Genomic DNA, 115,304 nt, shown 5'->3' on the forward strand with positions numbered 1-115,304 from the left:
CCCCCTCAACCCCGAGCAGCAGGACGCCACCGCCCGCGCGCTCGCCGCCGAGGACTTCTTCCTGGTCCACGGCCCTCCGGGCACCGGCAAGTCCACCGTGCTGGCCGAGGTCGCCGCCCAAGCCGTGGCGGACGGCAAGCGGCTGTTGTGCACCGCCGCCAGCAACGCCGCCGTAGACCACCTGTTGGACCTGTGCCTGGACAAGGGCCTGCGCGCCATCCGCGTGGGCCACCCCGCCCGCGTGGCCGCCCGGCTCCAGGAGCACACCCTGGACATCGTCGTGGAGTCCCACCCGGACCGCGCCGTCTCCCGCGACCTCTTCGACGAGGCCTTCTCCCTGCTGGGCTACGCGCGCCGCCAGCGAAACCAGGGCCGCAGCCGCGAGCGCTTCGCCAACGCCCGCGCGTCCACCAGTGAGGCCAAGGGCATGCTCGACGAGGCCCGCGCCCTGGAGCGAAAGGCCGTGAAGTCCGTGCTCGCCAACGCGGATGTCATCTGCGTGACGCTCTCCAGCCTCGACTCCGGCGTGCTCTCTGGACAGCAGTTCGACCTGGCGCTGCTCGATGAAGCCACACAGGCCACCGAGCCCCTGGCGCTGCTGGGCTTCCTGCGCGCGCCCCGCGTCATCCTCGCCGGCGACCCGCAGCAGCTACCGCCCACCGTCCTCTCCCAGGAGGCCGCGAAGGCCGGCCTGGGCGTGAGCCTCTTCGAGCGATTGCTCAAGGACCACGGCGAGGGCGTCAAACGCATGCTGCGCGAGCAGTACCGGATGAACGTGCGCATCATGGACTTCCCCTCACGGGAGATGTACGGCGGCGAGCTTCGCGCCCACCCATCCATCGCGGACCGCACGCTGGACGCCGTCCTCACGCCTGGCGCGGACGTGGATGCGCCCCCCGTGCTCTACCTGGACACCGCGGGCAAGGGCTTCGACGAAGAAGTCGAGCCCACCACGCGAAGCCTCTTCAACCCCGGCGAGGCTGGTCTGGTGGAAGCCCGCGTGCGCGCCCTGCTCGCCGCCGGACTGGCGCCCCGCGAGCTGGCGGTAATTACGCCCTACAGCGCCCAGGCCCATCAGCTCCGCGAGCGCATCGAGGCGCTCAGCCCCGAGGTGGAGGTCGACACCGTCGACGCGTTCCAGGGCCGGGAGAAGGACGCCATCATCGTCTCCCTCACCCGCTCCAACAGCGAGGGGCAGCTCGGCTTCCTCACGGACCTGCGCCGCATGAACGTGGCCCTCACCCGCGCCCGCCGTCACCTCTTCGTCGTGGGCGACTCCGCCACGCTCAGCGGGCACCCCTTCTATGCCCGCTTCGTCGAGGGTACCCAGGCCAACGGCGGCTACCGCTCCGCCTGGGAATGGCCCGACGCCCAGGACACCTGACACCTCGGGTTGTAACAGGGTAAAGGCAGACCCGCCCTGGGGCACTACGCAATCTATGCGAGGCTTTCCGGCCAAAATTGTCGCAACTGTGCACAATTTTTGTCACCCCGCTCCAGAGGCGGAGCGGTGCAGTGCCGGAAATTCGGGCCTTTGAGGCCACTCTCCTGTGCGGCATGAAACATGCTCTTCCCCGCGGCGGGGAGGAACCGCCACATGTCCCAGCAGGCGAATGTTACGAAGGAAAACGATGTCTGGGTTCTCCGTATCGAGAAGGACAACGGCAAGCAGCAGGAGTACCGCTGCGCCACCGAGAATCAGGCGCGCCAGCTCGCGATGATTCTCTCCCGGCCCGACACGGGTGGGCCGCCGCGGCAACCCGCCGGGCCCCGCTGAACGCGCGCCGCGTCCAGGCTTGGATGACGGTTCTCCCGGGCGAATGAACCGGGTAAGGCACGGGGCAGGAGGCTCCCGTGTCCGACGCGCTCGAATCCCTCACTGTTGATGCCGAAGGCCTGGCGCTGCATGTCCGGCAGCGCCCCGCGCCCGACGCGCCCGCCGTGCTGTTCCTGCACGGCTGGCTGGACCATTCCCACAGCTTCGATGCCCTCATCCCGCACCTGCCCCCGACGTGGAGGCTGGTGCTGCTCGACTTTCGGGGCATGGGCCGCAGCGCCCACGTGGGTCCCGGCGCCACCTACCAGTTCAGCGACTACGCGCTCGACGTGGAGGCCACGTTGGACGGGCTGGGCCTGGACGCGGTGCACCTGGTGGGGCACTCGCTGGGCGGCATCGTCTCACAGGCCTACGCGGCCGCCCGCCCGGGCCGCGTGAAGAGCGTGACGCTCATCGAAAGCCTGGGCCCCGCTGGCGGACCCGCGGAAGGGGCCCTGGGCCGGCTGCGCAGCGCACTGGATGACGCGCGCCGCCCGCCCAACCGCAAGCGCTACCCCACCGTGGAGGCCGCCGCGGCACGGCTGCTGGAGAACAGCCCCACGCTGACGCAGGACGCGGCGCTGTACCTCGCCCAGCACGGGACGGAGCCCTACGAGGGTGGCTTCGCCTTCACCTTCGACCCGCGCCACCGCCGCCGCTTCGGCATGGGTTACGACGAGGCCCAGTGGATGGCGCTCCAGGCCGGCGTCACCTGCCCGCTGCAGCTCATCCTCGCCACCGGCGGGCTGCGCCACGATGAAGCCATCATGCGCAACCGTACGCAGGCGCTCCAAACCCTCGCCCATCCACCGCTGCACCTCCCCGGCGGGCACCACGTCCACATGGAGCAGCCCGAAATGGTCGCGGAGGCGCTCATTCGCCTCGTCCCTTGATGCTCACCTACACTTCCTCACCGACGGGAGGACGGGAAAGTCTTTCACCCTCCAGAGTATCGCCCTTCCTCTTTGCCAACCTGATGACACCCACATCACGCCAACCTCCTGAAATCAGGGAGACGCCCCCTTGCTCTCTGGGTTGGTACGCAAATTGATTGAGGAGCAAGTGGCGGATCACTCGCCGGGCTCGGGCCGGTGGGTGTGGGGAGAAGGGTGGGGAGCCAGAAATGAGGATGGGGCTGACAGGGCGTGGACTCACACTGGCGTTGCTCGTAACCGTCGGGACGGCGTGCCACGAGGGGAAGGACACCCGCGCGGTGCAGGCCACCGCGGTGGTGGACTCGGACCTCCTCGACTTTGGCGATGTGCCCGTGGGCGAGTGGCGGGAGCGGAAGGTCCGCATCCGCAACGTCGGGTACGTGCCCTTCTCCACCCTGGACGCGCTGGGTCTGGCCGACAACCCCTCCTATGAAGTGGAGCTGGGCGAAGGCGCCGAGCGGGTACTGCCGGGCGAGTCCCGTGTGGTGCACGTCCGCTTCCACCCGCTCACCGAAGGCCTGGCGACGGAGACGGTGCACGTCAAGACGGACGCCAACCAGGGCGCGGAAGCCCAGGTGCAGGTGATGGGCGTGGGCACGCCCACCCCAATCGGCGTGGAGCCGCCCTTCCTGGACTACGAGACACTCGAGGTCGACAGCGAACGCACGCTGGAAGTCACGGTGACGAATCCCGTGGACCTGCCGCTGACGCTGTCGGTGGTGGGCACGCACACGGACCCCTTCACCCCGGACACCATCACCATTCCCCCGCTGTCGTCGCGCATGGTGAGCACCAGGTACCTGCCCCGCGCGCTGGGAAACATGGGCGCGCGCCTGGAGATTCTCTCCTGTGAAGGCTGCACGCCGGCCACCGTGGAACTGAAGGGCAACTCGGTGGCCTCCGCCTTCGTGTTCGACCCGGCGCCCATCCCCTTCGATTTGATTCCGGTGCATGAGCGCACGCAGTCGTACACACGCGCGCGCAACATCACCTGGCGCCCCGTCACCATCGAGCGGCTGGTGACCAGCGACCATGCCTTCGTGCCGCTTTCCCGGCCGGAGGGCTCCTCGGTCGGCCCGGGCGAAGTCGTCGAGATGCAGATGGAGTTCGCGGCGCGCTTCTCCGGGCCCAACGTGGGCGACCTCACGGTGCACTACACGTCCGACAAGGCGCGCAATTCGCAGGTGATTCTGGACGCGCGCGGCGGCCGGCCCACGCTGGCGGTGACGCCGGTGTCGCTGGACTTCGGCGAGGTGCCGGTGGGCGGCAAGGTGGAGCGCGCCATCCGCATCTCCAACGCGGGCACCAACGGCCCCCTCCAGTTCATCGGCGTGGCGGCGGGCGGCGACAGTCCGCAGTTCAGCGTGAACGTGCCCACGCGCGGCACCGAGGCCTATCCGTGGAGCGGCGGCGTCTGGCCCGTGCTGGAGGCGACGCCCGGGCTGCCCATTGCCCCCGGCGCCGATGCGCTGGAGCTGAAGGTCTACTTCGAGCCCACCGCGGCGGGCACATGGACGGCCTCGCTGCGCGTGCGCTCGGATGACCTGTTCAACCCGGAGCGCGAAATCATCCTCACCGGCCGCTCGCGCGCCACCGCGCCGTGCGTGTACGAGTTGACGCCGCAGCCGGTGATGGACTTCGGCAACGTGACGCCGGACCGGGGCGCGGTGCAGGGCTTCCACTTCCGCAACCCGGGCAGCGCCGAGTGCGCCGTGAAGAACATCCACATCAGCAACGACGGCGGCGGCGTCTTCTTCATGCCGGGCGGCCGGCTCACGGGCGGCGTGGTGCCGTACGACTCGGGCTTCAGCGCCATGGTGGCCTTCCGGCCGCAGGCGGAGGGTGACTTCACCGGCGAGTTGCAGTTGACGGTGAGCAACCCGGCCGCGCCCATCGTGCGCCTGCCCCTCAAGGGCGTGTCCCGGCAGAGCTGCCTGGTGGCGACGCCGTCCTTCGTGGACTTCGGCCCCATCCGCTACGACTGCGCCGCGGCGCCCCGGAAGACGTACGTGGCCAACCGGTGCAGCAGCCCCGTCACCGTGACGGGCGCGGACATCGGCAACGGCACCAGCCACCAGTTCTCGCTGGTGATGCCCATGACGGCGCCCGTCACGCTGGCGCCGGGCGCGGGCTTCGAGCTGGAGGTCGGCTACGCGCGCAACGTGCACGGCCAGCACTTCAGCCCGCTGTACCTGCGCACGCCCAATGAGCCTTCACCCTTGCTCGTGCCGCTGCTGGCGGAGACGAACCACGAAGGCATCCAGGTGGACCGCTACACGCAGGGCGCCGACAGCCAACTGGACGTCCTCTTCGTGGTGTCCAACACCACCACCATGCAGCAGTACCAGGACCGGCTGAAGGAGGCGATTCCGCAGTGGCTGCAGGCGGCCCAGACGAACGGCGTGGACGTGCGCGTGGCCGTCACCAGCACGGGCCTGGTGGCCCGGGGCCCGCAGTGCAGCGGCGGCGCCAACGGCGGCGAGGCCGGGCGCCTCTTCCCGGTGGACGGCAGCCGGCCTCGCGTGGTGTCCGGCTCCAGCGCCACCGCGGCCGCGAACATACAGGCCAACCTGGGCGTGGGCATGTGCCACAACCTGGTGCAGGGCCTGGAGACGATGCGCCAGGCACTCTCCGCGCCCCTGTCCGAGCAGATGGATGACCCGCGCACCCCGCAACCCAATGACGGCAACTCCGGCTTCGTCCGCGCGGCGGCCCGCATGGCGGTGGTGGTCCTGGCCGACGAGGACGACAACTCCGGCTTCGGTCCGGAGAGCTACATCCAGTTCCTCCGGACGATGAAGGGGACGGGCATGTCCCACCGCAGCCGGCTCTATGGGCTGGTGCCCACCGACGCCGGCTGCGCGACCGCGGGCAGTGGCTCGGCCCGCTTCACCGCCGTGGCCAACGGCACGGGGGGACAGGTGGCCAACGTCTGCGGACAGAACTACGACGGGCTGCTGGAGCAGGTCATCCAGGGCGCCGGGGAGCCGCAGGCGGACTTCCCGCTCACCGCGACGCCCACGGGCCTGGGGGAGATGGCCGTGCGCGTCCAGGGCCAGCCGGTGCCCGCGACGCAGTGGGTCTACGACGCGGAGCAAAACGCCATCGTCTTCCAGCCCGGGGCCATCCCCCTGGCCGGCCAGTCGGTGGAGGTCCGTTACCGCAGCCTCTGCGCGGTCCCGTAGGCCCGGCAGGGAGGTCCGGGTCACCCCGGCCAAGACAGGGAAGTCGCGGTGTTACAGGAAATGATGCACCGTGGACTTCCGTGTTCCCACCCGGCGCGGCTATCGTGGCGGACGTCGTGGAAACATTCGGCCGCTACGAGCTGCTTCGGAAACTCGCCATCGGCGGCATGGGCGCCGTCTACCTCGCCCGGCAGAAGGGGCCGGTGGGGTTCCAGAAGCTGCTGGTGGTGAAGCGGCTCCTGCCCCACCTGTCCGAGGACGACGAGTTCATCGACATGTTCCTGGATGAGGGGCGCATCGCCGCGCACCTCAACCACCCCAACATCGCGCAGATCTACGACTTGGGAGACGTGGACGGGCAGTACTACATCGCCATGGAGTACGTGCATGGCGAGGCCGTGGGCCCCCTGGGCGCCCGGGCCCAGCAGCACGGCATCACCATCCCGCTGGGGCTCAAGTGCCGCATCATCGCGGACGCGGCCGCCGGCCTGGACGCGGCCCACAACGCGCGCAGCCCTTCGGGCCGGAAGCTGGCGTTGATCCACCGGGATGTGTCCCCGCAGAACGTGCTGGTGGGCTTCAACGGTGGCGTGAAGCTCATCGACTTCGGCGTGGCGAAGGCGTCCGGGAAGCTGTCCCAGACGATTGTCGGCACCATCAAGGGCAAGCACGCATACATGTCCCCGGAGCAGGCCCGGGGTGAGCCGCTGGACTCGCGCTCGGACGTGTTCGGCCTGGGGACGGTGTTCTACGAGCTGCTGACGCAGCAGCGCCTCTTCAAGCGCGAGACGGAGCTGGCCACGCTCAAGGCGGTGGTGGGAACGAAGATTGTCCCTCCGTCGGAGGTGGTGCCGGAGATTCCCAAGGCGCTGGACGCCATCGTCTTCAAGGCGCTGGCACGCAAGCGCGACGAACGATTCTCCACGGCCGGTGAGCTGCAGCTCGCGCTGGAGGAGTTCCTCCTCACGGAGAAGCTGCACGCGACGACGGCGCACCTGGCGGCTTTCATGCGGGACATGTACGCGGAGGAGCTGGAAGAGGACCGCTTCGCCACCGAGCCCACCGTCATCAACTTCGACCCGCGTCAGGCGGCCAGGGCCCAGGCCCCCCGACCTCCGGCTCGCGCCAGCGGTGGGTCCTCCCCCGCTACGTCGCCCGTACCCGCCGGCCAGGCGCGGCCCGCCGCCACTGCCCGTCCGCCGGCCGCCGCGCCGGGTGCGAAACCCGCCCCGGCGAAGCGGCCTCCACCGAAGGGCCCCGGCGGACAGGGCGACGGCGGCAAGTAGCCCCAGGACTAGAAGTTCTTCCCGTCCACCTTCATCACCGGCAGGCCGTCCAGTTCGATGCCGTCCAGGCAGCGGACGTTGATGGCGCGCATCTCCTTGCCGTCCGGCATCGTGCCCTTCCCGAACGAGCGGACCCCGCAGGTGTCACAGAACAGGTGGTGAATGGCCTTCTTGCCGAACTGGTAGTCGGTGATGTGCTCGGCCCCCTTCTGGAGGTTGAACTGCTCCGCGGGGGCGAAGCCCAGCAACATGCCCGTCTTGAGACAGATGGAACAGTTGCAGGACACCAGCGGCTGGCTCAGGTCCAGGCTCACGTCGTAACGGACCAGACCACAGTGGCAACCACCCTCGTAGCGCTTGGATTCGGACATGCGCGCATCCTGCCCCAACGCGCACGGGAAGAGCGGCACGAAACGATGACGCCTGGCGGTGCGGCTACAGGCTGGCCAGCGCGACGCGGTACAGCGCGCGGTAGCCCATGCGCGGCGCGGATTCGAAGCGCTCCGCGTTGAAGATGTCCTTCAGCAGCGCCTGCCCATCCGGCGACGACTGGAGGCTCAGCAGCGTGGACTCCAGCGAGCTCACCAGCTGTGGCTGCAGCCCCATGGCCACCGGGACACCGTCGTTGGGGGCCTCGTCGGTGTACGCAATCAGCTCGAAGCGCCGACCGGCGCCCGCGCCCAGCACGTCCTCCACGCCGGTGGCGAACGTCAGCCCCGTGGACGCCGGCGGGCAGAAGACGCTGGTGACGTCCGCCTTGCCGTCCAGCACCGCCTCCAGCGCGCCCTGGTACGAGCCCGCGAAGTGCTGCGCGAAGAAGGCCCGCGTCGGCTCCAGGCCCTGCGTCTTGAGGTAGGCGGTGGGCAGCAGGTAGCCCGCCACCGAATCCCGGTCCACCCATGTGGCGGTGGTGCCCTTCAGCCGCTCCACCGTCAGCCCCGCGCCCGCCCGGCACACCAGGGCGGACCGGTAGGACGACATGCCCCGGCGCACGCCCCGCACCACCACGCGCACGCCCATGGCTTCCATGCGCGCGCAGACGAAGGGCGGGGCCCAGGCCGCATCCGCGCGGCCGGAGAGCAAGTCCTTGGCGAGCGTCTCGTAGCTGGACGCGACGCTCACCTCCACCAGCTTGCCCAGCGCGCGCTGGAGGAACGAGGCAAGTCGGTCTGCGCGCTCTCGCGCCGTTTCGCTGCCCAGCGAAGGGGGCAACCCGAACCGGAAGGAATGCCGGGGCGTCGAGGGGGATTGCAGGGTCATACGCCCCCCTAACTACCCCTCCCTGCCCAGGCGCGCCACTTCATCGTCGGCCAGGCCGAACGTGGCCTGGAGCATATCCAGGATTCGCTGCTCCGGATGGCTCGGGGCGCCCCCCGCGTGGGCAATCTTGATGGCCAGCCGGAAGGCCTTCACCCGCTGGGCGTGCGTCGTCAGGCCGTGAGCCAGCACATGGAGTCGCTGGGGCAGGCCCTCGGCGGCCAGGGCCGACACGGACTCGCTGACGAAGCTCTGGGCTCGCTCGGGGCTGACGTTCTCGAAGAGGGGGTCGGCCGCGAAGCTCTCCACCAGCGCCCGGGCCTCGGCCTCCTGGAGCTTCCCGTCCGCGGCGCTCACCAGCACCATGACCTCCGCGAACAGGCGCTCCAGCGGCTCGCCCAGCGCCTCCGCCAGGCTGCCGCCGTTCTCGATGACGTCGATGATTTGCGCCACCTCGTCCTCGGAGATGCCCAGCGCGGCCTGGAACGTCTTGAGCAGGCCCAGCTCGTCCCGCGTGGCGCGCTGGTCCGCCAGGGCCACCGCCGCCGCCAGCCCGAAGGCCAGCATCCGGTTCTTGTGGTCCGGCAGCCGGCGCCGCAGCGACGCGAGCACGTCCTCCAGATTCTTCGCCTCCGACAACCGCTCGGCACTGGTCTCCACCAGGGCGTTGAGCTCGTCCGGGCGGGTGCCCTCGAACTCCGGGCGCTCCAGCACGCGGCTGAGGAGCGTCTGCATCTCCCGCTGCGAGACGCGTCCGTCGGCCATCGCGGCCAGCAGCATCGCCTCCACCAGTGCGCCGTTGCGGTCGTTCCGCGCCTTCACTGCCTGCTCTCGAGCCATGGGCTGGCGCTCCCTTGCGTGTCCTTCGGTTCGGTCGTCGTGGCCCCTTCCTCGCTGGCGTGCAGCGGGTCGGGGTTGAGCGTCTTGTCCAGCAGGTGACTCGGCCGCACGTTCGCCATGGCGTTGAGGACGCTCTGGCGGACGTTGGGAATCTCCTTGCCCAGCTCCTCCATCAGCCGCTGCATCCGCTTGCGCTGGAGGTTCTCCTGCGTGCCGCACAAGTCGCACGGGATGATGGGGAAGCCCATCAACTCCGCGAACTTCGCGATGTCCTTCTCCGGCGCGTAGCACAGCGGGCGGATGACCACGTTGCGCCCGTCATCGCTGCGCAAGAGCGGCGGCATCGCCTTGATGGAGCCGGCGAAGAAGAGGTTGAGCAGCAGCGTGTGGATGAGGTCGTCGCGGTGGTGCCCCAGGGCAATCTTGGTGCACCCCAGCTCCACGGCCGCCGTGTAGAGGATGCCGCGCCGCATGCGCGAGCACACCGAGCACTGCGTCTTTCCCGGGGGCGTCTTCTCCAGGACGATGCTGTAGGTGTCCTCCTTCAGCAGCTTGTACGGGTAGCCCTCCCGCTGGAAGTACGCCTCCAGCTTGTCCGCTGGGAAGCCGGGGTGGCCCTGGTCCAGGTTCACCGCCAGCAACTCGAACTTCACGGGTGCGCGACGCTGGAGCTCCCGCAGGAGGTGCAGCATCGTGTAGGAGTCCTTGCCTCCGGACACGCCCACCATGATGCGGTCCCCGTCCTCAATGAGGCGGTGGTCCGCGATGGCTCGGCCCACGTGGCCAAGCAGACTCTTTTCCAGGCGCTGGACGTCGTTCATCGGCGCGGCCATCCTAGCGGCGGCCCGGGAAAAAACACCTCAATCCCAAGGCCCGGTCCGCTAGCCTGCCCCCCGCAATGCCGACCTACCCGCAAGGTGCCGTTGACGTAGTAGATGCCTCTGGAGAAGAGAGCGCGACCCGCACGCTGGAAGCCGCGCGCGAAATCGCCGTGGACCTGGAGGCGGACTCGATGCACGCCTTCCGCGCCCGGCTGTGCTTCCTCCAGCTCGCCACCGACGACCAGGTCTTCCTGTTGGACACGCTCCAGCCGGGCGTGGTGCCGGGCATGCTCGCCCCGCTGATGGCCGACCCGGCGCGCACCAAGTTCTTCCACGCCGCCCAGGGCGACCTCCAGTTCCTCGCCGAGGTGGGCGTCCGGGTCCGGGGCCTCTTCGACACCCACCGGGCGGCCACCCTGCTGGGGTGGCCCAAGGTGGGCCTGGCCGACCTCGCCCGGGAACGGCTGGGCGTGGAGCTGCCGAAGGAGCACCAGCAGTCGGACTTCTCCATCCGCCCCCTGCCCCCGGGCATGAGGGAGTACATCGCCAATGACGTGCGCTACCTGTGCGAGCTGGGCCGCCAGGTGCGCGACGCCTGCCGCGAGGCCGACATCCTGGAGGAGGTTCTCCTGGACTGCGTCCGCCTGTGTGACGAGGCCGCGGCGCGCCCCGATGTGGGCGCGGACTTCAAGCCCAAGCTGCCCCGCGCCGGGCTGAATCCCACGCAGATGACGCTGGCCCACGCGATTGCCCACGCCCTGCACCGCAAGCGGCTGGAGTGGGCGGAGAAGGACAACGTCCCCATGGGGCGGATGCTCTCCAACATGGCGCTGGGTGACATCGCCGTGAAGCTGCCCACCAATCCCAAGGAGCTGGCGCGCATGGCTGGCGTGAGGGGTTCCTTCATCCGCTCACACGGGGAGGAGCTCCTGGCCGTGGTGCGCGAACTGCTGGAGAAGTCGCGCCGGGGCGAACTGGCGCCGGAGCGCGAGGCCAAGGGGCCCAAGGACGCCAACAAGCGCAAGCGCGAGGAGGCCCTCAAGGCCTTCCGCGTGGAGAAGGCCACCGAGCGCAAGGTGACGCCCAGCGTGGTGCTGACCAACCCGCTGATGGACGCGCTGGCCTCGCAGCCCCCGAAGGACGTGGAGGCGCTGGCGCAAGTGCCCTACCTCGGCGAGAAGCGGGTGCGGCTGTACGGCCCCGCGCTCGTGGAGCTGCTGGCCGCCTACCCCGTCCTCAACGCCTGAAGTGAAGGTGGGGCCGCGACCTGCTCGCGGCCCTGGCGCCAGTCATGGAGAATGTCCGCCCGCGCGCCCCTTCCCGCCGCGGATGGAGATGCTCCCGGTGCGGTGCCGACACTTCATCTATCCGCTGCTCGTCCTCTGCCTCGGCGCCTGTGCGGGCTCGCGGCCCCAGCCCGCCCCCACTCCGCCCGCTCCCGCTCGCCCTGTCACGCAGGCCGTGACACCCGAGGAGGAGGCCCCCGTCCTCACCCCGCCGGGCCTGCGGCTGTCTCCGGCCGTGCGACCCGTGCGGCAGACGGTGACGCTGGAGGTGGACCCGCGGCGGGAAATGTTCAGCGGGACGACGGACATCGAAATCGAGCTGCCTCAGGCCACGCACGAGGTGTGGCTGCACGGGAAGGAGCTCTCCGTGAAGGACGCGGCCTTCATCGTGGCGGGCGCGCGGGTCAAGACGTCCACGCTGCCCATCGGCGACATGCTCGTCTTCCTCCCGCGTGAGGCGGTGGGCCCCGGCACCGTCATCCTGCGCGTGGCGTACACGGGCCGGGCGCGTGCCCGGGAGAGCTCTGGCGTCTACCGCGAACAAGACGCGGGGCGCTGGTACACGATGACTCAGTTCCAGCCGCTGGCCGCGCGGCGCGCCTTCCCCTGCTTCGACGAGCCCGCCTTCAAGATTCCCTGGCGGCTCACCCTGCGCGTGCGCGAGGAGGACGGCGCCTTCGCCAATTCACCGGTGGAGGCCGAGACGCACGGCCCGGATGGATGGAAGACGGTGCGCTTCCAGACAACGCCCCCGCTGCCCTCGTACCTGGTCGCCTTCGCGGTGGGCCCCTTTCAAGCCGTGGACGTGGGCGTCGCGGGCCAACACCGGGTGCCGGTGCGGATGCTGGTGCCGCAGGGCCGCGCCGCGGAGACGGCCTGGGCCGCGCAGGCCACGCCCCCGCTGCTGGAGCAGTTGGAGACGTGGTTCGGCACGCCCTACCCCTACGCGAAGCTGGACGTGCTGGCCCTTCCCGGCACGCAGGGCGGCGCCATGGAGCACCCCGGCCTCATCACCTTCAGCGCCCCCCTCATGCTGGGCCCCGTGGAGGGGGACTCCCTGTGGCGCCAGCGCTACTTCGCGCTGACGCAGGCGCACGAACTGGCGCATCAGTGGTTCGGCAACCTCGTGACGCCTGCGTGGTGGGACGACCTCTGGCTCAACGAGTCCTTCGCGGACTGGCTCGCCTACAAAGTCGTGGCGCAGTGGAAGCCCGAATGGCGCGGTGACGTGCGCCGCGTGGAGGCGCGGGGTGATGCCCTGGTGGAGGACCGGCTCGTCAGCGCGCGCAGTGTCCGGCAGCCCATCGCTGCACCGGGAGACGTCCACTCCGCCTTCGACGGCATCACCTACAACAAGGGCGCCGCGGTGCTGGCCATGTTCGAGTCCTGGGTGGGCCCCGACGCCTTCCAGCAAGGCGTGCGGCACTACCTGGACACCCACGCGAGGGGCACCGCCACCACCGCGGACTTCTTCGAAGCCCTCACCCAAACCACCGGCAAGGACGTGGCGCCCGCCTTCTCCTCCTTCCTGGACCAGCCGGGCGCGCCGCGCGTCGCCATGACGCTGGAGTGCCCCAAGGAGGGGCCGCCCCGGCTGGCCCTGGAGCAGCGGCGCTATCTCCCTCTGGGCTCGCCGGGCGGACGCGGCGAGGAACAGGTGTGGCAGGTGCCGGTGTGCGTGCGCTACGCCGCCGGGGGCACGGAGGGCCGCGCCTGCACGGTGCTCTCGGAGTCCACGGGCACGCTGTCCCTGAATGGCGCGAAGGCCTGCCCGGACTGGGTCCACCCCAACGCGGAAGGCCGCGGCTACTACCACGCGCTGCTGCGCGGTGACGCGCTGGAGCGGCTGACGCGGCAGGGGGGCCGGGGGCTCAGCATCGCCGAGCGCCGCGTCCTGCTGGATGACGCCGAGGCCCTGGTGGCCAGTGGCGAGCTGGACGTGGCCCAGGCCCTGACACTGGCCACGCGCCTGCTGCGAGCGGACGACCCGGACCTCGTCATGGGCGCGGCGGCCCTGGTCGCCAGCGTGCGGGATGACTTCGTCCCGCGAGCCGCGTGGCCGAGCCGCGCGCGCTTCGTCCGTGGCCTCTTTGGCGGTCAGGCTCGCCAGTTGGGCTTCGTGCCGCGCCCGGGCGAAAGCGACGACGTGCGCATGCTGCGGCCCCGGCTGGTGTGGATGGTGGCCCAGTCCGGCGAGGACGCCCTCCTGCGAACGGAGGCCCGGAAGCTCGCGCTGCGCTGGCTGGACGACCGGAGCTCCCTGTCCATGGACGCGGCGCAAGGCGTGCTGGGCGCCGCCGCGGTGTCGGGGGATGCCGTCCTCCACCAGCGCATGCTCGAAGCCCTGAGCACCACCACGGAGAACCGCGAGCGCGACCTGCTCTTCAGCGCCCTGGGAGGCTTCCAGGATGCCGCGCTCGCCAGCGCCAGCCGGGCCCTGCTGCTGGCGCCGGACGTGGACACGCGCGAGGCCCTGCCCATCCTCTTCCGGCAGTTGGAGGAGCAGCCCACCCGCGCGGGTGCGTTCGACTTCCTGCGCGAGCACTTCGAGACGCTCCGGGAGCGGCTGCCGCGGGACATCGCGCCCTGGCTGCTGGGCACCGGCGGGTTCTTCTGCGACGCCGAACACCGCGCGCGGTTCGCGGCCTTCTTCGCGCCCTACGCGCCCACCTTCGAAGGGGGTGAGCGCGCCCTGGCGCAGGCGCTGGAGCGCGTGGACCTGTGCATCGCCCAGCGCGAAGCCCTGCGCCCCGGACTGGAACGCTTCCTGCGCCGCTACTGACGTCAGCGCTTGCGCGCGAGCATCATCCCGTCACGCACCGTGAGCAGCACGTGCTCCACGCGAGGGTCCGCCGCCACCTTCGCGTTGAAGTCGACAATCGCATGGTCACTGGGGCCCTCCGGCTGGAGCACCCGGCCCGACCACAGCACGTTGTCCGCGATGATGAGCCCGCCCGGCCGCAGCAGCGGCAACACCGCGTCCCAGTAGGCGGCGTAGCTCGGCTTGTCCGCGTCGATGAACGCCAGGTCGAATGGCCCCTGGAGCGTCTTCAGGGTGTCCAGCGCCGGCCCCATGCGCAGGTCGATTTTCCGTCCATGCGGACTGCGCAGGAAGAAGGCGCGCGCCACATCGGTGGCCTCGGGGTTGATGTCGCAGGTGATGAGCGCCCCATCATCCGGGAGCGCTTCCGCCATCATCAGCGCCGAGTACCCGGTGAAGGTGCCGATTTCCAACACGCGCCGCGCGCCGGTGAGCGCGACGAGCATGCGCAGGAAGGTGCCTTCCACGGACCCGACCTGCATGTTGGGGGAGGACATCCGCGAGTACGTGACGTCACGTAGCTCTTCGAGGAGGGGCGCGGGTGCAGTGGTGTGCGAGTCCGCGTACGCCTCGATTTCGGGAGGAACGAGGGTGAGCTTGGGCATGTCCCATCGATTAGCACGTACCGCGGGGCCCCCCACTTCAGGTTGCCGTCAGACGCCTCGTGCATAACTTTGTCGTCGCTCTGGATGGAGGAGGTCTCGATGCTGGCAGCAAGAATCGGTGGTGCGCACGCGGATGTGTCCCGGTGCATCGCCGCGAGCCTCCAGTGTCAGGTTTCCTGCGAAGAGGGCATGGCCCGCCGGGTCGCCCGAGGGGAGCCGCTGTCCGGCGAGGTGGTACGCCTGCTTCGACAGTGTGCTGAACTGTGCGAACTGAATGCACGCGCGCTCCAGAAGGAGAGCCGGCTCGCCCGGCGCACCGCGAGCCTGTGCTTCGACCTGGCCAACCTGGTAGCCCGGACCGCGTGGCTGGACGCGGAGGACCGCGATTCGTACACGCTCGCGCGGGACGCGCTGCAATTGGCCCGCGCGTGCAGGCCCCTGCTGTTCGCCTGAGTCAGAAGCGCAGGTGCGGACTGAGCACCAGCGTAGGGCCCGCGCCTGTACAGATGTTGTCCGCAGGCGCCTTGTTGATGTCGCAGCGCTGGTAATAGCCACCCAGGGTGACGCCCAGCGGACCATGGATGCGGACGTCCATCCCGGCCCCCGCGGCCAGTGCGAGATGCGAACCGGTGTACAGGCGCGGAACAAAGGCATCTGTATCGATATTGGTGGAGGTGCTTCGCCCCACGCGAAGCGCCACCCAGGGTGACACACGCCTGTCCCGCAAGAAGCGGTAGCGCGCCTCCGCGGCAATGCCCCGGAAGGCGCCCCAAGGATGCTGTCGGATTTCGGCGTTCCCAGGAGACCCGTCGTCCAGATCCGCGGCAGGGGACGTGTTGAAGGTCCGGCCCCACTGCAACGCGAGGCCGACTTCCAAATCGAGGGGAGTCACCAGGAGCAGGTGGGCGCTCAGGAGCCCACCTCGATTGGCGCTATTTCTACCTGCGAAGAGTCCTCCGCCGCCGGAGAGCAAGACGCCCCACCTCGGCGACGACGGTGCCTCTGACCTCGCGATGCCAGGCAGCAACAGGCTGAACAGCAGAACAGACATCATCAGGCGTGCAGACATCAATGCCATCCTCACGGGCGCACGCGCCGACCCGAGTGCTGTCGCGAGTATATTGGCCGACGCAGCCTATAGGCAAACATTCGTGGGGTAGACCCATGGACGTCCGCCCTCTGGCTGCTCGACTTCTGAATACCGTCGCCCACGCGCAGTCGCGGGGGCGCTCACGCCGCCTGCTGGACGGGAATCTCAGACAGCATCTCGTTGAGCGCGTCGACCTGTTCCTGCTCGTGGCCCGGCTGAGCCTGGACGATGTCGATGGCGCGCTGGAGCACGCGCCGCGCCGCTTCGGGAGCGTCATGTTGGACGTGGAGGCGGGCCAACTCCACGAGCTGCGGCACCAGGTATGGGTCCTGCGCTCCCGCTGCCTGCTCCAACCGCACCAGGGACTCCTGGAGCAGTGAATACGCATCCGTGTGGTTGCGCTCCTTCAAATCGAACGCGGAGCTCTGCAGGACGATGGCCCTCGCGAGCCGGTCCTGCTCCTCGTCCGTCGCGACCAGGGGCGCCGGCGCCTCATACCCCCGCGCTTGGAGTCTGCTGTCGAGATCGTCCAAAACCTTGCCTCCCAGTTCGGCGGCGAGCGCCGCGGGGTTCGCGAACAGGCTCAGCGCCGGCTCGCGCTCCTCGGGACGCTGCCCCGGAATGCCCGCGACCCGTGCGACGCGCTCCGTCGGAGGCGGATGCGAGTCATAGGCATCCACGGGCCGGGAAAACAGCTCCTCCCGGATGAGCGACTGGAGCACCGGGGGCGTGTTCAGCGCGACCGAGTCCACGGTGCGGAACAGGTCCCGCGTGGGCCGGCCGGCCTCGCGAAGCCGGAGCGCGACGACGATGCCCCGGTCATAGGCGTCGCTGTTCTCCACCACCTTCGACAGCGCCGCGCCGAAGGCGTCGCCGCCGTACGCGAGCGCGGAGACACGGTCCGCCAGCAACTCCCGGCGGCGCCCATGGCCGGCGGTGATGCGCAGATAGACAAAGAAGTAGGCACGCAGGAACCAGCCCACTGGATTGAGGTTGCCTCCTCCCATGGAAAAGATGCTCTGGATGACCTGGATGACCTGCGTCTGGATGCGCGAGATGACGGGCGTCAGGCGCGTCTCGCCGTGCGAGAAGTGCCCGTACTCGTGCGCGAGGATGGACTTCAGTTCCGTCACCGTGAGGCCGCGCATCGCACCAAGCCCCAGATGCAGGATGCGCTCGCCACGTCCCAGCAGCACCCGGAACCGGCCGCCCGCCTCCCGCACGCCAATCCCCGTGCCCGCGTCGACCAGGACGCGGTCCACCTTGCGGGACTTCGCGACGTCCGCCACCTCCTCCAGGGCCCTGAACAAGGCGGGAGCCTCCGAGACGGCGAGCTCCCGGCCCTCTTCGCCCTGCTCGGGGCTGGTGAACACGCCGCGAAGGATGGCGAACAAGCCGCCCAGGCCAATCACCCCGATGACGACGAGCAGCTTCACGGGGACGACGGGCATCATGAACACCAGCAGCAACACGCCGCCAGCGATGGCCACCGTCAGCACCAGCATCATCGGCACGGACACATAGAACAGGAGTGAAGCGAACCACAGGACGGCGGCATAAAGCCGGTCCACCCGGCGCTCCTGGTGCGTCTGCTCCGCGCGCAGCAAGTGGAGATTGTCCGACTGGAGCTGGCCCAATTGCAGCTTCGAGAGCGCGAGCCCCGCGCCCCACGAGAACAGCAGCGCGCCCCCCAGGAACAGCGCCATCCCCAGCGGGATCTGCCAGATGCGATGCATCCAGCGCTGCCGCGACACCTCTTCCTCGATGGCGGACATGAACGGGCTGGGCTCCGCTCCCAGCTCCTTCGCACGCTCGACCGCCTCCAGCGCCTCTTCCAGTGCTCCCGTTTCGGCCAACGCCGCACTCAGCGCCATGTGCGACATGGGCGCGTCCGGCGCGAGCTCCACCAACCGTCGCGCGTGTCTCAGCGCGACGGAAACCTGCTGGCGCTTCATGTAGAGCAGCCACAACTGGTGGTGCGCCACGACATCATCGGGCCAGATTTCGAGGGCGGCGTTCAGGAGCTCCTGCGCCTCGACAGGCCGCTCCTTCCGAAGCTTGATAGCCCCCAATGCGCTCAGGACATCTCCCCTGCGCGGTCCGTCGATTCCCTGTTCCAGGGCGAGCTTCAAGTACCTCTCGGCATCGTCGAGCTGCCCGAGGTTGAAGTAGTACTTTCCCGCGAGCCGGGAGACGCGAGGATTATCTGCGGCCTCTTTCAGGAGCCGCTCGATGGCTGGCCCTGCATCGGCGGGAGACGCGCTCTGCGCGACCTCGAACGCCGAGTCATAGACAGTCTCGAGTTCCTCGCTAAATGGGAAGAGTTCGGGCGCCTTCTGCTCCGTGCCAGGAGCCTGGAAGACGAAGAACAGGGCCAGTACGAGCGCGTGCATGCAACCCCCGATGATGTTTCGCGTTCTAGCATGACGGGCAACAGCGCCACCGATGCCCCCGGACTCGATGCGCGGCCAGCGTCATGTACATGGGGCGCGAGAGGACTGATTCTCCTCCCGCGCCCCGGAATCACGTTCCAGCGGTCAAGATGACGCCGGGACTACAGGTCCAGCAGACGCGCCTGGAAGCCGCTGCTCCCCGTGGCCGTGAGCAGCACCAGTTGATCGTTGTGGACGAAGACCCGCTGTGCCTTGCCCGGGTAGTACGCCGCCGAGAGGATGTCGAACTGGTGGTTGAGCACCCGAAGTTGCGTCCTGTCCCCCACCGTGTCGATGAGGTAGAGCCGCTCACCGTGGAAGGCGATGTCCACGAACGACAGTCCGATGCTGGTGCGATACGTCAGGTCCGTCGTGTTGAAGAGCAGTCCGCTCCCCGTCACGACGGCGGAGCCATCCGGCCACAGCCGCAGCGGCGCCTGCAGGTTATAGGCACCGTGATAGGGCGAGTCGATTTCAGCGCCCAGCGTGCCTGCCTCCATGTTCACCTGCACCCGGTTCAGGTCCTGCGGCGACACGAAACTGTTGGCGAAGTAGATGGTGTCGTTCGCCTCCGAGAACACCAGGCTCACCGCCGTATCCCGCCAGTCCACCGCTGCGACCCGCGCCCCCGTGGACCGCTGATAGAGTGCGTGCGTATCCCAGGCCCCGGAACCATCGATGGTGAACAGGAAGCGGTCAGCCACCACCATGTTCGACACCGACTCAGGCGCCGCGGCGAAGAAGCGGGCCGTGCCACCCTCCGTCGAAGTGAACGCGTCGATACGCCCTCCCGTGTAGGCCAGGTATGCGGTCTGACCGTCCGAAGCGACCGCCATCGAGGTCGCATCGCCCGTCCCGACGTAGGCGGACAGGAAGCTCCGGGTCGTCAGGTCGAGTCGACGGATGCGATCCGCGTTGCCGTCCAGGAAGTGGATGACGCCATCGCGCGTCAGCGTCGCGTCCTGGTAGGAGAAGGCGAACGCGGCCCCGCTCAGCACGACGCCCGCATCCGGGTCCACGCCGCCATCACTGCCACCATCCGGCGTGGGCTCCCCCGTCTCCAGGTGCCCCGAGATGTCGATACCACCCGTGGTGGCGCCTGGGCAGTTGACCGGGTTGCGCTGCAGCACGAGGCTCGCCGAAACCACCTCGCCGGCCACGACGTCGACAACAGCGCTGCCCGCGTACACCTCCAGCATGGACGCGTTATACGCAATCACACGCACTGCCCGACCGGCTCCCGCAGGCACCTCGGACACCTGCCCCCGGATGGCCGTGCCGTCCACTTGAAGCGGAACAGGCCCGATGACAGACATGCCCAGGCCGGAAACAACGGCATCGGCGGACACGACGCCGCAGACATCCCCCGCCAGGGAGATTTCCATGCGGACGGACTCGGTTTCACCTGCGTTCTCAGACAGCCCCTCGCTGTTGCACGCCGCCACCAGCGCGCAGGCCGCCCACATCAGCCCAACTCGACTCAGAATTCTCATGAATGTTCCCCCTCCGCGCGGGTCCAATACGACAAGTGCGATTCCCGCGCAATGCGTTGCAAACGTGGGCTCGGAACTCCCGAGCCCACGGCCACACAATGACGGCAGCCCCTGCAAAGCCTGACACACCCACTAAATTCGCAGCGACCACCGATGCTCTGGGACGCAATAAGGCGTGCCACGCATTAGCGATGGGTCACGACGACCTCATGCATTCCTTGACGCAAGGCCACTGCGGACATTGCCCATGCATGTCTATGAATGCGATTCGCGTCACGACCCCTGGCACACGCCTGTCTGCGGGAGGAGCGCCCCTGAGCCATCGCTCCTCCCGCCGCTACAGTCGATTCGAACGGCGGCGGGCACTGAAACGGCGACACCACGGCCCGCTCCGGCAAGAGCGGGCACGCCTGGTGTGCCCATGCCGGACTACTCCCACTGCTTCGCGATGTCCTTCTGAGTCGGCTGCGCAGGTGGCGGAACGTAATAGCGCGCCGGGTGGTAATCCCTGTCCGACCAGGTCACCTTCTTCCCGAACTCGCCCACCGCGCCGCGAACCTGGCCGACCGGATACTGACGCTCACTCCCGTCCGTGAAGGCCTCCGCGACGCGCCCATCCTTGAAGACGGCCCGGTAGATGAGCGTCTCATTGTGGCACCGAAGGCCCGTGTAGATGGGCTCGTAGCGGACACCGTCGACACGGAGCAGGTGATACTCCAGCTTGTTGTACTTCTGGTTGGGCTCGAAGCGCCCCTTGCTGCACCGGGCCACCACCTCGGAGACTTCCTTCAGGAACGCCCGCGAATTGGCCGCCGCTTCCGGAATCAGCCCAGGGGAATGCGTGGGATTCATCCTCGCGATGGCCGCGTCGATGCTCTCATTGAGCAGCTTCGCCAGCGTCGGACTCGAGATGTTCCCTGGCTCCGCGGGTGGCGACAGGTACGGGGTCAAGAAGAAGTAGGCGCCCACCCCGATGGCACCCGCGCCCCAGCCCAACAGCATGGTTTTTCCAGGTTTGATTTGCGTCCCCCTTTGCAGTGTTGCTCCTCAGCTATCACAGAACGGACAGACCAGGCACGAGGCGGCATCAATGCCACCTCCTGACTGACACACGCTCTCTCAACCTCTCAAAGCGAGACACCGTAGAGCGCGCCGTACTTCTCCTTCAGGTACGCCAGGAAGTCCGTATCGGTGAGCCCCTGCCCCGTCACCTGCTTCACGCGCTCCTCCGCGGAGTGGCGGAAGCCATGCTGGTGCACATGCGTGCGCAGCCAGTCACGCAGGGGCAGCAGCTCCCCCCGCCCCAGGTGCTCCTCCAACTCCGGCAGGTCGCGCTTCGCGGCGCGGTAGAGCGACGCCGCGTACAGGTTGCCCAGCGAATACGTGGGGAAGTAACCCAGCTCGCCCCAGGCCCAGTGGATGTCCTGGAGCACGCCCTGCGTGTCGTCCGGCGGCGTGACGCCCAGGTACTTCTCCATGCGTGCGTTCCACGCGGCGGGCAGGTCATCCACTGGCAGCTCGTCGCGCACCAAGAGCAGCTCCAGCTCGTAGCGCAGGGCGATGTGCAGGTTGTACGTCACCTCGTCCGACTCGATGCGGATGAACGACGGCCCCACCGCATTCACCGCGGCGTGGAAGGTCTCCACGTCGGTGCCGGACAGCGCCTCCGGGAAGGCGGCGCGCAGCACGGGGAAGTAATGCCGCCAGAACGGTAGGCCGCGGCCCACCATGTTCTCCCACAGGCGTGACTGCGACTCGTGCAGTCCCATGGAAGGCGCGGCGGCCAGTGGGGTGCGGTAGAGCTCGGGAGCGAAGCCCTGCTCATACAGCCCGTGGCCGGCTTCGTGGATGGTGCTGAAGATGGACGGGAACGGCGTGGCCGTGTCCACGTGCGTGGTGAGCCGCACGTCCAATGGGTGCGTTCCTCCGGTGAAGGGGTGGATGCTCAGGTCCTGACGGCCCGCGTCCAAGTCGAACCCGATGTCCTTCAACAGCCGCAGGGTGAAGGCCCACTGCGCGTCCTTGTCGTAATGACGGCCCATCAGGAAGGGCGCCACCGGCCGGCTCACCGCGGTGAGCTTGCCCACCATGGGGATGAGATGCTCGCGCAGCGCCGACAGCACCGGCGTCAGGCGCGCCACGCGCATGCCCGGCTCATGGCCTTCCAGCAGCGCGTCATAACGCTCCCCGTCATGGCCATACGCGTCCGCCTGCTCCCGGCGCAGCGACAGCAGGCGCTGGAGCGCGGGCTGGAAGACGGTGAAGCGCCTTGCCTGCCGGGCTTCCCGCCAGGCCTGGATGGCGTCACTGATGGCCCCCGCCAGCGCCCGCACCAGGGGCGCGGGGACGCGCACCTCCCGCTCCCGCTCGCGCGTCAGCACCGTCACCATGGCCCGGGCGTCGTCGGACAGGTCCGCCTGCGAGGCGGCCTGGGCCAGGGCCTCCCCCAGCCGGGGGTCCACCAGGCGCTCGTGGTGCAGCCCCTGCAGGGTGGAGAGCTGATGGGAGCGCGCGGGACCGGCCTTGGAGGGCAGGTACGTCTCCATGTCCCACGTGGCCAGGCCGATGAGGCCCTGAAGGTCGCGAAGCTCCTGCATCCGGGTCAGCAGCCAGGTATCCATGCCCGGATTCATAGCCCGCTTCGCGCCGCACTATCGCGAAAGACGCACTCGGGAGTATGAGGGCTGCGCGATGGCCAACGTCATTCAGTTCTTCATGTCCCCCGACGACGAACTCGCCTTCTTCCGCTTCCTCGAGCGCTTCGTCCTGGAGGTGTACCCCCGGCGCGTCCCACAGGATTGGGAGACCTTCCGCGCGAACACGGAGAACCTGGAGCGGCTGCCCCCGGAGGACCTCTACATGGTGGCCTCCGAGCTGGGCGCGGCCATCGTCGACAAGGTGAAGCGGGGCCCGGACAAGGGCTACTGGCGCATCGACGAGGTGCGCTCGCCCGTCATCTTCATGGAGCGCTGCCGCCCCAACGAAGAGGGCGAGCTGCTCAGCGGCAAGATGTGGGCGGAGCTGGACATCACCGCGCAGACGGGCCGGAAGAACGCGGCGCCCGACAAGTTCCGGAGCCTGTTCCTCGAGGTCGAGGAGTACATCAAGAAGACGTACCGCAAGGGCGATCCCAAGGGCTTCTTCGTGGGCCCCAAGACGGCGCGGCTCTGCAAGGAAGGGCTCGTGCTGCGTGACTCCGCCTTCCGCGGCGGCACGGTGTTGCCCTACAAGTAGCCGCGGCGCCTCAGGGCAGGGCCACGGGCAGGGTGAAGGAGAAGGTGCTCCCCTGCCCTTCGTGGCTCTCCACGTTGAGCGTCCCGCCGTGCGCGGCCACCAGACTCCAGGCGATGCTCAGCCCCAGCCCCGTGCCGCGTCCCGGTGAATGGCTGGCCCGCCAGAAGCGCTCGAAGAGGTGCGGTGCGTCCTCGGCGGGGATGCCCGGCCCGGAGTCCTTCACGAAGACGCACACCTTCGCCCCCTCTGCCAGGCGGGCCCGCACCTCAATGGCGCCGCCGGGGGGCGTGAACTTGATGGCGTTGCTCACCAGGTTGGCCAGCACCTGGAGGATGCGCTCGCGGTCGGCGAGCACCGGCGGCAGCTCGGGCGCCAGCGCCACCGTCAGGAGCTGCCCCTTCTCCAGCGCGAGCGGCCGGAGCACCTCCAGCGCCTGCGCCAGCAAGGCGTCCACTGGAAGGGACTGGAGCGTCAGGGGAATGGGCATGCCGCGCAGGCGCGCCCGGTCCAGCAGATTGCCGATGAGGCTGCTCATCTGCTGCTCGGCGAGGACGATGTTCTCCAGGTAGCGGCGCCGGCGGTGTTCCTTCTCCGGCGCCGTGCCCGCATTCAGAATCATCTCCGCGTTCATCCGCACCGCGAGCAGCGGCGTCTTGATGTCATGGGAGACGACGGTGAGCAGCTCGTCGCGCCAGCGCACGGCCTCCTGGGCCTGAAAGAACAGCGCCTCCGCGCGCTCACGCAGGCGAACTTCGCGGCGCAGGACATGCTCCTTCGGCAGGGCCACGGCCAGAAGGTTCGCCACCGCGTCCAGCAGCGCCAGCCCGTCCTCCCCCAGCCCCACCGCCTCCACGTGGAGCACGCCCAGGACGCCTTCCTTCGCCACCAGCGGCAGGGTGACCATCCCGGGAACCCGGGCCGGTTCCGCCTTGAACACGCCCTCGATGGCGTCACGCCCTTGCAAGGTTACGCGCTCCAGGCCCACGAGGTACGCGTACGCGGCGGCGGCATGCGCCACGGCCTGGGACGGAGGGGACTCCATGCCCCCGGACGAATGCCACGCCATCAGACAGGGCCGCTCCGGAACGGACACTCCGGACGCATCCACCCCCTCCAGCAGGAGCGCGACGCGGACCGGCAGCCAGCGGGAAAGGCGGTCCACCAGCGCGGGAAAGCTGGCCGCGACACCCTCGGAAGCGCAGAGCAGCTGGCCTACCTCATGGAGCTGCGCCAGATGGCGGCGGGCCTGCCCCCGCTTTCGCCAGGCGCGACGGGGCCGCCGGCGGGAGGCTGGGACGTCCGGGTGGGCGGAGTCATCCCCCGCTGGGCTCCGCGGCGCCTTCACCGGGGGGGCCTCGTCCCTTCCACCGCCGGGCGTTCCACGGCCAGCAGCTCCTCGCGGAGCGCGGCGGAGAGGACCTCGCCCGTCAGCGCCCCGAGGACGAGCAGCCATTCCTCGACCAGGACCACCAGCGACTCCTCCAGCCGCTCCGGGTCGAATTCAGCGACGACCGGATGCAGCCCCTCGAAGCGAAGACCCTCCGATGTGACGACGAGCGCCGACAAGTGAGGATGGGCCTGGACCACCCGCTGGAGCACCCGCTCCAGGATGACCACCAGGGTGACCTCCCCCAGGGCCGAACGGCCACGGCGCCACAGCGCCTGGAAGCCACGCTCGAACAGGTCCAACAGCGCGGGAGAGGATGGGCGCGGCGGTTGGCGTTGGCGCCAGGCACGCACGACCTCTTGAGGTGGGGGGTGCCGCTCTGACATGCAGTGGGCCGGCTGCGGTGCGACGCGGAAAGCCCCCCTTCGCTTAATGAAGCCCCTGGCGAAAGTCCACTCGCCGAGGGGCTGGTACAACCCGGCGGAGGGCCTCAGCCGCCCGAGGCCAAGGGGGTGGCCTGCCGCAACTGCGGGGCCTCCGAGACGAACTTCAGCTCCGGGTGCTTGTCCTCGGCGTGCTGGAGCGCCCAGTCATCCCGGAAGAGCACCAGGGGCAATCCGTCCCGGTCCTGCACCGTCTGACGGTTGCCTTCCCAGTCGAACGCCTTCGGGTCGAAGTTGGCGCCCACCACCCAGCGCGCATGGCTGAAGGGCAGCCGGTCGAGCGCGATCTTCGCGCCGTACTCGTGCTCCAGGCGGTACTGGAGGACCTCGAACTGGAGCGCGCCCACCACGCCGACGATGGGGTCCTTCATGCCCATCTGCAGCTGCTGGAAGATTTGGACCGTGCCCTCCTCGGAGAGCTGCTCCAGGCCCTTCTCCATCTGCTTGCGGCGGAGCGGATCCCGGCTGCGGACGACGGCGAAGAACTCCGGGCTGAAGCGCGGCACGCCCTCGAACTCCACGCCGGTGCCCTCCGCCAGCGTGTCGCCGATGCGGTACAGCCCCGGGTCGAACAGGCCGATGACGTCCCCAGGCCACGCATCCTCGATGGAGGTTCGCTCGGCGGCCATGAACTGGCTCGGCTTGGCCAGACGGACGTCCTTGCCCAGGCGCGAGTGGAAGGCGCTCATGCCCTTCACGTACCGGCCGCTCACCACGCGCATGAAGGCGATGCGGTCGCGGTGCGCGGGGTCCATGTTCGCCTGAATCTTGAAGACGAAGCCGGCGAACTTCGGGTGGGTGGGCTCGCGCGGTCCCTGCGTCGTCAGGCGCGACGTGGGCGCGGGGGCCAGGTCCAGGAAGGCATCCAGGAACGGGCGCACGCCGAAGTTGGTCATCGCGCTGCCGAAGAACATGGGCGTGAGCTGCCCCGCGTCGCTCTTCTCGCGGGTGAACTCGTCGCCGCCGATGTCCAGCAGCTCGATCTCCTCGTGCAGCTTCGCCAGCTCCGTCTCGGTGAGGACCGTCTTGATTTCGTCCGAGTCGATGGAGACCGAGCGCTCGCACACCTCGGACTCGCCGTGGGAACCTTCGGTGGAGAAGACGTGGACGACGCGGGCCTGCCGGTCATAGACGCCGCGGAAGTCCGGGCCCATGCCGATGGGCCAGTTCATCGGATAGGAGCGGATGCCGAGCACCTGCTCCAGCTCGTTCATCAACTCCAACGGCTCGCGGCCGTAGCGGTCCAGCTTGTTGACGAAGGTGAAGATGGGGATGCCCCGCAGGCGGCAGACCTTGAAGAGCTTCTTGGTCTGCGGCTCCACGCCCTTGGCGGCGTCGATGAGCATCACCGCCGCGTCCGCCGCGGCCAGGGTGCGGTAGGTGTCCTCGGAGAAGTCCTGGTGGCCCGGCGTGTCCAGCAGGTTCACCGAGTGGTCGCGGTAGCTGAACTGGAGGACGGACGAGGTGACGGAGATGCCGCGCTCCTTCTCCAGCTCCATCCAGTCGGACGTGGCATGCCGCCGCGCCCGCTTGGCCTTCACGCTTCCAGCCAGATGGATGGCGCCGCCGTAGAGCAGCAGCTTCTCGGTGAGGGTCGTCTTACCCGCGTCGGGGTGGGAGATGATCGCGAAGGTGCGCCGCCGGGCGACCTCCCTTTGGAGCTCATTCGTCATGACCCGGGGCCAACTATCACGGGCGGTGTTTCCTTGCAGCTTGCAAGCGGCGCTTGCCAACCGGCCAGGGCCCCATGCAAGGCTGCCGACCCACACCTACCCTCGGAGCCCCCATGAAGCGCACCCAGCATTCCACTGGAACCCCGTGGGAGCCCCAGGTGGGCTACTCGCGCGCCGTGCGCGTGGGCCCCTTCGTCTCCGTGTCCGGGACGACAGCCACCGATGCCCAGGGAAACATCGTGGGCGTGGGGGACGCCTACCTGCAGGCCCGGCAGACGCTCCAGAACATCCAATCCGCCCTGGAGGCCCTGGGCGCCCGGCTGGAGGACGTGGTGCGCACGCGCATGTACGTCGTGGACATCCAGCAGTGGGAAGCGGTCGGCCGGGCGCATGGAGAGTTCTTCGCCCACATCCGCCCCGCCACGTCGATGGTGGAGGTCAGCCGCCTCATCTCCCCCGAAATCCTGGTGGAGATTGAAGCGGACGCCGTCGTCGCGGACGGCGTCTGAAGGCGCGCTCCACAGTCCCTCAACACTTCTCCCGCATCGTGGGTCCCTCAACTCAGCCGGGGGTACCCACGTGTCGAGCCTCAGCAAGTCGTTCAAGAAGGCAGTGAAGAAGGTCAAGAAGACGGCAAAGAAGGCGGGCAACACGGTGGTGGACACCGCCAACAAGGCGGCCGATACCGTCACAGGGACTGCCGGCACGGTGTCCAACCAGGTGAGCCGCGAGGCCGAGCAGCTCGCCCGGGAGGTGGACACACTCACTCGCGACACCGCGAAGCTGGCGGAGCAGGCGTATGCGGAGTCCCTGGCTGCTGGGGAAGCCGCGTGGAACGAGGTGGTGGAGCTGTCCACCCGCTTCCTCACGGACGCGCTGAGCGACGTCGCCGAGGCGCTGGCCGAGGACGTCTACCGCAAGCACCTGGCCCTCCTCGAGAACATGGCCGAGACGGGCTACGCGCTGCTGACGAATCCCACCCGCCGCAAGGAGGTGGACTTCCTCGTGGGCCAGTCCTCCCAGAAGAAGAAGGACGAGGACACGAGCAAGACGGTCAGCTCGCTGTCTCAGGACGAGTCAGTCCAGCGCACCGGTAACGAGGCCCGGAGCAAGGGGCTCGGGACCCTCTCCATCGGCAGCGGCGGCAGCATGACCTTCGGCGGGGGCCTCGAGGGCAGCGTCGGCGTCGCCTTCGACCACCCGGGGCAGACGCAACTCCGGGGCTTCTTCGGCATCGGGGGCGTCGCAGGCGTCACCAAGGGTATCTCGATGAACTTCCAGTTTGGCGCGTGGGCGGACATGCCCTCCAAGCTTGCCGGCCCCGTGCTCGCGGTCAGCCTTGGGGCCGGCGCCGGCAAGTTCTGCGGTAGCACCCAGGTCATCTTCAAGATGCCCATCACCGAGAAGGAATGGACGGCCTTCGCCACGAGTGGCAGGCTCGACCTCGCGGGCCTCGTCATGTGCCTCGGCGCGGAAGTCAGCACCTTCGCAGAAGACGGCGTGAGCGCCACTGTCGGCTGCGGCTACACCTGGGTGTACTGAGCGACAGCGCTGACACGACGAGACCCATCTGGGGACCGTGTCCATGAACCCATCGGCGCGCATCCTGGTCGTTGAGGACGATGCCCCCATCGCCGCGGGCATTGTTCGTGGATTGAAGCTCGCGGGCTTCCAGGTGGTGCTCGCCACGGATGGCGTGCTCGCGCTCGAAATGGCCGAGCGCGAGCACCCCGACCTGGTGGTGCTGGACCTCAACCTGCCCGGGCAGGACGGCTTCGCGTTGCTGGAAGCCTGGCGCTTCCGGCTCCGTGTCCCCGTCATCGTCCTCACCGCGAGGCAGGAACTGGAGGCCCGGCTACGCTCCTTCGGACTGGGGGCGGTGGACTATCTCCCCAAGCCCTTCTGGATGGAGGAGCTGGTCGCCCGCATCCGCGCGCGGCTGCTTCTCCAGGAGGAGCGCCCGCGACGCGTGCTGCACTGGGACGACGTGAGCCTGGACCTCGACGCCCGCGAGGTGAGCCGCGAAGGCACCGGCGCCCTGCCCTTCACGCGCCACGAGTTCGACGTGCTCGCCTACCTCGCGGAGCGCCCGGGACGGGCCCTGACACGCGCCCAGATTGCCCAGCACGCGCTACCGCTCAGCGAGGAGCGCGACGACCGGACCGTGGACTCTCACATCGCGCGCATCCGCAAGAAGCTGGGGCCGGCGGGCGCACGCATCCAGACGTCCTGGGGGATTGGCTACCGGTTCGTCCCCGACGAGGAGCCAAGGTGAGGCTGCGCAACCGCCTGGCCCAACGCATCCTCGTCGCCTCGGCGCTCCTGGGCCTGCTGGGAACGCTGGGTGCCTCCGTCCTCGCGATTGTCCTGGGCGTGGATGCCGCGCTGACGCATGGCATACGGATGTCCGCCGCGCTCGTACTCGCGCCCCAGGCTTCGGAGTGTCGGACGACGCCGGGATGGCACTTCCGGAGCCCGGACGGTGTGGAGGTGGAGGCGTATGACCTCGCCCAGATAGGGGCGGGCTCGCCCGGCGCACGTCCGGACCCCAGGCTTCTCGCACGGCTCGCGCAAGGCGAGCGTGAGCCCTCCATCTTCTACCTCCCGCTCTTCCGCCCGGACTCCGCGTGGGCGGGGGCCTCGCTGCTGAAACTCGCGGAGTCCGGCCCCTGCAGCCTGCTGGAGTTCCGCTGGCCGCGCATGAGCGAGCGCGCCACGGTGGGCTCGTGGGTCCTCGTGTCCGCCGTCCTCTTCACGATGCTCGCGGCGACACTGTCCACCTTCGCCGTCGTCCACCCCCTCCTCCAGCGCCTCCGCCGTCTGCACCGGGCGGCGGGGATGCTCGGGGCGACACGGTATCGCTCCGCGGCGGATGGCCAGGACGATGAACTGGGCGAGCTGTCCCGGGTGCTCGACACCACCCATGCCCGTGTCCAGGAGGACGCCACCCGCATCGAGGCCCAGAAACACGCGCTGGAGCGACATCTGGCGGACGTCGCGCACGACCTGAAGACCCCCATCGCCTCGCTCCAGTTGTCGCTGGAGCTGGCCTCGACGACGCCCACCGAGCCGACCGCGGCGCTCCTCCGCCAGGGCATCGAGGACACCGTCTACCTCACCTCCCTGGTGGACAACCTCCACCTCGCCTGCCAGCTCGGAGAGGGCATCGACCCGACGGCGGGCGACCCGCGCGTGGAGCTGGGGCAGACAGTGGAGCGCGTGGTGCGCAGGCTCCAGCAGCTCGCGCGGTTGCTTGGGCTGACCGTGGAGTGCTCTCGGCCCGACGAGGCGCTCTGGGTGCGCTGCAATCCCACGATGCTGGAGCAGGCCCTGGGCAACCTGCTCCACAACGCCGTCACGCACGGCGAGGCGGGGGGGCACGTCGTGGCCGTCCTGGAGGATGTGGAACCCGGGCGCTTCCGGCTCACCGTGCTCGACGATGGTCCGGGGCTCTCGGCCGAGGAGCTCGAGCGCCTGGGCGAACGCGGGTTCCGTACGCAGGCCACGCGGCGGCGAGCAACCCGGGGCAGCGGGCTTGGCCTGTCCATCGTCCGCGAGCTGTGCCACCGCGTCGGCTTCTCACTCGCCTTCGCGCCCAACCCGCCGCGCGGCCTGAAGGTCGTCATTGAAGGACCTCGCGCCTCCACGAGCGAGCCAGGCTGAGCGCCGCTGTCGTGAGAGCGGGCTGCAAGTCGGCCGCCTTGTCGGCCGCCCGTCGAGCCCGGTGCCACGTCTCGACCTGCGCGACAGGGGTGGCCACCGTCTTCGACACGCCCCACCTTGAAGGCAGCCATGGGCGTTGCCTGGAAGGACAACATTGACGTCGCGGATGCGCTGGAGCGCGTCGCGGACCTGCTGGAGGAGCAGGACGCGATGCCCTTCCGGGTCGGCGCCTACCGGAAGGCCGCGGACACCATCGCGCAGTGGCCTCAACCCGTGGCGGAGCTGCTGGCCGAGGAAGGTGAAGCAGGGCTGCGCAAGCTCCCCGGCGTGGGGAAGAGCATCGCCGCGGCGATGGCGGAGCTGATTCGCACAGGACAGCTTTCCCTGCTCCAGCGGCTGGAGACAGAGCACTCTCCGGAGCAACTCCTGGCCAGCGTGCCGGGCATTGGCGCGGAGCTGGCCCGCCGCATCCATGACGAGCTGAGCGTGCGGACACTGGAGGAGCTGGAGCAGGCCGCACACGACGGACGGCTGGAGCGCGTGGAGGGCTTCGGCCCCCGGCGCAGCGAACAGGTGCGCGAGCTGCTGGGCGCACGGCTGGGCAGAGAGCGGCGCAGCGCTGCGCGCCGGAACGAAGGACGAGATGGAGGCCCCCGGCCGGACGTGGGCGTGCTGCTCCAGGTGGACGAGGAGTACCGGCGGCGCGCGGACGCAGGCGAGCTGCGCCGGATTGCACCGCGCCGGTTCAATCCCTCTGGCGAAGCATGGCTGCCCGTGCTCCGCAAAAAGCTGGAGGGATGGAACTTCCGCGCGCTCTACTCCAACACCGCGCTGGCCCACCAGCAGAACGCCACCCATGACTGGGTGGTGCTCTACTTCGACCAGGAAGGCGACGAGGGCCAATGCACCATCGTCACCGCGCATGGCGGTCCGCTCGACGGCCGACGCGTGGTGCGCGGACGCGAGGTGGAGTGCCTCGCGTACTACGGCGTGGAGTCCGAGGAAGTCGAAGCCCCGCAGCCCGGGGCCTGAACCGCCTGTGGTTCAATCATCCCCGCTAGCAAGAGCCGCCAACATGCCACCCCAAACCACATCAAGCTCAATAAGAGAAAACGTCACCAAATCCAAGCTGGGCAATCCGAATCTGAGCAGGCAAATAATCAAAAGCAGCCCGCGCTAAATCCAACCGACCAACCAATCGAAGCCGCTCCTCCACGACTTCCCACAGTCGACACAAAAAAACAACATCATCAACCGCATACGACACCTGCTCCCTCGTCAACTCCCGGGAAGTCCAATTCGAAACGCGAACATTCGCATCTTTCCTTAAACCAACCCCCAAGTACCTGCCCAGCAAATCCTGCAACGTATGCCCAGCCGCCGGCCCCTCAAGAATTTTTGAACCAATCTTCGTACACACAGCACCGCGAGCCACCACCCCCCACTCACTCATCATAAACGAAACATCAAACGCCGCGTGATGAAAGACCTTTCGAACCCCTCCATCACACAGCAAATTCATCAAATTCTCCGGCCGACACCCTCCCACCCTGACGACACACGCCCCTCGAGACGGTATCATTATTTGACACGTCCCAATCCTATCCACCCTCCAATTCAAACCAGAAGTCTCGATATCCCACCCAACAATCGCATCCTCGACCGAGCATCGAAAAAGCTCCAAGGGCAGATCGCCATCGAACACGGCAGGAAAAACACTCCGCTCGCCTACAAATGCCTTATTTGACATAGCCACCATCCTCAACCATGCAACGCCCGAACCGCCTGCGCTTCCTGTGCCACAAAATCATCAAACTCAGCGTCGTAAAAATTCGCAAGAGACCCGCCCGGTCTCAATTGAAATACCGGAACCTCTCCCTTCCCCACCCTGTGCCGGTAGCTAGTCACAACACAAGCACCATCAACCCTATAGTACGTATACGTAGGCACACGGACATGCAGCCAAACACCCAGCCGACTTCTCTTCTCACCGAATATCTGACGAAATCGAGAAACGGTTTCCTGAATATCCCTAGCAACATCCTCCGGCTTCATTCCAAACCGACGCGAAAGCCCCAGCAGAACATCATCATTCGAATAATCAGGAACAACAAGCCTAACATTTACCTTCCTATCAGCAAGCTGCTGCAGATGCGGCAAGTTGCCCTCTCGCCAAGTGCGACCAAAAACAACAAAAACATCAAGTCGCTTCGTTTTCCGCAACAACAGCGGCCAATCAACCCCCTTGTTAAAATCAAGAGTAACAAGCTCAACACCAGCCGCATCAACTGCCGTCAACACAGGTGCTGCCGACCCGGCCACCTCTTTCCTGCGAACAAAAACGAACAACAAGACCAGCGTCACAACAGACGCGAATCCAGCAATGGCAGCCACCCGCCCCACCCCAACCCCTTGCCCACCAGCAACTGCCTCACGAGCTGTCGCCCCTTGAGCACGAACTTTCAACTTGGGCCGCTCAGGCAAATCGGATCTCGACTTAACAAAGGTCGAAACCGATGCAGACTCATCAGGATTCAAATTAAGAATCATTGACGAGAACTCATTCCCCCCCAACGCGTCCCGATGCTCCACCCCCGGTGGGGTTGTGACACGCCCGCCTTCGATCTTCGCCCCCGCCACCGACTGCACCATGAAAACATTCTCAATCGACCTTCCACCCGTATTTCTAACGGTCGAATGATAAATGGCAATCTGCTCGCCCCCCATCTCAAAGGGGACTGCCCTCTCGGAATAATACTCCAGACTGGCCACTGGAGAGATAAATTCATTGCTCAAATAATTCACAACCAAGCCCGTAACAACTGCACCAAACAACGACAAGCCCGCCCCCCAAAGGACCTTGTAATCCACCTTCCTCCAGCCTACAGCTTCCTGCATCGTCGCTCCCGCGCATAACATCCCTGGAAGACATCCAAAAGACCGGAACCCCATCACCAAACAGCATCGTCGCCGCCCCAGACGGTCAACGACGAATCAAACAACTTACCCAGCCGACTGTCCAGCCAGCCATACCCCTACAGGGTGAATGGCAAGGTGCTCGTCGGCGCGCAGCGACAGCCCGAGCCCGACTGACCATCGACAATGGGGTAGCACTGACTCACTCCCGCGCCCCAAGTCTGCACAGCGTCCCAAATGAGCAGCGTTTAATTTACGCTACGACTTGGCACTGAAGACGCCAGCCGCCCCACTCCAGTTTGCCTCCCGGTTAGAGTCCTCCGGTTGGAGGTCGTCTGAGGGAGAGGGTGCGGCCCAGCGGTTGGGAACGTGCTGGCGTTGGCACCGTGTTCCCAAGCGCGGGCCCTGCTCGACTTAGCCTCGAAGACACCAGTCGCTGGCGCCACAGGCATCGGCGCGCGGCGAGGTTCACTTGGGTTCAGCGTGATTAAGCCAATTAATACGCACGGGTGTACATTGCACGCACAAGCAAGCTGACAAACACAGCCTCTCCTACCGCACGAAGCGGTGCGTAAGCGAAAACGAGATTAGAGTCTAAGGTTGCCCAGCGGGAGGAAAATTTTCCCGCCAGGCTAGATACGCGCCCAATCGAGCACTTTCCCCGCGTGGCCTGACGCATTGCGGCACTGCATCGCCTTCCCCGGAACCGCAGGGCGAAAAGGGAAGTCGAAGCCCCGCAGCCCGGGGCCTGACGCGCCGGCACGTCAATCATGCAGTGAGATGTAATGGATGAGGGCGGCGTAGAACTCTGGCTCATCGAAGGCGTCCGGCCCGACCCCAACCACATCCACATGGTCCTGAGGCACCACGCTGGACATGGAGGTGCTCTGCGGACGCGATGGCGCGTTCAAATCATTGAGCGCGGGAATGAACGCATCGTCCGTCACCGAGTCGAAGCCGAAGAAGGCGTCGTGGTAGCGCAGCCGACGCCCCATCTGCTGAGAGTTGATGCCCACCATGCCATCATCATCCGCTTCGTTGCGCACGCCGTCGCCGCAGCCGGCCGCGCCGTCGTTGTCCCCATCCCCCACGCAGTAGCCGTTGCCGTCGATGTCGAAGAGGAACTCCTTCAACAGGTACAGCGCCGGATTCACATTCCCCCCGAACTGCGCGGTGATGAGGGACACGTAGCGCTCCGCGTAGTTGCTGCTCACCGGGTACTTCTCGTTGAAGGCCTTCATGCCCGTGACGACACCGTCCGAGGATGAATAGTCATTGAAGACGAGCTGCTTCGCCGCCGCGTAGGCATCATTGCCCGGCGCATAGACGGAGTCGCCGTAGTAGCGCGCCAGCGCCGCGATGACGCTGGTGACGCCCGGTTTCTGGTCGAGGATGTACTTCGCCACCGGAGAGCCCCGGTGCGGCGAAGACACACTGGCCAGCACCGCCACCGACGTGGCGCCCCTTCGCTCCCGCAGCACGCGCGCCGCCTTCCGCGCGTCGATGCCCCCTTGAGAGTGGCCGATGATGCTCACCTTCGAGACACCCGTCGTCGCCATGAAGCCCTCGATGTCGTCCGCCAGGTCCAACCCGCGGACCTCCGAGGACTGAAACGCCGCCACCTGTGCAACGAAGGCGCGCTGTCCCGGGTCGAGGTCGCTGTTGCAGCTCGTGTCGAAGCGCGATTCACAGGCCTCGCCCACGAAGGTGCCGAAGTCGTTCCCCCAGTAGTCGTAGCCGAGCAGGTCATCGAACCCGCCCATGCCGTGCGCGAACACCACGGGGTATTGCGTCTTCGCCGCGCCGGCCCAGGACGCGGGAGCCCCTCCCAGCACTCCGGCGAACAACCCCGTCATGACCACCCTTTGAATCCGATTCATGCGTCCCCCTCGAATGCACCGCTGGGAGATTGGAGCAGTGGATACGCGGCTCGAGTCACCCGAAAGCGAGCCGCCATCACCCAGGCGACACCCCAGCCCTCGAGCTGTCTTGCGGGCCGCATCCGAAAGCCCGCCCCGGTGACACAAGCCCCCGGGGCGGGGCGGAATCAGGGCGCGGGCGAATACAACCCGGCGGAGGACAACGAGCCGCTGGGGCCCAGACCTCCCGACACCAGCACGCGGCCAGAGCCCACCAGCGTCACCACGCTCGCGCTGGTGAGCGCCGTGGGCAGCGTTCCGGCGCCGTGCCATTGACCGCTGGCCGGGTCATACACCTCGGCCGAGGCCAACAAGCCCACGGTGCCCCCTCCGTCACCGCCCAACACCAGCACGCGGCCGGAGGGCAGCAGCGCGGACATCGGTCCGTAGCGGGAGTGCTGCATGGACGTGAGTGAGGTCCAGATGCCCGTCGCCGGGTCGTAGAGTTCAGCCGTGGCGAGCGCCCCCCGCGAGCCCCAGCCTCCGGCCACCAGCACCTTGCCCGACGGCAGCGCCACCGCCGTGTGGCCATAACGCGTCCCGGACAGGGAGCCGGTGAGCGTCCACTGCCCCGTGGACACGTCATAGAGCTCCGCCGAGGACGTGTCTCCATCCTGCGTGTTGCCTCCCACCACCAGCACCTTGCCGGACGGCAGTGACGTCGCGGTGTGGTACTGCCGACGGCGGCTCATCACCCCGGTGGCGGTCCACGTCCCGGTCGCCGCGTCATACAGCTCCGCGGTGGCCAGCATGCCAGAGAAGCTGGAGCTCATCCGGCCTCCCGCCACCAGGACCTTGCCGTTGGGCAGCAGCGTCGCGGTGTGGCGCGCACGCGGCGAAGCCAGCGCCCCCGTGGAACTCCACGTGCCCGTGGCCGCGTCATAGAGCTCCGCCGAGGGCAGATAGCTGGACGACGCGCTCTGGCCTCCCGCTGCCAGCACCTTGCCATTGGGCAGCAGCGTCGCGCTGTGGAGATAGCGCGCGGTGAGCAGCGTGCCCGTCTGCAGCCAGTGGCCCGTGGCCTCGGAGTAGCGCTCCGCGCCCGTCAAAGCCGTGCTGCCATTCGCCGTGCCACCAGCCGCGAGGACCTCGCCCGAAGACAACACCGTCAATGAATGGTGGTACCGCGCGGACAGCATGGCATTGGCCGCGCGCCAGGGGGGCGTGGGTGGGGAGTAGCGCTCGGCGGAAGCGGTGCGCAGGACGCCGTCCGGGCTCCCGCCCGCGACCAGCACCTCCCCCGTACCCAGCAGCGCGGCGGTATGGCCCAGCCGGCTGGTGCCCATCGAAACAGTGGAGGTCCAGAGCGCGTTGACGGGGTCATACAATGCAGCGCTCTGGAGGTAGGGCTCGCTGCCGTCCGAGCCACCGGTGATGAACACCTCGCCGGAGTGCAGCACCGTCGCGGTGTGGTGCGCGCGCTCGACGGGCATCAGGCTCCCCGCGGAACCCCAGACGCCTGTCTCCACGGTGTACAGCTCCGCGCTGCGCGTCGCGGTGATGTCATCCACCAGCCCGCCGGACACCAGCACCTTGCCATTCAGCAGCGCCGTCGAAGCATGCCCCGTGCGCGGCGAGCTCATGGAGGTGGTGGAAGACCAGATTCCCGTGACGGGGTCATAGAGCTCCGCGGTCCGGAGGACGGTGCCCCACGAACTGGAGCGCCCGCCCGATACCAGCACCTTTCCATTGGGCAGCAGCGTCGCCGCATGTCCCATGCGCGGGGCGGTCATGCTGTGGGCGGAGCTCCAGGTCCCCGTGTCGGCGTCATACAGACGCGCCGTCCTCAACGCGGTTCCCGTGCCGTCCTCGCCGCCCATCACCATCACTTTGCCGTCGAGCAGCAACGTGGCGGTGTGTCCCGAGCGAAGGGAGTCCAGGCTGCCGGTGGAAGACCAGGTCCCGGTGGCCACGTCGTACAGCTCCGCGGTGCCGGTGGTCGCGGCGGCGACGTCACCGCCCACCACCAGCACCTTGCCATTGGGCAGCAGCGTCGCGGTGTGGCGCCGGCGGATGACATTCATGCTCCCCGCGCTGAGCCACCGCGCGGTCGCCACGTCGTATTGCTCGGCGCTCGTGGAGGACTGGCCACCGGCGACCAACACGCGACCATTGGGCAGCACCGTGGCCGTATGGTCCAGCCGCTGAGTGGACATGCTGGGGGTGCCTACCCAACTGACGGAAGCGAGCTCGGCGTCCTGGGTCCATGGCTCATTCAGCGCGTCTGCAAAATCCTCGTGTGAGCATCCTGCGAACACGAGCGTCATCAAGAGTGCGGCCTTACGGCCGAACCCGATAGGGTCAAACATGAGTGGGGGTCCTTTGTGTGACGGGGGGATGCGCGGCGGGACCGCGCCCGGCGCCTTTACCCCAGCCCTGCACGGGCGGACCATCGCACCACCCAAAACTGAACACATAAATACGTGGGGCCTTGGGCACCCACCCGTGCGGGGTGAAAGCCAAAGGCTGCCGCGCCAGGCCATGCAATTCGAGCAACCACAGAATTGCTCGCCACGCGAACGACGACCGCCTCCTTCGAATCCTCCCGGCCTCTTTCGCAGCGCCGGCTGTCTACGTGCTTGTCCCAGGCACGCATGAACAGAGCACCATGGCGCCGCTCTGGCGGTTCCTCGCCTTCACAGGGCAGGAACGCTCGGAGGGGCGCAGCAGCGACAAACGCGCGGCCATGTCGATAATGCAAACTAATCTCAAAATGCAAATATGAACCATCCAGCGTTCCTTGACTCGGACGCTGCCGCTGTCGAGCCGAGGAGCGACGTGGCATATCCGCCGGAACGTCCCTCGGTTTTCGCGGTCACGTTTCGGAGAACTCCCCATGCGCCGTTTCCATCGCCCGCTCGTCGCGGCACTGTTCGCCTCCGGTCTGGCTACCGCTGTTCCCGCCGCTGCTTTCGAGCTGAAGCATGAGACTGGCACGCTGAGCGTGCCAGCCACGCCGTCCCGCCTCGCCGTCTATGACCTCGGCGTGCTCGACACGCTGAACGCGCTCGGCATCCGTGCCGTGGCCGTGCCGAAGTCCACCTTCCCGGCAACGCTGTCCGCCTACAACAGCAATGGCGTGACCCAGGCCGGCAGCCTGTTCGAGCCCGACACCAAGGTCCTCGCGGAGCTGAAGCCGGACCTCATCGTGGTGGGTGGGCGCTCGCGGAAGCAGGCCGAGGCCCTGAGCGCGCTTGCGCCCACCGTGAACATGTCCGTTCGCGCCGACCACTTCGTGGAGGACGTGACGGGCCAGACGCTGGCGCTGGGCAAGGCCTTCGGCAAGCAGAAGGAAGCCGACACGCTGGTGAAGAACTTCGAGAAGGAGTGGGCGGCGCTGAAGAAGCTGACGGGCGGCAAGTCCGCCGTGATGCTCTTCACCCTGAATGGCAACGTCATGGTGCACGCGCCCGGCGACCGCTTCGGTTATCTCCACGAACTGACGGGCTTCAACGCCGTGGTCCCGAAGGCGGAGGGCAGCAACGACGGCCCGCGCCCGCAGGCCGGGTCGCCCGAAGCGAAGGCCCGTCAGGAAGCCGCGGCCGCCCTGCTGAAGAAGGCAGTGGCCGCCAACCCGGAGTGGCTGGTGGTGCTGGACCGCGGCGCCGCGACCGGCGGGGGTGAGAACAAGGCCCTGGAGACGCTGGCCAAGCACCCGGAGCTCAGCCAGACCCGCGCCTTCAAGCAGGGCCGGGTCATCGTGGTCGACGCCCCGAGCTGGTACATCGTCGGTGGCGGTATCGCGAACGTGACCAGAATCGTCCAGGACACGACCCGCGGCCTGAAGAAGTAGGCCTTGGCGGTCATCCTCTCCCCGGGGCGGCGCGAGTCACCGCGCTGGGGAGAGGCGTTTCATGCCCGCGTCAGCTGCTCGCCGACGTGTACCGGCGGATGGAGCGCAGCCACACCTGACGTGAGCCCCAGGCGAAGAGGCCCGCGCCCACCACCGCGCCCACGAGCGACTGGGGCGGCAGCCGTCCCAGCATGGCCTGCGCCGGGAAGGTCGTCATCAGCGCCAGCGGAATGACGTACGTGAACACCATCGTCAGTACGCCGCGCCCCACGCCCTGGAACACGGAGGACGGCCAGCGCGCGAAGTCGAAGATGGAGGTGAACAGGTACGTCAGGTTGTCCACCCGCACGACGAAGAACGCCGCGCTCACCGTCAGAATCCACAGCGAGTAGAGCAAGAGCGTGCTCGTCCCCAGCAGCAGCACGGAGGCCAGCAGCCCCGTCACCGACGGCCACCGTCCCAAGTGCATGAAGGCATAGACGAACAGCCCGATTCCCGTCAGCACGTTGAAGGCCCGCCACGGCTGGAAGCGCTGCGTGGACACCAGGAACTGCGCGTCCGCCGGCTTGAGCAGCACGAAGTCCAACGTGCCCTTGCGGATGTGCTCCACCACCCCCGTGAGACTGGGGTTGATGGCGCCCTCCAGGATGCCCTGCAGCAGCGTGAACCAGCCCACCACGAGCAGCGCCTCGCCGAAATTCCAGCCCTCGATGCTGGGCCGCTCACTGTAGACGACGAACAGCGGCGCCAGCGCCGTGAAGGTCCAGAAGAGGGACGTCAGCCCTTCCGTGAAGAAGTCCGCGCGGTACTGCAGGGACAGCAGCCCCGACGCCTTGAGTTGAATGCCCAGCAGCCGCAGATAGCGCTTCACCTTCACTTCAGCCCCCGAACGCCGCGAAGCGCCTCACGCCCTGCTTCCACGTCACCGCCGCCAACGCGCCCAGCACCGCCACCCAGGCCCACTGGGCCGCCAGCAGCCGCAGGGACTCCTCCCAGCCATAGGCCCCCGTCAGCATCTCCACCGGGACGCCAATCTGATAGCGGAAGGGCAACCAGTCGATGATGGTGCGCAGCGTGGGCGGCAGCAGCTCCACCGGGTACATGTAGCCGGAGCACACGAAGAAGAGCACCAGCCACACCTCCAGCACCTTCTGGCTGCTCTCCAGGAAGAAGCACAGCGCGCCAATGGCCACGTTGGCCAGGAAGGCCACGGCCCAGCCGCCAATCACCGACAGCACGACGAAGCCCCACTGCCACGCGTGCTGGGGCACCGCCTTCTGCCCCACCAGCGCCACACTCAGCAGCATCACCGGCACCGCGACCATCAATCGCATGGGGAAAGCGGCGATGCTCTCCACCGCGTAGGCCCACAGCGGGGAGATGGGACGCAGCAGGCGCATGGCCAGCGTCCCCTGCTTCACCTCCCAGTTGATGAGCCACGCCGCCCACGACGTGGCCAGCTGCCGCACCGCGAAGGTGGCCAGGAAGTAGCTGACGAAGTCCGCCTCGCCGAAGCGGCCCACGGGCGCCTCACGCGACACCGCCATCCACAACACCATGTTGACCAGCGGCATGGTGGTGGACAGCACCCAGATGAGCATCTCCGCGCGGTAGGCCACCGCCTCCGCGAACCCCACCCGCAGCAGTGTGGGAAAGGCGCGCAGTGTGGTCCGGGCGCTCATGCGGGCACCGGCTCCGACGCCGCCGTCCGGCGCGCCTTCGACTCCGCGAACAGCTCGCTCATCACCTCTTCCAGCGGCGCGTTCTCCACCGTGAGGTCCATCACCGGCAACGTGGACAGCGCGCGGGTGATGGTGGCGTTGACCGCCTCCTGCTGGACCTGGAGCACCGCGGTACCGGACTCATGCGTCACCACCCGGCCCAGCGGCGACAGGCGCCCGGCGTCCACTTCCTCCGACAGGCGCAGCACCACCCGCTTCTCCGGCCGCACCCGCTGCACCAGCGCGTCCAGGCCGCCGTCGTATGACAGGAGGCCCTTGTCGATGACGATGACGCGGGGGCACAGCGCCGCCACGTCGTCCATGTAGTGGCTGGTGAGGATGAGCGTGGCGCCGTACTTCTCGTTGTACTCCTTGATGAACGTCCGCATGGTGGCCTGCATGGCCACGTCCAGGCCGATGGTCGGCTCGTCCAGGAAGAGCACCCGCGGCTGATGGATGAGCGCCGCGGCCAGCTCGCACTTCATCCGCTCCCCCAGCGACAGCTGACGGGTGGGCTTGCCGATGAGGTCCCCGATTTCCAGGAGCTCAATCAGGTCCGACATCGTCTTCTTGTACTGGGCCTGGGGCACGTCGTAGATGGCGCGGTTGAGTTCGAACGTCTCCGCCGGAGGCAGGTCCCACAGGAGCTGCTGTTTCTGCCCCATGACGAGCATGATTTTCTTGAGGAAGGCCTCCTCCCGCTTCTGCGGGACATGGCCGTCCACCGTCACCTCGCCGTCGGAGGGATAGAGCAGGCCGGAGAGGACCTTGAGCGTCGTCGTCTTCCCGGCGCCATTGGGGCCCAGGAAGCCCACCCGCTCCCCGGGGCGGATGTCGAAGGAAATCCCATCCACGGCCTTCACCGTGGTGTAGCTACGGTGGACGAGCGAACGGAGGGCCGCCTTCAGACCCGGCGGGCGCTTATGGACTTTGTAGTGCTTGCGAAGGCCGCGAACGGAAATCATGTGCGACCAGGGTTTAACGCGGTCTCCCCCTCCATGGCGATGTCGCCGTTGACGGCTTGGCGGGACGACAATCGGTTGGCAACGGCCGCGGCGGGACGCGGCCTCACAGGTGAAGGCTGGGTTCGATGAGCAACGCATACAGCAAGGACCTGGAGCGATGGATGCCGCGGCTCATCGCCGTCTGGCGCGCGTCACGCGGCCGGGGCGGTAGCGGCGGGCCGGAGACGCGCCTGACGCCCCAGGAGGTGAAGGAGGTGGCTGCGGGTGTCCGCCAGCTCTCCCTGGGCCTCACGCGGGAGCGGCAGCTCGCCGGCGCGCGGTACATGGACGACCCGAAGCTCTTGGGCGCCTATCTCCTCTTCTACTGGCCGGTGTCCTATGCGCAGGCCCGGCAGGTGCTCGGCGAGCTGCCGAACCGCCCCCGGCAGGTGCTGGACCTGGGCAGCGGTCCGGGCCCGGTGGCCTTCGCCGCCCTGGACGCGGGCGGGGGCCAGGTCACCGCCGCCGACCGCAGCAAGGCCGCCCTCACCCTGGCGCGAAACCTGGCCGCCGAGGCCGGTGAGGCCCTGGCCACCCGCGACTGGGACCCGACGCAGAAGGGCGCCACGCTGCCCGACGGCCAGTTCGACCTGATTACGATGGGCCACGTCGTCAACGAGCTGTACGGCACGGGCGACGCGGCCACGGCCCCCCGCGCCGCGCTGCTGGAGACGATTCTGGCGAAGGTGAAGCGCGGCGGCAGCCTGCTGGTGATGGAGCCCGCGCTGCGCGAGACGAGCCGCGGCCTGCTGCACGTGCGCGACGCCATGGTGGCCAAGGGCTACGCCGTCCGCGCGCCCTGCATGTACCGCGGCCCCTGCCCCGCCCTGGTGAAGGAGACGGACTGGTGCCACGCCGAGCGCGCCTGGCCCATGCCTCGCGTGGTGGAGGAGCTGGCGCGCGCGGCGAGCCTGCACAAGGAATCGCTGAAGATGAGCTACCTGGTGCTGGCCCCCAAGGACGAGGCGTGGCCGGAGCTGACGCCCGGGCGACTGTTCCGCATCGTCTCCGAGCCCCTGGAGGGCAAGGGCCGGCACCGCTACATCGGCTGTGGACCCGAAGGCCGCGTGGGCCTGGCGATGCAGGAGCGCCACCGCAACGAGCGCAACGAGCGCTTCCTCAAGCTGAACCGGGGCGACGTCATCTCCGTGACGGAGACGGAGCCCAAGGGTGACGGGCTCGCGCTCGACGAGCGCACCGAGGTGCGGGTGGTGGCTCCCGCGGGCAAGGGCGTGCCGCCCCCGCCTCCGAAGGAGGACGCACCCTCGAGCCCGGAAACCGGCCCGCGCCCGGGCGCGCCCTCCTGAGTGAAGCACCCGGCCCCTGACTCCCCGGGGCCGGAAGACGCATGGCCTGGCTCAGTGCCGGGCCTGGGCATGGCCTCCCGTGAGGACGTCGCACATGTGGCGGAAGGCCTTCACGCCGTCCTTCATGGCGCCCACCGCACCCTGCGCGAGGACGGTGGCCTGCACGCAGACCAGCCGCAGCCGGCGCGGCGCGGGCGTGTGAGGCGAAGTCGCAGGACGGATGAGCGAAGCGATGTTCATGGCGTGCTCCGTGGGGTGTGGGAGACAACCGGCAGTCTCCACCCCGTCCGCGAAGCCCCCGTTGCGGCGCGGTGAACTCGCCGTCACATCGTCCGTGGCCTGCCTGACAGAGCGCCCTCCGGGCAGGAAGTCCGCCGCACATTCCGGCCCCCCTGCCACCGGTGGACGGAAGGCCCACGGCGGGGCCCTGTTAGGGTCAGCCGCACCCACCGCTACGGAAGGCCTGCCCCGTGTCCGTGTCCCACCGGCCGCTGCGTTCGCTGTACCCGCCCCTGGAGCCCTACCGCACCGGACGTCTGCGCGTCTCCGGTGGACATGAGGTGTACTTCGAGGAGAGCGGCAATCCGGAGGGCAAGCCGGTGCTCTTCGTTCACGGGGGGCCCGGTGGAGGAACGGACCCGCGCCAGCGCCGCTTCTTCGACCCGACCGCGTACCGCATCATCCTGTTCGACCAGCGCGGCTGCGGACGCAGCACCCCGCACGCGAGCCTGGAGGAGAACACCACCTGGGACCTGGTGGCCGACATGGAGCGGCTGCGCGAGTTCCTGGACATCTCCCGGTGGCAGCTCTTCGGCGGCTCATGGGGCAGCACCCTGTCCCTGGCATATGCCCAGACACATCCCGAGCGCGTCTCGGAGCTGGTGCTGCGCGGCATCTTCCTGCTCCGCAAGCAGGAGATTGACTGGTTCTATCAGCGAGGCGCCAGCGCCCTCTTCCCGGATGCGTGGGAGTACTACCTGGAGCCCATTCCTCTCGAGGAGCGTGGGGACCTGCTGGCGGCCTACCACCGCCGGCTGATGGGTTCCGACGTGAAGGCGCAGCAGCAGGCCGCGCGCGCGTGGAGCGTGTGGGAAGGACGCACCAGTTGCCTGTACCCCAACGCGGAGCTGGTGGCGCGCAACAGCGGGGACACCTTCGCGCTCGCCTTCGCCCGCATCGAATGCCACTACTTCGTCAACCGGGGCTTCCTGCGCAGCGACACCCAGCTGCTCGACGACGTGCACCGCATCCGCAACATCCCCGCCGTCATCGTCCAGGGGCGCTATGACGTGGTGTGCCCACCAGAGAGCGCCTGGGCCCTGCACAAGGCGTGGCCGGAGGCGGAGTTCGTCATGGTGTCCGACGCGGGGCACTCCGCGAACGAGCCGGGCAACACCTCCGCGCTGGTGGATGCCACGGACCGCTTCCGCGGGCGCTAACGCCTGCTCACTTCAGCGCCGGAACCGCCGCTGTGTCGCGCTCCGAGTCCACGCGGCGGAAATAGAGGATGACCCACAGGCCCACCAGCGCGGCCACCGTCACCATGGCTTCGCCCGCGAACGCCCCTGCCTGCTTTCCCCACGCCGCGGTGGCCTGCTTCCCCACCACCACCGTCAGCGCGTTGAAGAAGGCGTGGGCGCCCACCGCGAGCCAGTACCACTTCACCTCGCCGCGGATGAAGCGCTGGAGCACCACCACCGACAGCGCGATGTGCACCACCATGGAGCCCAGCCGCTCGTAGGCCCCCAGCAGCGGCATCCACCAGTCCAGCGCGGCGATGGTGGCCTTGGCTTCCACCACCTGCGCCACCTGTTCCGGCTTCAGCGGCAAGGTGGAGGGGTCCAACACTGACAGGGCGATGACGTTGACGAGCCCCAGCGCCGCCAGCCCGCCCACCAGCAGCGCCGACTCCAGGCCACCGTGGCCCACGCCGAAGCCCACCGCGTCGCGCCAACGGCGGAAGTCCTTCAGCGGCTTGCGGAAGGTCCACAGCCGCGCCGTCTCCTCGAAGAGGCCCGCGGTGAGGGACAGCACGGCAATCCAGACGCCCAGAAGCACCGAGGACGTCTTCAGCGCGTCGCGCATGAAGTACTGCGCCACCTGCACCATGGGCAGCCGGGTGAGCAACTGCGACAGCGCGAACGCCGCCGCGCCCCAGCCCACCACCTTCCAGGCCACGCCCAGCCGCCGGCGTGCCCACAGCACCATGCCCACCGGCATCAGCACGTCGAAGGCGATGGCCACCGCGTAGCTGGCGACCAGCCTCGTATCCACAGCGTCCACGCGGTCTCTCCCCTCCAGGAAGCACAGGTTCCTGACGCCCAGCATCGAGGACACCAGCGAAGCGCCGCCCGAATCCAGGGGAAAGCGCCGGCATCCAAGACTCAATTGACACCTCCCCCTGGAGCGTCCCGGCGCGAGGGGGGCGGTCACTGGATGACAGCGGCCGCCACCTGTTCCTGGCTCAGCGGCAGCTTTCCTACATGCAATCGATTGTCATCCGCGACAGTGCCCCAGCTCGGTCCGCGCGTCCGCCGTCTCCTGGACATAGGCCTTGCGCCACACGGACAGCTCCTCCCAGGCGCGGCGGGCCTCTCCGCAGGCCTCCTCCACCGCGCCCGTCAACCGAAGCGCCCGCGCGAGCCGGCGGCGCAGCCTGGGAACGCGGGCGGAGACCACCTGCCGGGCGGTGAGGTCCGCCAGCGCGGTCCGAAGTGGCGCCAGGGCCTCGGCGGGCTGACCTCGCGCGAGTTGGACGTCCCCCAGCAGCAGCAGCGCCTCGATGCGCTCGGACGACGACGGCCCCAGGTCCCGCTCCATGGCCACGAGCGCCTGGGCCACGTGACGGTGGGCCTCGCCCACCTGCCCTAGAAAGAGGAGGGCATCCGCCAGGTAGCGCAGTCCCGAGCCATCCATCTCTCCCTTGTCGGCCAGGGGCCGCTGGAGCGAGACGCCGCGAGCGTGAAAGCCGCGGGCCTCGTCCGGACGCCCCAGGAGACGCAACAGCCGGCCCACCTCGTGCGCATCCAGCGCCACCTCCGGGTGGGTGGCGCCATAGGCACGCTCGCGATGCGCCAGGAGTCCTCGGGCATACTCCAGCTCCGGCAAACGCTCGCCCTGCTCGCCCAGCACCCCCAGCCGATTCGACTTCACCCCTATCAACACCGGGCTGTCGGCGGCCACGCTCTTGAGCGCCACGGCCCAGCTCTCCTCCGCGGCCTCCCGCGCCTGGGCCGCATGCCCCCACTCGACGTAGACAAGGGTCAGGTTGGACAAGGTCCGGGCCACCGACAGGTTCTCCTCCCCCAGCGTCTGGCGAAGGATGCCCAGCGCCCGCTTGAGGACGGCCTCGGCGCTCGATAGCTCCCCCAGGAGGGCCAACGTGCCCCCCAGGTTCGACAGGGCCCGTCCCGTGTCCCGGTGCGCCACCCCGAAGTGCTTCTCATGGACGCGCAGCGCTTCCTCCTGCCAACGCTTCGCCTCCAGCAACCGTCCCTGTTGCCGGGCAAGCAATCCCAGCCGGCCGCTCAGCTCCGCGCGCGCGAACGTCTCGCCCCGGGCGCTGGCGGTTTCCAGCGAGGCCCGTAGCAGCGACTCGGCCTCCGAAAAGCGGCCCTCCTGCTCCAGGAGCTCCGCCTGCACCTGGTCCAGCAGGGTGTCCAGCTCGGCGTCTCGCAGCGTCTCCGCCAGGGCCCGGGCGCGATGGAGGAAGGGCCACGCCTCCTGGGGCCGTCCCATTCCGTACCCATGCAGCCAGGCCTGGAAGTGCAGCACCCGCGCGAGCACGCCCAGATGCCGCCCTGCCTCGGCCGCCAGAGAGCCCTGGACCAGGGACTCGCGCGCGTCCTCGAATGCCCCCGCGTCCTCCTGCAATCGCGAGCAGAGAAGATGCGCCTCGGCTTCCAGCGGCCGATGATGGGTGGCGAGCGCGCGCTCCCGGGCGGCAAGCGCGATTCGCAGCGCCTCGGGGGTATGCCCCGCGAGCCTCTCCGCGTTCGCCCGCGCGAGCTCCGCGCGCACCGCATCCACTTCCGCACGCGCCTTCGGGTCCTCCGGGGGAGACACGGCCTCCTGCAACGTGCGCACGTCCGCGCACCCGCCCACGCCTCCGAGCGAGGCCCCCAGCCCGAAGCCCCGCTCCACCGTCCGCGCGTCCGCGCCCTGGAGCGCCACCGTCAGCCGCGACAGCTCTCCCAGCCGTTGGTCCAGGCACGTCATCCGCAGCCCCAGCGCCGCTTCCGACTGCTCGCCGAAGACACGCGTCGCCTCGCACGCGGACTGATGCGCGCGCGTCCAGTCCTGCGTCCACTGCTCCAGCGTGGAGGCCACGGCCTGGAACGAGGCCTCGGCCGCGTGGGCCCCCGTCCCCAGGAAGGCCTGACGCGTGGACTCACGCACGGACGCGTCCCAGATGCCCTCGAGGTGCCGCTCACTGCCCTGGCAGGCTTCGCTCGGCGCCGCCGCGGAAGGCCCCAGCACGAGGAACCCCAGGCCCACCAGTCCTCCCGCGAGCAGCGCCGTGGCCGCGCTGCGCTTCCAGGCCCCCACCTCCCGCGCGAGGCGGGCTCGCAGCACCTGCATGGACTCGAAGCGCCGCGACGGGTCCACGGAGAGGCCTCGCCGCACCACGGCCTTGAGCCACGAGGGCACGCCCCGCTGCTCCGGACGCACCTCCTGGCGCTGCATGGACGCCAGGAGCTCCTCGCGCGTGGCACCCGCGAAGGGCCGCTGCCCGTTGAGCGCCTCGTAGAGCGCGACGCAGAAGGCGAACTGGTCCGAACGGGCATCCCCCCGCTCTCCGCGAAGCTGCTCTGGCGCGCCATAGGCGGGCGTCCCCAGGAATGCGCCGGTGACGGTGAGCGGCGCCTCACCGGAGTCGATGGCCGCATCCTCCCGAGGAGGCCCCAGTCCCACCGCGGCGTTGGCCAGGCCAAAGTCGGTGATGCGCACCTGACCGTCGCGCGTCAGCAGAACGTTGTCGGGCTTGAAGTCGCGGTGGCTGATGCCCAGCGCGTGCGTGGCCGCGAGCCCATCCGCCGCCTGGGTAAAGCGCGCCAGGATTTCCCGGCGCGTGCGCGGCTTCTCCGCCAGCCACCGCCGGAGCGTGCCGCCCTCGACGAGTTCCATCACCAGGAAGAGCTGTCCCTGGAACTCGCCCACGTCATGCAACTGGGCGACATGGGGATGCGACAGGCGGGCCATCGTGCGGGCCTCGCGCTCCAATCGCTGACGCGCCTGGGCCAGCGAGTCCTCCCCGAGCCTCGCGAGGTTCAGCAGCTTCAGCGCCACCTTGCGGTCCAGCTCCGGGTCATAGGCGGCATGGACGCGCCCCATGCCACCTTCGCCGAGCAGCCCGAGCACCACGTACCGTCCCACCCGCGCACCGGAGACGAGCAGCCCCGTATCGACCAACGGGGGAGGATTCTCCAGCCCCCCCAGCGCGGCGAGCACGCTCCGGCACTCCGAGCAGCCGGAGACATGCTGGCGCACCGTCGTCATGCCCTCGGGGTCCAACGCGCCGTTCGCGAACCCCGACAGCGCGTTCTCATCCGGGCAGCTCATTCACGCCCCTCCAGAAGGCCCGAGAGGCTCAAGTCCAACCGTCCATGGATGGCGCGCATCACGCTGTCCACTTCCGGCTCGGGCAACGACAGGCGTTCAGCGAGCGCGCGCCGCGTCCGCTTCTCCAGCAGCGACTGCACCGCGGTGAGCCGGCGTGAGAGGGTGGACTTGTGCAGGTCGAACAGGGCGCCCATGCGCTCCAGGGAGAGGCGCTCGACGAAGTGCAGCCGCAACAACTCCCGGTCCTCATCGTCCAGCGAGGCCACCGCCCGGACGAAGGCCGCACGCACATGCCCCCGGGCCTCCTCCCGCACGAAGCCCAGCTCCAGGCCGCCCGGCGCGGGGTGTGCAGCGAGCACCTCGGCCTCGACGTGGGACTCTTCTCCCAGTGCCTTGCGCATCCGCAGCGCGAGCCGCGTCGCGGAGATGCTCACCCAGTGCAGCAGCGGGCCCGTGCCCGCGTACCCGAGCAACCGGGAGGGAGCCTCCGCGCGAGGCATCAGGAGGTTGGCCCGGAGCGCTTGCAACACCTCGTCCGTGAACACCGGCGAGGGGTGGATGCGCGCCAGGGGGACGCGCAACTTGAGGAGGACCTCCTGCTCCAGGAGCGTACGAGCCGCTGGCAGTCCCTGCGCGCAGGCGAGCGCGAGCGCGAGGTCCCTGGCATGCAGTCGCTCCAGCGCGAGCACCGGGTCCACCGCTCGCGAGAGCAGCGCCCCCAGGTGTTGGGCGAAGGCCTTGGACTCGGGCGCGGCGGCGTGGAGGGTCGTGGCCAGGGAGACGGCGCGGTCCACGGCCTCCCTGGCACTCGGCGCTTCACGGAGGCGAGCGGAGGACGGCTCGCCGGCGGACTGCAACACCCACTCGAAGAACTCCGCGTTCGCCCCATGCATCCCAAGCGCTCCTGACATCACGCTGACGATACATCAAGCCCCCGATTCAACGAGACCAGGGCCCCGGAGCCACCGGGTGCTCAAACCTTCCGCGCGCTCAGTGCCTCGGCCAGCTCCGCGTAGAGGTGGATGGCGCTGCGGATGGACTTCTCCCAGTCGCCCAGGTGCAGGCTTTCATTCTCCGAATGCGCATATGTGTACGGATCCTCCACGCCGATGAGCAGCGCGGGCACGCCGCCCAGCTCCTTCGCAAAGGGCTCCACGAAGGGAATGGAGGCGCCGCAGCCAATGGCGACCGCCTTCGTGCCGTAGCCCTTCTCCAGCGCACGGAAGGCCGCCTGGAACGCGGGGTGGGACGGGTCCGTGTACCACCAACCGGACGCACCCTCTGTGTCGAAGTGGACCTCCAACCCCCACGGGCACACCTTGCGCAGGTGCTCCTTCAGGCGCTGCTCCACGTCGCGCGCCTCCAGGTCCGGGACGATGCGGATGCCCACCCGCGCCCAGGCCGAATCACAGATGATGTTGCGCGCGTCCTTGCGGCTGCTGGCCTGGATGGCATTGATGGCGATGCTCGGCTGACGCCAGTTCATCTCCCACGGATGCGCCCCGCCTCCCAGCACCTGCGCACCCGGCAGCAGGCCCGACTGCGCGCGGAAGTGCGCCTCGTCTCCGGGCAGGGACTGGATGCTCTGGCGCTCCGCGTCCGTCAGCGGCTTCACGCGCTCGCGAATGCCCTCAATGGCGATGGAGCCATCCGCGTGCGTCAGCGTGGCCAGCATCCGGCACAGCGCCATGACGGGGTCCGGCACCGGCCCGCCCCACATGCCCGAGTGCACCGCCTGCCGCAGCGCCCGCACCTCCACGTCCACCGTGACGAGCCCGCGCAGCGCGGTGGTGATGGACGGCAGGCCAGTGTCGAAGTTGGACGTGTCGGTGAGGACGATGGCATCCGCCTTCAGGAGCGCCGCGTGCTCCTGGAGGAAGGCGCCCAGGAAGTTGCTGCCAATCTCCTCCTCGCCCTCGATGATGACCTTCACGTTGAGCGGCAACGCTCCCGCGCCCTTCAGCCACGACTCCACCGCGGACGTGTGCACGACGATGCCCGCCTTGTCGTCCGCCGAGCCGCGGCCGTACAGCCGGCCGTCGCGCTCCACCGGCTCGAACGGAGGGCTCTTCCACGCGGCCTCGTCACCCACGGGCTGCACGTCATGGTGAGCGTAGAGCAGCAGCGTGGGCTTGCCCGGCGCCTTGAGCACCTCGCCATAGACGTAGGGGTGCGTGCCCTCGATTTCGAGTAGCTGAACGTTTTCAAAACCACGGTCTTTCAACAGCAGTGCAGTCGCTTCCGCGCTGCGTCGTACCTGCGTCGCATCGAAGCCAGGAAATGAGACACTGGGAATCCGGACGAGGGACTTGAGGTCCTCCAGGTACGTCTGCTTCTTCGACTCGAAGTGCGAGAGAGCGTTGTCAGTGGACATGCGCACCCCTTAACCCAAAAAGGCGAGCAGGCGTGCCATGTCCCCGCGCGGATGTTGCGCGGTCCAAGTATCATCCAGGGCCATGTCCGACACCCCGACCCTGCTGCTCGTCGATGACGACAGTTTCGTGCGCCGTATCCTCAAGGACGTCATCGCCGACACGGGCATCGAGCTGCGGCTGCTCGAGGCCGCGGACGGCGAGGAAGGCCTGGCCGTGGCCGCGCGGGAGAAGCCCGCGGTGATGTTCCTGGACCTGTTCATGCCGAAGAAGAGTGGACTGGAGGTCCTGGGCGCCATCAAGACGGTGTCGCCCACCACGCGCGTGTTGGTCATCAGCAGCATGGACGCGGAGCCCGTCGTGGAGCAGGCCATGGCGGCGGGCGCCGTGGGCTTCGTGGGCAAGCCCTTCCATCCGCTCGAGATCGCCTCGGCCGTGCGCCAGGCGCTGGCTCACTGACCCCCGGGGTGTCTGCGTGTCGTCTTCTGCTGTCGGTTACTGGGTCGCGGACAATCTCGGACGTGTGCTGGGGCCCCTGGCGCTCCAGGCCCTCCGGGACCTGATTTCCTCCGGACGCTTGAAGGCCGCGGTGCGCGCCTCGCGGGATGGGACGAACTGGGTCGCCCTGCCGGAGCTGCCCGAGCTGAGCGATTTGTTCGCCAGCGCGCGGCCCTCGCCCTCCCTGGAACTGCAGCAAGCCGAGCGCCTGCGCGCGCAGATGCGCGCCATGCAGAGCCTGCCGGCCCACGAAGTCTTTGGCCTCAAGCCCACCGCCAACCTGGACGAGCTGCGTCTGGCCTACTTCCGCATGGCCAAGCGCTTCACGCCGGACCACGTGTCCCCGGACACGCATCCGGAGCTGAAGAAGGTGTCGGCGGAGATCTTCGACTTCCTGTCGCGCCGCATGCGCGACGCGGAGGCCACCTGGACGCAGGCGGCGCAGGCGCCCCGCCCTCCGCCGCCCGTCGTGCCCGCCACGGTGGGCTCGCTGACGCTGACGAGCCGGCTGTCCCATCCGTACGTCCCCGCGGGCACCTCCGAGGTGTTCGCCACCTTCGACCTGTCGGGCGCGCAGGTGCCGGGGGCACAGCGAAGCCCTGTCAATCTGGCGCTCGTCATCGACCGTTCGGGCTCGATGAGCGGCTACAAGCTGGCCCAGGCCAAGCAGGCGGCGCGGCACCTCATCGGGCTGCTGAATGACCAGGACCGGCTGGCCATCATCCACTATGGCTCGGACGTGAAGAGCCTGCCGTCCCTGGAGGCCACGGCCGCCAACCGCGAGCGGATGTTCCAGTACGTGGACGGCATCTGGGACGAAGGCGGCACCAACATCGGCGCGGGCCTGTCCGCCGGGCGCTACCAACTGTCCACCGCGCAGCGGACCTACGGCGTCAACCGCCTCATCCTCATGAGTGACGGCCAGCCCACCGAGGGCCTCACCGCCAACGAGGAGCTGACGCGGATGGCGCGGGAGCTGCGCGCCACCGGCCTCACCCTGAGCGCCATTGGCGTGGGCACCGACTTCAACGAGGACCTGATGCAGGCCTTCGCCGAGTACGGCGCCGGTGCCTACGGCTTCCTGGAGGACGCCGCCCAGCTCTCCACCCTCTTCCAGAAGGACCTGCAGCAGGCCGGGACGACGGTGGCGCGCGGCGTGACGATGACCTTCACCCTGCCCCCCGGCACGTCACTGGGCGAGGTGCTGGGCTACCGCGCCAGCCAGTCCGGCAATCAGGTGCACGTGTCGCTGCCCGACTTCTCCGCGGGCCAGTTGGAGCGCGTGGTGGTCCGACTCAACGTCACCGGGGATACGGTGGGGCGGACGGCGCGCGTGTTGGACCTGAAGCTGGCGTACACTGACCTCATCCGCGACGCAGAGGTGGCCAACGAAGCCTCGCTGTCCGCGGTGGTGACCAACCGGCACGAGGAGGTGCTCGCCCGCCAGGACCGCGAGGCCACCGTCTACGCCGCCCGGGCGCGCAGCGCCGTCAACATGCAGAAGGCGGCCGAGGCCCTGAGCGAGGGCCGCAAGGACGAGGCGAAGCTCTACCTGCAGCGCAACCAGGCGCTCTTCGACGAAGCCAGCGCGGTGTCCGGCAGCGCCGCGGTGGCGGCGGACCAGGCCGAGCAGCGGGCGGTGATGGACGAGTACGACAGCGCGGAGGGCGAAGAGGCCCGGCGCTCGCTCGTGAAGAAGAGCAAGGTGAAGGCGCTCAAGAGCTTCGGCAAGCTCGGCTCCACGTACTGAGAGTCGCCCCGTACATCACCCAGACGCCCCGCCGCACTGCGTCGTGTTTACGATTGTGTGCAGGTGGGGCGTGAAGTTTCAGGAATGGGCCCACACAGGAGGCGTTCAGCCTTAAGCTGCGGCACCTCAAACCAACCTGTTTCCGAGTGGAGCCCCCCTCATGCAGCTCCCGCAGTTCCAGACCCTCATCGACATCTTCAAGCGCAGCACCTCCACCTTCGGCAGCCGCGACCTCTTCGGAGAGAAGAAGAACGGCCAGTGGGTCTGGACGACCTACTCCCGCTTCGGAGAGATGGTCGACGACCTGCGAGGAGGGCTCGCTCAGCTGGGCGTGGGCGTGGGCGACCGCGTGGCCGTCATCGCCAACAACCGCCTGGAGTGGGCGGTGGGCGCGTACGCCACGTACACGCTCGGCGGCGCTTACGTCCCGATGTACGAATCACAGCAGGTGAAGGAGCTGCAGTTCATCATCAACGACAGCGGCGCCAAGGTCGTTTTCTGTGCCACGGATGAAATCGCGCAGCGCATCCAGTCCGTACGCGCGGAGCTGCCGAACCTGGAGCACATCATCCGCTTCAGCGGCACCACCAGCGACACGGACAGCTTCGCGACGCTGCTGCGGCGGGGCGCCGAGACGCCCACGCCCATGGTGAGCCCCAAGCCGGCGGACCTGGCTGGCCTCATCTACACGTCGGGCACCACGGGACAGCCCAAGGGCGTGATGCTCAGCCACGCGAACATCGCCCGCAACGTGTCGGCGATGCACGAAGTGTTTCCCATGGGGACGGAGGACCGCTCCCTGGCCTTCCTGCCCTGGGCGCACGTCTTCGGCCAGACGGTGGAGCTGCACGCGCTGCTGTCCATGGGCGCTTCCATGGCCATCGCGGAGGCGGTGGAGAAGATCATCGACAACCTCTCCGAGGTGAAGCCCACGCTGCTGTTCAGCGTGCCGCGCATCTTCAACCGCATCTACGACGGCCTGCAGAAGCGCATGGCCGGCGAGAAGGCGGTGACGCGGTTCATGTTCCACCGCGGCCTCGCGGTGGCGGCCCAGCGGCGCGCACTCGCGGAGGCGGGCAAGTCGAGCGGCCTGCTGGACCTGCAGCACGCCTTCTTCGACAAGGTGGTCTTCTCCAAGGTCCGCGCACGCTTCGGCGGGCGGCTGAAGTACGCCTTCTCCGGTGGGTCGGCCATCTCCAAGGAGGTGGCGGAGTTCATCGACAACCTCGGCATCACCGTCTACGAGGGCTACGGCCTCACGGAGACGTCGCCCATCGCCACGGCCAACTTCCCCAACAACCGGAAGATCGGCTCGGTGGGCAAGGCGCTGCCCGGGGTTCGCGTGGAGATCGACACGGCGGCCACCGGCGAGGCGACGCAGGGCGAAATCGTCGTCCACGGGCACAACGTGATGATGGGCTACTACAACAAGCCCGAGGAGAACGAGAAGGTGTTCACCGGGAACGGCGGCTTCCGCACCGGTGACATGGGCTACCTGGATCCGGACGGCTACCTCTACATCACCGGCCGCATCAAGGAGCAGTACAAGCTGGAGAACGGCAAGTACGTGGTGCCCAGCCCCATCGAGCAGTCGCTGGCGCTCTCCACCTACATCGCCAACGCGTTGGTCCACGGCATGAACAAGCCGTACAACGTGGCCATCATCGTCGTGGACGTGGATACGCTGAAGAAGTGGGCCACGGAGAAGGGCCTGGACACGACGTCCATGCCGGAGCTGCTCAAGCGTCCCGAGGTGCTCCAGCTCTACCGTGAGCAGGTGAACGAGTTCACCCGCGACGTGAAGGGCTATGAGCGCCCGCAGCGCTTCCTGCTCATCAGCGAGGACTTCACCGTCGCCAACGACATGCTCACCCCCAAGATGAGCGTGAAGCGCCGCAACGTCGTGGCCCGCTACAACGACGCCATCGAAGCCCTCTACCGCGAGGGCAGCGACCGCAGCGTCTCCGCGGCCTAGCCGTCCTGGGTGGCGGGCAGGGGCTCATCCCCCTGCCCTACCCTGCGTGCGGGCGCGCGCAGGGAATACGGGAAGGCCGGCGTGTCATCCTCGTCACCCGCGCCTTTCCGTGTTGACCCGCGGAATCCCCCCGCCCTATCTCCGCGTTCCTCCTGGTTTCGGCGGGACAGCGCACGGAGGCGCGCACACCAATGGCGAGCACGGTCACCCCGTGGGTCGGGGTCATCATGGGCGGTAAGAGCGACCTGGAGCACCTGCAGCCCGCGGTCGACATCCTCAAGGAACTGGGCATCCCGCACGAGGTGCGCGTGGTGTCCGCCCACCGCACCCCGGACTGGATGATGGAGTACGCGTCCACCGCGGAGTCGAGGGGGCTGTCCGTCATCATCGCCGCGGCGGGCGGCGCGGCGCACCTGCCGGGAATGGTGTCGAGCAAGACGCTGCTGCCCGTCATCGGCGTGCCCATGCCCACTACGCTGCTCAGCGGCCTGGACGCGCTGCTGTCCATCGTCCAGATGCCCAAGGGCGTGCCGGTGGGAACGCAGGCCATTGGCAAGCCGGGCGCGGCCAACGCCGCCCTGCACGCCGCGGCCATCCTCTGCCTCAAGTACCCGGAGCTGCGCGAGCGGCTCGCGGCCTGGCGCAAGGCGCGTACGGACGAAGTGCTGGCGCACCGGGAGCTGTCATGAGCCCCCGCGTGGTGCTGCCCGGCGGCACGATTGGCATGCTCGGCGGCGGCCAGTTGGGGCGGATGATGGCCCTGGCCGCGCGCACGCTCGGCTTCCAGGTCCAGGCGTTGGACCCGGACGCGGACTGCCCGGCCCGCTCCGTGGTGGACCGGTGTGTCACCGCGTCTTTCGGTGACACGGCGGCCGCGGAGACGCTGGCGCGCGCGTGCGACACCGTGACGCTCGAAATCGAGAAGATTCCCCTCGCCACACTCGAAGCGGTGGCGCGGCACACCCCCATGCGCCCGGGCGCGGACGTGCTCCGCGTGATTCAGCACCGGGGCCGGCAGAAGGGCTGGCTCGCCAAGGGTGGCTTTCCCCTCGGCCCGTGGCGCGAGGCGCACTCCGCCGCGGAGCTGGCCGAGGCCATCCAGGCGCTGGGTGGACGCTGCTTCGTGAAGTCCAGCGAGGGCGGCTACGACGGTCGCGGGCAGGTGGAGGTGACCTCCGCGGACGAGGCCGCCCAGGCGTGGCGCGAGCTGGGTGAGCGCTCCGTGGTGGTGGAGGCCGCGCTGGCGCTCCAGTCCGAGCTGTCCGTGCTGGTGGCCCGCAGCCCCAATGGAGAAGTGGCGGTGTATCCGCCGGCCTTCAATCACCACGAGGAGCGCATCCTCGCGTGGTCGCTGCTGCCGGGGCCGCTGCCGCCCGCGGTGCTGGACAAGGCCACGGAGCTGGCGCGCGGCATCACCGAGTCGCTCCAGGTCGAAGGCCTGCTCGTCATCGAGCTGTTCCTGCTGAAGGACGGCAGCCTGCTCGTCAACGAGCTGGCGCCGCGCCCGCACAACAGCTTCCACTCCACCGAGGTGGCGTGCCTCACCTCACAGTTCGAGCAGGCGGTGCGCGCGGTGTGCAACCTGCCGCTGGGCTCCGTGGAGGTGGTGCGTCCAGCGGCCATCGTCAACCTGCTGGGCGACTTGTGGCTGAAGGACGGCGGCCCTCGCTTCCAGGAGGTGCTGGCCATGCCCGGCGTCCGCCTGCACCTGTACGGCAAGCGGGAGGCGCGCAAGGGCCGGAAGATGGGGCACCTGTCCGCGGTGGGCAGCTCGCCCGAGGACGCGCTCGCCCGCGTGCAGGCCGCCGCCACCGCGCTGGGGATGTGAGGCCGTGAAGACGAACAGCGCCCGACTCCTGGACTCGCTCGGCGTGAAGTACGCGCTGCGCGACTACGACGTGGACCTGGAAGATTTGTCCGCGGAGTCGGTGGCGGCCAAGGTGGGCATGCCCGCCGAGCAGGTCTTCAAGACGCTGGTGGCGCGCGGCGACCGCACCGGCGTGTTGATGGCGGTGGTGCCCGGCAACGCGGAGCTAGACCTGAAGGCGCTGGCCCGGCTCAGCAGAGACCGCAAGGTGGACACCGTGCCGCTCAAGGAGCTCCAGCCGCTCACCGGATTCATCCGGGGCGGCTGCACGGCCATTGGCGGCAAGAAGGACTATCCCGTGTACGTCGACGAGACGATGGAGCTGTTCGACGCCATCGCCGTGTCCGCGGGCGTGCGTGGCACGCAGCTCGTGCTCGCCCCCGCGGACTACCTGCGCGTGACGAAGGCGAAGACGGGCCCCATCTCCCGCGACAAGGCCTGAGCCCGACTCACGGTGATTCGCGCGGTGCCTGTCCCTGCGCAGGAACGAAGAGCACCTTGCCGGACGTCATGTCCGCGGAGGCGATTCGCACCGCCTCGCCCGCTGACTCCAGCGGGAGCCGGGCGCGCACGGGCGTCTCCAGCGTCTGCCCCACCAGCGACGGCACGCCCATCAGCGCCTTGATTTGCGCGGCGCCAAAGCCCTGGCGGTGCCACTCCGACAGCCAGAAGCCCTCCACCCGCTTGCGCCCGAAGATGAGGTCCCCGGGCGCGATGCGGCACTCCTGTTCGGAGAGCGAGCCATACACGATGACGGTGCCGCCCTCCGGCAGCGCGTGGAGCAGCTGCCCGGTGAGTCGTCCGCCCACCGGGTCAAAGGCGAGCGACACCTTCAGCTCGTGACATACACGGAGCAGCCGCTCCTCGAATTCGGGCTCGTGGGTGCTCAGCACGTACTCCGCGCCCAGGTCCTGGAGCAGGGCCACCTGCTCCGGGCGCCGCACCACGTTCACCATGGCCACGCCCCGGCGCTTCGCGAGCGCCAGCAGCATCCGTCCCATGGTGCCCGCGGCGGCCGTCTGCGCCAGCGCGGCGTGGCCACCCTCCTTCGCACGCTCCATCAACACCCACGCGGTGAAGGGATTGATGAAGAGGCTGGCGCCCTGCTCGTCGGAGACCTGGCCCCGCAGCGGCAGGCACTGCCCCAGGGGCACCGCCGCGTACTCCGCCCATAAGCCGTCCCCCTCGCCGGGCGCCACGCACGCCACGCGGCGCCCCACCAGGAGCCGGCCCGCGACGCCGCCCGAGGCCACCACCGTCCCGCTGGCCTCCAGGCCCGGCACCACGGGCAGCGGCTTGCGGATGCCGTACTGCCCACGCATGAACATCAGGTCCGCCGGGTTGATGGGGGCCGCCGCCACGCGCACCAGGACCTGGCCCGTGGTGGGCCGAGGCACCGGCCGGGATTCCACGCGCAGGGACTCCGGCCGTCCGTCATAGGCGGTGAGGACCAGCGCGCGCATCGTCTCGGGAACGACGGGGCTCTTCATCGGCAGACCTTTTTCGCCACCCATGCGTGAAAGGAACAGTTCCTGCCCGGCCTACATCCGTGGGGAGTCGATGAACGCCACTCTATTGCAGCTCCATCATCGCGAGGCCTTCGAGCAGACCGTGACGCGCGCGCTCACGGCCGGTGCCGGGGCCGGCGTGTTGCACCTGGCCATGACACGCGTCGGAGTGCCCCTGCCGTTGGCGTGGCTCGTCCCCGCGGCCGTCGTGGTCGGGTGTGCACGAGGCGACAAGTGGGACCGCGTGCTGCTCGGGGGTCTGGGAGTACTCCTCACCGCGCTGCCCTATGCCCTGGGCATGGCCCCAGGATGGACGGTGGCGTTCAGCGCGGCGGCGGCGGGGGCGCTGCTGGTGCGTTCGCGACTCAGTGAGCGCGGAGAGAATGGCCAGGTGGCGGAAGCGCGCCCCACTCTCTTCCACTTCGGACTGGGCGCGGCGCTGTGCGCGGGATTGACGCTGGGCGGCATGGAGGTGTCCCGCGTCTTCTCCGCGCGACTGGCGGACCTGGCCACGCCGGCGCTGCTGGGCGCGGGGGTGACGGGCGGCATCCTGGGCCTCTTCGTGGGATTGAGCGCGGTGGCCGCACACCTGGCGCTGTCAGCGGACCCGGTGGAGGCGCGCGTGGAGGCGCTGTTGCCGCAGCTCGCCGGTGACTTCCATGCGCTGACCGAGCGGGCGTTGAACCTGTACCGGCAATGCGGACAGTCCCTGGCGATGCTCCCTCGCGAGCCCGCGCGCGAGGAGCTGGCGCGCACCCTGGGGAAGATGACGCGCGACGCCGCGGAGCTCGCGTCTGAATGGGCGGGGGTGGAGGCCCAAATCGAGGAGCGCGCGCAAGCGGACCTCCAGGCCGAGCGCGAAGACTTGGAGCGCAGCGCCCGCGCCAGCACGGATGCCATCGCGAGACGCCAACTCGAGCTGGCCGCGGCCTCCCTGGGTGAGGAGGTGGAGCGGCTGGGCGGTCTGAAACAACGGCGCGAACGCATCCTCGCCCGCCTGAGGGCGGAAGTGGCCCAGTTGGAACGAGCCCGCGTCGCCCTGCTGTCACTGCGCAGCGGGCAGGCCCAACTCAAGGCCGCGGAGATGTCCGCCCTGGCGCGCCGCTTCCGGGCCCTCTCCTCCCTCCAGTCGGAGGAAGCCCAGTCCATGGAGGACGTATTTCCAATGATTCAGGGGGCTTCCATGCACTCGTCTCCGCTGGAAGTCAGACAGGCCGAGGGAGAGGAAAGCCCAGCGTCTGGCCCGGCAAGCGGGCTTCCGAGGGTCGGCGAGTCTTGAGCGCCGGGGCTCCGGCCCTGGCGCATTGCCCCCGTGACATGCGGCCTTGCAGCTTCTTTCGGGGAGGGCATGGAGCCTGCGGTGGGTTCGGCTACAATTTCCACACATGAGCCTGCCCCTCTCCTCCGCACCAGCGCCCGCCTGGCTGTGGAAAGGTGACGAGCCGAGCGTCACCTCGGTGTTTCAGCCCATCGTGGACTTGCTGCGTGGCGAGGTCATCGGGCACGAAGTGCTTTCGCGAGGACCAGGCGAGTTCCGCGAGCCGCACGTGCTCTTCACGCAGGCGCGATTGGAAGGCTACACGTGGGAGCTGGAGCGCGCGTGCTGGACGTCCGCGCTACGCTGCATCTCCACGCTGCCGGAGGCGCAGCGCCGCGCGCCCTTCTTCTTCAACGTCAGCCCGGACGTGCTGAGCGACCCGCGCTTCGGAGATGGCTCCACGGAGGAGCTGCTCGCTCGCTACGGACTGAATCCGAAGAACCTGGTGCTCGAAATCACGGAGAAGGCGGCGTTCGAGGACAACGCGCTGCTCCAGCGGCTGACGCGGCAGTGTTCGGCGCTGGGCTTCGGCATCGCGCTGGATGACTTCGGCGCGGGGCACTCCGGACTGGTGACGCTGGTGAACAGCGCGCCGCAGTTCATCAAGCTGGACCAGGCGCTGGTGCGGGACATCCACCGGCACAGCTACCAGCAGCACCTGGTGAAGTCGCTGGTGTCCTTCGCGGCCAGCGTCAACGCGACGCTGATTGCGGAAGGCGTGGAGACGTGGAACGAGCTGGCCGTGCTGCTCCGCCTGGGCATCCGGCACGCGCAGGGCTACCTGGTGGCCCGCCCCGCGCCCGTGCCCGTGCTTCCCAGCGTCGAGTTCGAGGCGCGGCGCCATGAAGCCATGCGCGCGCTCGACTTCCGCGAGGACGAGGACGACGAGACGGTGGGCAGCATCGTCATCCGCCGCAACTGCGTGGAGCGGCCCGTGACGCCCGAGGAGTTGGAGCGGCTGTTCCAGCAGAAGGCCGACGTGGACCACGTCGCCGTGCTGCATGGCGAACGGCTGGAGGCGCTGGTGTTGCGCCGCGCGACGGCCACGAAGGGCGCGGCGCAGGTGGCTCCGCTCATCGTCGAGGACCGGATGGCGCTCACCACCCTGGCGCGGCTCGCCATGGAGCGCGCGCCCGAAGCGCTCTATGACCCGGTGGTCGTCACGGATGCCCAGAAGCGATTCCTGGGCACCGTCACCATGCAGCAACTCATTCGCCGCATCACGGAGTTGCTGGAACGGCGCACGCCGGCCTGATTACGGGCACGGCTGCGGCGCGATGCGCACGACGCGGTAGTCCGACTTGTTGCCCCAATTCACGCGGGCACCGCCGGAGGTGCAGCGGCGCGCGCCCCTCTGCCTGCAAACAGGAGCACCCTTGAGCACGAAGCGATACTTCAAGCGAGATGCAGAATCCGAGTACGGAGAAGGCATCTGCTACATGGAAATCACGGGGGACTGGCCGAGCCGGCAGATTGAAATCTACGGAGAAACGTGGCTCTGGGGCGACGAGAAACACCTCGAACACCTTGCGGATCAACCGTTCGAGGTTCTCGACCTGGGTGAGGAGTACGAAATCCCATCAGAGGAATTCGAACGCGCCTGGCAGGAAGCCATGAAACGCACCCCACCCAAATGAGGCAGGGCTCACTCAGCCCTGAAGCCTGGCCTTTTGTAGGGCGTTCCAATGGGCATCGATGCGCGACGCCAGGTCATGAACGTTCCTCAGGGCTCGATGGCCATACCCGCCACGCCCTCGAAGCGGACGTTGCTGCCCTTGCGAATGCCCACCTTCTCCGTCCAGCCGCCGGGCACCTCCAGCACGTACTGACTGGGCACGCCCACGGAGCGGGACTCCAGTGAGCGAGGCACCGCGCGCGACACGATGCCCGCCACGCGCAGGTCAGAGGTGATGAAGATCATGTCCAGCGGGATGAGCGTGTTGCGCATCCAGAAGCCCTGGACCTCTTCGTGCGGGAAGAGGAAGAGCATGCCCTTCCCCTCCGCGAGTTCCTTGCGCCACATCATGCCCCGGGCACGTGTGCCCGCCGTCGCGGCGATCTCCACCGCCACCCGGCGCGCTCCGCCGAAGGCATCCTCCAGCCGCACATGTCCACGCGGAAGCGGCTGCATGACGTAGTCCTCGGCGGTGACGTCGGTGACGCGCGGACGGGGCTCGGCGGCCTTCGGCGTGGCACGAGGCGCGCTGCCCTGCGCCTCCTGCTGGCAGGCCGATGCCAGCAACGGCACCGCCACCACCATCCACCGAAGGCCGTGCTTCATGAGTGCGAGTGCAGCGGCTTGTTGAGCAGCTTCTCCGTCAGCTCGCCACCGAGACTGTCGGACATCAGCCCCTCCACCACCGTCTCGAACTCCACCCGCTGCGCTTCACTGCTGTAGATGAAACGGATGCCCATGCCGGGCTCGTCCGCGTCCGCCTTGGACCAGACGACCTCGCCCAGCAGCTCGAAGGGGGCCTCCCGGTGTGGCACCGTCAGCTTGAAAAGGAAGCGCGTGCCGATGGGCAGCGGCTTCTTCGTCTTGATGAACGTGCCACCCTTGCTGATGTTCTTCGTGTAGTCCGCGAAGAACGAGTTGAGCTTCTTGTAGTCGACCTTCAGCTCGATGGGCGCGCGCCCGTTCTGGCGGTGCTCTGGACCTGTCTTCTGTTCGGACATGCTGGCCGGGAGTATAGGAGAGGCCATGCGGCAAGTCCTCACCCGCGCCTCTGGCCTGTTGCGTCGCCCCGCCGTCCTGGCCACCGTCCTCCTGCTCGCGGGCGGGGGCTCGGCGCTCGTCCTGCTCCCCCTCTTTGGCGTCCCCGGCTTCGAGCTGAGCCTGGCCCTCTCCATCGCCGTCGGCCTGCTCGGAGGGGGGATTGGCATCGCCGCGGCCGCCCAGGAGCGTCGCATCCTGCTGGGCACCGCCCCGACCCCACCGGGCGCCCTCCGGCCACAGACGCCCAGCGGCGCGGTGGCCCGGGCCCTGGGCACCGCCCTGCTCCTCAACGTCGGCGTCCTGGTGCCCCCCTTCCTGGTAGCCACCCTGTTCGCCTGGCTGCGCACCGCGTGTGACCCCTTCGCACTGGTGGGCTTCTATCCGATGCTCACCCTCCCCTCGGCCGCGCTGGCCGCCTCCGCGGGCGTGCTGTGCGGCTTCACCGCCGAGCGCCCCCTCCGGGCCGTGGGGATGTACGCGCTCCTCATCCTCCTCTCCGCCGTGCCCACCGCGTGGCCTATCGTCGCCGGGCCCCAGGTGTTCGCCTTCAACCACTTCCTGGGACACATGCCCGGGCCCCTCTACGACGAGGCGCTGGGTGTCTCCGCCGCGCTCGGCTGGTTCCGCTTGGAGACGCTGCTGTGGGTCACCGTGCTCGCGGGGCTCACCTGCGCCCTGCTGGACCTGGGCACCGGGCGCCTTCGCCGCGCCGGCCTGCGCCGCGCCACCCTGGCCGCCCTGGTGCTACCCCTGGCCGCCATCGCCTTCATGGAGGCGCGCGGCCCCGCCCTGGGCCTGCGGATGACGGATGCGTGGCTCACGCGGGAGCTCGGCGGCCTGAGGGAGACGGAGCACTTCGTCTTCCACTACTGGCAAGGCAAGCCGCGCGAGGACGTGGACCGCTTCGCGCGGGACTTGGAGTTCCGCTGGGCCCAGACGCGGCACTTCCTGGGCGTGGCCCCCACCGAGCCCATCCACGTCTGGCTCTACCGCGACGAGCACGAAAAGCAGCGCCTGGTGGGCGCCGGCCGCACCCAGTTCGCCAAGCCCTGGCGCCACGAGTTGCACATCCAGGACCGGCCCTTCCCCCACTCCGTGCTCCACCATGAGCTGGCGCACGTCATGGCGGCCCCCGCGGGCAGCGGCCCCTTCCGCGTCACCACCCGGCTGGGCGTCTGGCCGCTCATGGGCGTCATCGAGGGGTTCGCCGTCGCCGCGGACGGCCCGGTGCAGGGCGACCTCACGCTGCACCAGTGGGCGGCGGGCATGCGCAGGCAGAAGTTGGCGCCGGACATGCGCAAGCTGATGGGGCCGCAGGGCTTCTACCAGTCGGCCCCCGCGCGCGCGTACACGGTGGCGGGCTCGTTCCTGCGCTACCTGGCGGACACCTATGGCGCGGACCGGCTGCGGGCCGTGTATGCCCATGCGGACTTCGACGCCGCATACGGCCGTCCCCTGGGAGAGCTCGTCACCGAGTGGGAGCAGTACGTGGACGCGCTCCCCCTGGACGAAGCCTCCGTGGCGCGCGCCTTCGCGCGCTTCCGCACCGGCAGCCTCTTCACCCGCGCCTGCGCTCGCGAGGTGGCGCGACTGTCGGATTCCGCCCGGCAGGCGCTGGCGAGTGACCCCGAGGACGCGCTGAAGCGCTACCGCCGCGCCGGCGAGCTCCAGCCCGAAGAGCCCAGCTTCCGCATCGGTGAGGCCGTCGCCCTGTCCCAACTGGAGCGCTACGCAGACGCGGACGCCGTGCTCGCCGCGGTGGGCGAGCGCATGAAGGGCCAGGCCGTGCTGGAAGCGGAGGTCGCCATGGCGCGGGCGGACGTCGCGCTGCGCCGCGAGCAGCCCGGCGAAGCCCGCCGCTTCCTCGACACCGTGCTGTCGAAGGACGCCGGGCCGGAGCTGACGCGCACCGCCCAGGTGAAGCTCGCCGCCATGGAGGACGCCGCGCGCCAGGCCCCCATCGAAGCGTACTTCCGGGCCGGCCAGGACGAGGTGCGTCTGCTCATCCTCGCGCGCGCCCTGGCCGCGGTGCCCACGGACCCGTTCCTCAACTACCTCATGGGGCGCCGGTTGCAGCAGGTGGGCTCGCCCGTGCTGGCCACGGGCTACCTGCAACAAGCCCTGGCGGCGGAAGGCCTGCCGGAAGCGCTCCGCCGCGAAGCCCTGCGCATGCGGGTGGAGTCCGCCTACCTGTCAGGAGACTGCGGCGCGGTGCGGCACGAGGTCGGTGCACTACCGGACTTTGGCGCCGCCTTCCGGGCCTCCGCCGACGAGTGGCGGGAGCGCTGCGACTTCGAGGAGAAGACCTTCCGTGGACTGCTGGTGCCACGACAGGCTTTCCGCTAGCCACGCTTTTCGGCTAGGCAGGCAGCCAGACAGCGGTGACGTGCCAGCCAGGCAAGGAGGACGTGGATGCGTTTCGAGTCGCGGCATCGGATTCAGGGGACGGTGGATGAGGTGGAGCGCGCGCTCCTCGACGAGCGGTACTTCGAGTTCCTCCTCAAGCACCACGGCGTGCTGCTGGAGTTGCAGCCCCTGGAGGTGAAGCCGGACGGAGACGTCGTGCGCCGCCGCGTGCGCTACCGCCCCAAGCCCGTCATCGAGAAGATTGGCCCCAAGACGGTGCCCCCGGAGTGGTTCGCGTTCGTCGAGACGTCCACCTATGACAAGCGCCGCAAGGAGTTGACGTTCGAGAACGTCCCCACCTCGAACAAGATCTCCAAGATGTTGGTGAACACCGGCACCATGCGCTTCCGCGACGTGGGCGGTGGCCAGACGGAACGGGTGATGGACGGCGAAATCGCCCTCAAGCTGCCCTTCCTCCTCAAGCCGCTGGGGCTCATCGCGGAGAAGGTCATCCAGTCGGAGGGCCTGAAGATTCTCGACAACGAGGTGCCGGTGCTCAACCGGTTCATCGCCGAGGTCATCCGCCCCGGTTAGTCGTCCACCCGCCCCCGGCGGGGCCTGGGAATGGGTTGACTTCCGTTGGGTTGTCCCAATAAGGCCCCGCCATGCTCAAACGCTTCCTCGCCTTCAGCGTCCTGTCCCTGCTGGTCGCCTGCGCCCCGAAGCGCATCCCCGGCACGGACATCGTCGACAACTCCGACACGCGCGCCATTCTCGCGGTCATGGAGCAGTACCGCACGGCGCTGGAGGCCCGGGACGCCCAGGCCATCCAGAAGCTCATCTCGCCTTCGTTCCAGGACGACGGCGGCACGCCGAGCGACCCCAGCGACGACCTGACGGCGCAGACCCTGGTGCCCTACCTGGAGCGGGTGTTCCCCCGCATCCAAGGCCCCCGCATCGAGCTGAACGTTCGCCGCATCCAGGTGGGTGACGGCGTGGCCGCCGCCATCTACTACTGGAACGCCTCCTGGCGGATGCCGTCGCTCCACTCGCGCCCGATGAAGGAGTCCGAGCTGGAGCAGATGGTGCTGCGCAAGGAAGACGGCACCTGGAAGATCATCACCGGCATCTGACGCCGTCAGGCCCTCACAGGCCCAACAGCGCGGCGAAGCCCTCGGGCCCCATGGCATTCAATGCCCGGGCCCGGTTGAGGTAGGTGCGGTAGTCCTTGCGCACCAGCTTGTCCGCCGGCAGCGGGGACAGGTGGTAGTCGCGGATGCGGCTCGCCGTGAAGCGCACCGCCCCGTAGAGCGCATGGCCGAAGAGGTTCGTGCGCTCCACGGCGGACAGCGGCCGGACGTCCACGTAGCCGCGAATGAAGGCCCGGCACAGCTCCGGCAGGTACTGCCCGCCGTCGAAGCACCAGGCATTGAGGGTGATGGCCACGTCCAGGCCGTAGTCCTCCCGGCACGCCATCTCGAAGTCGAAGAAGGCGCCCACGCGGTCCCCCAGCCACTTCACGTTGTCCATGAAGAGGTCCGCGTGGATGACGCCGCGAGGCTCCAGCCCCTGCCGCACCGCGCGCGACGTCTCCATGTCGCGTTGCAGCTCACGCGCCACGGCCGCCAGCTCCGCGTCCGGGTGCGCCACCAGCGCCTCCAGCCAGCCGCTCACCGTCTCCGGTCCGTAGGGATTCTCCCGCGAGCCGGAGAAGGACTGCGTGTCGCGGTGCAGCTTGCCCAGCTCCGCGCCCAGTTGCTCCAGGTGGTCGGAGGTGAGGGCCGGGTGGCGCAGCTCCTCGCCCGGCAGCCAGCGGAAGACGCTGACGCGGCCGCCCTCCAGCTCCAGGAAGGTCGCGCCGTCACGCGTCGTCAGCTGCACGGGCCCGGGGAAGTGGTACGCGGCCAGGTGCGCGAGCAGCGCGGATTCGAAGCGCAAATCGTCCGCGGAGCGCACCGTGGTGTGGCGCACGAAGTAGCGCCCGCTCTGCGTCTCCACGCGGTGGTTGGTGTTGATGGAGCCCTGGGGAATGGGCGTCACCTCACGCACAGCCCCGAGCCCGAATGCCTCCGCGACCCGCTCGAATGCCTCGGGGGGTAGCGCCGTGTGTACCGCCATACCTCTGACCTCCCACGTCCGTGTTCACGCCGCCGCCCCCCGTTGACAGTCGAGGGGACCGTTCCTATCTGAGCGCGGCTTCTATACCCGGCACAACGGCCGGCGCACATCCAACTCCAGCGCGGGGGACAGGTCCATGGGCACCGAAGGGCGCAAGGACTGGCAGCAGCGCGAAAGCCTCACCAGCGCGCTGGTTCAGGTAGGCGTGGTGGCGGTGCTGCTCGCGGGCGCGGTGGTCTTCTTCGTCCACCGAGGCACCGTCCGCAAGCAGACGGAGGAACACCTGCGCGCGGCCCGCACGGCCGCCATGCGTGGCAACCCCGCTGACCTCGCCCGCGCGATGACAGAGCTGGAGGCCCTGTTCCAGCTCGACGCCGAGGCCCGTGACGCCCAAGCCCTGGCCGCCGACATCCAGACAGTGCTGTGGCTGGAGCACCGGCAGCCCGGCGCGGACGCCAAGGCCCGCGAGCACCTCTCCCGCGCCGAGCAGTTGGAGTCTCAGTCCGGCGAGCGCTACGGCGCCCACGCCCTGCATCTGCTGGCCGCGGGCAAGTCCGCCGAGGTGGAGCAGTACCTGGCCGGGCTCGAGGCCCGCGGCGCCAGCAACGCCCGGCTGACGCTGGCCCGGGCCCTGGCGCTCCAGGCGCGCGGCGACCTTCCCGGCGCGAGGCAGGCCTTCGCTCGCGCGGCGGAAGCGTCCTGGCGCGATCCGCGCTTCACCACCGCGTACGGCGAGGCCCTGATGGACGAAGGCCAGTACCCGCAGGCGGTGGAGGCCTTCGCCAAGGCCACCAGTGTCAACCCGGACCACCTGCTGGCCCGCGTATCCACCGCGCTGGCCCACACCTACCAGGGGCGCAAGATGGAGGAAGCGCAGCAGGTGCTCTCCGGCGTGGAGGCCCGGGGCGCGGAGCTGACGCCCGGGCTGAAGGCCCGCGCGGGCGCGCTGAAGGCGGAGCTGGCGCTGGCCCGCGGCGCGCCCGACGAGGCCCTCTCCGCCGCGGACGAAGCGCTGAAGGCCGTTCCCGATGAACACTACGCCCTCTTCGCCCGGGCCCGGGCCCTGGCGGTGAAGCGTGACGTCCAGGCGCGCGCGGCCTTCGAGGCGGCCGTGGCCCGGCGCCGCAATGCCCCCCTGCTCTACCTGGACGGCGCGCGGGCGCTGCAGAGCGCCGGTGACACCGACGGCGCGGTGGCCCTGCTGGACGCGTACGAGGCCACCTTCAGTCCGGTGCAGACCACCACCCCGGACGGCAAGAAGGCCGGCCTCTTGGAGACGGACAGCCGCTACTGGCTGGCGCGCGGCGGCGTGCTGGAGGCCGCCTCCCGTCAGGACGATGCCCTGGTCGCCTACGACAAGGCCCTGGCGGCGCGCGGCGTGGACCTGGCCCGGGCGCAGTACGCCAAGGGCGCGCTGCTGCTGGCGCGCAAGGACTACGAGGGAGCCCGCCCGCTGCTGGCCGCCGTGGCACCCGACAGTGGCGCGGGCACGATGGCGGAGGCCTACACCGCCATGGGGGACCTGCTCTTCGCGCAGGGCGAGCACGCCGCTGGCTGCCAGTACTACTTCTTCGGCCTCGCGCGAGCCCGGGCGCAGGGCGCGCCCCGCGAAGCGCTGGCGGAGCGCGTGGAGGACATCCGCAAGCGGCTGGAGTCCGCCGGCCAGGCCAGCATGGCCAAGGGCTGGAAGGCGGAGTCGGGCTCGCTCCTGGAGCCGTGAACCCCAGCCCGTTATTCGAGGGTCATGTATGCCGGGTCAGCCACTCGCCGCGTCATCAGCGAGCCAGGGCCCCCACTGTTGACACAGTAGCCCGTCAAATTGCCACAACCGGCCTCGGGGTTGCCCCAGTAGACCGACATGTTCATCCACTCCAGGTCGTCGATGTAGTTCCCCCGCGCCTGCCAGGCCATGGGCACCACATGATTCCAGGTCTCCCACGCGAGCCCCGCGCTGGTGTCATCCGCCAGGAAGTCGCCGTTGCCGATGGTCTCATAGATATGCCGGGCCGCGTCCGGGTAGAGGCCGTGTGAGCCCTTCGCGGAGTAGGTGACCGGATGCCAGCCCGTGAAGGAGAGCAGCTTGTCGCCGAACGTGAAGGTCTGCCCATTCGCGTGCTGGCTCAAATAGACTTGCGACGGGCGACCATCGACGAAGCGGACGGTGAAGTGCTCCCAGTCCCCCACGTGGTTGCCAAAGGTGGAGTACCCACCGATGCAGCCAATCCCCAAGTCTGTCTCATAGAGACCGACGCACACCCGCTTCCCGTTGTTGTAGGGGTAGAAGGACCAGTAGAGGACGTCCGTCACGCCGGCCATCTGGCCCGACAGGGGCCGCGAGATGATCTGCGCATAGACGGGCACGGACGTCTGGTCCGGCCGCTGCCCATCGAGGAAGGCAGGATCCGTGCATGAATCACAGCCCAACGGCTGCTTCGTCACCAGGTGCCCGTTCACCTCGTGGACATTGGCGAGATGGAACTCCGTGCTGGACGGGAAGTAGGACTCGTCCGCATGCAGCCAGATACGCGGTGCAAAGGAGACGACGGTCCGCGTATCCACCGCGCCCCCTCGCAGCTCCTCGTTGGCCGTGGCGCTCTTGTTGAGGACCCAGTAGCGGCTGCTCCCTCCCGTGTCGCTGTGGCTCGGCCGGGAGATGAACGTCGACGCGAGCAACCCGCGGTGGTCCTTGGGGACGGCCTGCCAGAGACCCGCGTCCCGGTCCGCCCCTGAGCCACTGTCCGTCCAGAGCTTCTGCGGGTCGGCGGCCAACACATACTCGCTCTTCACGCACCGAATCAGCTCTGTCGAAGGCTTGGAGTACCCACGCACCGCGACGTGGCCAAGACAGGTGTATCCCGCCGGCGCGACAGGCTCCCAGAGCGAGCCATCCGAGTTGCCACCAGAGCCCTTGTCGTTCCACGTCAGCGCATAGTCGGTGGGCTTCGCCAGGAGGTCGCCCTCACCACGGACCACGAACGACGCCGACGGCGCCACGCCATAACGCGTCATGCCCACGTCTCCCAACGAGAAGAAGCCCGGGTGTTGGGAGAGGTCAGGGCGCCAGAGGGCGATGTTTGACGATGCCCCCGAGCCCCGGTCGTCATAAATCCAGGTGAACCGAGTCACAGGCCGAAGCTCGAGCTGCCGCGGAAACCGCAGGGGCGCCTTGTCCGAGGACAGGGTGAAGTCACCGGCTTGCCCCGTCGCGGCGGTCGCGGCGACCAGTTGGTAGCTCCCTGGATTCAGCGCGACGCTCAGTTGCGCGTTCTTCCCACCACCACTGTGGTCGTCCTCGGCCAGCACGTTGCCATTCGCATCGAGCAGATAGAGGTAGGTGTCCACGGAGGAAGACAGCTTGACGGTGACGATGTCCGCGGGCCCCGCGAAGTCCAAATGGAAGGTCGGGTTGCCAGCACTGGAGGGATTCTTCCCTCCGGAGGCTCGCCAGTGGCCATAGATGATGTTGCCGTTGAAGCCCGCCCTGCGCTCCCCCTGTTGCGTCTTGAAGCCGTAGTCCGAGGTGAGCCCACCGCCGATCGAGCCGTTCCCCACGCGGAGCCAGCACGAGCGCTTGCCTTCGTTGAACGTCCCGCCCGTGCAGCTCGAGTCGTTGGAACAGGCGGTGTAGCAATGCGTCGCGCTGGTGGTGGTGATGAACCGGTGTTCGCCCGTCCCCCAGAAGGTCGCGCCCGCGGTCATCCTGCTACGGAAGAACGCCTCACGCTCCGCGGCCCCCACCTTGAACGCCTGGTCCGTGGGGATTCCGCCCCCCACCGCGCCGCTCCCGGTGCGCAACCAGCAGAGGCGCTTGGCCGGGTTGAACGTGCCCCCGGTACAGGACGCGTCATTGAAACAGGCCGCCTGGCATTCATTGCCATGCGAGGTGGAGTAGGTCCGGAGCACCCCCGTTCCCCAGAACGTCGCGGCAACCGTCATCGGAATGTGCCCCGCCGCCACGGAGACTTCCGAAGTGACCTCGTGAATGGGCCCGTCAAACGCCGACAGGTCCTCTGGACCACATGCCACGGCCAAAGGCAGAGAGGCCGCGACAAGGAGCCATGGTGAGAAGCACTTTCTGATGAACCTCAAGCGTGAACCCCCGGCGAAAAACTCCACCAGGGCTTCACCCTAACACCGCGAATATCGCGATAATCAGTCTATTCTATTCTTGAACTAGAGGAGGTCCGCCGGGCTGATGGACTCCGGACGGGCGCGCACCACCCGCCACTCGCCGTCCTCTTCCTTCTCGAAGGCGCCTTCGATGCGGTAGGCGCTCAGCACGCTGTCGGCGGCCAGGTCCTCCACCTTCTCCGCCTGGGAGCGGCCGAAGATGAAGCGCGCCTGGAACTCCCCTTCCGAGGGCGATACCTCGCGCACCTCCAGGTTCGTCACGAAGACGCGCACCCACTGGCCGCGCAGCACCTGCGCGGTGAGGATGCCGCGCACGTCCTTCTTCGACCAGCCGCCCTGCCCGTTGGAGCGGAAGCGCTCGGAGACGTGCTCCATCACTCCGCCCACATCCTTCCCCTCCGCGGCGCGCGTCATCACCACCACCTGGCGGCTGATGGCCTCCTCCACGGTGAGCTGCTGCCGCGGCCAGAAGTACAGCACCGCGCCGGCCGCCAGCAGCGCCAGCACCCCACCCACCACCTGAGAGCGCGTCACGTTCACCATGGCCCCCTCACGCCGCCTCGGGCTCGAGTACCAGTTCGTCCGCGTCGATGATTTCCGCGGGCCGCAGCGCCTCGCCAATCTGCTTCAGCCGGCGGTCCGACAGCTGCTCCAGGTACGTGCGGATGTCTGGGACGGCTGTCACCAGCTCGTGGAAGGCCGCGCGCTCCAGGAAGGCCGCCGCCGTCTTGCGCGCCGCCGCCACCGTGGCCGTGGCCCGCAGGCCCGTCAGCAGGGAGATTTCCCCCGCCACCTCGCCCTCGCGCAGCATGCCCAGCGTCACCACGCCGCCCGCCGGGTCCTCCTTCTGCACCACCAGTTCACCGGCCAGCACCAGGAACAGCCCCGGCGAGTGCTCGCCCTCCACCAGCACCTTCTCTCGCGCCTGGAGCGCCCGGAAGGCGAAGCGCCGGAGCAGCGCGCCCCGCTCCGACTCCGGCATCGTCTGGAACATGGGCGAGGTGGCCATCAGGTTGCGCGCCATGCGCTGCTGCGCGAAGTCCGCCAGCACCTGCGGCACCGCGGGGTGGCTCTTGGCGACCGCGTTGAGGTGCTCGCGGCGAATCTCGAAGACCTCCGTGTCCGACACCGCGGACACCGTCGCCGTGGGCGGCGCGCCCGTCAGCAGCGCGATTTCGCCGAAGATGGAGCCGCCGCCGAGGAAGCCCAGCGTGCGCGCCTCACCCTCCATCTGCCGCGTCACCTCCGCCTTGCCGGCGACCAACACGTAAAGGGAGTCGGCGGGCTCGCCCTCGCGGCTCACCGCCTCCTCCGGCTTCACGCGGCGCCACGCCATCAGCCGCACCAGGTCCACGAAGGCATCCCGGTCCAGCTCCGCGAACAGCGGCAGCGGCGGACGGCTGTTGGGGTCCGCGGCGCCGCCCGGGTCCGTCGCGGCCAGCACCTCGATGGCGCGGCTGGACAGCTCCTCGCCCTGCAGCCCCATCAGGTCCGTGTCCACCTTGCCGTCGTAGAGGGTTTCGGGCGGCAGCGGCGGAGGGACCACGGCGCGGCCCGGCGCATTGCGCACCGCGCGCGAGTGCACGCGAAACAGCGTCTCCTTCAGGCGCCGCTCGTTGGGCGCCAGGTCCAGCGCCAGCTTGCACGCGGCCATGGCGGACAACAGGTAGTCCCGGCGCAGCAGGCCCTCCGCGCAGGCATGGTAGGCGGTGACGGCGCGCTCACGCTCGCCCAGCTCCGCCAGGCAGCGCGCGGCCAGCATCCGCGAGCGGTGGTCCGCGGGGACGCGGCGGACCGCCTCGGCGAACACGGCCAGGGCTCGCTCGAACTGGCGCTCCTCGATGAGGTCCATCCCGAGCTCACGCAGCGACGACTCGTTCATCCCTTTTCTCCCCGGCAAATCATGGTCGGCCCGCCGCCACTCACGGCTGGAGCTCGCTCAGATACATCTCCGCCTTGCGCTTGACGTCGGAGCCTTCCGAGGCCGTCTCGATGACGACCTTGAACATCTCCGCCGCGGCCTGCGGATCCCTGTCCCGCTGGATGTAGGCCCGGAGGAAGAGCTCCTCCGCCTTCTTCTGCAGGGTCTCCAGTCCTTCACGCGCCCGCCCGTCACCCGGGTTGAGCCGCAGCGCCTCGCGGAAGTGCGAGCCGGCCGCGCCCAGGTCCCCCTTCTTCAGCGCGCTCTGCCCCGCAGCCAGCGATGACGACGCGAGCTGCTCGTCGATGGTGTTCCCCAGCGAACCCCGGAAGCCAATCTGGCGGTACAGCTCCGCCGCGCGCCGCAGGGGCTTCGCCGCCGCCTCCAGCGAGTTCGAATCCAGCTTCTTCTGCCCGTCCTCCAGCGCGCGCCGGAACTGGGGAATCAGACGCTTGAGGGCCAGGGCCCGGTCCTTCACATCCTTGTCCGCCCGGTACTTGTCCGTCACCCGGTCGCACTCCAGGACGGCGCGCTGGTAGTCCCCCCCGTTGAAGCGGCGCTCCACGTCGGTGAAGGCCTCGGCGATGAACTCCTTGCGCTTCTCCTTGGCCACCTCCGCCGCGCGGGCGTTGGCGTTGCGGGTGCGGCGCGTCGCGTCCTGGGCCTCCTTCGCCAGCTCGGTCTCCAGGTCCGTCAGCTTCACCTCGTAGGCCGGCCGGTTCAGCGGCGGCAGCTGCGCGATGAGCGGGCGAATCGTCTCCGGGTCGCGCGAGGCGAAGGACTCCTCCACCTGCTGGAGCCGCCAGGCGATGTCCTTCTCCTCCAGCTCCGTCGCCAGCTTGCGGCGGATGTCATCCGTCTTCGCCGTGCCCTGCGGCGTCACCTCCAGCTTCGCGCGCGCCTCGTCGAACTGCTTCTCCTCGATGAGGGTGCGGACGGCATCAAGCGAGGTCATCACCTCCAGCTGCGTGCGCGCGCCCCGGGCCAGGTTGTCTGCGTCGATGCCCGGCACCAGCTTCTCCGCCTCGCCGACGAGGCGGACGGCGTTGGCGAAGTCATCCGCGCGCACGGACTCGCGCGCCTGCTGCATCAACACCTTCGCCTTCTCCACCTTCGGGTCCGGCGGAGGCGGAGGCGGCGGTCCGGACGGAATCATCATCAGCCCGATGACCAGCACCACCACCAACGCACCACCGCCGCCGATGAGCGCCTTCTGCTTGCCCGTCAGTCCACCGCTGTTCGAACGCGTCGGCGTGCTGCGGATGGGCGGACGGGGCCGGGGTACGGCCACCGCGCCCTTGCCGCCGGAGTTCTCCTTGAGCGAGTCAGGCAGCTTGTAGTTGGCGTTGGTGGCCTCATTGAAGCGCGGGTCGTTCGGATCCACCTCGCTGCCACGCGCGGCGGCCTGGTTCTTCCGCTTCTCCTCCGCCTCGCGGGCGGCCGCCTCGCGCTCGCGCTTCTCCGCTGCATCGCGGGCCTCCGCCTGGGCGCGCAGCTCCTTGATTTGCTCCGCCTCGTCCACGAAGCGCAGGCGCGTCTTGCCCATGGAGATTTCGTCTCCATGCTTCAGCAGACACTCGTCCACGCGCTGGTCATTGACCTGGGTGCCACTGACGCTGCCCAGATCCCGCATCACCACGCCGGCCTGGCCGTACACCAGCTCCAAGTGCCGGCGGGACACGGACTGGTCCTCCAGCACGAAGTCGCAGTCCTTGTTGCGGCCCACCACCATCCGCACGCTCTGGAAGCGCTTCTTGCGGCCCTTGTCCGGGCCGTCCAGCACCACCATCTGCACCGGGGGGCCGGCGCGCGTGGCGTCCGCGTTGTCGTCTTCGTCCTGGTCGCGGGAGCGCCGCTCCTCCTCCACGGACTCGATGGAGGCCACGCGCGTCTCACCCGTGCGGGAGCGGCCCGGTACCTCCTCCTCACCATAGAGGTCCGGATTGGGCGGCCCATCGTCTGGGTAGCCGTCCTCGCCGGATGCGGGAGCGGCGAAGTCCTCGTCCTCGGATGCGGGACGGCGCCGGGAGGGGGACTTCATGGAGTCTGGGTCCTCACCCGCAGAACCACCGGAACGGCCGGCGCCAGCACGGGAAGAGGGAGGAGGACGAGGAGGCATGGGGTGGGTTCCAGTCTCGAAGCGCCGGGCATCTTAGAGCGCCGTCTCCATGGTGGGAATGCGGACAGGCCGCGGATCAGGGAAAGAACAGGGGCCCTTGAGCGTTGCTCCCGGCGACGCCCCCTCCTATGTAGGCTGTCACATACCCCATCGTCTTCACTGCGGGAGTCCCGAAATATGCCCCGAGCGTCTGCGCCCTCGAAGCGCACCCTCTCCTTGAAGCTGGCCCCACCGGTGGCCCGGCGGCCCACGCCCGTCGCCCTGCTGCCCCAGCCGCTGGTCGAGCGCCTGCTCGCCGTGGCCATGGAGCGTGGGGGCGATTTCGCGGAGGTGTACGTCGAGCGCACGCTCACCACGGCGGTGCGGCTGGAAGAATCCCGCATCAAGAGCGCGCAGACGGGCCTGGTCCAGGGCGTGGGCGTGCGCGTCATCTCCGGCGGCAAGGTGGGCTACGCCTTCTCCGACGACTGGGATGAGTCCGCGCTGCTGCGCGCGGCCTCCACGGCGGCCATGATTGCCCAGGGAGGCGGCGCCGAGCGCAGCTTCCCCGTGCGCCGCGCCGCGGTCCCCAGCCACTACCACGTCAGCACCCCGCTGATGGACGTGGAGGTGTCGCTGAAGACGGGCCTGCTTATGCGCGCCGACAAGGCCGCCCGCGCCTTCGACGCGCGGGTGAAGCAGGTCAACGGCGGCTACGTGGACCAGACCCGGCGCATCGCCGTGGCCAACACCCACGGGCGCTACACCGAGGACACCCAGGACCTGTGCCGGATTTCGGTGATGGTGGTGGCCCAGGGTAAGGGCGGCGAGCGGCGCACCGGCATGTACGGCGGCGGCGGACGCGTGCCCTTCAGCCACTGGGACACCTTCTCCCCGGAGGACGTGGCCCGGGAAGCGGCGCGTCAGGCGGTGGCCACGCTGGGCGCGGTGGACTGCGTGGCCGGCCCGCAGACGGTGGTGCTGGCGCCGGGCTGGAGCGGCATCCTCCTGCACGAGGCGGTGGGCCACGGCCTGGAGGCGGACTTCATCCGCAAGGGCACGTCGCTGTTCGCCGGGAAGCTGGGGGAGAAGGTGGCGTCCGACCTGGTCACCATCATCGATGACGGCACCGTGTCCAGCGGGCGCGGTTCCATCAACATCGACGATGAGGGCAACCCTGGCGAGCGCAAGGTCCTCATCGAGAACGGCGTCCTCAAGGGCTACCTCTACGACAGCCTGAACGCGCAGCTCATGGGCCAGCGCAGCACCGGCAGCGGGCGGCGCGAGTCCTTCAAGCACCTGCCCATGCCCCGCATGACGAACACCTTCCTGGCCCCGGGGGACCACGCCCCCGAGGACATCCTCAAGGAGGTGAAGCGCGGCCTGTACTGCGCCACCTTCGGCGGTGGGCAGGTGGACATCACCAACGGCAACTTCGTCTTCGAGGTCAGCGAGGCCTATCAAATCGAGGACGGCAAACTGGGTCGTCCCGTGAAGAACGCGACGCTCATCGGCGTGGGACCGGAGGCGCTGAAGAACGTGTCACGAGTGGGCTGCGACCCCATGCCGGACCCGGGCATGGGCGTATGCGGGAAGAATGGCCAGTCCATGCCCGTGGGCGTGGGTCTGCCCACCGTGCGCATCGACAACATCACCGTTGGCGGAACCAAGGTCGCCTGAGAGAGAGCACCAACCATGGACTACCAGCAGCTCGCGAAGAGAATCGTCCAGCGCGCCAAGCGCAAGGGTGCCCGCCAGGCGGAGGCCTTCCTGGAGGTGGGTCGCCAGAGCAGCGTGCGCGTGCACCAGGGGCAGATTGAAGACCTCACCCAGTCCACCAGCAAGGGCGTGGGCGTGCGCGTGGTGCTCAAGGACCGTCTGGGCTTCGCCTATACGTCCGACTTCGAGCCCTCCGCCGTGGACCACATCGTGGACCAGGCACTGAAGCTGGCTGAGTTCTCCGCCCCCAGCAAGCTCAACGGCCTGCCCTCCGGCAAGGATTTGGGCCGCTTCGGGGACACCGGCCTGCTCTTCGACACGAAGGTGGCCGAGCTTCCCGGGGACTGGAAGATCAAGACGGCGCTGGAGGTGGAGAAGGCGGCCCGGGCGGAGGACTCGCGCATCATCGCCTTCAACGGCGTGGGCGCCGGGGACTACGTGTCCGAGGTGTACATGGCCTCCACCGAGGGCGTGACGGGCGCGTACTCGGGCACCTACGTGTACCTGTACGCCGCGCCGGTGGCCTCCGACGGCAACGGGCTCCAGACGGGTTACTGGATGGACTACCGCCGCTTCCTGGATGACCTGGACGGGCCGGAGTCCATCGGCAGAGAGGCCACGCGCCGCGCGGTGCGGATGCTGGGCGCGAAGCGGGTGAAGACGCAGCAGGTGCCCGTGTTGTTCGACCCGCAGGTGGCCGCGTCCTTCGTGTCGGACGTGGCGGGCGCGGCGGACGGCAACGCCGTGTACCAGAAGGCCAGCCTCCTGGCCCCGCTGCTGGGCAAGCGGCTGGCGGGCGCGCACGTCACGCTGGTGGATGACGGCCTCATGCCCCGCGGACTGGCCACCACGCCCTTCGACGGCGAGGGCGTGCCCACGCGGCGCACCCCCATCATCGAGCAGGGCGTGCTCAAGTCATTCCTCTATGACGCGTTCACCGCTCGCAAGGCGAAGGCGCGCACCACCGGCAACGCGTCACGCAGCTACAACGGGCTGCCCTCCATCGGAACCAGCAACCTGTACATGGAGGCGGGCACGAAGTCGCCGGAGGAGCTGCTGCGCGAGGTGGACAGCGGCTTCTATGTCACCGCCCTGCTCGGCCACGGCACCGACCCGGTGACGGGCGAGCTGTCCGCGGGCGCCAACGGCCTGTGGATTGAGAAGGGCGAGCTGACGCACCCCGTGCAGGAGGTGACGGTGGCGGGCAACCTGCTGCAGATGCTCAAGGACCTGGACGGCGTCGGCAGCGACCTCCAGTTCCGCAGCGGCGCGGTGGGCGCGCCCACTGTCCGCTTCCGGCAGCTCACCGTTTCAGGCGAGTAGCCCACCCTTCCACGTCCCCCTACCGTGCGCCGGCGGGGGGACGTGTCAGGGCCTCCTCGTAGAACGCCGAAGCAGCACGAGGAGGGTGCAGCCCATGGCAGCGAAGTCCGCACGCAAGTCCCCCGCCGCGAAGAAAGCGGCCACGCCGCGCAAGCCCCGCCGCAAGAAGGCGGCGCCGAAGTCCCGGGGCCTGTCCCCCGCGGAGGTGGCCAGCGACTCGGTGGAGTACCCCACGCAGCTGCTGGAGGCGGTGCGCGAGGACGGCGGCGAGGTGCTCGGCGTGTACCGCGACCCGCTGGGTGGCCACCCGGTGATGTTCTCCGTGCTGCCCATCGACAAGGTGGAGCCCACGCCCTACCAGCGCGACGTGTCCGAGCCGCACGTGAAGCGTCTGGCCAGCGCCATGGAGAGGCTGGACCGCTTCCTGGACCCCGTCATCGCCGTGCGCAAGGACGGCCGGTACTGGACGCCCAACGGCAACCACCGCCTCCACGCCAGCCGGCTCCTGGGCGCCAAGGCCATTGTCGCCCTGGTGCTGCCCGAAGAGGACGTGGCCTACCAGATTCTGGCCCTCAACACGGAGAAGGCCCACAACCTCAAGGAGCGCTCGCTGGAGGTCATCCGCATGTACCGCGGACTGGTGGGCGCGGAGCGCAAAGGGCCGGAGACGGCCTTCGCCCACCTCTTCGAGGAGCCCTCCTTCGTCACCCTGGGCGCCGCCTACGAGCAGCGGCCCCGCTTCTCCGCGGGCGCCTACCACCCCTTCGTGAAGGTGGTGGAGGACTTCCTCGACACGCCCCTGGAGGACGCCCTGCCCCTGCGCGAGGCCCGGGCCCGACGGCTGCTGGAGCTGGACGACGCCGTGGTGGCCGTGGTGGACGCCCTCAAGGAGCGGGGCCTCCAGAGCCCGTACCTCAAGAACTTCGTCGTCGCCCGCATCAACTTCCTGCGCTTCCGCAAGGATGGCGGGAAGCCGGACTTCGATGCCACCGTGGACCGGATGCTGGCCGGCGCCCAGAAGTTCAACGTCGACAAGGTGCGGCGCGAGGACATTGGCCGGATGGGCGGCGGGCCGCTGGAGCCGGACGAGGAATCCGCTTGAGGGAACACGATTTGCAGGAGGTTGCGCCCAACATGACATCCCCCACGGTCCTGGTCGTCGACGACGACCGCGCGAACCTCGACTCGGTCATCCGCATCTTCCAGCGTGAGGGCATGGCCACGCTGGCCGCCGCCAACGGCACGGAGGCGCTGGAGCTGCTGCGCCGGCCGGAGGTCGCTGCCATGGTGACCGACCTGATGATGCCCAACATGGACGGACAGGAGCTGCTGCGCGCCGCGCGCGCCATCCGCCCGGACGTGGAAGTGGTGCTGATGACGGCCTACGGCACGGTGGAGACGGCCGTGGCGGCCATGAAGGACGGCGCCTACGACTTCATCACCAAGCCCCTCAAGCGCCACGCGCTGGTGAAGGCCATCCAGAAGGCGCTGGAGAAGCGAGCGCTGGTGGCGGAGAACCAGTCGCTCAAGGCGAAGCTGGCGGAGATGAACGCGGCGGGTGGGCGCTCCATGGTGGGCCAGTCCCCCGCCTTCCGCGCCATGCTGGACACCATCCGCCAGGCGGCCCCCTCCACCGCCACGGTGCTGCTGCTGGGTGAGTCCGGCACGGGAAAGGAGCTGGCCGCGCGCTCCGTGCACGAGTTCTCCCAGCGGGTCCGTGGACCCTTCGTCGCCGTCAACTGCGGCGCGCTGCCGGAGAACATCCTGGAGGCGGAGCTCTTCGGCGTGGAGCGCGGCGCCTTCACCGGCGCGGTGGCCCGGCGAGAGGGACGCTTCGAGCGTGCCCACGGTGGCACCCTCTTCCTGGACGAAGTCGGTGAGATGCCGCTGCCCGCCCAGGTGAAGCTGCTCCGCGCGCTGGCCGAGGGCGAAATCGAGCGGCTGGGTGGCACGCAGACGGTGAAGGTGGACGTGCGCCTCGTCGCCGCCACCAACAAGGACCTGCAGAAGGAAGTGGCCGAAGGCCGCTTCCGCGAGGACCTCTACTACCGGCTCAACGTGGTGGAGATTCGCGTGCCCGCGCTCGCCTCGCGCCGCGAGGACATTCCCCTGCTGGCGGACGCCTTCCTGCGCCGCTTCGCCGCCAAGAATGGCAAGGTGCTGCGCGGCTTCTCGCAGGAGGCGATGGGCGTGCTGGAGAACTACGCCTGGCCCGGCAACGTGCGCGAGTTGGAGCACGCGGTGGAGCGCGCGGTGGTGCTGGCGCGCGGCGAGGTGCTGGAGGCCAGTGACCTGCCTGAATCCGTGCGCAAGGGCCCACTGGGCTCAGCCGGACAGCTCGTCATTCCCATTGGGACGCCCATGGAGGAAATCGAGCGCCGGGTGATCCACGAGACGCTCCGTCACACCCGCGGAGACAAGACGCTGGCCGCACGGCTGCTGGGCATCGCCGCGCGGACCATCTACCGCAAGCTGGAGCGCGAGCAGTCCACCGGGGACGGCCCCACCGCCGCGCCACCCGGCCCCGACACCGACGACTGACAGGGCGTCACACGGCCCCCCGCCTGCTTTTGACAATTTGTCTTGCGGGGTTTCGGAAGGCCCGTCGCGCGTCAGGGGCTCCTGCTATTCCGGAATAATTCCAAGTGGTTGGCCGTAGGTCCTGTCTTGCCCGCCTGGCCCGCGATGGCACCTGGCTTGCTCAATGAGGGCCCGGCTTTCTCCCGGAAGCGTGATGGAACTCTTCTTTCGAAAATACTTTTGGACGGTGAACCTGGTGTTCATCCTGCTCGTCGGATTGCTGGCGGCGAGCACGGTGAACCTGTTCGTCGAGTCCGCCATCTCCCCGGTTCCCACCGGGGGGTCGTCCGCCCGCGCGCCTTCACAGCCGCGCCGCAACGAGACGGCGATGGCGATGCTCGACCTGGACCGTCTGTCACGGCTGACGGGCATCAAGCTTCCCGAACCCGAGCCCGAGGTTCAGGAGCCCGGCGGCGCTTCAGCGGAGGTGGACCCCAACGCCGCGCCCGTGAAGAGCGGCCTGCGGGTCAAGCTGCTCGGCACGCTGGTGGCGAGCAACCCCGACTGGTCCTTCGCCTCCATCCAGGACATGACGACGCAGCGTTCGCAGACCTTCATGGTGGGCAACTCCCTGCAGGGTGCCACCGTAGAGAACATCGAGCGCGAGCGCGTCATCATCATCAACGGCGGCCGCCGCGAGTTCATCGACGGCAACCCGGGTGATGGGGCCTTCGTGCCACCCTCGCCTCCGGTGGCCCAGGCCAACACCGCGCCGCCCAGTGACGGCAGTGGCATCCGCGCCACCAGCGAGAATGAGTACGAGGTTCCGCGCGCGGAAATCGACAAGACGCTCAACAACCTCAACAACGTCGCCATGCAGGCGCGCATCGTGCCCGCGTTCAAGGACGGTCAGGCGGTGGGCTTCAAGCTCTTCTCCATCCGTCCGGACTCCATCTACTCCAAGATTGGCGTCCAGAATGGCGACGTCATCCGTCGCATCAACGGATTCGACCTCAACAGCCCGGAAAAAGCGCTGGAGGTCTATTCGAAGATGAAAGACGCAGCCCGCATCGAGATCGAGATCGAGCGCAACGGTGCGCCGATCCGCAAGTCGTACAACGTCCGTTAATCATCTCCGCAGCGCCCGCTCCTCCATGAAGACGCTCCCGTCCTGGATGCTCTGCCTGTGCCTCGCGCTCGCCGTTCCCGCGCAGGCCCAGCGCCGCTCACCGCCCTCTGGTTCCGCCGGAGAGCGGACGATTTCCCCTCAAGGCCCTGGCGCTACCAGCGCTGGTGACGCCAACGCGGGTCCCCGCCGCACGCCGACGTGCGAGGAGGCCCGCCGCAATGCCCGTTACGGCATCTACTTCGACAAGGTGGAGATCGAGAAGCTGGTCCAGACGGTCGCGGACGCCACCTGCCGCACCTTCATCCTGCCGGAGAACGTGCGCGGGAAGATCTCCATCATCGGCCCGGAGAATGGCCGGGTGGAGGTCAACGCGGACGCCTTCTACTCCGCCTTCCTCGCCTCGCTCGACGCCAACGGGCTCGCCGTCTACCAGTACGGCCGGTTCATGAAGATCGTCGACAAGCGCTCGGCGAAGCAGAACCCCATCCCGACCATCGTCGAGGACGGTGAGCCGTACACCACCAACGAGCAGATGGTGACCAAGCTGTTCCGCGTGCAGAACGTGGAAGTGGAGCCGCTGCGCGGCGTGCTCCAGCAGCTGGTGTCCAAGGACGGCGACACGATTCCGTATCCGCCCGACACCATCATCATCAACGACGTGGGCTCCAACATCCACCGCCTGGAGCGCATCATCCACCAGCTGGACACGCGCGCCGCCAGCGACGAGATGCGCATCATCCAGGTGCAGTACGCCTCCGCGCAGGACGTGGCCAACACGGTGCAGCGCCTGTTCGAGGCCAAGGGCGCCCGCCCCGGCCAGCCCGCCGCCGGGCGCGGTGTGCCCCCCGCCTCGGCGCAGGCCACGCCCCAGGCCAGCCAGGGCCAGGAAGGCGCCACCGGCGGTCCGGTGACGCTGTCGCAGATCATCCCAGACGAGCGCACCAACAAGCTCATCATCGTCGCCAGCCCCGCGGCCTTCGAGCGCATCCAGGACATCGTCGGGCAGATTGACATCCCCACCAGCGGCGGCGGACGCATCAACGTCTACTACCTGGAGAACGCCAACGCGGAGGAGCTGGCCAGCACGCTCCAGTCGCTGGCCCAGGGCACCGGAAACGCGCCCCGCGGCCGCACCCCGGTGCCGGCCCGTCCGCCGGGCGCCCCTGGCGGCCCCACCACGACGCAGGCGGCGGAGCTGTTCAGCGGCGAGGTGAAGATTTCGGCCGACAAGGGCAGCAACTCGCTGGTCATCGTCGCCAGCTCGGCGGACTACAAGAACATCGTCCAGGTCATCCAGCAGCTCGACAAGCCGCGCCGCCAGGTGTTCGTGGAGGCCGTCATCATGGAGGTCAATCTGGACCGCAACGCGCGGCTCGGCATGAACCTCCACAGCGGCTTCAGCCTGAGCACGGCGAACGGCAGTCAGGTGCCCGGCCTCATCGGCACCAACACCTCCGGCCAGGGCCTGCCGCCGTCCCTGTCGCTCACCAGCCTGGCGTCCTACGGCGGCTTCCTCGCCGGCATCCAGGGCCCCGTCATCCCCGCGCTGGAGAAGCTGGGCATCCCGGCCTTTGGCGTGGTGCTGCACGCCATGCAGCAGAGCTCGGATGTGAACGTGCTCTCCACGCCGCACATCCTCACCAGCGACAACGAGGAGGCGGAAATCACGGTGGGCCAGAACGTGCCCTTCCAGTCCGGCTTCAACCCGACCTCGCTGGGCTCGCTCGGGGGCGCCGGCGGCGTCGCGGGAGGACTGGGCGGCGGCCTGCTGGGCGGCCTGGGTGGCCTGGGTTCGCTCTACGCTCCCATCACCCGTCAGAACGTGGAGTTGAAGCTGACGGTGAAGCCGCAGATCAACGAGAGCGACTACATCCGCCTGGTCATCAACCAGCAGACGGAGGAGATCGCCTCCACCGACCCGGTGCTCGGCCCCACCACGTCCCGCCGCAGCGCGAAGACGACGGTCATCGCGCGGGACCAGGAGACGCTGGTGATTGGCGGCATCATGCAGGACCGCACGCTGGAGAGCGTGTCCAAGGTGCCGCTGCTCGGTGACATCCCGCTGCTGGGCCACCTGTTCCGCGACACCACGCGCCGCAAGACGAAGACGAACCTGCTCCTCTTCCTGACGCCCTACATCATCCGGGGGCCTGAGGACTTCCGCGTCATCTTCGAGCGCAAGATGAAGGAGCGGCAGCAGTTCGTGGAGCAGTTCTACGGCCAGGTGCCCGGCTACGACGTGGCGGTGGACTTCACCCGCAAGCCCGGTCCGCTGTCGCGCATGGGCCAGAAGGTGACGCAGGAGGAGCAGCGCGCGGAGAACGGCGGTCCGGGCGTGTCCGGCGAGCGCATCATCACCCCGGCCCCTCCCCCGGCCAACAGCCCGGGAGCCGTGCCCTCCACGCAGCGGCAGGCGCCCGTCTCCCCGGAGGATGAAGGTGGACCGGCGGTGCGGGAAGGCATGCCGCCTCCGGATGGTTCGGAAGAACCAGTGCCCGCGCCCGCCCCGCAGAACTTCGAGCCCCCCCCGCCCGAGGCCATCCCGGTCCCCGAGGCAGGAGACGCCGAACGCCTGCGCATCCAGCACATCGAGCCGGGGCCGAGGGAGTAGACGCCATGAACCTGACCGCCGACCCCGCCCTCACCAGCGCCGCCACCGGCAGCACGGTTTCCCCGCGCAACGACGCCACGCAGCTCGTGGCGCACGGACAAGCCTACTTGTGTGGCCGCCCGCTGGGGGAGATCCTGCGCGCCATCGTCCCCTCGCTCACCGAGGAGAAGCTCCAGGAGGCGCTCGCCATCCAGGACGAGAAGGGGCAGCGCATTGGCGAGGCCCTCGTGGGGATGAAGGCGGTCTCCGAGGAGGACGTGGCCAAGGCCCTGGGGCACCAGCTGGACCTGCCCTACCTGGCGCGCATCTTCGCCGAAGAGGTGGACGCGGAGCTCGTCAAGCGCATCCCCATCAACTTCGCCAAGCAGTCGCGCATCCTCCCGCTGTCCCTGGAGGATGACACGGTGGCGGTGGCGGTGGCCGACCCGCTGGACACCGCGGCGCTGGACCACGTGCGCGTGCTGCTGGGCCAGAGCGTCAGCCAGCGCATCGCGCTGGGCTCCACCATCACCGACGCCATCAACAGCGTCTACGACCGCTCCGTCAACGAGACGGAACAGCTCGTGGACGAGATGGAAACGCAGGACCTGGATGCCATCGCCCACGAGCTGGACGAGCCCAAGGACCTGCTGGACGAGGACGACGAGGCGCCCGTCATCCGGCTGGTGAACTCCGTGCTGTTCCGCGCCGCCAAGGAGCGCGCCAGCGATATCCACATCGAGCCGATGGAGCGCGAGCTGATGGTGCGCTTCCGCGTGGACGGTGTGCTGCAGGAGGTCATCAAGCCGCCCAAGCGCTACCAGAACGCCATCGTCAGCCGCGTGAAGGTGATGGGGCAGCTCAACATCGCGGAGAAGCGCCTGCCGCAGGACGGCCGCATCCGTATCAAGCTGGCCGGCCGCGACATCGACATCCGTCTGTCCACCATCCCCACGTCCTACGGCGAGCGCATCGTCATGCGTCTGCTGGACAAGACGGCGACGCTGCTGGACCTGGCGGAGATCGGCATGAGCCAGAAGACGCTCGAGTCGATGGAAGCGGTCATCAAGCGCTCGCACGGCATCGTCCTGGTGACGGGCCCCACCGGCTCCGGCAAGACGACGACGCTCTACGGCGCCCTGTCGAAAATCAACACGCCCGACCTCAACATCCTCACCGTCGAGGACCCGGTCGAATACCAGCTCAAGGGCATTGGCCAGATGGCCATCAGCCCGAAGATTGGCCTGACGTTCGCCCAGGGGCTGCGCTCCTTCCTCCGCCAGGACCCGGACGTCATCATGGTCGGCGAGATTCGCGACAAGGAGACGGCGGAAATCGCCATCCAGGCGTCGCTGACGGGCCACCTGGTGCTGTCCACGGTGCACACCAACGACGCCGCTGGCGCCGTGACACGTCTGGTGGACATGGGCGTGGAGCCCTTCCTCGTGGCGTCCTCGCTCACCGGCATCCTGGCCCAGCGGCTGGTGCGCCGCGTGTGCCCAGACTGCCGCGTGCCCCACGAGCCCACGGACGCGGAGCTGAAGGAACTGGGCCACTCGGTGGCCTCCTTCAAGCAGCGCTACGGCGTGGAACGCATCTTCAAGGCCACGGGTTGTCCCTCCTGCAACCGCAACGGCTACCGCGGCCGAACCGGCATCTACGAGTTCCTCCCCGTGGATGACGACGTGCGCCAGCTCGTCCTGAAGAACGTGGACGCATCCACCATCAAGCGGTCCGCCACGTCCAAGGGCATGACGACGCTGCTCGATGACGGCGCGCGGAAGATTGCCCTGGGCGAGACGACCATCGCCGAAGTGCTCAGCATCACCCAGGAGGACATGTAGCCGACAGCTCCTCCCTGGGAGGGGCCGGGGTTCCTGAACCATGCCGGTCTTCGAGTACAGAGGTCTCAATTCCGCGGGCAAGCAGATCAAGGGCCTGCTCGAGGCGGACTCCCCCAAGACGCTGCGGTCCAAGCTGCGCGCCGACGGCATCTTCCTCACGGACGTGCTGGCCCAGGCCGAAGGCAGCCGGGCCGCCGTGGCCAAGGGCACCAACGCGGCGCTGGTGGCGCGCGACATCGACCTGCGCAAGCTGGGCCGGGGCCGCGTCAACACCGACGACGTGGCCATCTTCACCCGGCAGCTGTCCACGCTGCTGGGCGCGGGTGTCACGCTGGTGGAGTCGCTCAGCGCGCTGGTGGACCAGGTTGAAAAGGAGCGCTTCAAGCGCGCCCTCTCCGACATCAAGCAGCGCGTCAATGAAGGCTCGTCCCTGGCCGAGGCCATGGGTCAGCACCCGAAAATCTTCCCCAGCATCTACGTGAACATGGTGCGCGCGGGCGAGGCCTCCGGCGCGCTGGACGCGGTGCTCACGCGCCTGGCGGACTTCACGGAGAACCAGGCCCGGCTGCAGCAGAAGATTCTCAGCACCATGCTCTACCCCGCCATCATGATGGTGGTGGGCGGCGGCATCCTCGTGGCCCTCATGGTCTTCGTGGTGCCGAAGGTGACGAAAATCTTCGAGACGATGAAGGCCACGCTGCCCCTGAGCACGCGCTTCCTCATCGCCTCCAGCAACTTCTTCCAGAACTGGTGGTTCATCCTGCTGCCGGCCATGGCGCTGGCCGTGGTCCTCTTCATGCGCTGGACGAAGAGCCCCTCGGGCAAGCCCAAGTGGGACCGCTTCATGCTCAAGGCGCCGCTGGTGGGCAACATGGTGCGCCTGCTGTCCATCTCCCGCTTCGCCCGCACGCTGTCCACGCTGCTCAAGAGCGGCGTCCCGCTGCTGGCGGCCATGGACATCGTCAAGGCCATCATGACCAACACCGTCCTGGCGGAGGTCGTGGAGAAGGCCCGCGACTCCATCCGCGAGGGCGAAAGCATCGCCAACCCGCTGAAGCGCTCCGGGGAGTTCCCCCCGCTGGTGTACCACATGGTCGCCATCGGAGAGCGCTCCGGCCAGTTGGAGGAGATGCTCACCAGCGTGGCGGACAACTACGAGACGCAGGTGAACGTGCGCATCAGCGCCCTCACCTCGCTGCTGGAGCCCCTCCTCATCGTGGTGATGGGCGCGGTGATTGCATTCGTCGCGCTTTCCATCCTGATGCCGATTCTGCAGGTGAACTCGGCCATCCGGTGAGGTGTGGCGGAATGATGAACGACATGGCGGACCGTTGGATTCAACGCGTCACCCTGGCGGCAATGGTCGCCATGGCGGCGGCGCTGCTGACCGTGGGGGCCCGGTTGTACGGTCCCCAGCAGCCACGCCCGCCCGCCGGGGCGGCGGACAGCGTCCGGACGCCCTGACAAGAAGACACGACGACACAAGGGTGGCCTGCCAGAAAGTCACCCGGGATGGAGAGCACACATGCGCCAGAGCCAGAAGCAGCAGAGGAAGCAGCGCCGCAACCGCGGCATGACGCTCATCGAAATCATGGTGGTCATCACCATCCTCGGTCTCATCGCCGCGGCGGTGGGTGTGGCCGTCATCCCGCAGTTGGAGGCCGCGCGCAGGGATCGCGCCGCGCTGGACATCAAGAACATCCAGGGCGCGATGAAGCTCTACTACACGAAGAAGGGGAAGTACCCGGACACGGCCTCCGGCCTGCAAGCACTGGTGGAGGCGCAGGCGCTCGAGCAGATGCCCAAGGACCCCTGGAACAACGACTACGTCTACATCAACGAGGGCGGAAAGCCGGTCATCATCTCCTACGGCGCGGACGGCGCCTCCGGCGGCGAGGGCAACGACGCGGATATCTCCTCCGCGGACGCGGCGGCCTCCGCCAAGAAGTAACGAACAAGTCGCACGCGACACACGTTGACAGGGCTTGGGCATGAAAGAGCACGACGCCATTCCATCCCCGACGCCCTCGCACGAGGGGCCGGACCGCCGCCGGAGACTGGGGCGGTTCCTCCTCGCGTTCGTCTTCGTGGCCGCCACGGGGCTTGCCTTCACGTTGGTCTACGTGACGGAGGACCGGACGCTGGACGGCAACCAGCGCCGGGCGCGCACGGACATCCGCCAGTTGGAGGGCATGTTCAAGTCCCACCACCGGCTGATGGGCCGCTTCCCCTCCCAGGCCGAAGGCTTCACGCCGCTCATCCAGGCCCGACTCCTGGACCGCGTGCCGCAGGACCCCTGGGGCCATCCGTACGTGTACTGGATGGACGGCTCCACGGGCGCCGTCGTCTCCTATGGCGCGGACGGCAAGCCGGGCGGCACGGGGCCTGACGCGGACCTGAGCAGTGGCGGTGTGCTGGCCGCCGGTTGGGCGGAGCCATGACGAAGCGGAGCCACCGCGCCCAGCGCGGCCTGACGCTCATCGAAATCTCCATCGCCATCATCATCGTCGCGATGCTGTTTTCCGCGGCGGTGATGGGCATCGGCTCCATCACCGGCGCCAAGGCCAAGGGCAGCGCGGGCGAGCTGGCGGGCCTCATCCGCTCGCTCTACGACTCGGCGGCGCTGCGCGGGCAGACGTGCCGGCTGGTCTTCGAGATTCCCGACCCCAAGAGCGAGCAGGCCACGCGCTATCATGCAGAATGCGCGGAGGGCGCCGTCACCACCGCGAGAGACCGCGACGAGACGCTGCGCACGGAGAACAGCGAGCGCGAGCGCGCCGCTCGCAACCGGGGCAGCGGCAGCGGCCGTGACGAGCGGCGCAACTACCTGTCCGGCGGCAGCGGGACGAACGCCCCCAGCGCGCAGGAGCTGCTGGAGGGAGAGAAGCTGCGCGTGGAGAACGCGGCCCGCTTCTCCTCCTACACGTCCGAGGAGGTCCCCGCGCGTGAGCTGCCGGCGGACGTCAAGGTCTCCGTGTGGACGCGCAACCAGCGTCAGCCGGTGGAGAACGGCGTGGCGTACCTCTACTTCTTCCCGCAGGGCTACACGGAGAAGGCCTACGTCTACGTGCAGCAGGGGGACAACGTCTGGACGCTGGACGTGTCGCCGCTCACCGGCAAGGTGCAGATTGTCGCCGAGGCGCTGGAGGTGCCGCGATGAAGCGCGCCCAGGGTTTCACGCTGCTGGAAGTGGTGGTGGCGCTCGCCATCCTCGGGCTGGCGCTGATGGCCATCTTCGACCTCAACGCGGGCGCGGTGTCCAACCACGTCTACACCAAGCGCCTCACCGTGGCGTCGCTGCTGGCCCGGTCGAAGATGACGGACCTGGAGCAGGACCTCTACGACGACGGCTTCAGCCTGGACGACCAGGAGGAGTCCGGGGACTTCTCCGATGAAGGGTGGAACCAGTTCAAGTGGCGCGCGCGCATCATCGCGCCCAAGACGGACGGCGTGACGCCGGACCAGCTCATTGGCGCCATCTTCAACCTGCCCATTGGCGACAATGCCAGCGGTGATGACCCGCTGTCCGGGCTGGCGGGCCTCTTCGGTGGCGGCGCGGGCGGCAAGGACGGCGCGTCCTCCGGCGGCCCCCAGGCCGCGGGCCTGGGTGGCATGGGCGGCGCGGCCATGGGCATGGCCCAGCCCATGTTCACGCAGATGGTGGAGCAGATCACCCAGACGGTCCGCGAGGTGCACCTCACCGTCTACTGGCAGGAAGGCACGCAGGTGGAGAGCATCGACCTGGTGACCCACATCGTGTCGCTCGGGCCGGGCTCGGACCGCAACGGCGGCGCCGCCGCGGCCCAGGGCGGAGGCTCCGACAACCAGTGGGTGACGCAGGACGGGCGGCCCGTGGCAAACCCCATCCCCGGCCCCAACGGCGTCATGTTGGATCCGACGACGCGCCAGCCCCTGCGCCGCCTGTCCGACGCGCAGCAGGACCTGGGCGGCCGCCGGGGGAACATGGGCGGCGGCAGCCCGCTGGGCAACCCGAGGATGCCGGGCGGCTTCCGAGGAGTTCAATGATGCGGCGTCACACGCGAGGCTTCACGCTGATGGAGGTCATGGTGGCCGTCGCCATCACCGCCCTCATGGGCACGGTGGTGGCCATGGCCTTCCAGACGGGCCTGACGGCGAAGGAGACGGTGGAGGTGGACGCGGACCGCTACCGGCAGGTCCGCGTGGCCATGAACCGCATGGCGCGTGAGATTGGCTCGGCCTACGTCAGCGACCGCTACGACTCCACCCGCTTCCGGGACCAGAACGACCGGCCCAGCAACTTCGTGGGGGAGCGTGGCAAGCTGCTGTTCACCACCTTCTCGCACCAGCGGCTCTACACGGACGTGAAGGAGTCCGACCAGGCCATCGTCGAGTACTTCGTGGAGGCGTCGGAGGACCGGGAGGCCCGCGGCCGGCAGGACCTCAAGCGGCGCGTCAACGCGAACATCGACGAGCGCATGGAGCAGGGCGGCCACGTGGACGTGCTCTTCGAAGGCGTGAAGGAGTTGGAGTTCGCCTACTGGGATTCGGAGAAGAAGGAGTGGGATGACGAGTGGGACACGCGGCGCATCGAGCGCAAGGCCATCCTGCCCACCCGGGTGCGCGTGACGGTGACGGCGGTGGACGAAACGGGCAAGGAAGCCCGTTACGTCACCCAGGCCCGAATCATGCTCAACACCGAGCTGCCGAGGTACTGAGCCATGCCCCTGCCCTTCTTCCAGCAGACGCCCCGGCGGCGACGCAAGCCCCTGCCCCGCCCGGCGCGGCGGGAGCGGCGCTCGCGCGGCGTGGCGCTCATCATCGCCATTGTCTCCATCGCCATCCTGACGGTGATTGCCACCGACTTCGCCTACAACAGCCGGGTGGACCTGCAGCTGGCGGCCAACCAGCGGGACGAAGTGCGCGCCTACTACATGGCGCGCTCGGGCATCGCGCTGTCGCGGCTGCTGCTGCGCTTCCAGAAGCAGGTGGACCAGACGCCCATCCCCAACCCGGCGGCCATCCTGGGGCAGCTGGGCATCGGCGGCACGCCGCAGGCCGGGCAGGTGCAGCCCTCCTCGCTCAACATCCAGCTCTTCAAGATGGCGCGAGTGGACTGCCACATGCTCCGCGGGCTGGTGAAGAACGACGGCGCGGGTGGAGAGGGCTCCGCGCTGGAGCCCAAGCAGGACGACAACTTCAAGCTGGATGGCGAGGACGCGGACCCGGCGGCGCGCGAGGTCGCCTCGCAGATGACCATGCGCTCCTTCGGCGGCTTCGAAGGCTGCTTCCTGGCCACCATCTCCGACGAGGAAGAGAAGCTCAACGTGCACCGGCTCATCGCGGGCGCGGGTGACGCGCGGCCCACGGCGCTGCGGCTCATGGACATGATGGCGGACCCGCGCTTCGAGTTCCTCTGGGAGCGGGACGACGCCAACAAGGTGCGCAGCACGCCCCAGGACGTCCTCCTGGCCCTCAAGGACTGGGCGGACGATGACCGGACAGGCTCGGCGTTCAACCCGGTGGACCCGGTGAATCCGCTGCCGGGTGGGTTCTCGGATGAAGGCGCGGCCTACAGCCGTTATGAACCCGGCTATCAGCCCAAGAACGCGCGCTTCGACAGCGTGGACGAGCTGTACCGGGTCCACGGCGTCAACGACCAGTTCATGTCGGCGTTCCGGGACCGCCTCACCGTCTATCCGGACATCAACCGCCGGCCCAACATCAACACCGACGACCCGGTGATGATGGGGCTGGCCATCATGTCGGTGGCGGACCAGACGCGGCCGGACCCGCGCCTGAGAGACCCGGTGTTCCTCAACGAGCTCATCGAACGCGTGCGCGCCGCGCGCATGTTCAGCTTCTTCGGGATGTCCGTGCAGGACTTCGTCGCGGTGGTGGAAGCCGCGGGCATCCTGGTCGACCCGGCCGTGAAGTCCAACGTCGCGGGCAACCGGCTCGTGGGCGACAAGAGTCAGACCTTCACCATCAAATCTGTGGGAGAAGCGGGCAGCGTGCAGAAGACGCTGACCGCCGTCATCCGGCTCGACGACACTCTGGGCCGGCTCCTGTATTGGAGAGAGGAATAGCATGGCCCGTATCCTTGGCCTGGACCTCGGCAGTCACGCCGTGAAGGGCGTGGTGCTGGAGGCGAAGACGAAGACGCACACCACCCATGGGTTCGCCGAGGTCCGGCGTGCCCAGGAGGGCGAGCGCGCCGACACGCTGCGAGCCGCGGTGCAGGAGCTGCTGGGCCAGCTCCCGCCGGGCAACGTGGACCAGATTGTCGTCGCCCTGCCCGGCCCCGCGCTCACCACGCACGCGCTGAGCCTGCCGTTCTCCGACGCCAAGCGCATCGAGGCGACGCTGCCCTTCGAGGTCGGCAGCCAGCTGCCCGTCGACATCTCCGACGTCGTCTACGACTACCAGGTCGTGGGCCTGAAGGACGGCGAAGGCAAGGAGAAGGCCAGCGACCTGCTGGTGGGCGTGGTGCGCAAGGAAGAGCTGGCGGAGTTGCTGGCGCTGCTGTCCGAGCTGAAGGTGGACCCGCGCATCGTCACGCACCCGGGCCTGACCTACCAGAACCTGTTCCAGCAGCACCCGGGCCTCTTCCAGGGCACGGGTGAAGGCGGCGCGGTGGCGGTGGTGGACATCGGCCACGAGCGCACCTCTGTGTCGGTGGGCAAGCCCGGTGAGGGCGTCCAGTTCGCGCGCACCTTCTCCGGCGGCGGCAAGGACTTGAGCAAGGCGCTGGCGACGGAGTTCCAGACGTCGCTGGCGGAGGCGCACCACTGGAAGGAGCAGCACGGCGCGGTGGCCAGCGCGGCCCAGGGCCCGGACGCGGAGCGCGCGGCGGCGGCCTTCGTGCGCGGCCTGCAGCCGATGCTGCGCGAGCTGCGCCCCACCCTCAAGGCCTTCACGGCCCGCACCCGTCAGCAGGTGGGCGCGGTGGTGCTGTGCGGCGGCACCGCGAAGCTGCCGGGTATCGCCGAGCAGCTCTCCCGGGACTTGAATCTGCCGGTGCGGGTGCTGGCGCTGCCCGCGGACGCGAAGGCGATTCCCGCGGCGGAGCAGCCCGTGGCGGCCCAGGCGTATTCGCTGTCCCTGCGCGGCAACGCGGCGGGCGTGCGCGCGCCGCGCTTCAACCTCCGGCGGGGCGAGTTCGCCTTCAAGGGCGACTTCGACTACGTGAAGGACAAGCTGGGGCTCCTGGCGTCCTTCGCGGCCACGCTCATCCTGCTGCTCATCGCGTTCGGCGTGGTGCGCAACTCCGTGCTGGCGCGGCGCGAGGCGCAGGTGGACGCCGTGCTGTGTGACACCACCCAGCGAATCCTGGGCCGGTGCGAGAAGGACTACAACCGCGCGCTCAACATGCTCGCGGGCGTGGAGAGCCCGGCGGCGGCGCTGCCCCGGATGACGGCGGTCAACCTCCTGGCGGAGGTGACGGGGCGCGTTCCGGACGACATGCCGGTGAAGTTCACCCGCATCCAGATCGACCTGGGCCGCGTCATCCTCGAGGGTGAAACGGACTCCTCGAAGCAGATCGACACGCTGTCCAACGCCATCAAGAACCACGACTGCTTCAAGGACGTCCGGCAGGGCAAGGTGGAGAAGACGCGGGACGGCAGCAAGATGTCCTTCCGCCTGGACGTGCAGGTGCAATGCCCTGGTGAGCAGGGAGGAGAGAGCTGACCATGGCCAAGCTTCAGGAAGTCTTCGCCCCCATCCAGACGTGGTTCGAGCGGCTCAGCGACCGCGAGCGCCGCATGGTGTCCATCGCCGGCGCGGCGGTGCTGGTGTTCGTCCTGTTCGCCGTGGTGATGACGTTCACCAACAGCGCGTCCGGGTACCGCAAGCGCACCGAGGAGAAGCTGACCAAGCTGCAGGAAGTGAACACGCTGGCCGCCAGCTTCCGCGAGGCGCAGGCCAACCGTCAGTCGGTGGAGCAGCAGCTCACGTCCAGCAACGTGCAGCTCATCAGCTACATCGAGGACAAGGCGACGCTGGCCGGCCTCCAGGTGCCCAACATGACGCCCAAGGGCGAGGTGGGCATCGGCGACGGGAAAATCGTGGAGAGCGCCGTGGAGCTGACCTTCACGGATGTGGACCTGCGCAAGCTGACCGACTTCCTGCAGACGGTGGAGAGCGGCCCGGGCGTGGTGAAGGTGAAGCTGTTGCGCATCGAGCCGCGTCCCGCGTCGGACACGCTGACGGCGTGGACCACTGTCGCCACCTACCGGATGAAGCCCTGACCCATGTCCTCTGACTCCAAAGCCGCCCGCTGGAAGATTCTCCTCGGCTACGCCGCGTTCGCGGTGGTGGCCTTCGTCGTGGGCCTGCTCGTCACCTTCCCGTATGACGCCATCCGCAAGCGGCTGGTCAGCGAAGCGGCCCAGGCGGGGCTCGCGGTGCGCATCGGTTCGCTGCGGCCTGGCCTGGCGGGCATCACCGCCACCAACGTGCGCGTGAGCAAGCCGCCCCAGCCGCTGAGCGCGGACACGGTGGCGGCCCTCGCCCGGGGCGAAGGCATGCTGGGCGCCGCGGAGCTGGGTGAGCCGCTGGTGCTGGAGAGCGTGGCGCTGCGCCCCGCCCTCTTCCCGCCGGGCATCGCGATGCGCGCCAGCGTCATGGGCGGCACGCTGAGCGCCTCCGTGGGCCTGCTGGGCGACACGCGCGTCAAGGTGACGGCGGAGGGGCTCCAGGCCTCCGGCGGCAACCTGCCGGCCTTCACCGGCATGGACCTGGACGGCGAGCTGAACGCGGCCCTGTCGCTGACGATGCCCAAGAGCGGCGCGCAACCGGACCTGTCCCAGGCCAACGGTGAGCTGACGCTGGACACCCGGAACATGGTCATCAAGAGCGGCAAGGTGGCCATCCCCATGGGTGGCGGCTCTTCGGTGCCCATGGACCTGCCGCAAATCGACCTGGGCGCGCTCACCGGGCGCATCCAGTTCGTCAAGGGACTGGGCACGGTGGAGTCGCTGCGCCTGAAGAGCAACGAGCTGGAGGCGGTGGCCACCGGCACGCTGAAGCTGGGCAAGCGGCTGGAGTACAGCGAGCCCGGCATGGATGTGAACATCAAGCTGGACCCGGAGTTCCAGAAGCGGCTGGGTCTGGTGGGCGCGGGCGTCACCATCCTCCCGCCGGACAAGACGGACCCCAGCTTCCGCGCCGCCCGGCTCGCCGGCTTCCTCAACCGGCCGACGTTCCTCCCGCGGCGCTGAGCGCCCGCTCCCCCGCGCCCGCTGCAGGGCGCGGGGTTGAAAGCCGAACACCAGGGCGTGTAAAGCGCTCTCAGGCGCTGGACTGCTGAGAGGGCTGGGATGCCGGAGCTGGTGTTCTTTCGTCGTGGCGAGGAGGTGTTGCGGGTGGGGGTGGACCGGGCACGGCTGGTGCTCGGGCGCGGCGAGCAGAGCGACGTCGCCATCCCGGACCCCGAGGTGAGCCGCCTCCAGGTCGCCCTGCTGTGGGACGGCGAGCGCTGCCGGGTGGAGGATTTGTCCGGCAAGGGCACCACCGTCGCCGGCCAGTCCATCACCCACGGCGAATTGCCAGACGGCGCGGACCTGGCGTTGGGTCAATGGCGCGCGGTGTTCCGCATCAGCGGCGGCAGCGAAGGCGCGGACGTCACCACCGAGGTGGGCCACACGACGTCCGTCCAGTCCCGCGACACGCAGGCCCCGCGCTGGCAACCCGCGCAGGTGCGGGTGAAGCAGGGCCTCAACGAGTCCGTGCACCGCTTCACGGGTGAAGGCTTCACCGCGGGCAAGGACGCCGGCTGCGACCTGGTGCTCCAGGACCGCTTCGCTTCCAGCCGGCACCTGAAGGTGACCCGGCGCGACAACACCTTCCACGTCGTGGACCTGCGCTCCACCAACGGGACGTGGATGGGCCCGGTGCGCGTCTTCGAGGCGGAAGTCCCGCTACCCACCGTGCTGCGCGTGGGTGAGACGGAGCTGGTGCTGGAGCCCGCCGCGCCCACCACGCGCAAGGAGCCCACGTCCTTCCACGGCATCATCGGCGGCGACCCGTCGGTACGGCAGCTCTCGGAGTTGATTGAGCGGGTGGCCCCGTCCTCCGCGGCGGTGACGATTCTGGGCGAGTCCGGCACCGGCAAGGAGCTGGTGGCCCGCGCCATCCACGCCTGCTCGCAGCGGGCGAACCGGCCGCTGGTGCCCGTCAACTGCGCGGCCATCTCCAAGGAGCTCATCGAGAGCGAGCTCTTCGGCCATGAGAAGGGTTCCTTCACCGGCGCCATGGGCGCGCGCAAGGGCGCCTTCGAGGAGGCCGACGGAGGCACCCTCTTCCTGGACGAGATTGGCGAGCTGCCGCTCGACTTGCAGGCCAAGCTGCTGCGCGCGCTGGAAGGCGGCGAAATCAAGCGCGTGGGCGCCAGCCGCCCGCAGACGGTGGACGTGCGCGTGGTGGCGGCCACCAACAGGGACTTGCTGGCGGCGGCGCGCGAGGGCCGCTTCCGCGAGGACCTGTACTACCGGCTCTGTGTCATCCCCCTGCACCTGCCGCCGCTGCGCAGCCGCAAGGCGGACCTGGGCTCGCTGGCCGAGCACTTCGTGCGCACCTACGCCCCGCGTGGCCAGTCCGTGCGCTTCACACCCGCGGCCCTGGAGCGGCTCCAGCACCACGCGTGGCCGGGCAACATCCGCGAGCTGCGCAACGTGGTGCACCGCGCGCTGCTGCTGCGCAAGGGGCCCCTCATCGACGCGGGGGACATCTCCTTCGACCAGGAGCTGAACCGCGAGACGGGCATCGCCGTGCCGGAGCTGCCGCCGGGGATGACGCTGGAGCAGATGCTGGAGAAGCTGGAGCGTCAAATCGTCGAGGCGGCGCTGCGGCGGTACAACAACAACCGTGAGCGCGTGGCCCGCGAGCTGGGCGTGGCCCGCTCCACCCTCTTCAAGCGGCTGAAGGACTGGGGCCTCACGAAGCAGGACGAGCAGGAGTAGAGGCCGTCTTCCAGGGAGGTGGGGGTGTCAGCGGATGGACGCCCCCGCCCCGGAAGAATGTGTCCCACGGTGCATGGCCCTGAAGGGCGATAGACCCTTCTGGCGGCTCATTCGTTCCATGTCCTGTACGTCCACCCCGGCGTGTCAGGAGAGCACCCGTCATGCACGCATGCGCGCTTCCGCCGCTGTCCGAGTTGTATACCGAGCACCGTCCTCGCGCGTTGGCCATTGCCCGACGCATCGTCGGTGATACCGCCGACGCGGAAGACGTGGTGCAGGACGTCTTCGCCCGGCTCGCCCGCCGCGCCCCCGGCTACGGCGGCCGCGCGGCGTGGAGCACCTGGCTGCACCGGGTCATGGTGAACAGCAGCATCAACTGGCTGCGGGCGCGCAAGCGCCGAGACAGGCTGAGCCACGACGTCCAGGAGCCCCTGTCCCCCGAAGCCCTCGCCGTGGGCGCGGAGATGGAGCGCCACTTCGGTGAGGCGATGGAGGACATCAACGAGCAACAGCGCCAGGTGCTCTACCTGCGCGAGGTGCGCGGCCTGAGCTACCCGGAAATCGCCCGGCTGCTGCGAATCCCCGAAGGCACGGTGAAGAGCACGCTCCACCGCGCCCGCCAGCGCACGCTCTCCCTGATGGAAGAGCGCGGCCAGCAGCCCTGAAGGCCAGGGACGGGCTCAGTCCTCGCTCTTCGAGCCGACGAACTGGTCCGCCTTCTCCTTGAAGAGAACGTTGAAGCTGGTGAGCGAGCCGTAGACGCGGGTGATGTAGCTCTGCATCTCCACCTTCTCCGCGTCCGACAGCTTCGGATGCGCGTTGAGCTTCTGCTCCAGCACCCGAAGCCTGTCGCGCACCATGACGACCTTGTGGAACAGGCTGTCGATGGGCAGGTCCTTGGGCTGAAGCTCGGTGTTGGCGGGCACCAGCCGCATCGTGCCGCCCTCCCACTTGTTGGCCAGGGGCGGCGCGTCCAGCAAGCCGGACGCCTCCCGGAAGATGTCCATCAGCTCTTCACGCGTCATGCTCAACCCTTCCAGGTCCACCACGTCGTTGGGGTCCGCGCGACGCCGCACCACCACCGGCGCCACGCTGCGCGCGGTCCGCTCGCGCGCGGGTGCAACCGCCGAGGGAGCCGCGCTTCCCCGAGGCGTGTACTTGTCGCAAATGGGTGCGGACGGGGGAAAGTTGCCCCGCCACGAGTGCAGCCGGCACGCGCCCACCCAGCCCCGGCGCTCATCCACCGACTGCGGGCTGAACAGCTTGCAATTGCCACACACGCGCTCTTCCGGCTTGAAGACCGGAAAGGGAAGCGAGCCGTCCCCCGCGTCCGACATCAGCGCGTCTCCCTCGCCACCGGCGGGCCCTTGCGCACGCCCAGTTCGCGCAGCAGCGCGTCCGCGTCCTCCACCTGGTCCAGCATCCAGAGGATGTAGCGCACGTCCACGTTGACGTTGCGTGCCACGTCCGGGTTGTAGCCGAAGTCGTTGGCCACGTTCTCCCAGACGCGGTCGAAGTTGACGCCCACCAACTGGCCCTTGCCGTTGACGGTGGGGCTGCCGGAGTTGCCGCCGGTGGTGTCCGCGTCCGACAGGAAGTTCACCGGGATGTCCTTCAGCTTCTTGTCCTGCCACGCGCCAAAGCGCTTCGCCTCGGCGACCTTGGAGACCTTCTCCGGGACGTCGAAGGGCTCCTCGCCGGTGTGCTTGGCCAGCATGCCCGACAGCGTCGTCTGCGGCGTGTAGATGGCGCCGTCCCGCGGCGCGTAGCCCTGCACCTTGGCGAAGCTGACGCGCAGCGTGCTGTTGGCGTCGGGGGCCACCGGCTTGCCCGCGTGCGCCAGCACCGCCTTGCGCCACTCCGGCCGCAGCCGCAGCGCGGCGCCCTGGCGCTTGTCCTTCACCTCGTCGAGCGCGGCCAGCTCCTTCGCCAGGTCCAGGCCGAACGCGAGCAGCGGGTCCTTGCGCGCCTCGAGCTGGCCCACCGACTCGGTGGCCATCTTCATGCGCTCGTCCAGCGTCAGCACCTTGGTGCCCGCGTACATGGCGTCAATCTTCGCCAGGACTTCCTTCTCCGAGAACGTCTTGCCGAAGTGCTTGTCCACCGCGGCGATGCGCTCCTCGGCGCCCAGCGCCTGCGCGCGGCGCACGAAGGCCAGCAGCAGCTGACGCTCGGCGGGGAGGAACAGGTTCTTCTGGTCGCGCTCCAGCCGGTCCTTGATGCGGACCTGCTCGCGCTCCATGTACTCCGGGCGGCGCTCCAGGTCCGGCTTGGCGCGCTCCGCGGCCAGCCGCGACACCGTCACCGCCAGGGCCGGGCCCCGCGCCAGGCGCGACGACGCGGCCAGGAGGAACTCACGGTCGAAGGACTTCGCGATGGCGGACTGCTCGACGAGCAGCGCGGCCCGCGCGTCCAGCGCCGGCTGCCACTTCGCGCCCGCCTTCTTCGCCCACACCGCGACGGCGGCCTCCGCCTCGCGCTGCTTCTCCACGATGCTGCCGCGCTTCAGGCCCGCGAGCTGACCGCCCGAGTTCTTGTAGACGTTGTGCAGGCCCTTGAGCTGCGAGGCGACGGCAATCTTGCCCGCGGCGTCCTTCTCCCCTTCCGCTTCGAGGATGCGGATGGCCTCGCCGAACACGTCGCGCATGCGCGGGTAGAGGCGGGACTGGCGCTCGGCCATCTCTTCCGCGAGCAGCGCGCGGTACGTCATGCCCGGGTAGCCCAGCACCATGACGAAGTCGTTGGGCTTCACGCCCTGGGTGGCCAGCGGGAAGAAGAACTCCGCCTTGTAGGGGATGTTCTTGTCGCTGTACGGCGCGGAGGTGCCATCCGGCGCGGTGTACGCGCGGAGGATGGCGAAGTCACCGGTGTGGCGCGGCCACATCCAGTTGTCCTCCTCGCCGCCGTACTCACCCACCGCGCGCGGCGGCGCGTAGACGAGCCGCACGTCGGTGAGCTCCACCGCGTCCACCAGCGTGTAGTTGACGCCGCCATCGAAGGTGGCCACCTGGCAGCGGGTGGCGGGGCGCTTCTCGCACTCGGCGACCAGCTCCTTCTGCTTCCGCTCGATGGCCTTGTAGCGCGTGATGTCGTCCGCGTCCGCGGGCACCGCGGCGAGCACCGTCTTCGTCACATCGGTGAAGCTGCGCGGGACCTGGACGCGCGAGCCCTTGCCGGGCAGTTCGTCCTCGCGCTTGGAGGCGAGGAAGCCCTGGGTGATGAGGTCGCGCTGGGGCGTACTGTGCTCCTGGATGACGCCGAAGGCACAGTGGTGGTTGGTGATGACCAGCCCCGAGGCGGCGATGAACGCGCCCGAGCACCCACCGACGTTGACCGCGCCCGCGAGCAGGCCGGTGCCACGCTTCGGATCCCAGAGCTTCTTGGGGGAGACCTGGAGGCCCTGGGCGCGTAGCCACGCCGGGTCCAGCTCCAGGACCTGCTGGGGAGTCCACTTGCCTTCCCCGGCCAGAGCGGGGGCAGCCACGAGCGACAGAAGGAGGAGCGTCTTCTTCATGGTGTCCCCTCCCTACTCCGTCCGGCGCCCGCAAGCGAATCCCTTCGCCGTGACGCTTCGCGGCCAGGAGGCCGGGCTTTTTCGTGGAAGACGAACCCGGATTAAGTGTTGGGGTGTCCCAGGAGGGGAGCAACCGATGCGGACCGCCAGCGGTGCACAGCTTGATTTCGGCCGGTTGGCCCTGCTCGCCCTCATGCTGGGGGTGGGCTGGTATTTCTGGGATTCACCCGCCCTGTGGCCCATGAAGGTGCTGGTGGTGATGATGCACGAGAGCGGGCACGCCCTGGCGACGCTGCTGGTGGGCGGCTCCGTGGACCGCATCCACCTGGCGGCCAACGAGTCGGGCTCCTGCCTGTCCCGCCTGCCTCCCGGGCTCTTCGCCAAGGTGGCCGTCTACTCCGGGGGGTACCTGGGCAGCGCGGTGGCGGGCGCGGGGCTGATGCTGGCCACCTTCCGCTTCCGGCTCCGCCGCTGGGTGCTGGGCACCGCCAGCGTATGGCTCACTGTCATGGGCCTGGTGTACGCGGGGGACAGCTTCACCTTGCTCTTCTGCCTGGGCACGGCCGTGGTGCTGGCCCTGGGCGCGAAGTTCCTGCCGGATGGAGTGGTGGACGCGCTGAACCTGTTCATCGCGGCCTTCACGGCGCTGTATGCGCTGTTCGACTTGCGCTCGGACTTGTGGAACAGCGCGGTGCGCTCGCAGAGTGACGCGGCGCTCCTGGCGGACCTCACCTACGTGCCCGCGGTGGTGTGGGCGGCGCTGTGGTCGCTGATCGCCATCGGACTGCTGGCGGTGGCGGCGTACACGTCCCTGCACGCCAGGCCCAAGGGGCTCCAGATGCCTTCCATCACGGCGCGGGCGCGGCGGGTGTAGCGCCTCCGGCTATCGACCACGCGATAGACTCCTCCGATGATGCGGACATTTCTGGTCTCTGCATTCTCGGTGCTCGCGCTGTCTTTTCTGGGGTGCTCCAACGCCGCGAGGATGCCCGCGCCCGGGGCCTGGGAGACCGCGGAGGAGATGTGCACCGCCGCGGATGATGCCCATTGCGGCTCACTCCTGTGTCATGGCGACGCGTGCGGACTCTATCGCTGCGAAGACGTGCCTGGAGCGGTGGAACTGGCGCGGTTCCCGCCTGCGCGTCCTCCCGCGGCGGCTGCGGCGCCAGGGAGCGGTCCCCGGAGGAATTGGGGAGGAGGCCAGAACCTTCCGCGGGGCGCTGTCATGGTGTTCCCCAACTGGAACGGCGCTGCCGGTTGGGTGGTGCCACCTTCACGTTGGCTCACAGCCGGGCGGTGGGAGAAGCACCACATCTTCCCCCAGGCCAGAGACCTGGCGGAGTGGTTCAGGGATAGAGGGCTCAGGATTCACGACTACACACTTCCGATTCCTCGAGACCTTCATCAGCGGATTCACAAAGGGGGAGAGAGTGGCGGAGCATGGAACCGAGCCTGGCGTGAGTTCAGACTCCGCAACGAGAACGCAAGCCCCGAGGAGATCTTCAAGCACGCGGGCGAACTCATCTACCGCTTCCAGCTCATGGGCGGGCCCATTCGCGCCTACCATTCCAAGCCAGGTACTTGAGAGATTGAGTGCATGATGCGGTTCTTCTGGATACGCGAGGAGCGGACTCCGCCCTTCAACGGCAGCTTCGACGCCACACACAAGTGGCGCCTGCCCGGCGTGAAGTGCGATGCCTGTGGAGTCACGTGGGGTGGGGCCGGTCACCAGTACCCAGGGGTGGACCTGTCTCACGTGCCCGAGCGGTCACGCTTCGTGCGCCCCTGGCCTGTTCCCGTCTCGGAGCTCGCGCAACTGCGAGAACTGGTTCGCCCCTGGGTGCCCCCTGGAGTGCCACTTCCGCCAGGCACGCATCTGGGGCCTCTTGAAGGCACAGCCTCTGGGAGATTCGGCCCGCTGACGTCACAGGGGGACATTCTGTGGGTCGTGCGACGGGATGCCCTCGAACGGCTTCAAGCCGAAGGCGTCAGGGGGCTGCTCGGCTGCAAGACGGAATTGAGGTTTCGCCAGAAGGAGCCGCCGGAGTTGCTGGAACTCCAAATCGAACCGCGTGGCCGACTCCATGCGGACTGCCATCCCTCCTACCTCACTCCACCATGCGACGCCTGCGGCCGGGTCGCACTTCGATTGCCGGACGCGCCCCTTCTCGACGCAGCATCCCTGCCCATCGACCGCGATGTCTTCCGCGTAGGGGACTACGCCACCGTCATCGTTTGCACCGAACGGTTCATGGAGACAGTGCGCCAACTCGGTCTGGAAGGAATGACCTTTCGCGAGATTCCCACACGCGGATGACGCTGGAGTCCGCCGCCGGTCAGCGGCCCTCCATCACGGCGCGGGCGCGGCGGGTGTAGCGCGCGGGGGCCGGACGGCGTCGCGCCGGGCACAGCAGCCCCTCCCACAGTCGAACGGACGCCCCCGTGGGTTGTCGCGTGAAGGCTGGCGCCGCATATCGAGGCCTCCGGCCCGTCCTGTCCCGTCCACCTCCGAGCCCGCCGGCCATCCAGCCCGCGAGCGGCTCCGGACGCGGCACGAGGAGAGACGATGAAACTTCCTGGCACGTGGCGCACGTGGCTTCGCGGTGGGCTCCTGCTGACCAGCGTGTGCGCCGTGGGCGGCACGGTCTCCACCCAGGCCGGGTGCGCATCCGCGCCTGACAGCGCGGCCCGCGAGGGCATCTCCCTGTCGCCCACACCGCTCTACGGCAAGTTCGTCTGGCACGACCTCGTCACCGACAATCCCGCCGCCGCGAAACGCTTCTATCGCGACCTGTTCGGATGGGAGTTCGTGGACATCCGAGGCGGCCTCCGCCCCTACTCCCTCATCCGCGCCCAGGGGCGCTGGATTGGCGGCATCGTCCATCCGGCGAACGCCGCCGAGAAACGCGAAGGCGCGCTGTGGCTCGGCTACCTCTCCGTGCCCGACGTGGACCGCGCAGTCACCGAAGTAAGCGCGCGCGGCGGCAAGGCGCTCGACGGCCCCATCGATGTGCGGAACATCGGCCGGGCCGCGGTGGTCGCCGACCCGCAGGGCGCGGCGGTAGGCTTCGTGCGCTCCCTGCCCGGAGACCCGGCCGACACGGGCGTGCCGGATGAGGGCCAGTTCTTGTGGATGGAGTACCTGGCCCAGGACCCCGTCGCCGCGGCGGACTTCTACAAGGAACTCCTGGGCTACGAGGTCCGCGAACGGCCACTCGGCGGCGGGCCACACTACGTCCTCGCCCAGGGGCTGCATCCCCGAGGCGGCGTGCTGGCCAACCCGGTGAAAGGCGCGCGCCCCAACTGGCTCACCTATGTCCGCGTGAAGGACCCCGCGACGCTCGCTTCACGGGCCCAGGCGCTGGGTGGCCGAGTGTTGATGGCCCCGCGCCCGGACGCACGGGGTGGCTCGCTCGCACTCATCGCCGACCCGAGCGGCGCGGTGCTCGCGCTCCAGCGCTACCCCTTCGAAACGTCCAAGTCCGCAACGGCGCCGTGATGCGCCACCCTCGAGGAGAACCCCACATGCAACTGCGTCGACACGCGTCCCCCCGCTCGCTCTCCTGGACCGTCCTGATGGCCGGTGCCCTCCTGACATCCGGGTGCACGGACCAGCCCGCGGGCGTCGGACTCGGCTTCACCACGCCTTCGCCCTGGAATGCGACGCCTCAGATGGAAATCACGACCACCTGGAACGGCGGGCCAATGTACTGGTCGCCCTGAGTGCGCCCATCCTCTCGCCGCGCGCATAGACTGCGAGGCATGACGCGCGACGAGAAATCATCGAAGAGTGTCTTCGTGCAGCGGTCGAAGGGCCGTTCTTCCCCGACTGGGAGTTCCACGCCCTGTTTGGACTCGACCGAGCGGAAGTCGCCGCCATCCTCGCGGCATGGCCCGTGTGGGACGACATCGAGGCGCAGAGTGTCGCCATCAACAACTCGCTGAACAACCTGCTCGGCTACCCGCACAAGAAATGGGCCCTGTGGCCTCAATACATTTCAGCCTCGCCCGAGGAGGTCGATGCCGTCTTCAAGCGCTGGCGTAAGGCCCATCCCAGGAAGGACTGAGCTCACAGCCGAGCGCCATCGCCCGACGGAGGGGAATGCCTCCCCGGAGGCGGGCGGCAGACCTCACCACCGCGCCTCCGAGGAGACGGCGCATCACGCCTGCGGAGCGTGCACGCCGTTGGACAGCTCGTTGCGGACGACCTCGGACACGCGCTCGCGGACCATCTCGCCCACGCGCTCACGGACGTCGGCGCTCACGCTCTCACGCACCGCGCTCGCGATGCGTTCGGGGTCGACGGCGCTACCGCTGCTGTGGTGCATCGGCATCATGGACGGACCGGCGCGCATCGCCTCACCCAGCGCGGACCGGACGGCCTCGGGGAGCTGCGAGCGAAGCGCCGAGTCCAGCTCCGAGCGCATGCTGCTCACAAGCCGCTCACGCAGGGAGTCCGCCAGCCGCGTGCGGATGGCGTCCGCCAGGCGCTCCACGTCCTGCATCCCCTGCCCCATCATCATGCCCTGCGGCATCATCCCGCCCTGCCCCATCATGCCCCGGTGACGGGCCATGGCGCCGCGCAGCATCTCGCCCATGCGCTCCCGCAGCACCTCGCGGACGCGCTCGCGAACCGCCGAGTTGATGCGCTCACGGAGTCCCTCGGACAACCGCTCCTGGAGGGCCATCGCGATGCGCTCGGCGTCGAACGCGCCGGCGGCCATGCCGCCCCACTGGCGCGTCATGACGCCGCGGAGCCCGTCGGCCAGCCGCTCGCGCAGGGCCTCGCGCACGCGCTCACGCAGGCTGTACACCAGTCCCTCGTGGAGGGCCTCGGCCAGGCGCCCGCGAATGGCGTCCGCCAGCCGCTCCGCGTCGTGGGGGCTGAAGCCGGGCATGCGCTCCGACATCACCGAGCGCAGCGTGTCCGCCAGCCGCTCGCGCAGGGCCTCGCGCACGCCGTCATGCGCGGCAGTGTTGATGCGCTCGCGAAGGGACTCCAGCAGCCGGGTGCGCACCGCCTCCGCCAGCCGCTCGGCATCCGGGGCGCCGAAGGCGTGGGAGGACATCTGCCACTGCTCAATCAGCGCCGCGCGCACGCACTCGGCCAGCCGCTCGCGGATGCCGTCACGGATGCGCTCGTGCACCACGGAGACGATGCGCTCGCGCAGCGTCTCCGACAGGCGGGAACAAAGCGCGTCCGCGATGCGCTCCGGCTCCGGCATGCCGTAGCCCTGGGGCGTCATCCCATACCCCTGCGGCATCCCGCCGCCGCGCTCGGGCATCGCGTGGCGAATGGCCTCCCCCACGCGCTCACGCACCTCGCGGCCGAGCCGTTCATCAATCGCGGAGACAATCTGCTCGCGAACGGCTTCGACGACCCGCTCCTTCAGCGACTCACCGAACATCTGCTGCGACTGGGGAGAAAACTGCTCCTGAAACATGAGAACGCTCCTGACTCGACGCCTGGACTGCGAGGAAACACGGCAGGCGAAAACCCCTCTCCTGCCGGGCGCGAATCAATAAACAGGCACGCACTCAGGGTAAACGTGTCCTCGGTGTGAGGCCCCGTTGGCAGCCAGACACCGGCGGCGCGGCACAGGCCACTACTTGCGCGGCCGCATGCGGAACGCGACGAAGGCGTCCACGTTGTCGAAGGCGAAGTACGGGTTCTTCCGCCGCACCGTCTCCATGGAGGTCACCGGTACGTCCGCGTAGTCATGGCCCGGAAACAGCTTCGCGCTATCGGGCACCTTCGCCAGCACCTGCGACAGGGAGCGGTACATCGCCTCCGGATTGCCCCCGCTCATGTCACACCGGCCGCAGCCGTTGATGAACACGGTGTCCCCGGACACGAGCGCGTCACCGGCCAGCAGGCAATGCGAGCCCGGCGTGTGCCCGGGCGTGTGCAGTGCCTGGAACGTCTCAGACCCGACGCGCACGTCATCCCCCGGCCCCAGGGGCCGCAGCGCGCCGCCCAGCTCGCGCAGCTCCGGGGAGAACTGGACCTCTTCACGCTGCGCGAACACCGGCACGTCCCACTTCGACAGCAGGTCCGGCAGCCCGTTGATGTGGTCGAAGTGGCAGTGCGAGACGAACGCGCCCACCACGCGCTTGCCGTCCTGCTTCACCGCTTGCTCGATGGCCTCCACGTCCCACGCGGGGTCCACCACCACCACTTCGTCCGAGTGCCGGGGGCCCACCAGGTAGACGAAGTTGTCCATGGGCCCGAGCTTGAGCTGCCGCACGTACGGTTCACGCATCGCGAAATCCTCCTCGTGGGAAGCCTCACTCTAACGCCCGGGACTTGATGCGGTGGGCCCCTTCCCTCTTGAATAGGCCCTTTTTGCCCCTGGGGAGGTCTCCACGTGAAGCGCCCACTGCTCCTTTGCACCCTGCTCGCCGGCACCGCCTTCGCCGCCAAGGAGCGCGCCACCTTCCGCTATGCCGCGCCTCCGGATGGGGAGCGCCCCGTCATCGTCAACGCCGTCATTGGCCCCCAAGGCAGTGACTTCGCCATGCGCCTGCGCTTCGACAAGGTGCCGTGGGGCGACGAGTGCAAGAGCCGCTGCGCCAACGCCACGCTGCTGCTCGACACCGACAACAGCAAGCAGACGGGCCTGCGCCTGGCGACGAAGAACGCGCCCGGCAACGGCGCCGACGTCGCCGTCGTCATCCAGGGCGTGCGCGACTACGCGAAGCAGGAAGGCGCCCCGCCCGTGAGCTGGCTGAGGGTGAAGGTCCGCCTGCTCGGCAGCGAAGCCTCCTCCCTGGATGACGGCGAGTTGCTGGCCGAGTTCAACCACCGCCAGGACCCCGAGCGGCTCCACGTGGACGGAGAAACCATCTACCTGCTGGTGGATGCCACCAGCGCCGCCCTGCCCTCCGCTCGCAAGGCCCGCGTCGTCTACCAGCCGCCCGGCGCCAAGCCGCTCCAGGCCACCATTCCTGGGATGATTGGCAGCGGGAGCGGCAAGGGCGTGCGCATCTTCAAGGATGGTTCGTGGGGGAAGGCCCGCGACGCGACGCCCTAGGGCGTCCGCCTGCCGCCAGGGGGACGAGCCGTCCTGTCCTACCCGCACCCACCGTCCCGCCTCATGCCCCAGCCAGGAGGCACCCGACCTCGGAATTCCGCGGGGTTGGAGTGGGGTTCTGCTGGCAAATAGGACTGGACAGACGTATAGGTAGGCACTGTTGGAGAGTGCGCAACCCCCCGAATTCGTTCCCAATGTCAGGGTGGCATGGTAGTCCCGGCGCCCTGTTACATACCTCTGTCCCCCAACGTGAGGAGTGCGCGGGTCGCGCGCCGCGTTCGGGGTGCGGGGCGTTCTCACCTGTGGATTGACGACCATGCTCGCAGAAGCCGAATCGAAATCGCGAAAGAAGCAGGGGGCCGGGGGAGGCGGCGGTGGCGGAAGTGGCGGCGGCGCGGGTGGTAACGGCGACGGGTCCGTGCCGGCTTCGCTCGCGGACGAGGCGCGCCGCCGGTACATCAACTACGCCCTGTCGGTCATCACCTCGCGCGCCCTGCCGGACGTGCGTGACGGCCTCAAGCCGGTGCAGCGCCGCATCCTGTTCGGCATGTTCCACGACCACCGGCTGACGCACGAAGCCAAGTACCAGAAGTCCGCCAAGGTGGTCGGCAGTGTCATGGGTCAGTACCACCCGCACGGTGACGCCTCCATCTACGAGGCGCTGGTGCGCATGGCGCAGGACTTCTCGTTGCGCTACCCGCTGGTGGACGGCCACGGCAACTTCGGCTCGCTCGACGGCGACGGCGCGGCGGCCATGCGCTACACCGAGTGCCGTCTGGCGATGCTGTCCAGCGAGCTCCTGACGGAGCTGGGCAAGAAGACGGTGGCCTTCCGGCCGACCTACGACGGCACGCTGCAGGAGCCGGTGGTCATCCCCGCGCGGGTGCCGCAGCTGCTGATGAACGGCACCACGGGCATCGCCGTGGGCATGGCCACCAACATCCCGCCGCACCACCTGGGCGAGCTGGTGGACGCGCTGGTGGCGCTCATCGAGAACCCGCAGCTCCTGACGAAGGACCTGCTCAAGTGGGTGAAGGGTCCGGACTTCCCCACCGGCGGGCAGATCCTCAACGACAAGAAGGAACTGCGCGACATCTACGAGTCGGGCCAGGGGAGCATCCGCATCCGCGGTGAGTACAAGCTGGAGGACCTCAAGCGAGGCGGCCAGCAAATCGTCATCACCTCCATCCCCTACACGGTGAACAAGTCCACGCTGGTGGCCAAGTTCGGCGACCTGGTGCGCGAGCGGAAGCTGCCGCTCATCACCGACGTGCGCGACGAATCCACCAAGGACGTGCGCATCGTCCTGGAGCTGAAGAAGGACGCCAACCCCGAGCTGGTGATGGCGTACCTGTACAAGCAGACGCCGCTGCAGACGAACTTCGGCGTCAACCTCACCTGCCTGGTGCCCATCAAGGACAAGCCAGAGCTGAGCACGCCCGAGCGGCTCAATCTCAAGGACATCCTCTGGTACTTCCTCACCTTCCGCTTCGACGTGGTGACGAAGCGCTTCGAGCACGAGCTGGGCGAGCTGCTGCGGCGCGTCCACATCCTGGAGGGTTTCGAGAAGGTCTACGACGCGCTCGACGAGATGATCAAAATCATCCGCGCGTCGGAAGGAAAGCAGGACGCGGCCCGGAAGCTCATCGCCCGCTTCAAGCTGGATGAAGCCCAGGTGGACGCCATCCTGGAGATGAAGCTCTACAAGCTGGCCCGCCTGGAGATTCTCGTCGTGGAGAAGGAGCTCAAGGAGAAGCGCGCCGAAATCAAGCGCATCCAGGGCATCCTCAAGGACAAGAACAAGGTGTGGGGCACCGTCCGGGACGAACTGGGCGAGATGAAGGCCCGCTACAACGACAAGCGTCGCACGCGCATTGGCGGCGCGGGCTCCGAGGAGATGGAGTTCAGCGCCGAGGCGTTCATCGCGGACGAGGACGCGCACGTGGTCATCACCCGCGACGGCTGGGTCAAGCGCGTGCGCGAGGTGAAGGACCCGTCCACCACGCGCCTGCGTGAAGGCGACGCGGTGATGGCGGTGCTGGCCGGCAGCCTGAAGGCGAACCTGGTGCTGTTCAGCAACTTCGGCACCGCGTACGTCACCCGCTTCAACGACGTGCCCGCCTCCACGGGCTACGGCGAGCCGGTGCAGAAGTTCTTCAAGTTCGACGACGGCGAGCGCGTGGTGTCCGCCCTGTCGCTGGACGCGCGGCTGCCGCGCCCGCAGAAGCTGGTGGGCGTGACGAAGCAGGGCATGGGCATGCGCTTCCTGCTGGAGCCGCACCTGGAGGTCTCCACGCGCGCGGGCCGCCGCTACGCCAAGACGGGCGAAGGCGACGAAATCATCGGCGTGCAGCCGGTGACGGACAAAGACCTGCTGGCGGTGCTGACGGAGAAGACCAGCGCCCTGGTGTGCAAGGTGGCGGAGGTCAACGAGCTGGCCGGCCCGGGCAAGGGCGTCACCGTCATCAAGGTGGACGGCGGCGACCGCGTCGTGGACTTCCTCGCCGTGTCGCCCGCGCAGAAGGACGCGAAGCTGGAGTTCGAAACGCAGAAGGGCCGCAAGCTGCACCTGTCCCCGGCGAAGTACGAGGTGACGGGCCGCGGCGGCAAGGGCCACGAGATGTCGAAGCGCGACGCCGTGAAGGAGGTGGCGCGTGCCGTCACCTTCATCCCGTTGCCCGAGAAGAAGGACTAGGCAGAGGACGCCATGGCGACGAAGAAGGAAACCTACACAGGCGCGGACATCCAGGTCCTGGAAGGCCTGGAGCCGGTGCGCAAGCGCCCGGCCATGTACATCGGCGGCACCGACAGCACGGGGTATCACCACCTGCTGTGGGAGATCCTCGACAACTCGGTGGACGAGGTCATCAACGGCTTCGCCACCACGGTGGAGGTGACGCTCCACAAAGACAGCCGCAGCATCACGGTGGTGGACAACGGGCGAGGCATCCCCGTGGACATCATGCCCAAGCACAAGAAGCCGGCCGTGGAGGTCATCCTCACGACGCTTCACGCGGGCGGCAAATTCGAGCAGGGCAACTACATCCACTCCGGCGGTCTGCACGGCGTGGGCAGCTCGGTGGTGAACGCGCTGGCGCGCAAGCTCGTCGTGGAGATCAAGCGCGACGGCAAGAAGCACGTCCAGACGTACGCGCGGGGCAGGGCCACCAGCACGCTGAAGGTGGAGGGCGCGACGCGAGGCACCGGCACGGCCGTCACCTTCGAGCCGGACCCGGAGATCTTCGGCGAGAAGCTGAAGTTCGACGCGGAGCTGGTGCGCGAGCGGCTGGAGGCCAAGAGCTATCTGCACAAGGGCATGACGGTCGTCTGGAAGGACGAGACGTCCAGCCCCCACACGTCGGTGACGTACAAACACGACGGTGGCATCGCGGAGTACCTCACCAAGGTGGTGACCGAGCGGCAGAAGCCGCTGGTGCCCATGGGCAGCGCGGCCTTCTACCACTCGCGCGACAACGGCGTGCGGCTGGAGGCCTCGCTGGCGTGGACGGAGGCCACGGACGAGCACATCCGCTCGTACGTCAACGGCATCCCCACCCCGCTGGGTGGCACGCACGAGGCGGGCCTGCGCAGCGCCGTGGTGAAGGCGGTGCGCAACTACATCGAGACGCACGGCATCGCGCCCAAGGGCGTGACGCTCACCGCGGAGGACATCCGCGAGGGCATCACCGCCATCTTGTCCACCTACGTGGTGGAGCCGCAGTTCCAGGGCCAGACGAAGGGGCGGCTCAACAACCCCGAAGTGTCCGGCCAGGTGGACGGCGTGCTGCGTCCGGCGCTGGAGAAGTGGCTCAACGACAACAAGTCCATCGCCGAGTCGGTGGTGGCCCGCATCGTCCTGGCCGCCCGCGCGCGCGAGGCCAGCCGGGCCGCGTCGCAGGCGGTGAGCCGCAAGACGGCGGTCAGCCACCGGCTCAATCTGCCGGGCAAGCTGGCGGACTGCTCGTCCACGGACCCGGGGCTGAGCGAGCTGTTCATCGTGGAGGGTGACTCCGCAGGCGGCTCCGCCAAGCAGGGTCGTGACAGGCGCACCCAGGCCATCCTCCCGCTGCGCGGCAAGGTGCTCAACGCGGAGCAGGCGTCCACCGACAAGGTGACGACGAACAAGGAGCTCCAGGACATCGTGTCCGCGCTGGGCTGCGGCATCGGCTCCGACTTCGACATCAGCAAGCTGCGCTACGGCCGCGTCTTCCTGCTGATGGACGCGGACAGCGACGGGCACCACATCGCCACGCTGCTGCTCACCTTCTTCTACCGGCACCTGCGCCCGCTCATCGAGAGCGGCGCCATCCACATCGCCCAGCCGCCACTGTACCGCGTGGACATCGGCAAGGAGACGTACTGGGCGCTGGACGAGCCGGACCGCGACCGCATCATCAAGGAGAAGACGAAGGGCAACGCCAAGCCCAACATCATGCGCTTCAAGGGTCTGGGTGAGATGACGCCCGACGAGCTGAAGGAGACGACGCTCGACCCCAAGCACCGGATGAGCCTGCGCGTCACCATCGACAAGCCGCTGGAGACGGACCGGCTCATCAACGACTTGATGGGCAAGGACGTCAGCGCCCGCTTCAGGTTCATCATGGAGCGCGCCAGCGAGGTCCAGGACCTGGACGTCTAGTCAGAACGGAATCACCGTCGCGGGTCCCTCCCAACCCGGAGGGGCCCGCACGCAGCAGGGCTTTTGAGACGGAGCCCCGGCTCGGCTAGCATCCGCGCCGTGACTACGTTCCGCCGAACCTCCCTGCTCCTCGCGTTCATGCTGGCCACCTCTCCCGCCTATGGGCAGTCCACGCGGAAGAAGAAGTCCAGCAAGAAGCCCCCCGCCACCACTCAGCCGGTGAAGACGACCAAGGAGCCCCCGGCGGACGACGCGGATGGCGATGAATCCGTCGAGCCCCGGGCTTTCGGCTCTCCGAACGAGGACGAGGAGACGGCCGTCATGCCGCTGGTGTCGCCGGACGCTCCGGCCGTGGCCAAGCCCGCGGCGACGCCAGGTGCCTCGAGTGAGCCGGCGGTGGCCAGCGCGGCGGTGACGGCCTCCGGGCCGGTGGCGCTCTTCGCGGTGGCTCGGACGTCCGCGGCGGAGGATGCAGCGGTGAAGCTGGAGGACGAGCTGCTGAGCCGGCTCAAGGCGAGCGGCGTGGCGCTGGTGGACCTGGGCGCGGCCTTCCCGCCGTCCCCTCCGGCCTCGCTGACGCGCGCGGACACGCTCTTCGAGCAGGGTCGCACCGACTACGACAACCTGGACCCCGAGTCCGCCGAGGCGAAGTTCCTGGCGGCGGCGGAGGCCTATACGAAGCACCCGGCGGAGCTGAGCCCGGAGCGGCTGGCCAAGGCCTACCTGTTCCTGGGCGCCTCGCGGATGCTCAACGGCGACTCCACCGGAGCCCTGGACGCGTTCAAGCGCGCGGTGGTGGCGGAGCCGTCCACCTCCCCCGACGCCGCCCTCTTCGGGCAGGACGTGCTGAAGACCTTCGACCAGGCCCGCGCCGACGTGAAGGCGCGCCCGGCCGGCACGCTGGTGGTGGAGTCGAAGCCGGCGGGCGCCAGCGTCCTCGTGCGGGGTCAGGAGCTGGGCGTCACGCCGCTCAAGGGCGTGGAGGTGCCCGCGGGCCAGCACCCGGTGGTGGTGTCCCTGCCCGGCTACTCGGCCTTCTCCCAGTACACAGAGGTGGCGTCCGCCAAGAGCACCGAGGTGAAGGCGACGCTGGAGCCCACCCCGGGCCTGTCCGCCGTGCGTGACGCGGCGGTCCACGCCAGCTCCGAACAGGCCTTCGGGCGGGACACGCCGCCGCCCGAGGCACGCGCCATTGGGGAGCGGCTCAACGCCCGCTACGTGGTGCTGGCGGCGGTTTCTCGCGGGGACAAGGGCCACCTCCAGGCCGAGCTCCAGGCGTGGGACCTGCGCTCCAACGCGCGGCTGCGCGGCGTGGAGATTGCCCTGGCGCCGGGCGCGAAGAAGAACGGCCCGGACGCGGCGGCGGACCAGGTGCGCGCCTTCGTCAACGGCGTCGCGGCGCCCCGCGTGGCGGAGAGCAATTCGTTCTCCACCCTCATCAAGCGCCCGTGGTTCTGGGCGGTGGTCGGCGGCGCGGCGGCGGTGACGGCCGGGGCCGTCTACGTGGCGACGTCTCAGGACAAGGGCCGCCCGTTCAACCCCGTTTCTGGTGGAATCGGGTTCTGAGGCAGAGCCGCGTGTTGAATGCCCGGACCGCCACCCGCGTCGACTGTTTCAAAGGTCACCCCATGAAAGCCGCCCTCGCCCTCCTCCTCCTCCCCGCGCTGACCCTCGCGGCCCCGCCCCAGGCACGCCGCGTCAGCACCCTCCTGGTGCCCATGGACCCGGCCTCCGAGGCGTCCAGCGTGCAGATGGAGGGTTACATGAACGACGCCCTCTCCAACTTCGCCGGCATGACGGTCCGCAAGTCGGAGGAGCTGTTCGGCATGCCGGAGGACCCGGAGGCCAAGGCCTCGCTGGAGCGCGGGCGCAAGGGGTACTCGGAGAGCCTCTCCGCCTTCGACAAGAAGGAATACGAGGAGGCGGAGCGCAAGGTGCGCGCCACCCTGAAGGAGCTTCAGGGGGCCGCGGGCGCCATGCGCGGGTGCTCGCCGCTGTGTGACGCGCTGGCGCTGTACGCCGCCGTGCTGCACCTGCGCGGCGAGGTGGAGGAGGCGAAGCTGGCGCTCATCGACCTCATCGCGCTGTCCCCCACCCATGAGCTGTCCCCCAAGCGCTTCACGCGCGAGTTCCTCGCCCTGCGCGTGCAGGTGGCCACCAGCCGCACGTCCCAGTTGCGCGGCACCGCCACGGTGAACTCGCGGCCCGCGGGCGCGCGCGTGTACGTGGACGGCGAAGTCGTGGGCTACACGCCCGTGACGCTGCCCGCGCTGCCCATTGGCAAGCACCTGCTGCGCGTGGAGCGCCCGGGCTTCCGGCAGTACGGGCAGCTCATGGAGGTGGCCACCGACGACGCCGAATTCACCGCCAAGCTGGTGCCTACCTCTGCGTACAAGGCCTTCGACGCGCAGTTGGACCGGGTGGCGGGCGAGGTGAATCGCGCCGGTGAGAAGGCGTCTGGCGTGGCGGCCATGGCGCAGTCGTTGGGGCTGGACCGGGTCATGGTGGGCACCCTTCGCGCCAATGGCGAGGGCACCGACCTGACGCTGGGCTACTACGACGCGCGCACCGGGCAGAGGCTGGCGGGGCGGCGCATGGCTGTCCAGGGCGACGAGTTCGGCCAGCTGAAACAGGAGATGGAGCGGGTGGTGAACCACCTGGTGAACAGCATCGGCGAGAAGGTGACCAAGAGCCGGGACCCGCTGGACAACCGCGGTGGCATGGAAGACTGGTCGTCGGAGGACCGGGGCGGCCGTGGCAAGGCGCAGGACAAGAAGAGCAAGCCCAGCGACGACCCGCTCGACGGTGTGTCCGGAACCGAGGACTGGTAACGCGGAGCGCTTGTCCCGGGACGGCTGATGCCTAGAGTCCCGGGGCGTATGCGCCTGCTCGCCCTCCTGCTCCTCCCCAGCCTCGCGCTCGCCCAGACGAGTGTCATCAGC

At 68.7% G+C, this 115,304-nt stretch carries 97 protein-coding genes; 60 read left to right on the top strand and 37 right to left on the bottom strand.

Annotated features, from left to right (window positions below; translation table 11 throughout):
• From F8M74_RS09190 to F8M74_RS09210, 5 genes are all read left to right on the top strand, one after another.
• Positions 1 to 1,384 (top strand): AAA domain-containing protein (locus F8M74_RS09190; protein WP_141616960.1); only part of this gene is annotated, 1,384 nt, incomplete at its 5' end.
• Positions 1,385 to 1,597: 213 nt separating this feature from the next.
• Positions 1,598 to 1,777 (top strand): hypothetical protein, encoded by a 180-nt coding sequence (locus F8M74_RS09195; RefSeq protein WP_225888111.1) that lies wholly within the window; start codon positions 1,598 to 1,600, stop codon positions 1,775 to 1,777.
• 77 nt (positions 1,778 to 1,854) lie between these two features.
• A complete protein-coding gene (locus F8M74_RS09200) occupies positions 1,855 to 2,709 on the top strand; it encodes an alpha/beta fold hydrolase (RefSeq protein WP_141258726.1) in 855 nt (284 codons plus the stop codon).
• Positions 2,710 to 2,939: 230 nt separating this feature from the next.
• Complete coding sequence (locus tag F8M74_RS09205; RefSeq protein WP_141258725.1) at positions 2,940 to 5,936, top strand: choice-of-anchor D domain-containing protein; 2,997 nt, start codon at positions 2,940 to 2,942, stop codon at positions 5,934 to 5,936.
• 80 nt (positions 5,937 to 6,016) lie between these two features.
• Positions 6,017 to 7,222: a serine/threonine-protein kinase gene (locus F8M74_RS09210; protein ID WP_141258724.1), complete on the top strand. Its 1,206-nt coding sequence runs from the start codon at positions 6,017 to 6,019 to the stop codon at positions 7,220 to 7,222.
• An 8-nt stretch (positions 7,223 to 7,230) separates the two neighbouring features.
• On the opposite strand, the gene F8M74_RS09215 is transcribed toward F8M74_RS09210, so the two are convergent.
• The 4 genes from F8M74_RS09215 to ttcA all read right to left on the bottom strand — a co-directional run bounded on the left by F8M74_RS09215 (position 7,231) and on the right by ttcA (position 10,152).
• Positions 7,231 to 7,593, bottom strand: coding sequence for a GFA family protein (locus F8M74_RS09215; RefSeq protein WP_163884362.1), 363 nt, complete (start codon positions 7,591 to 7,593; stop codon positions 7,231 to 7,233).
• Positions 7,594 to 7,657: 64 nt separating this feature from the next.
• The gene (locus tag F8M74_RS09220; RefSeq protein ID WP_141258722.1) at positions 7,658 to 8,482 is read right to left on the bottom strand and encodes a phosphate/phosphite/phosphonate ABC transporter substrate-binding protein; all 825 of its coding nucleotides are present in this window, start codon (positions 8,480 to 8,482) and stop codon (positions 7,658 to 7,660) included.
• A 12-nt stretch (positions 8,483 to 8,494) separates the two neighbouring features.
• Positions 8,495 to 9,319, bottom strand: a complete 825-nt coding sequence (locus F8M74_RS09225; RefSeq protein WP_140794966.1) for a TerB family tellurite resistance protein — start codon at positions 9,317 to 9,319, stop codon at positions 8,495 to 8,497.
• A complete protein-coding gene (gene ttcA / locus F8M74_RS09230; RefSeq protein ID WP_141258721.1) occupies positions 9,298 to 10,152 on the bottom strand; it encodes a tRNA 2-thiocytidine(32) synthetase TtcA in 855 nt (284 codons plus the stop codon). The genes F8M74_RS09225 and ttcA overlap by 22 nt, the downstream gene beginning before the upstream one ends.
• Positions 10,153 to 10,217: 65 nt before the next feature.
• Here ttcA and F8M74_RS09235 point away from each other — a divergent pair, with 65 nt between their 5' ends.
• Both F8M74_RS09235 and F8M74_RS09240 read left to right on the top strand, forming a co-directional pair.
• A complete protein-coding gene (locus F8M74_RS09235; RefSeq protein WP_141258720.1) occupies positions 10,218 to 11,387 on the top strand; it encodes a ribonuclease D in 1,170 nt (389 codons plus the stop codon).
• Positions 11,388 to 11,475: 88 nt separating this feature from the next.
• On the top strand, positions 11,476 to 14,208 hold the full coding sequence (locus tag F8M74_RS09240; RefSeq protein ID WP_228560663.1) for a M1 family metallopeptidase: 2,733 nt from the start codon (positions 11,476 to 11,478) through the stop codon (positions 14,206 to 14,208).
• Positions 14,209 to 14,210: 2 nt separating this feature from the next.
• Here F8M74_RS09240 and F8M74_RS09245 read toward each other — a convergent pair whose 3' ends face one another.
• A complete protein-coding gene (locus F8M74_RS09245) occupies positions 14,211 to 14,852 on the bottom strand; it encodes a class I SAM-dependent methyltransferase (protein ID WP_141258693.1) in 642 nt (213 codons plus the stop codon).
• 99 nt (positions 14,853 to 14,951) lie between these two features.
• Between F8M74_RS09245 and F8M74_RS09250 the strand changes: the two genes are divergently transcribed.
• Positions 14,952 to 15,305, top strand: coding sequence for a hypothetical protein (locus F8M74_RS09250; RefSeq protein WP_225888113.1), 354 nt, complete (start codon positions 14,952 to 14,954; stop codon positions 15,303 to 15,305).
• A gap of 1 nt (position 15,306) precedes the next feature.
• On the opposite strand, the gene F8M74_RS09255 is transcribed toward F8M74_RS09250, so the two are convergent.
• The 5 genes from F8M74_RS09255 to F8M74_RS09275 form a co-directional block, all read right to left on the bottom strand.
• Entirely contained in the window at positions 15,307 to 15,921 is a 615-nt protein-coding gene (locus F8M74_RS09255; RefSeq protein WP_141258694.1) for a hypothetical protein, read from the bottom strand.
• A gap of 161 nt (positions 15,922 to 16,082) precedes the next feature.
• Complete coding sequence (locus F8M74_RS09260; RefSeq protein WP_141258695.1) at positions 16,083 to 18,335, bottom strand: M48 family metallopeptidase; 2,253 nt, start codon at positions 18,333 to 18,335, stop codon at positions 16,083 to 16,085.
• Between the two features lie 161 nt (positions 18,336 to 18,496).
• Positions 18,497 to 19,867: a hypothetical protein gene (locus F8M74_RS09265; RefSeq protein WP_228560665.1), complete on the bottom strand. Its 1,371-nt coding sequence runs from the start codon at positions 19,865 to 19,867 to the stop codon at positions 18,497 to 18,499.
• Between the two features lie 429 nt (positions 19,868 to 20,296).
• Positions 20,297 to 20,869 (bottom strand): hypothetical protein, encoded by a 573-nt coding sequence (locus tag F8M74_RS09270; protein WP_141258696.1) that lies wholly within the window; start codon positions 20,867 to 20,869, stop codon positions 20,297 to 20,299.
• Positions 20,870 to 20,994: 125 nt separating this feature from the next.
• Entirely contained in the window at positions 20,995 to 22,488 is a 1,494-nt protein-coding gene (locus tag F8M74_RS09275; protein ID WP_228560667.1) for a carboxypeptidase M32, read from the bottom strand.
• 70 nt (positions 22,489 to 22,558) lie between these two features.
• Between F8M74_RS09275 and F8M74_RS09280 the strand changes: the two genes are divergently transcribed.
• Entirely contained in the window at positions 22,559 to 23,101 is a 543-nt protein-coding gene (locus tag F8M74_RS09280) for a hypothetical protein (RefSeq protein ID WP_171410490.1), read from the top strand.
• Positions 23,102 to 23,111: 10 nt separating this feature from the next.
• On the opposite strand, the gene F8M74_RS09285 is transcribed toward F8M74_RS09280, so the two are convergent.
• The 3 genes from F8M74_RS09285 to F8M74_RS09295 form a co-directional block, all read right to left on the bottom strand.
• Positions 23,112 to 24,446, bottom strand: a complete 1,335-nt coding sequence (locus F8M74_RS09285; RefSeq protein WP_141279751.1) for a cell wall metabolism sensor histidine kinase WalK — start codon at positions 24,444 to 24,446, stop codon at positions 23,112 to 23,114.
• Positions 24,443 to 24,841: a hypothetical protein gene (locus F8M74_RS09290; RefSeq protein WP_228560669.1), complete on the bottom strand. Its 399-nt coding sequence runs from the start codon at positions 24,839 to 24,841 to the stop codon at positions 24,443 to 24,445. The genes F8M74_RS09285 and F8M74_RS09290 overlap by 4 nt, the downstream gene beginning before the upstream one ends.
• Positions 24,842 to 24,978: 137 nt before the next feature.
• The gene (locus F8M74_RS09295) at positions 24,979 to 26,604 is read right to left on the bottom strand and encodes a peptide chain release factor 3 (protein ID WP_141258883.1); all 1,626 of its coding nucleotides are present in this window, start codon (positions 26,602 to 26,604) and stop codon (positions 24,979 to 24,981) included.
• Positions 26,605 to 26,717: 113 nt separating this feature from the next.
• Between F8M74_RS09295 and F8M74_RS09300 the strand changes: the two genes are divergently transcribed.
• The 5 genes from F8M74_RS09300 (at position 26,718) to F8M74_RS09320 (ending at position 31,299) form a co-directional block, all read left to right on the top strand.
• Positions 26,718 to 27,113, top strand: a complete 396-nt coding sequence (locus F8M74_RS09300; protein WP_090492221.1) for a RidA family protein — start codon at positions 26,718 to 26,720, stop codon at positions 27,111 to 27,113.
• A gap of 70 nt (positions 27,114 to 27,183) precedes the next feature.
• Positions 27,184 to 28,146, top strand: a complete 963-nt coding sequence (locus F8M74_RS09305) for a hypothetical protein (RefSeq protein WP_141258884.1) — start codon at positions 27,184 to 27,186, stop codon at positions 28,144 to 28,146.
• Between the two features lie 43 nt (positions 28,147 to 28,189).
• Positions 28,190 to 28,879, top strand: coding sequence for a response regulator transcription factor (locus F8M74_RS09310; RefSeq protein ID WP_216620072.1), 690 nt, complete (start codon positions 28,190 to 28,192; stop codon positions 28,877 to 28,879).
• Positions 28,876 to 30,267, top strand: a complete 1,392-nt coding sequence (locus F8M74_RS09315) for a cell wall metabolism sensor histidine kinase WalK (protein ID WP_141258886.1) — start codon at positions 28,876 to 28,878, stop codon at positions 30,265 to 30,267. Before F8M74_RS09310 ends, F8M74_RS09315 begins: the two co-directional genes overlap by 4 nt.
• A gap of 129 nt (positions 30,268 to 30,396) precedes the next feature.
• On the top strand, positions 30,397 to 31,299 hold the full coding sequence (locus tag F8M74_RS09320) for a helix-hairpin-helix domain-containing protein (RefSeq protein ID WP_171410281.1): 903 nt from the start codon (positions 30,397 to 30,399) through the stop codon (positions 31,297 to 31,299).
• Positions 31,300 to 31,366: 67 nt separating this feature from the next.
• Here the strand turns inward: F8M74_RS09320 and F8M74_RS09325 are convergent, their stop codons facing one another.
• The 4 genes from F8M74_RS09325 to F8M74_RS09340 form a co-directional block, all read right to left on the bottom strand.
• Positions 31,367 to 32,026, bottom strand: coding sequence for a hypothetical protein (locus F8M74_RS09325; protein WP_141258888.1), 660 nt, complete (start codon positions 32,024 to 32,026; stop codon positions 31,367 to 31,369).
• 2 nt (positions 32,027 to 32,028) lie between these two features.
• Positions 32,029 to 33,138: a hypothetical protein gene (locus F8M74_RS09330; RefSeq protein WP_162295054.1), complete on the bottom strand. Its 1,110-nt coding sequence runs from the start codon at positions 33,136 to 33,138 to the stop codon at positions 32,029 to 32,031.
• Positions 33,139 to 33,947: 809 nt separating this feature from the next.
• On the bottom strand, positions 33,948 to 35,063 hold the full coding sequence (locus F8M74_RS09335; RefSeq protein WP_141258102.1) for a triacylglycerol lipase: 1,116 nt from the start codon (positions 35,061 to 35,063) through the stop codon (positions 33,948 to 33,950).
• A gap of 167 nt (positions 35,064 to 35,230) precedes the next feature.
• Complete coding sequence (locus F8M74_RS09340; protein WP_228560419.1) at positions 35,231 to 37,258, bottom strand: kelch repeat-containing protein; 2,028 nt, start codon at positions 37,256 to 37,258, stop codon at positions 35,231 to 35,233.
• A gap of 680 nt (positions 37,259 to 37,938) precedes the next feature.
• Between F8M74_RS09340 and F8M74_RS09345 the strand changes: the two genes are divergently transcribed.
• Positions 37,939 to 38,895 (top strand): siderophore ABC transporter substrate-binding protein, encoded by a 957-nt coding sequence (locus F8M74_RS09345; RefSeq protein ID WP_141258103.1) that lies wholly within the window; start codon positions 37,939 to 37,941, stop codon positions 38,893 to 38,895.
• Between the two features lie 70 nt (positions 38,896 to 38,965).
• Here the strand turns inward: F8M74_RS09345 and F8M74_RS09350 are convergent, their stop codons facing one another.
• Genes F8M74_RS09350 through F8M74_RS09360 form a run of 3 tightly spaced genes read right to left on the bottom strand, consistent with a single transcriptional unit; the run spans position 38,966 to position 41,581 of the window.
• Positions 38,966 to 39,772, bottom strand: a complete 807-nt coding sequence (locus F8M74_RS09350) for an ABC transporter permease (protein ID WP_141258104.1) — start codon at positions 39,770 to 39,772, stop codon at positions 38,966 to 38,968.
• A 1-nt stretch (position 39,773) separates the two neighbouring features.
• Complete coding sequence (locus F8M74_RS09355; RefSeq protein ID WP_141258105.1) at positions 39,774 to 40,577, bottom strand: ABC-2 family transporter protein; 804 nt, start codon at positions 40,575 to 40,577, stop codon at positions 39,774 to 39,776.
• Positions 40,574 to 41,581 (bottom strand): ATP-binding cassette domain-containing protein, encoded by a 1,008-nt coding sequence (locus F8M74_RS09360; protein ID WP_141258106.1) that lies wholly within the window; start codon positions 41,579 to 41,581, stop codon positions 40,574 to 40,576. The genes F8M74_RS09355 and F8M74_RS09360 overlap by 4 nt, the downstream gene beginning before the upstream one ends.
• Positions 41,582 to 41,706: 125 nt before the next feature.
• Here F8M74_RS09360 and F8M74_RS09365 point away from each other — a divergent pair, with 125 nt between their 5' ends.
• Positions 41,707 to 42,927, top strand: a complete 1,221-nt coding sequence (locus F8M74_RS09365; protein WP_141258107.1) for a small ribosomal subunit Rsm22 family protein — start codon at positions 41,707 to 41,709, stop codon at positions 42,925 to 42,927.
• Positions 42,928 to 42,978: 51 nt separating this feature from the next.
• On the opposite strand, the gene F8M74_RS09370 is transcribed toward F8M74_RS09365, so the two are convergent.
• Entirely contained in the window at positions 42,979 to 43,167 is a 189-nt protein-coding gene (locus tag F8M74_RS09370; protein ID WP_141258108.1) for a hypothetical protein, read from the bottom strand.
• 230 nt (positions 43,168 to 43,397) lie between these two features.
• On the opposite strand from F8M74_RS09370, the gene pip reads away from it, so the two are divergent.
• Positions 43,398 to 44,366: a prolyl aminopeptidase gene (gene pip / locus F8M74_RS09375; protein ID WP_141258109.1), complete on the top strand. Its 969-nt coding sequence runs from the start codon at positions 43,398 to 43,400 to the stop codon at positions 44,364 to 44,366.
• 7 nt (positions 44,367 to 44,373) lie between these two features.
• On the opposite strand, the gene F8M74_RS09380 is transcribed toward pip, so the two are convergent.
• The 4 genes from F8M74_RS09380 to F8M74_RS09395 form a co-directional block, all read right to left on the bottom strand.
• Complete coding sequence (locus F8M74_RS09380; RefSeq protein WP_240462281.1) at positions 44,374 to 45,315, bottom strand: YhfC family intramembrane metalloprotease; 942 nt, start codon at positions 45,313 to 45,315, stop codon at positions 44,374 to 44,376.
• A gap of 108 nt (positions 45,316 to 45,423) precedes the next feature.
• Positions 45,424 to 48,489, bottom strand: coding sequence for a serine/threonine-protein kinase (locus F8M74_RS09385; protein ID WP_141258110.1), 3,066 nt, complete (start codon positions 48,487 to 48,489; stop codon positions 45,424 to 45,426).
• Positions 48,486 to 49,382 carry a transcriptional regulator gene (locus F8M74_RS09390; RefSeq protein ID WP_141258111.1) on the bottom strand — a complete coding sequence of 299 codons (897 nt, stop codon included), beginning with the start codon at positions 49,380 to 49,382 and terminating at the stop codon, positions 48,486 to 48,488. The genes F8M74_RS09385 and F8M74_RS09390 overlap by 4 nt, the downstream gene beginning before the upstream one ends.
• Positions 49,383 to 49,462: 80 nt before the next feature.
• Positions 49,463 to 50,863 carry a M20/M25/M40 family metallo-hydrolase gene (locus tag F8M74_RS09395; RefSeq protein ID WP_171410280.1) on the bottom strand — a complete coding sequence of 467 codons (1,401 nt, stop codon included), beginning with the start codon at positions 50,861 to 50,863 and terminating at the stop codon, positions 49,463 to 49,465.
• Between the two features lie 82 nt (positions 50,864 to 50,945).
• On the opposite strand from F8M74_RS09395, the gene F8M74_RS09400 reads away from it, so the two are divergent.
• The 6 genes from F8M74_RS09400 to ybaK all read left to right on the top strand — a co-directional run bounded on the left by F8M74_RS09400 (position 50,946) and on the right by ybaK (position 57,393).
• Positions 50,946 to 51,320: a response regulator gene (locus tag F8M74_RS09400; RefSeq protein WP_002635842.1), complete on the top strand. Its 375-nt coding sequence runs from the start codon at positions 50,946 to 50,948 to the stop codon at positions 51,318 to 51,320.
• Positions 51,321 to 51,336: 16 nt separating this feature from the next.
• Entirely contained in the window at positions 51,337 to 53,109 is a 1,773-nt protein-coding gene (locus F8M74_RS09405) for a VWA domain-containing protein (RefSeq protein ID WP_228560417.1), read from the top strand.
• A gap of 160 nt (positions 53,110 to 53,269) precedes the next feature.
• On the top strand, positions 53,270 to 55,084 hold the full coding sequence (locus F8M74_RS09410) for a long-chain fatty acid--CoA ligase (RefSeq protein ID WP_141257161.1): 1,815 nt from the start codon (positions 53,270 to 53,272) through the stop codon (positions 55,082 to 55,084).
• A gap of 191 nt (positions 55,085 to 55,275) precedes the next feature.
• Complete coding sequence (gene purE, locus F8M74_RS09415; RefSeq protein ID WP_140853892.1) at positions 55,276 to 55,773, top strand: 5-(carboxyamino)imidazole ribonucleotide mutase; 498 nt, start codon at positions 55,276 to 55,278, stop codon at positions 55,771 to 55,773.
• Positions 55,770 to 56,912 carry a 5-(carboxyamino)imidazole ribonucleotide synthase gene (gene purK, locus F8M74_RS09420; RefSeq protein ID WP_141257162.1) on the top strand — a complete coding sequence of 381 codons (1,143 nt, stop codon included), beginning with the start codon at positions 55,770 to 55,772 and terminating at the stop codon, positions 56,910 to 56,912. Before purE ends, purK begins: the two co-directional genes overlap by 4 nt.
• Before the next feature lie 4 nt (positions 56,913 to 56,916).
• A complete protein-coding gene (gene ybaK, locus F8M74_RS09425; protein WP_141257163.1) occupies positions 56,917 to 57,393 on the top strand; it encodes a Cys-tRNA(Pro) deacylase in 477 nt (158 codons plus the stop codon).
• Between the two features lie 7 nt (positions 57,394 to 57,400).
• Here ybaK and F8M74_RS09430 read toward each other — a convergent pair whose 3' ends face one another.
• Positions 57,401 to 58,441, bottom strand: coding sequence for a zinc-binding dehydrogenase (locus F8M74_RS09430; protein WP_228560415.1), 1,041 nt, complete (start codon positions 58,439 to 58,441; stop codon positions 57,401 to 57,403).
• A 70-nt stretch (positions 58,442 to 58,511) separates the two neighbouring features.
• Between F8M74_RS09430 and F8M74_RS09435 the strand changes: the two genes are divergently transcribed.
• From F8M74_RS09435 to F8M74_RS09445, 3 genes are all read left to right on the top strand, one after another.
• Positions 58,512 to 59,738, top strand: a complete 1,227-nt coding sequence (locus F8M74_RS09435; RefSeq protein ID WP_228560412.1) for a hypothetical protein — start codon at positions 58,512 to 58,514, stop codon at positions 59,736 to 59,738.
• A gap of 106 nt (positions 59,739 to 59,844) precedes the next feature.
• Positions 59,845 to 61,032: an EAL domain-containing protein gene (locus F8M74_RS09440; protein WP_228560410.1), complete on the top strand. Its 1,188-nt coding sequence runs from the start codon at positions 59,845 to 59,847 to the stop codon at positions 61,030 to 61,032.
• 121 nt (positions 61,033 to 61,153) lie between these two features.
• Positions 61,154 to 61,414, top strand: coding sequence for a hypothetical protein (locus tag F8M74_RS09445; RefSeq protein WP_141257166.1), 261 nt, complete (start codon positions 61,154 to 61,156; stop codon positions 61,412 to 61,414).
• An 86-nt stretch (positions 61,415 to 61,500) separates the two neighbouring features.
• Here F8M74_RS09445 and F8M74_RS09450 read toward each other — a convergent pair whose 3' ends face one another.
• Together F8M74_RS09450 and plpQ are read right to left on the bottom strand one after the other, a co-directional pair.
• A complete protein-coding gene (locus tag F8M74_RS09450; protein WP_141257182.1) occupies positions 61,501 to 62,037 on the bottom strand; it encodes a DUF192 domain-containing protein in 537 nt (178 codons plus the stop codon).
• 17 nt (positions 62,038 to 62,054) lie between these two features.
• Positions 62,055 to 62,453 (bottom strand): motility regulator PlpA, encoded by a 399-nt coding sequence (gene plpQ / locus F8M74_RS09455; RefSeq protein ID WP_002639025.1) that lies wholly within the window; start codon positions 62,451 to 62,453, stop codon positions 62,055 to 62,057.
• Between the two features lie 25 nt (positions 62,454 to 62,478).
• Between plpQ and F8M74_RS09460 the strand changes: the two genes are divergently transcribed.
• The 3 genes from F8M74_RS09460 (at position 62,479) to F8M74_RS09470 (ending at position 65,972) form a co-directional block, all read left to right on the top strand.
• Entirely contained in the window at positions 62,479 to 64,839 is a 2,361-nt protein-coding gene (locus F8M74_RS09460; protein WP_171410279.1) for a hypothetical protein, read from the top strand.
• Between the two features lie 66 nt (positions 64,840 to 64,905).
• Entirely contained in the window at positions 64,906 to 65,433 is a 528-nt protein-coding gene (locus tag F8M74_RS09465) for a hypothetical protein (RefSeq protein WP_141257168.1), read from the top strand.
• Positions 65,434 to 65,504: 71 nt separating this feature from the next.
• Entirely contained in the window at positions 65,505 to 65,972 is a 468-nt protein-coding gene (locus tag F8M74_RS09470) for a nuclear transport factor 2 family protein (protein WP_141257169.1), read from the top strand.
• Between the two features lie 13 nt (positions 65,973 to 65,985).
• Here F8M74_RS09470 and F8M74_RS09475 read toward each other — a convergent pair whose 3' ends face one another.
• Entirely contained in the window at positions 65,986 to 66,957 is a 972-nt protein-coding gene (locus tag F8M74_RS09475; RefSeq protein WP_141257170.1) for a homoserine kinase, read from the bottom strand.
• Between the two features lie 136 nt (positions 66,958 to 67,093).
• On the opposite strand from F8M74_RS09475, the gene F8M74_RS09480 reads away from it, so the two are divergent.
• Positions 67,094 to 68,677: a tetratricopeptide repeat protein gene (locus F8M74_RS09480; protein ID WP_141257171.1), complete on the top strand. Its 1,584-nt coding sequence runs from the start codon at positions 67,094 to 67,096 to the stop codon at positions 68,675 to 68,677.
• Positions 68,678 to 68,688: 11 nt separating this feature from the next.
• Here the strand turns inward: F8M74_RS09480 and F8M74_RS09485 are convergent, their stop codons facing one another.
• The 4 genes from F8M74_RS09485 to F8M74_RS09500 form a co-directional block, all read right to left on the bottom strand.
• Complete coding sequence (locus F8M74_RS09485) at positions 68,689 to 70,893, bottom strand: Vps62-related protein (protein WP_141341695.1); 2,205 nt, start codon at positions 70,891 to 70,893, stop codon at positions 68,689 to 68,691.
• Positions 70,894 to 71,130: 237 nt separating this feature from the next.
• Positions 71,131 to 71,631: a hypothetical protein gene (locus F8M74_RS09490; protein WP_141257173.1), complete on the bottom strand. Its 501-nt coding sequence runs from the start codon at positions 71,629 to 71,631 to the stop codon at positions 71,131 to 71,133.
• A 7-nt stretch (positions 71,632 to 71,638) separates the two neighbouring features.
• Positions 71,639 to 72,970, bottom strand: coding sequence for a cyclic nucleotide-binding domain-containing protein (locus F8M74_RS09495; RefSeq protein WP_171410278.1), 1,332 nt, complete (start codon positions 72,968 to 72,970; stop codon positions 71,639 to 71,641).
• Between the two features lie 40 nt (positions 72,971 to 73,010).
• Entirely contained in the window at positions 73,011 to 75,128 is a 2,118-nt protein-coding gene (locus F8M74_RS09500) for an FHA domain-containing protein (RefSeq protein WP_141257175.1), read from the bottom strand.
• Positions 75,129 to 75,305: 177 nt separating this feature from the next.
• Between F8M74_RS09500 and F8M74_RS09505 the strand changes: the two genes are divergently transcribed.
• From F8M74_RS09505 to F8M74_RS09600, 20 genes are all read left to right on the top strand, one after another.
• Entirely contained in the window at positions 75,306 to 76,787 is a 1,482-nt protein-coding gene (locus F8M74_RS09505; RefSeq protein ID WP_141257176.1) for a TldD/PmbA family protein, read from the top strand.
• A 15-nt stretch (positions 76,788 to 76,802) separates the two neighbouring features.
• A complete protein-coding gene (locus tag F8M74_RS09510; protein WP_141257177.1) occupies positions 76,803 to 78,149 on the top strand; it encodes a TldD/PmbA family protein in 1,347 nt (448 codons plus the stop codon).
• Positions 78,150 to 78,243: 94 nt separating this feature from the next.
• Entirely contained in the window at positions 78,244 to 79,251 is a 1,008-nt protein-coding gene (locus F8M74_RS09515; protein ID WP_141279761.1) for a ParB/RepB/Spo0J family partition protein, read from the top strand.
• A gap of 32 nt (positions 79,252 to 79,283) precedes the next feature.
• A complete protein-coding gene (locus tag F8M74_RS09520; RefSeq protein WP_090489930.1) occupies positions 79,284 to 80,690 on the top strand; it encodes a sigma-54 dependent transcriptional regulator in 1,407 nt (468 codons plus the stop codon).
• Positions 80,691 to 80,883: 193 nt separating this feature from the next.
• A complete protein-coding gene (gspC, locus tag F8M74_RS09525) occupies positions 80,884 to 81,798 on the top strand; it encodes a type II secretion system protein GspC (RefSeq protein ID WP_171410277.1) in 915 nt (304 codons plus the stop codon).
• Between the two features lie 25 nt (positions 81,799 to 81,823).
• Positions 81,824 to 84,409: a type II secretion system secretin GspD gene (gene gspD, locus F8M74_RS09530; RefSeq protein WP_163884364.1), complete on the top strand. Its 2,586-nt coding sequence runs from the start codon at positions 81,824 to 81,826 to the stop codon at positions 84,407 to 84,409.
• Between the two features lie 5 nt (positions 84,410 to 84,414).
• Complete coding sequence (gene gspE / locus F8M74_RS09535; RefSeq protein WP_141279786.1) at positions 84,415 to 86,232, top strand: type II secretion system ATPase GspE; 1,818 nt, start codon at positions 84,415 to 84,417, stop codon at positions 86,230 to 86,232.
• A 40-nt stretch (positions 86,233 to 86,272) separates the two neighbouring features.
• On the top strand, positions 86,273 to 87,529 hold the full coding sequence (gene gspF, locus F8M74_RS09540; RefSeq protein WP_140789888.1) for a type II secretion system inner membrane protein GspF: 1,257 nt from the start codon (positions 86,273 to 86,275) through the stop codon (positions 87,527 to 87,529).
• An 11-nt stretch (positions 87,530 to 87,540) separates the two neighbouring features.
• On the top strand, positions 87,541 to 87,696 hold the full coding sequence (locus F8M74_RS09545) for a hypothetical protein (RefSeq protein ID WP_162295072.1): 156 nt from the start codon (positions 87,541 to 87,543) through the stop codon (positions 87,694 to 87,696).
• A gap of 61 nt (positions 87,697 to 87,757) precedes the next feature.
• Positions 87,758 to 88,183 (top strand): type II secretion system major pseudopilin GspG, encoded by a 426-nt coding sequence (gene gspG, locus F8M74_RS09550; protein ID WP_090489382.1) that lies wholly within the window; start codon positions 87,758 to 87,760, stop codon positions 88,181 to 88,183.
• Positions 88,184 to 88,223: 40 nt separating this feature from the next.
• On the top strand, positions 88,224 to 88,673 hold the full coding sequence (locus tag F8M74_RS09555) for a type II secretion system protein GspG (protein WP_171410385.1): 450 nt from the start codon (positions 88,224 to 88,226) through the stop codon (positions 88,671 to 88,673).
• Positions 88,670 to 89,392 carry a prepilin-type N-terminal cleavage/methylation domain-containing protein gene (locus tag F8M74_RS09560; RefSeq protein ID WP_171410386.1) on the top strand — a complete coding sequence of 241 codons (723 nt, stop codon included), beginning with the start codon at positions 88,670 to 88,672 and terminating at the stop codon, positions 89,390 to 89,392. Before F8M74_RS09555 ends, F8M74_RS09560 begins: the two co-directional genes overlap by 4 nt.
• Complete coding sequence (locus F8M74_RS09565) at positions 89,389 to 90,258, top strand: prepilin-type N-terminal cleavage/methylation domain-containing protein (RefSeq protein ID WP_141257288.1); 870 nt, start codon at positions 89,389 to 89,391, stop codon at positions 90,256 to 90,258. Before F8M74_RS09560 ends, F8M74_RS09565 begins: the two co-directional genes overlap by 4 nt.
• Positions 90,258 to 90,929 carry a type II secretion system protein GspJ gene (locus F8M74_RS09570; RefSeq protein WP_141257306.1) on the top strand — a complete coding sequence of 224 codons (672 nt, stop codon included), beginning with the start codon at positions 90,258 to 90,260 and terminating at the stop codon, positions 90,927 to 90,929. Before F8M74_RS09565 ends, F8M74_RS09570 begins: the two co-directional genes overlap by 1 nt.
• A gap of 3 nt (positions 90,930 to 90,932) precedes the next feature.
• Positions 90,933 to 92,300 (top strand): general secretion pathway protein GspK, encoded by a 1,368-nt coding sequence (locus tag F8M74_RS09575; protein WP_141257289.1) that lies wholly within the window; start codon positions 90,933 to 90,935, stop codon positions 92,298 to 92,300.
• 1 nt (position 92,301) lies between these two features.
• Positions 92,302 to 93,903, top strand: coding sequence for a pilus assembly protein PilM (pilM, locus tag F8M74_RS09580; RefSeq protein WP_141257290.1), 1,602 nt, complete (start codon positions 92,302 to 92,304; stop codon positions 93,901 to 93,903).
• A gap of 2 nt (positions 93,904 to 93,905) precedes the next feature.
• The gene (gene gspM, locus F8M74_RS09585; RefSeq protein WP_141257291.1) at positions 93,906 to 94,463 is read left to right on the top strand and encodes a type II secretion system protein GspM; all 558 of its coding nucleotides are present in this window, start codon (positions 93,906 to 93,908) and stop codon (positions 94,461 to 94,463) included.
• A 3-nt stretch (positions 94,464 to 94,466) separates the two neighbouring features.
• Positions 94,467 to 95,435: a type II secretion system protein GspN gene (gspN, locus tag F8M74_RS09590; protein WP_141257292.1), complete on the top strand. Its 969-nt coding sequence runs from the start codon at positions 94,467 to 94,469 to the stop codon at positions 95,433 to 95,435.
• Positions 95,436 to 95,534: 99 nt separating this feature from the next.
• Complete coding sequence (locus tag F8M74_RS09595; RefSeq protein ID WP_011552572.1) at positions 95,535 to 97,175, top strand: sigma-54-dependent Fis family transcriptional regulator; 1,641 nt, start codon at positions 95,535 to 95,537, stop codon at positions 97,173 to 97,175.
• 161 nt (positions 97,176 to 97,336) lie between these two features.
• Positions 97,337 to 97,840, top strand: coding sequence for an RNA polymerase sigma factor (locus F8M74_RS09600; RefSeq protein ID WP_011552571.1), 504 nt, complete (start codon positions 97,337 to 97,339; stop codon positions 97,838 to 97,840).
• A 15-nt stretch (positions 97,841 to 97,855) separates the two neighbouring features.
• Here F8M74_RS09600 and F8M74_RS09605 read toward each other — a convergent pair whose 3' ends face one another.
• Entirely contained in the window at positions 97,856 to 98,512 is a 657-nt protein-coding gene (locus F8M74_RS09605; protein ID WP_011552570.1) for a hypothetical protein, read from the bottom strand.
• Positions 98,512 to 100,689: a S46 family peptidase gene (locus F8M74_RS09610; RefSeq protein ID WP_141257293.1), complete on the bottom strand. Its 2,178-nt coding sequence runs from the start codon at positions 100,687 to 100,689 to the stop codon at positions 98,512 to 98,514. The genes F8M74_RS09605 and F8M74_RS09610 overlap by 1 nt, the downstream gene beginning before the upstream one ends.
• A gap of 136 nt (positions 100,690 to 100,825) precedes the next feature.
• Here F8M74_RS09610 and F8M74_RS09615 point away from each other — a divergent pair, with 136 nt between their 5' ends.
• The 5 genes from F8M74_RS09615 (at position 100,826) to F8M74_RS37475 (ending at position 104,756) form a co-directional block, all read left to right on the top strand.
• On the top strand, positions 100,826 to 101,563 hold the full coding sequence (locus F8M74_RS09615) for a M50 family metallopeptidase (protein WP_141257294.1): 738 nt from the start codon (positions 100,826 to 100,828) through the stop codon (positions 101,561 to 101,563).
• A 36-nt stretch (positions 101,564 to 101,599) separates the two neighbouring features.
• Complete coding sequence (locus F8M74_RS09620) at positions 101,600 to 102,274, top strand: TIGR02269 family lipoprotein (RefSeq protein WP_141257295.1); 675 nt, start codon at positions 101,600 to 101,602, stop codon at positions 102,272 to 102,274.
• A 12-nt stretch (positions 102,275 to 102,286) separates the two neighbouring features.
• Complete coding sequence (locus tag F8M74_RS09625; protein WP_141257296.1) at positions 102,287 to 103,006, top strand: double-CXXCG motif protein; 720 nt, start codon at positions 102,287 to 102,289, stop codon at positions 103,004 to 103,006.
• Between the two features lie 249 nt (positions 103,007 to 103,255).
• On the top strand, positions 103,256 to 104,188 hold the full coding sequence (locus tag F8M74_RS09630; RefSeq protein ID WP_141257297.1) for a VOC family protein: 933 nt from the start codon (positions 103,256 to 103,258) through the stop codon (positions 104,186 to 104,188).
• 397 nt (positions 104,189 to 104,585) lie between these two features.
• Positions 104,586 to 104,756: a hypothetical protein gene (locus F8M74_RS37475; protein WP_194857013.1), complete on the top strand. Its 171-nt coding sequence runs from the start codon at positions 104,586 to 104,588 to the stop codon at positions 104,754 to 104,756.
• Positions 104,757 to 104,849: 93 nt separating this feature from the next.
• Here the strand turns inward: F8M74_RS37475 and F8M74_RS09640 are convergent, their stop codons facing one another.
• On the bottom strand, positions 104,850 to 106,133 hold the full coding sequence (locus F8M74_RS09640) for a hypothetical protein (RefSeq protein WP_141257299.1): 1,284 nt from the start codon (positions 106,131 to 106,133) through the stop codon (positions 104,850 to 104,852).
• A 162-nt stretch (positions 106,134 to 106,295) separates the two neighbouring features.
• Positions 106,296 to 106,952, bottom strand: coding sequence for an MBL fold metallo-hydrolase (locus F8M74_RS09645; protein ID WP_141257300.1), 657 nt, complete (start codon positions 106,950 to 106,952; stop codon positions 106,296 to 106,298).
• A 105-nt stretch (positions 106,953 to 107,057) separates the two neighbouring features.
• On the opposite strand from F8M74_RS09645, the gene F8M74_RS09650 reads away from it, so the two are divergent.
• From F8M74_RS09650 to F8M74_RS09670, 5 genes are all read left to right on the top strand, one after another.
• The gene (locus F8M74_RS09650; protein WP_141257301.1) at positions 107,058 to 107,723 is read left to right on the top strand and encodes a hypothetical protein; all 666 of its coding nucleotides are present in this window, start codon (positions 107,058 to 107,060) and stop codon (positions 107,721 to 107,723) included.
• 316 nt (positions 107,724 to 108,039) lie between these two features.
• On the top strand, positions 108,040 to 110,418 hold the full coding sequence (locus F8M74_RS09655; protein WP_171410387.1) for a DNA topoisomerase (ATP-hydrolyzing) subunit A: 2,379 nt from the start codon (positions 108,040 to 108,042) through the stop codon (positions 110,416 to 110,418).
• Positions 110,419 to 110,430: 12 nt separating this feature from the next.
• On the top strand, positions 110,431 to 112,362 hold the full coding sequence (locus F8M74_RS09660; RefSeq protein WP_141257303.1) for a type IIA DNA topoisomerase subunit B: 1,932 nt from the start codon (positions 110,431 to 110,433) through the stop codon (positions 112,360 to 112,362).
• Positions 112,363 to 112,461: 99 nt separating this feature from the next.
• On the top strand, positions 112,462 to 113,928 hold the full coding sequence (locus F8M74_RS09665; protein WP_228560561.1) for a PEGA domain-containing protein: 1,467 nt from the start codon (positions 112,462 to 112,464) through the stop codon (positions 113,926 to 113,928).
• A 62-nt stretch (positions 113,929 to 113,990) separates the two neighbouring features.
• Positions 113,991 to 115,193, top strand: coding sequence for a PEGA domain-containing protein (locus tag F8M74_RS09670; RefSeq protein ID WP_171410388.1), 1,203 nt, complete (start codon positions 113,991 to 113,993; stop codon positions 115,191 to 115,193).
• The last annotated feature ends 111 nt before the right edge of the window (positions 115,194 to 115,304 follow it).

It is taken from the genome of Myxococcus sp. CA023 (genome assembly GCF_010998615.1).
Lineage (GTDB): Bacteria > Myxococcota > Myxococcia > Myxococcales > Myxococcaceae > Myxococcus.

Bases quoted from the DNA above. Each gene is read 5' to 3' on its own strand.
- F8M74_RS09640 (WP_141257299.1), bottom strand. From the start codon at position 106,133: ATGTTTCAGGAGCAGTTTTCTCCCCAGTCGCAGCAGATGTTCGGTGAG.
- F8M74_RS09465 (WP_141257168.1), top strand. From the start codon at position 64,906: ATGCGTTTCGAGTCGCGGCATCGGATTCAGGGGACGGTGGATGAGGTG.
- F8M74_RS09300 (WP_090492221.1), top strand. From the start codon at position 26,718: ATGAAGCGCACCCAGCATTCCACTGGAACCCCGTGGGAGCCCCAGGTG.
- F8M74_RS09235 (WP_141258720.1), top strand. From the start codon at position 10,218: ATGCCGACCTACCCGCAAGGTGCCGTTGACGTAGTAGATGCCTCTGGA.
- gspM (WP_141257291.1), top strand. From the start codon at position 93,906: ATGGCCAAGCTTCAGGAAGTCTTCGCCCCCATCCAGACGTGGTTCGAG.
- F8M74_RS09250 (WP_225888113.1), top strand. From the start codon at position 14,952: ATGCTGGCAGCAAGAATCGGTGGTGCGCACGCGGATGTGTCCCGGTGC.
- F8M74_RS09340 (WP_228560419.1), bottom strand. From the start codon at position 37,258: ATGTCCACTCAGCGGCTGGACCATACGGCCACGGTGCTGCCCAATGGT.
- plpQ (WP_002639025.1), bottom strand. From the start codon at position 62,453: ATGTCCGAACAGAAGACAGGTCCAGAGCACCGCCAGAACGGGCGCGCG.
- F8M74_RS09280 (WP_171410490.1), top strand. From the start codon at position 22,559: ATGGCCAACGTCATTCAGTTCTTCATGTCCCCCGACGACGAACTCGCC.
- F8M74_RS09600 (WP_011552571.1), top strand. From the start codon at position 97,337: ATGCACGCATGCGCGCTTCCGCCGCTGTCCGAGTTGTATACCGAGCAC.
- F8M74_RS09385 (WP_141258110.1), bottom strand. From the start codon at position 48,489: ATGAGCTGCCCGGATGAGAACGCGCTGTCGGGGTTCGCGAACGGCGCG.
- F8M74_RS09460 (WP_171410279.1), top strand. From the start codon at position 62,479: ATGCGGCAAGTCCTCACCCGCGCCTCTGGCCTGTTGCGTCGCCCCGCC.
- F8M74_RS09270 (WP_141258696.1), bottom strand. From the start codon at position 20,869: ATGCTGTTGGGCTGGGGCGCGGGTGCCATCGGGGTGGGCGCCTACTTC.
- F8M74_RS09260 (WP_141258695.1), bottom strand. From the start codon at position 18,335: ATGCACGCGCTCGTACTGGCCCTGTTCTTCGTCTTCCAGGCTCCTGGC.
- F8M74_RS09450 (WP_141257182.1), bottom strand. From the start codon at position 62,037: ATGGTGGTGGCGGTGCCGTTGCTGGCATCGGCCTGCCAGCAGGAGGCG.
- F8M74_RS09615 (WP_141257294.1), top strand. From the start codon at position 100,826: ATGCGGACCGCCAGCGGTGCACAGCTTGATTTCGGCCGGTTGGCCCTG.
- F8M74_RS09320 (WP_171410281.1), top strand. From the start codon at position 30,397: ATGGGCGTTGCCTGGAAGGACAACATTGACGTCGCGGATGCGCTGGAG.
- F8M74_RS09220 (WP_141258722.1), bottom strand. From the start codon at position 8,482: ATGACCCTGCAATCCCCCTCGACGCCCCGGCATTCCTTCCGGTTCGGG.
- F8M74_RS09510 (WP_141257177.1), top strand. From the start codon at position 76,803: ATGGACTACCAGCAGCTCGCGAAGAGAATCGTCCAGCGCGCCAAGCGC.
- F8M74_RS09205 (WP_141258725.1), top strand. From the start codon at position 2,940: ATGAGGATGGGGCTGACAGGGCGTGGACTCACACTGGCGTTGCTCGTA.
- gspG (WP_090489382.1), top strand. From the start codon at position 87,758: ATGCGCCAGAGCCAGAAGCAGCAGAGGAAGCAGCGCCGCAACCGCGGC.
- F8M74_RS09655 (WP_171410387.1), top strand. From the start codon at position 108,040: ATGCTCGCAGAAGCCGAATCGAAATCGCGAAAGAAGCAGGGGGCCGGG.
- F8M74_RS09215 (WP_163884362.1), bottom strand. From the start codon at position 7,593: ATGTCCGAATCCAAGCGCTACGAGGGTGGTTGCCACTGTGGTCTGGTC.
- F8M74_RS09630 (WP_141257297.1), top strand. From the start codon at position 103,256: ATGAAACTTCCTGGCACGTGGCGCACGTGGCTTCGCGGTGGGCTCCTG.
- F8M74_RS09430 (WP_228560415.1), bottom strand. From the start codon at position 58,441: ATGAAGAGCCCCGTCGTTCCCGAGACGATGCGCGCGCTGGTCCTCACC.
- F8M74_RS09410 (WP_141257161.1), top strand. From the start codon at position 53,270: ATGCAGCTCCCGCAGTTCCAGACCCTCATCGACATCTTCAAGCGCAGC.
- F8M74_RS09610 (WP_141257293.1), bottom strand. From the start codon at position 100,689: ATGAAGAAGACGCTCCTCCTTCTGTCGCTCGTGGCTGCCCCCGCTCTG.
- F8M74_RS09195 (WP_225888111.1), top strand. From the start codon at position 1,598: ATGTCCCAGCAGGCGAATGTTACGAAGGAAAACGATGTCTGGGTTCTC.
- F8M74_RS09470 (WP_141257169.1), top strand. From the start codon at position 65,505: ATGCTCAAACGCTTCCTCGCCTTCAGCGTCCTGTCCCTGCTGGTCGCC.
- F8M74_RS09490 (WP_141257173.1), bottom strand. From the start codon at position 71,631: ATGGTGAACGTGACGCGCTCTCAGGTGGTGGGTGGGGTGCTGGCGCTG.
- F8M74_RS09495 (WP_171410278.1), bottom strand. From the start codon at position 72,970: ATGAACGAGTCGTCGCTGCGTGAGCTCGGGATGGACCTCATCGAGGAG.
- F8M74_RS09335 (WP_141258102.1), bottom strand. From the start codon at position 35,063: ATGAATCGGATTCAAAGGGTGGTCATGACGGGGTTGTTCGCCGGAGTG.
- gspC (WP_171410277.1), top strand. From the start codon at position 80,884: ATGGAACTCTTCTTTCGAAAATACTTTTGGACGGTGAACCTGGTGTTC.
- F8M74_RS09505 (WP_141257176.1), top strand. From the start codon at position 75,306: ATGCCCCGAGCGTCTGCGCCCTCGAAGCGCACCCTCTCCTTGAAGCTG.
- F8M74_RS09565 (WP_141257288.1), top strand. From the start codon at position 89,389: ATGAAGCGCGCCCAGGGTTTCACGCTGCTGGAAGTGGTGGTGGCGCTC.
- F8M74_RS09360 (WP_141258106.1), bottom strand. From the start codon at position 41,581: ATGATTTCCGTTCGCGGCCTTCGCAAGCACTACAAAGTCCATAAGCGC.
- F8M74_RS09310 (WP_216620072.1), top strand. From the start codon at position 28,190: ATGAACCCATCGGCGCGCATCCTGGTCGTTGAGGACGATGCCCCCATC.
- F8M74_RS09670 (WP_171410388.1), top strand. From the start codon at position 113,991: ATGAAAGCCGCCCTCGCCCTCCTCCTCCTCCCCGCGCTGACCCTCGCG.
- F8M74_RS09440 (WP_228560410.1), top strand. From the start codon at position 59,845: ATGAGCCTGCCCCTCTCCTCCGCACCAGCGCCCGCCTGGCTGTGGAAA.
- F8M74_RS09245 (WP_141258693.1), bottom strand. From the start codon at position 14,852: ATGCCCAAGCTCACCCTCGTTCCTCCCGAAATCGAGGCGTACGCGGAC.
- pilM (WP_141257290.1), top strand. From the start codon at position 92,302: ATGGCCCGTATCCTTGGCCTGGACCTCGGCAGTCACGCCGTGAAGGGC.
- F8M74_RS09595 (WP_011552572.1), top strand. From the start codon at position 95,535: ATGCCGGAGCTGGTGTTCTTTCGTCGTGGCGAGGAGGTGTTGCGGGTG.
- F8M74_RS09570 (WP_141257306.1), top strand. From the start codon at position 90,258: ATGCGGCGTCACACGCGAGGCTTCACGCTGATGGAGGTCATGGTGGCC.
- F8M74_RS09255 (WP_141258694.1), bottom strand. From the start codon at position 15,921: ATGTCTGCACGCCTGATGATGTCTGTTCTGCTGTTCAGCCTGTTGCTG.
- F8M74_RS09225 (WP_140794966.1), bottom strand. From the start codon at position 9,319: ATGGCTCGAGAGCAGGCAGTGAAGGCGCGGAACGACCGCAACGGCGCA.
- purK (WP_141257162.1), top strand. From the start codon at position 55,770: ATGAGCCCCCGCGTGGTGCTGCCCGGCGGCACGATTGGCATGCTCGGC.
- ttcA (WP_141258721.1), bottom strand. From the start codon at position 10,152: ATGGCCGCGCCGATGAACGACGTCCAGCGCCTGGAAAAGAGTCTGCTT.
- F8M74_RS09345 (WP_141258103.1), top strand. From the start codon at position 37,939: ATGCGCCGTTTCCATCGCCCGCTCGTCGCGGCACTGTTCGCCTCCGGT.
- F8M74_RS09275 (WP_228560667.1), bottom strand. From the start codon at position 22,488: ATGGATACCTGGCTGCTGACCCGGATGCAGGAGCTTCGCGACCTTCAG.
- F8M74_RS09355 (WP_141258105.1), bottom strand. From the start codon at position 40,577: ATGAGCGCCCGGACCACACTGCGCGCCTTTCCCACACTGCTGCGGGTG.
- F8M74_RS09605 (WP_011552570.1), bottom strand. From the start codon at position 98,512: ATGTCGGACGCGGGGGACGGCTCGCTTCCCTTTCCGGTCTTCAAGCCG.
- F8M74_RS09500 (WP_141257175.1), bottom strand. From the start codon at position 75,128: ATGCCTCCTCGTCCTCCTCCCTCTTCCCGTGCTGGCGCCGGCCGTTCC.
- F8M74_RS09390 (WP_141258111.1), bottom strand. From the start codon at position 49,382: ATGCATGGGGCGAACGCGGAGTTCTTCGAGTGGGTGTTGCAGTCCGCC.
- F8M74_RS09435 (WP_228560412.1), top strand. From the start codon at position 58,512: ATGAACGCCACTCTATTGCAGCTCCATCATCGCGAGGCCTTCGAGCAG.
- F8M74_RS09560 (WP_171410386.1), top strand. From the start codon at position 88,670: ATGACGAAGCGGAGCCACCGCGCCCAGCGCGGCCTGACGCTCATCGAA.
- F8M74_RS09365 (WP_141258107.1), top strand. From the start codon at position 41,707: ATGAGCAACGCATACAGCAAGGACCTGGAGCGATGGATGCCGCGGCTC.
- F8M74_RS09265 (WP_228560665.1), bottom strand. From the start codon at position 19,867: ATGAGAATTCTGAGTCGAGTTGGGCTGATGTGGGCGGCCTGCGCGCTG.
- F8M74_RS09555 (WP_171410385.1), top strand. From the start codon at position 88,224: ATGAAAGAGCACGACGCCATTCCATCCCCGACGCCCTCGCACGAGGGG.
- F8M74_RS09660 (WP_141257303.1), top strand. From the start codon at position 110,431: ATGGCGACGAAGAAGGAAACCTACACAGGCGCGGACATCCAGGTCCTG.
- F8M74_RS09240 (WP_228560663.1), top strand. From the start codon at position 11,476: ATGCTCCCGGTGCGGTGCCGACACTTCATCTATCCGCTGCTCGTCCTC.
- F8M74_RS09575 (WP_141257289.1), top strand. From the start codon at position 90,933: ATGCCCCTGCCCTTCTTCCAGCAGACGCCCCGGCGGCGACGCAAGCCC.
- F8M74_RS09480 (WP_141257171.1), top strand. From the start codon at position 67,094: ATGGGCACCGAAGGGCGCAAGGACTGGCAGCAGCGCGAAAGCCTCACC.
- F8M74_RS09645 (WP_141257300.1), bottom strand. From the start codon at position 106,952: ATGCGTGAACCGTACGTGCGGCAGCTCAAGCTCGGGCCCATGGACAAC.
- F8M74_RS09620 (WP_141257295.1), top strand. From the start codon at position 101,600: ATGATGCGGACATTTCTGGTCTCTGCATTCTCGGTGCTCGCGCTGTCT.
- F8M74_RS09485 (WP_141341695.1), bottom strand. From the start codon at position 70,893: ATGACGGTTGCCGCGACGTTCTGGGGAACGGGGGTGCTCCGGACCTAC.
- F8M74_RS09400 (WP_002635842.1), top strand. From the start codon at position 50,946: ATGTCCGACACCCCGACCCTGCTGCTCGTCGATGACGACAGTTTCGTG.
- gspD (WP_163884364.1), top strand. From the start codon at position 81,824: ATGAAGACGCTCCCGTCCTGGATGCTCTGCCTGTGCCTCGCGCTCGCC.
- F8M74_RS09395 (WP_171410280.1), bottom strand. From the start codon at position 50,863: ATGTCCACTGACAACGCTCTCTCGCACTTCGAGTCGAAGAAGCAGACG.
- F8M74_RS09370 (WP_141258108.1), bottom strand. From the start codon at position 43,167: ATGAACATCGCTTCGCTCATCCGTCCTGCGACTTCGCCTCACACGCCC.
- F8M74_RS09515 (WP_141279761.1), top strand. From the start codon at position 78,244: ATGGCAGCGAAGTCCGCACGCAAGTCCCCCGCCGCGAAGAAAGCGGCC.
- gspE (WP_141279786.1), top strand. From the start codon at position 84,415: ATGAACCTGACCGCCGACCCCGCCCTCACCAGCGCCGCCACCGGCAGC.
- F8M74_RS09325 (WP_141258888.1), bottom strand. From the start codon at position 32,026: ATGGTGGCTATGTCAAATAAGGCATTTGTAGGCGAGCGGAGTGTTTTT.
- purE (WP_140853892.1), top strand. From the start codon at position 55,276: ATGGCGAGCACGGTCACCCCGTGGGTCGGGGTCATCATGGGCGGTAAG.
- F8M74_RS09475 (WP_141257170.1), bottom strand. From the start codon at position 66,957: ATGGCGGTACACACGGCGCTACCCCCCGAGGCATTCGAGCGGGTCGCG.
- F8M74_RS09545 (WP_162295072.1), top strand. From the start codon at position 87,541: ATGATGAACGACATGGCGGACCGTTGGATTCAACGCGTCACCCTGGCG.
- gspN (WP_141257292.1), top strand. From the start codon at position 94,467: ATGTCCTCTGACTCCAAAGCCGCCCGCTGGAAGATTCTCCTCGGCTAC.
- gspF (WP_140789888.1), top strand. From the start codon at position 86,273: ATGCCGGTCTTCGAGTACAGAGGTCTCAATTCCGCGGGCAAGCAGATC.
- F8M74_RS09625 (WP_141257296.1), top strand. From the start codon at position 102,287: ATGATGCGGTTCTTCTGGATACGCGAGGAGCGGACTCCGCCCTTCAAC.
- F8M74_RS09520 (WP_090489930.1), top strand. From the start codon at position 79,284: ATGACATCCCCCACGGTCCTGGTCGTCGACGACGACCGCGCGAACCTC.
- F8M74_RS09295 (WP_141258883.1), bottom strand. From the start codon at position 26,604: ATGACGAATGAGCTCCAAAGGGAGGTCGCCCGGCGGCGCACCTTCGCG.